Annotated in this window: 99 protein-coding genes, 1 tRNA gene and 1 riboswitch (2 of these 101 running past the window's edge); of the genes, 39 read left to right on the top strand and 61 right to left on the bottom strand. The window is 32.8% G+C overall.

The annotated features are described in order from the left end of the window. Window positions 1–968 carry the 3' end of a GAF domain-containing protein gene (locus tag Q0807_RS01270; RefSeq protein ID WP_299105450.1) on the top strand. It extends 1,405 nt beyond the left edge of the window, so only the last 968 of its 2,373 coding nucleotides appear in the window; the start codon falls outside the window, past its left edge; the stop codon is at window positions 966–968. A gap of 1 nt (window position 969) precedes the next feature. Here the strand turns inward: Q0807_RS01270 and Q0807_RS01265 are convergent, their stop codons facing one another. After that, window positions 970–2,187: a Pycsar system effector family protein gene (locus Q0807_RS01265; protein ID WP_299105448.1), complete on the bottom strand. Its 1,218-nt coding sequence runs from the start codon at window positions 2,185–2,187 to the stop codon at window positions 970–972. Between the two features lie 207 nt (window positions 2,188–2,394). Here Q0807_RS01265 and Q0807_RS01260 point away from each other — a divergent pair, with 207 nt between their 5' ends. The 4 genes from Q0807_RS01260 (at window position 2,395) to Q0807_RS01245 (ending at window position 9,030) form a co-directional block, all read left to right on the top strand. Further along, a complete protein-coding gene (locus tag Q0807_RS01260; RefSeq protein WP_299105446.1) occupies window positions 2,395–6,060 on the top strand; it encodes a metallophosphoesterase in 3,666 nt (1,221 codons plus the stop codon). A 45-nt stretch (window positions 6,061–6,105) separates the two neighbouring features. Then, window positions 6,106–6,387 (top strand): DUF427 domain-containing protein, encoded by a 282-nt coding sequence (locus Q0807_RS01255; RefSeq protein WP_299105444.1) that lies wholly within the window; start codon window positions 6,106–6,108, stop codon window positions 6,385–6,387. Window positions 6,388–6,462: 75 nt separating this feature from the next. Continuing rightward, window positions 6,463–7,686, top strand: coding sequence for a bifunctional alpha/beta hydrolase/OsmC family protein (locus tag Q0807_RS01250; protein ID WP_299105442.1), 1,224 nt, complete (start codon window positions 6,463–6,465; stop codon window positions 7,684–7,686). A gap of 126 nt (window positions 7,687–7,812) precedes the next feature. Beyond that, window positions 7,813–9,030, top strand: coding sequence for an NAD(P)/FAD-dependent oxidoreductase (locus Q0807_RS01245; protein WP_299105439.1), 1,218 nt, complete (start codon window positions 7,813–7,815; stop codon window positions 9,028–9,030). Here the strand turns inward: Q0807_RS01245 and Q0807_RS01240 are convergent. Continuing rightward, window positions 8,997–11,273 carry a response regulator gene (locus Q0807_RS01240; RefSeq protein ID WP_299105437.1) on the bottom strand — a complete coding sequence of 759 codons (2,277 nt, stop codon included), beginning with the start codon at window positions 11,271–11,273 and terminating at the stop codon, window positions 8,997–8,999. The two genes, Q0807_RS01245 and Q0807_RS01240, sit on opposite strands and share 34 nt — an antisense overlap. Window positions 11,274–11,488: 215 nt before the next feature. Here Q0807_RS01240 and Q0807_RS01235 point away from each other — a divergent pair, with 215 nt between their 5' ends. From Q0807_RS01235 to Q0807_RS01210, 6 genes are all read left to right on the top strand, one after another. Next, on the top strand, window positions 11,489–12,022 hold the full coding sequence (locus Q0807_RS01235) for a DUF1697 domain-containing protein (protein WP_299105434.1): 534 nt from the start codon (window positions 11,489–11,491) through the stop codon (window positions 12,020–12,022). A 98-nt stretch (window positions 12,023–12,120) separates the two neighbouring features. Continuing rightward, window positions 12,121–13,230, top strand: coding sequence for a diphosphomevalonate/mevalonate 3,5-bisphosphate decarboxylase family protein (locus Q0807_RS01230; RefSeq protein ID WP_299105432.1), 1,110 nt, complete (start codon window positions 12,121–12,123; stop codon window positions 13,228–13,230). Between the two features lie 34 nt (window positions 13,231–13,264). After that, window positions 13,265–14,194 carry a mevalonate kinase gene (locus Q0807_RS01225; RefSeq protein WP_173299453.1) on the top strand — a complete coding sequence of 310 codons (930 nt, stop codon included), beginning with the start codon at window positions 13,265–13,267 and terminating at the stop codon, window positions 14,192–14,194. 60 nt (window positions 14,195–14,254) lie between these two features. Next, window positions 14,255–15,157 (top strand): geranylgeranylglycerol-phosphate geranylgeranyltransferase, encoded by a 903-nt coding sequence (locus Q0807_RS01220; protein ID WP_282030493.1) that lies wholly within the window; start codon window positions 14,255–14,257, stop codon window positions 15,155–15,157. Beyond that, entirely contained in the window at window positions 15,158–16,105 is a 948-nt protein-coding gene (locus tag Q0807_RS01215; RefSeq protein WP_299105423.1) for a carbon-nitrogen hydrolase family protein, read from the top strand. A gap of 41 nt (window positions 16,106–16,146) precedes the next feature. Further along, window positions 16,147–17,013 carry a pseudouridine synthase gene (locus Q0807_RS01210; RefSeq protein WP_299105421.1) on the top strand — a complete coding sequence of 289 codons (867 nt, stop codon included), beginning with the start codon at window positions 16,147–16,149 and terminating at the stop codon, window positions 17,011–17,013. Between the two features lie 4 nt (window positions 17,014–17,017). Here Q0807_RS01210 and Q0807_RS01205 read toward each other — a convergent pair whose 3' ends face one another. From Q0807_RS01205 to Q0807_RS01160, 10 genes are all read right to left on the bottom strand, one after another. After that, the gene (locus Q0807_RS01205; RefSeq protein ID WP_299105419.1) at window positions 17,018–18,010 is read right to left on the bottom strand and encodes a transglutaminase domain-containing protein; all 993 of its coding nucleotides are present in this window, start codon (window positions 18,008–18,010) and stop codon (window positions 17,018–17,020) included. A 225-nt stretch (window positions 18,011–18,235) separates the two neighbouring features. Continuing rightward, on the bottom strand, window positions 18,236–18,670 hold the full coding sequence (locus Q0807_RS01200) for a carboxypeptidase-like regulatory domain-containing protein (RefSeq protein WP_299105416.1): 435 nt from the start codon (window positions 18,668–18,670) through the stop codon (window positions 18,236–18,238). Between the two features lie 246 nt (window positions 18,671–18,916). Further along, complete coding sequence (locus Q0807_RS01195) at window positions 18,917–19,348, bottom strand: hypothetical protein (RefSeq protein WP_299105412.1); 432 nt, start codon at window positions 19,346–19,348, stop codon at window positions 18,917–18,919. A gap of 33 nt (window positions 19,349–19,381) precedes the next feature. Then, entirely contained in the window at window positions 19,382–19,804 is a 423-nt protein-coding gene (locus Q0807_RS01190; RefSeq protein WP_299105410.1) for a hypothetical protein, read from the bottom strand. Between the two features lie 17 nt (window positions 19,805–19,821). Next, window positions 19,822–20,340 carry a hypothetical protein gene (locus Q0807_RS01185; protein ID WP_299105408.1) on the bottom strand — a complete coding sequence of 173 codons (519 nt, stop codon included), beginning with the start codon at window positions 20,338–20,340 and terminating at the stop codon, window positions 19,822–19,824. Between the two features lie 51 nt (window positions 20,341–20,391). Then, window positions 20,392–21,573: a hypothetical protein gene (locus Q0807_RS01180; RefSeq protein WP_299105406.1), complete on the bottom strand. Its 1,182-nt coding sequence runs from the start codon at window positions 21,571–21,573 to the stop codon at window positions 20,392–20,394. A gap of 159 nt (window positions 21,574–21,732) precedes the next feature. Beyond that, entirely contained in the window at window positions 21,733–22,206 is a 474-nt protein-coding gene (locus Q0807_RS01175) for a hypothetical protein (RefSeq protein ID WP_299105404.1), read from the bottom strand. Window positions 22,207–22,229: 23 nt separating this feature from the next. After that, on the bottom strand, window positions 22,230–23,525 hold the full coding sequence (locus Q0807_RS01170) for an OmpA family protein (RefSeq protein ID WP_299105402.1): 1,296 nt from the start codon (window positions 23,523–23,525) through the stop codon (window positions 22,230–22,232). A 221-nt stretch (window positions 23,526–23,746) separates the two neighbouring features. Continuing rightward, window positions 23,747–24,496, bottom strand: coding sequence for a LytTR family DNA-binding domain-containing protein (locus Q0807_RS01165; protein ID WP_299105399.1), 750 nt, complete (start codon window positions 24,494–24,496; stop codon window positions 23,747–23,749). Next, window positions 24,489–26,468 (bottom strand): histidine kinase, encoded by a 1,980-nt coding sequence (locus Q0807_RS01160; RefSeq protein ID WP_299105397.1) that lies wholly within the window; start codon window positions 26,466–26,468, stop codon window positions 24,489–24,491. The genes Q0807_RS01165 and Q0807_RS01160 overlap by 8 nt, the downstream gene beginning before the upstream one ends. 511 nt (window positions 26,469–26,979) lie before the next feature. On the opposite strand from Q0807_RS01160, the gene Q0807_RS01155 reads away from it, so the two are divergent. The 7 genes from Q0807_RS01155 to Q0807_RS01125 all read left to right on the top strand — a co-directional run bounded on the left by Q0807_RS01155 (window position 26,980) and on the right by Q0807_RS01125 (window position 33,504). Further along, window positions 26,980–28,440 (top strand): arginine decarboxylase, encoded by a 1,461-nt coding sequence (locus Q0807_RS01155; protein ID WP_299105395.1) that lies wholly within the window; start codon window positions 26,980–26,982, stop codon window positions 28,438–28,440. A 133-nt stretch (window positions 28,441–28,573) separates the two neighbouring features. Continuing rightward, entirely contained in the window at window positions 28,574–29,515 is a 942-nt protein-coding gene (gene speB, locus Q0807_RS01150; RefSeq protein WP_299105393.1) for an agmatinase, read from the top strand. Then, complete coding sequence (locus Q0807_RS01145; RefSeq protein WP_299105391.1) at window positions 29,505–30,482, top strand: deoxyhypusine synthase family protein; 978 nt, start codon at window positions 29,505–29,507, stop codon at window positions 30,480–30,482. Before speB ends, Q0807_RS01145 begins: the two co-directional genes overlap by 11 nt. Before the next feature lie 2 nt (window positions 30,483–30,484). Further along, complete coding sequence (locus Q0807_RS01140) at window positions 30,485–32,014, top strand: bifunctional GNAT family N-acetyltransferase/carbon-nitrogen hydrolase family protein (protein ID WP_299105389.1); 1,530 nt, start codon at window positions 30,485–30,487, stop codon at window positions 32,012–32,014. A gap of 44 nt (window positions 32,015–32,058) precedes the next feature. Then, window positions 32,059–32,385, top strand: coding sequence for a hypothetical protein (locus Q0807_RS01135; protein WP_299105387.1), 327 nt, complete (start codon window positions 32,059–32,061; stop codon window positions 32,383–32,385). 75 nt (window positions 32,386–32,460) lie between these two features. Beyond that, window positions 32,461–32,874 (top strand): VOC family protein, encoded by a 414-nt coding sequence (locus Q0807_RS01130; RefSeq protein WP_299105385.1) that lies wholly within the window; start codon window positions 32,461–32,463, stop codon window positions 32,872–32,874. A 252-nt stretch (window positions 32,875–33,126) separates the two neighbouring features. Then, complete coding sequence (locus Q0807_RS01125) at window positions 33,127–33,504, top strand: hypothetical protein (protein ID WP_299105382.1); 378 nt, start codon at window positions 33,127–33,129, stop codon at window positions 33,502–33,504. Window positions 33,505–33,529: 25 nt separating this feature from the next. Here Q0807_RS01125 and Q0807_RS01120 read toward each other — a convergent pair whose 3' ends face one another. The 6 genes from Q0807_RS01120 to Q0807_RS01095 all read right to left on the bottom strand — a co-directional run bounded on the left by Q0807_RS01120 (window position 33,530) and on the right by Q0807_RS01095 (window position 40,835). Next, complete coding sequence (locus Q0807_RS01120; RefSeq protein WP_367180227.1) at window positions 33,530–34,870, bottom strand: mannosyltransferase; 1,341 nt, start codon at window positions 34,868–34,870, stop codon at window positions 33,530–33,532. 62 nt (window positions 34,871–34,932) lie between these two features. After that, window positions 34,933–36,423 carry a cellulose synthase family protein gene (locus tag Q0807_RS01115; RefSeq protein WP_299106097.1) on the bottom strand — a complete coding sequence of 497 codons (1,491 nt, stop codon included), beginning with the start codon at window positions 36,421–36,423 and terminating at the stop codon, window positions 34,933–34,935. Further along, a complete protein-coding gene (locus Q0807_RS01110; RefSeq protein ID WP_299105377.1) occupies window positions 36,423–37,112 on the bottom strand; it encodes a glycosyltransferase family 2 protein in 690 nt (229 codons plus the stop codon). Before Q0807_RS01110 ends, Q0807_RS01115 begins: the two co-directional genes overlap by 1 nt. Further along, complete coding sequence (locus Q0807_RS01105) at window positions 37,112–37,939, bottom strand: toxin-antitoxin system YwqK family antitoxin (protein WP_299105375.1); 828 nt, start codon at window positions 37,937–37,939, stop codon at window positions 37,112–37,114. The genes Q0807_RS01110 and Q0807_RS01105 overlap by 1 nt, the downstream gene beginning before the upstream one ends. Continuing rightward, the gene (locus Q0807_RS01100) at window positions 37,939–39,528 is read right to left on the bottom strand and encodes a 4Fe-4S dicluster domain-containing protein (protein WP_299105371.1); all 1,590 of its coding nucleotides are present in this window, start codon (window positions 39,526–39,528) and stop codon (window positions 37,939–37,941) included. The genes Q0807_RS01105 and Q0807_RS01100 overlap by 1 nt, the downstream gene beginning before the upstream one ends. Window positions 39,529–39,530: 2 nt before the next feature. Beyond that, a complete protein-coding gene (locus tag Q0807_RS01095; RefSeq protein WP_299105369.1) occupies window positions 39,531–40,835 on the bottom strand; it encodes an NAD(P)/FAD-dependent oxidoreductase in 1,305 nt (434 codons plus the stop codon). Window positions 40,836–41,039: 204 nt separating this feature from the next. Between Q0807_RS01095 and Q0807_RS01090 the strand changes: the two genes are divergently transcribed. From Q0807_RS01090 to Q0807_RS01065, 6 genes are read left to right on the top strand one after another with little or no spacing between them, the layout of a single operon-like run. After that, window positions 41,040–41,750 carry a DUF547 domain-containing protein gene (locus Q0807_RS01090; RefSeq protein ID WP_299105367.1) on the top strand — a complete coding sequence of 237 codons (711 nt, stop codon included), beginning with the start codon at window positions 41,040–41,042 and terminating at the stop codon, window positions 41,748–41,750. Window positions 41,751–41,778: 28 nt separating this feature from the next. Beyond that, window positions 41,779–42,693 carry a hypothetical protein gene (locus tag Q0807_RS01085; RefSeq protein ID WP_299105364.1) on the top strand — a complete coding sequence of 305 codons (915 nt, stop codon included), beginning with the start codon at window positions 41,779–41,781 and terminating at the stop codon, window positions 42,691–42,693. A 34-nt stretch (window positions 42,694–42,727) separates the two neighbouring features. Then, a complete protein-coding gene (locus Q0807_RS01080) occupies window positions 42,728–43,735 on the top strand; it encodes a glycoside hydrolase (protein WP_299105357.1) in 1,008 nt (335 codons plus the stop codon). Beyond that, window positions 43,732–44,472, top strand: a complete 741-nt coding sequence (locus Q0807_RS01075; protein WP_299105354.1) for a hypothetical protein — start codon at window positions 43,732–43,734, stop codon at window positions 44,470–44,472. Before Q0807_RS01080 ends, Q0807_RS01075 begins: the two co-directional genes overlap by 4 nt. Next, entirely contained in the window at window positions 44,469–45,731 is a 1,263-nt protein-coding gene (locus tag Q0807_RS01070) for a POTRA domain-containing protein (RefSeq protein ID WP_299105351.1), read from the top strand. The genes Q0807_RS01075 and Q0807_RS01070 overlap by 4 nt, the downstream gene beginning before the upstream one ends. Window positions 45,732–45,768: 37 nt before the next feature. Next, the gene (locus Q0807_RS01065) at window positions 45,769–46,500 is read left to right on the top strand and encodes a metallophosphoesterase family protein (RefSeq protein ID WP_299105348.1); all 732 of its coding nucleotides are present in this window, start codon (window positions 45,769–45,771) and stop codon (window positions 46,498–46,500) included. A 43-nt stretch (window positions 46,501–46,543) separates the two neighbouring features. On the opposite strand, the gene Q0807_RS01060 is transcribed toward Q0807_RS01065, so the two are convergent. The 14 genes from Q0807_RS01060 to Q0807_RS00995 form a co-directional block, all read right to left on the bottom strand. Further along, a complete protein-coding gene (locus tag Q0807_RS01060; RefSeq protein WP_299105345.1) occupies window positions 46,544–47,326 on the bottom strand; it encodes a TIGR04283 family arsenosugar biosynthesis glycosyltransferase in 783 nt (260 codons plus the stop codon). Window positions 47,327–47,360: 34 nt separating this feature from the next. Further along, window positions 47,361–48,260: a DUF547 domain-containing protein gene (locus tag Q0807_RS01055; protein WP_299105342.1), complete on the bottom strand. Its 900-nt coding sequence runs from the start codon at window positions 48,258–48,260 to the stop codon at window positions 47,361–47,363. Window positions 48,261–48,303: 43 nt separating this feature from the next. Beyond that, window positions 48,304–49,188 (bottom strand): sterol desaturase family protein, encoded by an 885-nt coding sequence (locus tag Q0807_RS01050; RefSeq protein ID WP_299105340.1) that lies wholly within the window; start codon window positions 49,186–49,188, stop codon window positions 48,304–48,306. A 3-nt stretch (window positions 49,189–49,191) separates the two neighbouring features. After that, entirely contained in the window at window positions 49,192–50,004 is an 813-nt protein-coding gene (locus Q0807_RS01045) for a purine-nucleoside phosphorylase (RefSeq protein ID WP_299105338.1), read from the bottom strand. Continuing rightward, the gene (locus Q0807_RS01040) at window positions 49,997–50,626 is read right to left on the bottom strand and encodes a TIGR04282 family arsenosugar biosynthesis glycosyltransferase (protein WP_299105336.1); all 630 of its coding nucleotides are present in this window, start codon (window positions 50,624–50,626) and stop codon (window positions 49,997–49,999) included. The genes Q0807_RS01045 and Q0807_RS01040 overlap by 8 nt, the downstream gene beginning before the upstream one ends. Further along, window positions 50,619–51,110 (bottom strand): rhodanese-like domain-containing protein, encoded by a 492-nt coding sequence (locus tag Q0807_RS01035; protein ID WP_299105332.1) that lies wholly within the window; start codon window positions 51,108–51,110, stop codon window positions 50,619–50,621. The genes Q0807_RS01040 and Q0807_RS01035 overlap by 8 nt, the downstream gene beginning before the upstream one ends. A gap of 30 nt (window positions 51,111–51,140) precedes the next feature. Beyond that, window positions 51,141–51,968, bottom strand: coding sequence for a metallophosphoesterase family protein (locus Q0807_RS01030; protein ID WP_299105330.1), 828 nt, complete (start codon window positions 51,966–51,968; stop codon window positions 51,141–51,143). Then, entirely contained in the window at window positions 51,953–53,287 is a 1,335-nt protein-coding gene (locus Q0807_RS01025; RefSeq protein WP_299105328.1) for a sodium:solute symporter, read from the bottom strand. Before Q0807_RS01025 ends, Q0807_RS01030 begins: the two co-directional genes overlap by 16 nt. Before the next feature lie 6 nt (window positions 53,288–53,293). After that, window positions 53,294–54,736: a SusD/RagB family nutrient-binding outer membrane lipoprotein gene (locus Q0807_RS01020; RefSeq protein ID WP_299105326.1), complete on the bottom strand. Its 1,443-nt coding sequence runs from the start codon at window positions 54,734–54,736 to the stop codon at window positions 53,294–53,296. Window positions 54,737–54,745: 9 nt separating this feature from the next. Further along, window positions 54,746–57,940 carry a SusC/RagA family TonB-linked outer membrane protein gene (locus Q0807_RS01015; RefSeq protein WP_299105324.1) on the bottom strand — a complete coding sequence of 1,065 codons (3,195 nt, stop codon included), beginning with the start codon at window positions 57,938–57,940 and terminating at the stop codon, window positions 54,746–54,748. Window positions 57,941–58,024: 84 nt separating this feature from the next. Then, window positions 58,025–58,705, bottom strand: a complete 681-nt coding sequence (locus tag Q0807_RS01010; protein ID WP_299105321.1) for a DUF2064 domain-containing protein — start codon at window positions 58,703–58,705, stop codon at window positions 58,025–58,027. 7 nt (window positions 58,706–58,712) lie between these two features. Further along, the gene (gene arsS, locus Q0807_RS01005) at window positions 58,713–59,768 is read right to left on the bottom strand and encodes an arsenosugar biosynthesis radical SAM (seleno)protein ArsS (protein ID WP_299105319.1); all 1,056 of its coding nucleotides are present in this window, start codon (window positions 59,766–59,768) and stop codon (window positions 58,713–58,715) included. 77 nt (window positions 59,769–59,845) lie between these two features. Continuing rightward, on the bottom strand, window positions 59,846–60,181 hold the full coding sequence (locus tag Q0807_RS01000; protein WP_299105317.1) for an arsenosugar biosynthesis-associated peroxidase-like protein: 336 nt from the start codon (window positions 60,179–60,181) through the stop codon (window positions 59,846–59,848). A gap of 87 nt (window positions 60,182–60,268) precedes the next feature. Continuing rightward, window positions 60,269–61,165, bottom strand: a complete 897-nt coding sequence (locus Q0807_RS00995; protein ID WP_299105314.1) for an alpha/beta hydrolase — start codon at window positions 61,163–61,165, stop codon at window positions 60,269–60,271. Window positions 61,166–61,295: 130 nt separating this feature from the next. Here Q0807_RS00995 and xdhC point away from each other — a divergent pair, with 130 nt between their 5' ends. The 3 genes from xdhC to Q0807_RS00980 all read left to right on the top strand — a co-directional run bounded on the left by xdhC (window position 61,296) and on the right by Q0807_RS00980 (window position 63,648). Beyond that, window positions 61,296–62,075: a xanthine dehydrogenase accessory protein XdhC gene (gene xdhC / locus Q0807_RS00990; protein ID WP_299105312.1), complete on the top strand. Its 780-nt coding sequence runs from the start codon at window positions 61,296–61,298 to the stop codon at window positions 62,073–62,075. An 80-nt stretch (window positions 62,076–62,155) separates the two neighbouring features. Beyond that, window positions 62,156–63,163 carry a hypothetical protein gene (locus tag Q0807_RS00985; protein ID WP_299105310.1) on the top strand — a complete coding sequence of 336 codons (1,008 nt, stop codon included), beginning with the start codon at window positions 62,156–62,158 and terminating at the stop codon, window positions 63,161–63,163. Next, window positions 63,160–63,648, top strand: a complete 489-nt coding sequence (locus Q0807_RS00980) for a nucleoside-triphosphatase (RefSeq protein ID WP_299105308.1) — start codon at window positions 63,160–63,162, stop codon at window positions 63,646–63,648. Before Q0807_RS00985 ends, Q0807_RS00980 begins: the two co-directional genes overlap by 4 nt. Here the strand turns inward: Q0807_RS00980 and Q0807_RS00975 are convergent. The 8 genes from Q0807_RS00975 to Q0807_RS00940 form a co-directional block, all read right to left on the bottom strand. Then, window positions 63,635–64,153 (bottom strand): hypothetical protein, encoded by a 519-nt coding sequence (locus Q0807_RS00975; RefSeq protein ID WP_299105307.1) that lies wholly within the window; start codon window positions 64,151–64,153, stop codon window positions 63,635–63,637. The two genes, Q0807_RS00980 and Q0807_RS00975, sit on opposite strands and share 14 nt — an antisense overlap. Then, entirely contained in the window at window positions 64,131–64,550 is a 420-nt protein-coding gene (locus Q0807_RS00970) for a hypothetical protein (RefSeq protein ID WP_299105305.1), read from the bottom strand. The genes Q0807_RS00975 and Q0807_RS00970 overlap by 23 nt, the downstream gene beginning before the upstream one ends. 20 nt (window positions 64,551–64,570) lie before the next feature. Beyond that, entirely contained in the window at window positions 64,571–66,904 is a 2,334-nt protein-coding gene (locus tag Q0807_RS00965; RefSeq protein ID WP_299105302.1) for a molybdopterin cofactor-binding domain-containing protein, read from the bottom strand. Then, on the bottom strand, window positions 66,897–68,306 hold the full coding sequence (locus tag Q0807_RS00960) for an FAD binding domain-containing protein (protein WP_299105300.1): 1,410 nt from the start codon (window positions 68,304–68,306) through the stop codon (window positions 66,897–66,899). The genes Q0807_RS00965 and Q0807_RS00960 overlap by 8 nt, the downstream gene beginning before the upstream one ends. Before the next feature lie 160 nt (window positions 68,307–68,466). Continuing rightward, window positions 68,467–68,943, bottom strand: a complete 477-nt coding sequence (locus Q0807_RS00955; RefSeq protein ID WP_299105293.1) for a nucleoside deaminase — start codon at window positions 68,941–68,943, stop codon at window positions 68,467–68,469. Between the two features lie 160 nt (window positions 68,944–69,103). After that, window positions 69,104–70,111, bottom strand: a complete 1,008-nt coding sequence (locus Q0807_RS00950) for an alpha/beta fold hydrolase (RefSeq protein ID WP_299105291.1) — start codon at window positions 70,109–70,111, stop codon at window positions 69,104–69,106. A 75-nt stretch (window positions 70,112–70,186) separates the two neighbouring features. Further along, window positions 70,187–71,485: an O-acetylhomoserine aminocarboxypropyltransferase/cysteine synthase family protein gene (locus Q0807_RS00945; protein WP_299105289.1), complete on the bottom strand. Its 1,299-nt coding sequence runs from the start codon at window positions 71,483–71,485 to the stop codon at window positions 70,187–70,189. A 121-nt stretch (window positions 71,486–71,606) separates the two neighbouring features. Further along, window positions 71,607–71,730: riboswitch (SAM riboswitch) on the bottom strand. A gap of 102 nt (window positions 71,731–71,832) precedes the next feature. Next, complete coding sequence (locus tag Q0807_RS00940; RefSeq protein ID WP_299106095.1) at window positions 71,833–73,380, bottom strand: hypothetical protein; 1,548 nt, start codon at window positions 73,378–73,380, stop codon at window positions 71,833–71,835. Window positions 73,381–73,528: 148 nt separating this feature from the next. Between Q0807_RS00940 and Q0807_RS00935 the strand changes: the two genes are divergently transcribed. From Q0807_RS00935 to Q0807_RS00915, 5 genes are all read left to right on the top strand, one after another. Beyond that, window positions 73,529–74,704, top strand: coding sequence for a 2-isopropylmalate synthase (locus Q0807_RS00935; RefSeq protein WP_299105287.1), 1,176 nt, complete (start codon window positions 73,529–73,531; stop codon window positions 74,702–74,704). Further along, a complete protein-coding gene (gene leuC, locus Q0807_RS00930) occupies window positions 74,705–76,090 on the top strand; it encodes a 3-isopropylmalate dehydratase large subunit (protein ID WP_299105285.1) in 1,386 nt (461 codons plus the stop codon). Then, the gene (gene leuD, locus Q0807_RS00925; protein WP_299105283.1) at window positions 76,090–76,677 is read left to right on the top strand and encodes a 3-isopropylmalate dehydratase small subunit; all 588 of its coding nucleotides are present in this window, start codon (window positions 76,090–76,092) and stop codon (window positions 76,675–76,677) included. The genes leuC and leuD overlap by 1 nt, the downstream gene beginning before the upstream one ends. A gap of 71 nt (window positions 76,678–76,748) precedes the next feature. Beyond that, window positions 76,749–77,867 carry a 3-isopropylmalate dehydrogenase gene (leuB, locus tag Q0807_RS00920; protein ID WP_299105281.1) on the top strand — a complete coding sequence of 373 codons (1,119 nt, stop codon included), beginning with the start codon at window positions 76,749–76,751 and terminating at the stop codon, window positions 77,865–77,867. A 6-nt stretch (window positions 77,868–77,873) separates the two neighbouring features. Then, window positions 77,874–80,453 carry a phosphoenolpyruvate carboxylase gene (locus tag Q0807_RS00915; protein WP_299105279.1) on the top strand — a complete coding sequence of 860 codons (2,580 nt, stop codon included), beginning with the start codon at window positions 77,874–77,876 and terminating at the stop codon, window positions 80,451–80,453. Window positions 80,454–80,578: 125 nt separating this feature from the next. On the opposite strand, the gene Q0807_RS00910 is transcribed toward Q0807_RS00915, so the two are convergent. The 4 genes from Q0807_RS00910 to Q0807_RS00895 form a co-directional block, all read right to left on the bottom strand. Next, the gene (locus Q0807_RS00910; RefSeq protein ID WP_299105276.1) at window positions 80,579–81,826 is read right to left on the bottom strand and encodes an ammonium transporter; all 1,248 of its coding nucleotides are present in this window, start codon (window positions 81,824–81,826) and stop codon (window positions 80,579–80,581) included. 5 nt (window positions 81,827–81,831) lie between these two features. Further along, complete coding sequence (locus Q0807_RS00905; protein WP_299105273.1) at window positions 81,832–82,170, bottom strand: P-II family nitrogen regulator; 339 nt, start codon at window positions 82,168–82,170, stop codon at window positions 81,832–81,834. 280 nt (window positions 82,171–82,450) lie between these two features. Further along, complete coding sequence (locus Q0807_RS00900) at window positions 82,451–83,758, bottom strand: ammonium transporter (protein ID WP_299105269.1); 1,308 nt, start codon at window positions 83,756–83,758, stop codon at window positions 82,451–82,453. Window positions 83,759–83,785: 27 nt separating this feature from the next. Continuing rightward, a complete protein-coding gene (locus Q0807_RS00895) occupies window positions 83,786–84,820 on the bottom strand; it encodes an outer membrane beta-barrel protein (RefSeq protein ID WP_299105266.1) in 1,035 nt (344 codons plus the stop codon). 441 nt (window positions 84,821–85,261) lie between these two features. On the opposite strand from Q0807_RS00895, the gene gltB reads away from it, so the two are divergent. Together gltB and Q0807_RS00885 are read left to right on the top strand one after the other, a co-directional pair. Continuing rightward, complete coding sequence (gene gltB / locus Q0807_RS00890) at window positions 85,262–89,776, top strand: glutamate synthase large subunit (protein ID WP_299105263.1); 4,515 nt, start codon at window positions 85,262–85,264, stop codon at window positions 89,774–89,776. 4 nt (window positions 89,777–89,780) lie between these two features. Then, a complete protein-coding gene (locus tag Q0807_RS00885) occupies window positions 89,781–91,244 on the top strand; it encodes a glutamate synthase subunit beta (RefSeq protein WP_299105260.1) in 1,464 nt (487 codons plus the stop codon). A gap of 131 nt (window positions 91,245–91,375) precedes the next feature. Here Q0807_RS00885 and argH read toward each other — a convergent pair whose 3' ends face one another. From argH to ilvD, 16 genes are all read right to left on the bottom strand, one after another. Continuing rightward, entirely contained in the window at window positions 91,376–92,650 is a 1,275-nt protein-coding gene (gene argH / locus Q0807_RS00880) for an argininosuccinate lyase (protein WP_299105257.1), read from the bottom strand. Window positions 92,651–92,738: 88 nt separating this feature from the next. Beyond that, window positions 92,739–93,800 (bottom strand): M20 family metallo-hydrolase, encoded by a 1,062-nt coding sequence (locus Q0807_RS00875; RefSeq protein WP_299105254.1) that lies wholly within the window; start codon window positions 93,798–93,800, stop codon window positions 92,739–92,741. Next, window positions 93,797–94,573 (bottom strand): acetylglutamate kinase, encoded by a 777-nt coding sequence (argB, locus tag Q0807_RS00870; protein WP_299105251.1) that lies wholly within the window; start codon window positions 94,571–94,573, stop codon window positions 93,797–93,799. The genes Q0807_RS00875 and argB overlap by 4 nt, the downstream gene beginning before the upstream one ends. Window positions 94,574–94,720: 147 nt before the next feature. Beyond that, complete coding sequence (locus Q0807_RS00865) at window positions 94,721–95,656, bottom strand: acetylornithine carbamoyltransferase (RefSeq protein WP_299105248.1); 936 nt, start codon at window positions 95,654–95,656, stop codon at window positions 94,721–94,723. 1 nt (window position 95,657) lies between these two features. Continuing rightward, on the bottom strand, window positions 95,658–96,785 hold the full coding sequence (locus Q0807_RS00860) for an aminotransferase class III-fold pyridoxal phosphate-dependent enzyme (protein WP_299105245.1): 1,128 nt from the start codon (window positions 96,783–96,785) through the stop codon (window positions 95,658–95,660). After that, window positions 96,782–97,582: a pyrroline-5-carboxylate reductase gene (proC, locus tag Q0807_RS00855; protein ID WP_299105243.1), complete on the bottom strand. Its 801-nt coding sequence runs from the start codon at window positions 97,580–97,582 to the stop codon at window positions 96,782–96,784. The genes Q0807_RS00860 and proC overlap by 4 nt, the downstream gene beginning before the upstream one ends. A gap of 58 nt (window positions 97,583–97,640) precedes the next feature. After that, window positions 97,641–98,624, bottom strand: coding sequence for an N-acetyl-gamma-glutamyl-phosphate reductase (gene argC / locus Q0807_RS00850; RefSeq protein WP_299105240.1), 984 nt, complete (start codon window positions 98,622–98,624; stop codon window positions 97,641–97,643). Window positions 98,625–98,675: 51 nt separating this feature from the next. Next, window positions 98,676–99,857, bottom strand: coding sequence for an argininosuccinate synthase domain-containing protein (locus Q0807_RS00845; RefSeq protein ID WP_299105238.1), 1,182 nt, complete (start codon window positions 99,855–99,857; stop codon window positions 98,676–98,678). Next, window positions 99,850–100,479: a GNAT family N-acetyltransferase gene (locus Q0807_RS00840; RefSeq protein WP_299105236.1), complete on the bottom strand. Its 630-nt coding sequence runs from the start codon at window positions 100,477–100,479 to the stop codon at window positions 99,850–99,852. Before Q0807_RS00840 ends, Q0807_RS00845 begins: the two co-directional genes overlap by 8 nt. Window positions 100,480–100,904: 425 nt before the next feature. After that, complete coding sequence (locus Q0807_RS00835; protein ID WP_299105234.1) at window positions 100,905–102,482, bottom strand: NADP-dependent glyceraldehyde-3-phosphate dehydrogenase; 1,578 nt, start codon at window positions 102,480–102,482, stop codon at window positions 100,905–100,907. Window positions 102,483–102,492: 10 nt separating this feature from the next. After that, window positions 102,493–103,761 carry a threonine ammonia-lyase IlvA gene (ilvA, locus tag Q0807_RS00830; RefSeq protein ID WP_299105232.1) on the bottom strand — a complete coding sequence of 423 codons (1,269 nt, stop codon included), beginning with the start codon at window positions 103,759–103,761 and terminating at the stop codon, window positions 102,493–102,495. A 24-nt stretch (window positions 103,762–103,785) separates the two neighbouring features. After that, entirely contained in the window at window positions 103,786–104,085 is a 300-nt protein-coding gene (locus Q0807_RS00825; RefSeq protein ID WP_299105230.1) for an antibiotic biosynthesis monooxygenase, read from the bottom strand. 82 nt (window positions 104,086–104,167) lie between these two features. Continuing rightward, a complete protein-coding gene (ilvC, locus tag Q0807_RS00820) occupies window positions 104,168–105,667 on the bottom strand; it encodes a ketol-acid reductoisomerase (protein WP_299105228.1) in 1,500 nt (499 codons plus the stop codon). Between the two features lie 45 nt (window positions 105,668–105,712). Continuing rightward, entirely contained in the window at window positions 105,713–106,243 is a 531-nt protein-coding gene (ilvN, locus tag Q0807_RS00815; protein ID WP_299105226.1) for an acetolactate synthase small subunit, read from the bottom strand. A 1-nt stretch (window position 106,244) separates the two neighbouring features. Beyond that, on the bottom strand, window positions 106,245–107,981 hold the full coding sequence (ilvB, locus tag Q0807_RS00810) for a biosynthetic-type acetolactate synthase large subunit (RefSeq protein ID WP_299105224.1): 1,737 nt from the start codon (window positions 107,979–107,981) through the stop codon (window positions 106,245–106,247). 12 nt (window positions 107,982–107,993) lie between these two features. Further along, on the bottom strand, window positions 107,994–109,673 hold the full coding sequence (gene ilvD, locus Q0807_RS00805; RefSeq protein ID WP_299105222.1) for a dihydroxy-acid dehydratase: 1,680 nt from the start codon (window positions 109,671–109,673) through the stop codon (window positions 107,994–107,996). 513 nt (window positions 109,674–110,186) lie between these two features. On the opposite strand from ilvD, the gene Q0807_RS00800 reads away from it, so the two are divergent. After that, window positions 110,187–111,278 carry a formylglycine-generating enzyme family protein gene (locus Q0807_RS00800; RefSeq protein ID WP_299105220.1) on the top strand — a complete coding sequence of 364 codons (1,092 nt, stop codon included), beginning with the start codon at window positions 110,187–110,189 and terminating at the stop codon, window positions 111,276–111,278. A gap of 275 nt (window positions 111,279–111,553) precedes the next feature. Here Q0807_RS00800 and Q0807_RS00795 read toward each other — a convergent pair. Further along, window positions 111,554–111,629: transfer RNA gene (locus Q0807_RS00795), tRNA-Phe, on the bottom strand. A gap of 102 nt (window positions 111,630–111,731) precedes the next feature. Here Q0807_RS00795 and Q0807_RS00790 point away from each other — a divergent pair. The 4 genes in view from Q0807_RS00790 to lptC are tightly spaced (at most 15 nt apart) and all read left to right on the top strand, a layout consistent with a single transcriptional unit that may run on beyond the window. Then, window positions 111,732–112,460, top strand: coding sequence for a type III pantothenate kinase (locus Q0807_RS00790; RefSeq protein ID WP_299105218.1), 729 nt, complete (start codon window positions 111,732–111,734; stop codon window positions 112,458–112,460). Beyond that, on the top strand, window positions 112,460–113,764 hold the full coding sequence (locus tag Q0807_RS00785) for a hypothetical protein (RefSeq protein ID WP_299105216.1): 1,305 nt from the start codon (window positions 112,460–112,462) through the stop codon (window positions 113,762–113,764). Before Q0807_RS00790 ends, Q0807_RS00785 begins: the two co-directional genes overlap by 1 nt. 15 nt (window positions 113,765–113,779) lie before the next feature. Beyond that, window positions 113,780–115,150, top strand: coding sequence for a tetratricopeptide repeat protein (locus tag Q0807_RS00780; RefSeq protein WP_299105214.1), 1,371 nt, complete (start codon window positions 113,780–113,782; stop codon window positions 115,148–115,150). Further along, on the top strand, window positions 115,150–115,343 hold the 5' end (the start) of the coding sequence (lptC, locus tag Q0807_RS00775; RefSeq protein ID WP_299105212.1) for an LPS export ABC transporter periplasmic protein LptC. 373 nt of this gene lie beyond the right edge of the window; 194 of the gene's 567 nt are visible here — the first part of the coding sequence; it begins with the start codon at window positions 115,150–115,152; its stop codon lies off the right edge, out of view. The genes Q0807_RS00780 and lptC overlap by 1 nt, the downstream gene beginning before the upstream one ends.

Below are 115,343 nucleotides of genomic sequence, written 5' to 3'. Positions count from 1 at the left end.
CAACACAACAAGATTTATCATTGCAGTTAAATACTGTAAAAAGAATTTTACAAGATGCTTCTAAGATAGAAGTATTGCCAATATATGAGCAGTATGTATATCAAATTGATGATTTCTTAGAAGGCATTGAAGTGCATTTTCAAGTGGATAGTGAACATCAAATTTCAGGTTTTATTAAAAACGAAATTGAACCCATTTTAAAGCACCTTTATACAGTTGACGGTTTAAAAGAAGCGATTGGTACGTATTTTAATAGAGTAGATGATCGCACTGACGCATTATACCATCATAGAAAGCATTACGATGATACTATTTCGTTAATTAATAAAGAAATGGCTTCCTTGTTAGATCAAAAGCAGGAAGAAGCACAACTCATGTATCCACATTATTTTGAGCGTTTTAAAACCGATGGTGTTGAGCATAACATGTATATAGGTGAGTCTATTACAAAAGAAGACAGTTTTAATCCTATTTATCTTTATAATTTGAGATTGTGGCAATTACAAGTCATGGTAGAAATGGAGAATGCCTATTATCAAATGAAATCTGATTTTCCGGTAGCATTAGATGTCGCTTCTATGATTTTAGTTTTTAATCAACCATTATCTATAAGTTTTAGAATGGATGAAAAACAATTTGATGTTGATGGCACGTATAATGCAAGATACGAGATTGTTAAAAAACGAGTTGATAAAGCTTTTGTAAAAGGAACCGAGGAACGTGTTACTCAAAAAGGCAAAATTAGTATCGTGTATTCTCAAAAAGAAGATGAGAGAGAATATTTAAATTACGTTAAGTTTTTACAAGCTAAAAAGTATTTAGATACTGACGTTGAAATTGTAGAATTACAAGATTTACAAGCTGTCACTGGTTTAAAAGCAATTAGAGTTAGTGTATTGTATCATAAAAATAAAGACGACAAAGCTTTCTATACTTACGACGATTTAATGAAAGAAATTAAGGCATAAATTAAAGTGCAGTAGTTATTGGATGTTGAATACCATAAAATTGAAACGCTACTGCAAAAGCAATTACACTCACAATTATACCAATAGCAAATACAGTATACGTAAGTCGTAATATTTTATATTTTCGGTTTAATACAAGACCTAGAAAGTATAAATCTTTAGTTAATGATCCGTAGAGGTATTCTTTGTCTTGCATCATCTCTTGCATTGCCCATTCAAATTCATCAAGTTTCATTTTATGGAAATTCCCAAAGAATAATAGGTTTACTTTTTTGTTTGCTACATCTTCTTTTGTGAATTTACCACTCGTAACATTTGGTCTTGTAGCAATTACAGATAGTACTATAGATCCAACAGTGAATAAAGAAAAAATAAATGTTGGCCACACTAAATATTCATTTGTTGGATTATCTAGTTTAGAAACCAAATTAGATAATACCAAAGAGATAATAATAGCATTTACTGATAATAGAATATTAGCTTTTGTGTCAGCAATATCACTTAAAGTAATGTGATTTCTAAGAGCAACTCTAAACATGGTCTCTATACCACGATCAGGTAAGTCTAACTTTTCTTTTTTAAAGCTTAATTCTGCTTTTTTCTGTTTTAACTTTTCAGTATTGGTTTTAATTTTATTTTGATCTTGTAAAAGACTAGCTAGGTTTTTGCCTTTTCGTTTTTCCCACTTTTTAGTAGCTAAATCTGTATGGAAAGTATGGTTAGTTAAAAAATCAATATTTTCTTGTATCCATTGAGATTTAGACACTTTTTTATCTAGCGTTAATTCCCATTCTTTTCTCAGAAGAGCAGCATAATCGTTATAATTTTTGCTAGATAAATGAGCACAATCAGCATCTCTAATGTAACCTTCAATTTTGTTTGTTGGTTGATAGCCCATTTGAGTGGCAAGGATGATAGCAGAAATGGCTTTTATATTGTCTTCAGATACATTATGAGATTTTAAAAACTCAGTAGCAATATTTACACTTTCTTTTTCGTGTCCAACAATGGTTTTTGTAAATCCAGTATCATGAAACCAAGCTGCTATTAATAGCTGTTGTTTTTCAGTTTCACTTAAGGGGTCTTCTTCTAGTAATTCATTTATCTTACCTACAACACGTTGTGTGTGGGCAAGGTTGTGATAGACGAAAGATGCATCTAAATTATTGTTTAAGTAAGATATAACGTATTTCTCTGCTTCAAGTATTATGTTCTCCATAGGATAAAATGTGAGTCTAATTTATGAATTATTAATAAGCTTTGTCAATAATTATCGTAGCAACGAGAATTATATTACTTTATGTTGCAAGTTAATAAATAGTTTAACGACTATTAATTGGACGAAATACATTTTAGATAATTACTAAAGGATTCAAATTTTCTTATCGAATAATTAATCCGTATTTTAGAGAACCAACCATTTTTTATGAAAGTAGTATTTAAGTTCGGTCTTTTTTTAGCCTTAGTTTTAGTTTTCAATGCGTGTGCAACACTAAAAAAACAAGTTGTTTTAGGTTCTGAAAAACCGTTGCCAATTAATAAAGAAATAGAGCACAGTTTTTACTTAATAGGTGATGCTGGTAATTCTGGTTTTGGCGAAAGCTCCCAGGCTTTAAAAGCATTTAAGGCAGAATTAGAAAGGGCGAGCAAAAATAGTACGGCTATTTTTCTAGGTGATAATATCTACCCCAAAGGACTTCCTCAAGAATCTTCAGAAGGGTATGAGTTAGCAAAGCACCGAATTCAAATTCAAACAGAAGCTGTTAAAAATTTTAAAGGTGAAACTATTTTTATTCCAGGAAACCATGATTGGTATTCTGATATTAAAGGTTTAAAAGATCAAGAGAAAATAGTAGAAAAAGCGCTTGGTAAAGATAGTTTTTTGCCTGAAGACGGTTGTTCAATAGATAAAATTCATGTTTCAGATGATATTGAATTGATTTTAGTAGATACGCATTGGTACATTAACAATTGGAATGACCAACCAACTATAAATGACGACTGTGAAATAAAAACAAGACAAGCGTTTTTAGATGAGTTTAGTAGTTTGGTGAAAAAAGCGAGAGGTAAAACAACCATAATTGCACTGCATCACCCAATGTTTACTAATGGTTCTCATGGTGGGCAATTTAGTTTTGCGAGCCACATGTCTCCATTACCAGTTTTAGGAACACTAAAAAATGTGATTAGAAAAACCAGTGGTATTGCAAATGTAGATCTTCAAAACCAATATTATAATGAGTTACAGAGTCGTCTAATTACATTAGCGCAAGTTAATGAGAAAGTAGTTTTTGTATCTGGCCATGAACATAATTTACAATATTTAGTTGAAGATAATTTGCATCAAATTGTATCAGGTGCTGGCTCTAAAGTTTCAGCCGTTCGTAATATAGGAAGTGGTGTTTTTGGTTACGGAACTCCTGGTTATGCTAAACTTATGGTTTACAAAGATGGTTCTACACATGTGTCTTTTTATTCTGCGGATGAGGATACTGTTGTTTTTGAAACTGAAATTTTTCCGGAGAACAAACCTTTGGCACCAAAATCATATAAAGAGAATTTAGAATCACATACGTCTGCTTCTGTATATTCTGAAGAAGAAACAGATGTTACTGGATTTAGAAAATTTATTTGGGGAGATCGCTATAGAAAAGAATATAGTACCAAGGTTAATGCTCCAAATGTAAAGTTAGATACCTTATTTGGTGGATTAATTCCTGTTAAAAAAGGAGGAGGTAATCAATCTAAATCGTTACGTCTCGAAGATAAAAACGGTACACAATATGTTATGCGTGCCGTCCGTAAACAAGCACTACAATATTTACAAGCTGTACTTTTTAAAGATCAATATATAGAAGGCCAGTTTGATGATACGGCAACTGAAGATTTAATTTTAGATGTGTTTACAGGTTCTTATCCGTATGCACCTTTGATAATTGGTGATTTGGCTGATGCGATTGGTGTTTATCACACAAATCCTGTATTGTATTTTGTGCCTAAGCAAGAAAGACTTGGTCAGTATAATGATGAATATGGTGATGAACTTTATATGATTGAGGAGCATACTTCTGAAGGTCATAATGATAAAGCAAGTTTTGGTTTTCAGAATGAATTATTGTCTACGGATGATATGATGAAAAAAATACATAAAGATGAAGACCTTAAAGTAGATGAAGCAGCTTATATAAAAGCAAGGTTGTTCGATATGCTTATTGGAGATTGGGACAGGCATCAAGACCAATGGCGATGGATTGAGTTTAAAGAAGACGGAAAAAAAATATACAGACCAATGCCAAGAGATCGTGATCAAGCGTTTTCTAAAATGTCAGATGGTTTTCTTTTAGGTACAGCAGTGAGACTAATGCCAACGGCTCGTTTGTTGAGGAAATATTCGGATGATTTAGAAGATGTAAAAGGTGTTAATGTAGAACCTTATCCTTTAGATATGGAGATTATTTCAGAATCTGGAAAAGCTGTTTGGGATGCTCAAGTAAAACATATTCAAGAGAATCTTACTGATGATATAATTGAAAAAGCATTTTTAAACATTCCAGAAGAGATGCCAGTCGGTTCTATTGAAGATATAAAGGAAAAGTTGAAAGCAAGACGTGCTAATCTTCAAAAGGTTGCTAATCGCTATTTTAAATTAATTAATAAGTATGCTGTTATAAAAGGCACCAATAAAGATGATTGGTTTGATGTAGAGCGTATGCCAAACGGACAAACTAAAGTTACAGCCTATCGCATAAAAAAAGGAGAAAAGAAAGATAAGTTTCATGAGCGCACCTATAACAGAGAGGAAACAAAAGAAATTTGGATATATGCTTTAGACGACGATGATGTTTTTGAAGTTAAAGGAGAAGGTGATAATTTGATAAAAGTGATATTAATTGGTGGCCAGAATAACGATAGGTATGTTATTGAAAATGGTAAGCGTGTTAAGTATTACGATTATAAATCAAAGAAAAATACCATTGTAACTCATAAAGGGAAAAAGAAATTCTCTGATGATTATAAGACAAATGTTTATGATTATAAGAAACTGAAAAATAGTACTAATCAGTTAATTCCTTCAATAGGAGCAAATCCTGATGATGGTTTTAAGTTAGGCTTTGTAGATGTTTACACAACTTACGGATTTGAGCGTAACCCATTTACAACACAACATCAATTTGCAGCATCTTATTATTTTGCAACCGAAGGTTTTGAATTAAATTATAAAGGCGAGTTTGCCAATGTAATAGGTAACTTCAATTTGGGTTTAGAAGCTAATTTTACAAGTCCTAATTATGCTTTTAATTTCTTTGGTTTTGGTAATCAGTCTGTAAACCTAGAGGCAGATGGTAATGAGAATTTAGATTACAATAGAGTAAAATTGAGAACTTTAAAATTTGAACCTTCTTTAAAATGGATCGGAAGATATGGTGCTAGTTTTAAATTCGGACTGACTTATGAAGCTATAGAAGTAGAGGATACAGAAGGTAGATTTATTAATGAGTTTATAGGAGATAATACTGAGGTAAATAATGATTTTTATGGTGCAGATGCTAAGTATCAATTTGTTAATTCAGATAATGAAGCTTTCCCAACCTTAGGTATGTTATTTAGCATACATGCTGGTTTTAGAAATAATGTAGACACGTCAAAAGGATTTGGTTATATCATCCCAGAGCTAGGGTTCGATTATAAATTAGAACCTAATGGCCAATTGGTTTTAGCAACGAAACTAAGAGGGCATTTTAATTTAGGTAATGATTTTGAGTTCTATCAAGGAGCAACACTAGGAGCAGGCAATGGATTACGTGGTTATAGAAATCAAAGATTTAATGGTAAGCGTGCCTTTGTTCAAAGTACAGATTTACGATTAAATCTTAGAAAAGTGAGAACAAGTGTTATGCCATTAAAACTTGGTCTGTATGGAGGTTTTGACTATGGCAGAGTATGGCTGCAAAATGATAATTCTAATAGATGGAATACATCTGTAGGTGGAGGTGTTTTTGCCAATGCAGCAGATTTAGTAACAATGAATTTATCCGCATTTAATAGTGATGAAGGCTTACGTTTGGCTTTTAGATTAGGCTTTGCATTTTAAAATTCTGAGCACTTACAGATAATTAAACATTATAATATTAGCAATATGAAAGCAATTTTTAATAACAAAACAATAGCAGAAAGTAACGATACAATAGTTATAGAGAACAATCATTATTTTCCGCATGATAGCATTAATAAAGAATTCTTTAAACCTAGTGAAACACATTCCGTTTGTCCATGGAAAGGCACTGCATCTTACTATACAATTGAAGTAGATGGTAAAGAAAATAAAGACGCGGCATGGTATTACCCTGAAGTATCAGAATTAGCAAAAGGAATTAAAAATAGAGTAGCCTTTTGGAAAGGTGTAAAAATTGAAGATTAAATAGGTTATAAATTAAAATATACCTAAAACATTCTGTCGTATTTTTTAACAAGATAGGCGTGATATTAAATGACTATGAAAAGCACAAAACTGAAAATTAAAAATAGAAAAGGACTAATTCTTAATGCACATATAGAATTACCTGCAAATCAGAAACCAAATTATTATGCCATTTTCGCACATTGTTTTACATGCAGTAGTAGTTTAAGTGCTGTAAGAAACGTAAGTAGAGCACTAACACAACAAGGTTTTGCTGTAGTAAGATTCGATTTTACAGGTTTGGGCAGAAGTGAAGGCGAATTTGCAGATAGTCATTTTTCAGCTAACGTAGAAGATTTGTTAGATGTACATGCATACATAACCGAATCATACAAGGCACCAAGTTTATTAGTTGGTCATTCATTAGGTGGAGCAGCTGTACTTGTAGCGGCTTCAAAAATTAAAGCAGTAAAAGCTGTAGCAACGGTTGGAGCTCCTTCTTCTGTTGGTCATGTAAAACATTTGTTTTCTCATCAAATAGAGGATGGAAAAGATAAAGGCAATGTAGAAGTTAATATTGGTGGACGACCATTTGTAATTAATAAAGATTTTGTTGAAGAATTTGATAAAACAGACTTACCAGAAATAGTTAAGAATTTACGAAAGCCATTATTAATTATGCACTCGCCATTTGATAAAATTGTTGGTGTAGAAAATGCAGAGCAATTATATAAAAATGCACATCACCCTAAAAGTTTTGTCACTTTAGATGATGCAGACCATTTATTGACTAACGAAAAAGATAGTCAGTATGTTGGTGAGATGATTGGCACTTGGGCAAAACGATATTTTCCAAAAGTTGAAAACAAAATGCTAAGTACTGAAGGCGAACAGTTAGTTGGTCATTTAAATATCATAGAAGATAATTTTACAACATCGATTCAAACAAAAAATCACACCTTAATTGCAGATGAGCCAGCAAGTGTTGGTGGTAGTGATTTTGGACCATCACCTTATGAGTATCTTAATGCAGCATTAGCAGCTTGTACAGTTATGACTCTAAAGATGTATGCAGAAAGAAAGAAATGGGATTTAAAAGAGGTATTTGTCTATATTTCTCATTCTAGGCAGCATAGTGACGATTTAAAAATTGAAGTAGACAAACCAAAATACTTAGATCATATTAGTAAAAAATTAAAATTTGTTGGTGAGTTAGATGCTACTCAAAAAGCACGATTAAAAGAAATTTCTTCGCGCTGTCCTGTGCACAAAACAATAGCAAGTGAAGTGATTTTTGAAACGCAAGTAGTAGAAGATTAAAGTGTAGCATAATCTCAATAATAAAACACTAAAAACGTGCTTTTAGAAATTAGATACGAAACAGAATTAATAATATTAGTCTTTTGTAGTTTATCATTGTAATTTTATGTTTTTTAAATCAAAACATTGAATACCCATAAAGATATCATTATAGTTGGAGGAGGAGCTGCAGGCTTCTTTGCTGCAATTAATATTGCAGAACAACATCCCGAATTGTCCGTTGCCATTTTAGAACGTGGTAAAGAAGGTCTACAAAAAGTAAAAATTTCTGGAGGAGGACGCTGTAACGTTACGCACGCTGAGTTTATTCCATCAGAATTAGTGTTAAATTATCCAAGAGGCGAAAAAGAACTTTTAGGACCTTTTCATAATTTTATGACAGGTGATACCATTGCTTGGTTTGAAGAACGTGGTGTAGAATTAAAGATTGAAGAAGATGGCAGAATGTTTCCGGTTTCAAATTCTTCACAAACCATTATAGATTGTTTTTTAAATGAAGCAAAAAAGCATAATGTAGAGCTATTATACAACCATGCTGTTAAAGCAATTCATCCTTTAAACAATGGGTTTAAAATTGAAACCTCACAAGGTGTTTTTGAATCTAAAAAAATATTAGTTACTACAGGGAGTAATCCTAAAATCTGGAAATTACTCGAAGATTTAGGACATACCATTATACAACCAGTACCATCGCTTTTTACTTTTGATATCAAAGATAAACGGATTAAAGATATTCCTGGAGTTGTTGCAAAACATGCCGAAATAAAAGTTGTTGGGACTGATTTAGAGTCTAATGGTCCACTTTTAATTACTCATGTTGGTATGAGTGCACCAGCTATTTTAAAATTGTCTGCATTTGGTGCTGTGGAGTTGGCAAAGCGTAATTATAACTTTCAAATCGAAGTTAATTTTATAAGCTTGGATACTGAGAGTTGTTTAAACGAACTCAAAAATTACAAACAAGAATTTGCTAAAAAGACACTTATTAACTCCACGCAATTCGATTTGCCAAAACGCCTTTGGAAACAGTTAATTTTGGCAGCTAATATTGGCGAAAATGAACGTTGGGCAGATATCAATAAACAGCAACTAGAAAATTTAGCAGAGCAATTAACAAAAGCAATTTTTCAAGTCACTGGAAAAAGTACTTTTAAAGACGAGTTTGTTACCGCAGGAGGTGTGGATTTAAAAGAGGTGAGTTTTAAAACTTTTGAAAGTAAACTAATTTCTAATCTTTATTTCGCTGGCGAAGTTATTAATGTAGATGCCGTAACAGGTGGTTTTAATTTTCAAAATGCATGGACAGGCGCTTATATTGCTTCAGCATCTATAATGTTGCATTGATTATACATAGCGCGATAAGATAGAATTATGGCTTTAAAATCCTCAAAAATATAAGGTTTTGTAATAATCTGGTTTATTCCTGAAGCTTCAGCTTTTGCAGAAATCTCAGAAGAATTTAATGCAGTAAGTGCTAAAATAGGAATATAAGGATTGAACATTCTTATATGCTTTGTAACTTCATAACCATCCATGTCTGGCATATTAATATCCATCAATATTAAATCAAAATCTTTATCTTTTACAAGAGATATAGCTTCTCTACCATTAGATATAGTTTGACAGCTATAACCAGCAATTTTTTCAATATTCTTTTTTGTGATTAATAGGTTGATTTTATTGTCATCAACAATTAGAACATGCATATCTCTATGTGCTAAAAGTGTAGGTGTACTTTTGTTTTCTTCTGACACAGAAAGCTGAAAGGTTATTTCAAAGAAAAAACAAGTCCCTTTGTTTGGTGTTGACACAAAATCGATATCAGAATTATGGCTTTTTAATAAGGTCTTTACAATATATAATCCTAGGCCAGAACCACTACTGTTTTTATTTAAAAACGTTTTGTTTTCAAAAGCACTAAAAACAACTGACCTGTGCTCTTCTTTAATGCCAATACCTGTGTCTTTAATTTCGAAACCTAAAGTGATTTCCTCATCGTTTCTGCTTTTTTCAAGAACATTGATGGTTATGGAGCCCTTTTTAGTGTAGCGAATAGCATTGTAAGCCAAATTGATTAATATTTGACTAAAGGCAACTTTGTCAACCAAAATATACTCACTCTCGTCTGATTTGTCAATATTAACTATCAGTTCTAAATCTTTATTTTTAGCAGCTATTGCAATTGTGCTCACAACGTGGCTAACAATTTTTTCGATTTTATCTGGTTTCAATCGAAGGGTTTTATTATCAAATTTAAGCCTGTTGGCTTGTAAAATGTTATCAATTAAAATGGAAAGGTAGTTACTCGATGATTTTAATGAATCTAAATACGATTGCTTTTTTAGACTATCATTTTCTTGGTCGATAAGTGTTGCTAAACCACTAATACCGTAAATTGGTGTGCGTAACTCATGGCTTAGAATAGAGAAAAATTCTAATCGGTCTTTGTCAATTTCAATAAGTTTAGAGTTGGAGTTTTTTAATGCTTTATTAATCTTAACTATATTCTTTCTGGCCTTAAAGTAAAAGTAGAAAACAGTTAATATTATTGCTAAAACAATACTCATTATAATAGTGCTTACTAATAATATTTTTGAGTGAAATGCTTCTTCTTTACGGATTTCGTTTGCTAATGCTAGCTTTTGTTCAGCATTTATAATTTTATAGACTAATTCTCCGTTTCTAGTATTCTGAATCTCTGAATTATTTAGTGCTCGATACTTATAGGTATCAGATTTTAGTAAGTACTTGTTGGCAGAATCTAAATTTTTCTTACTATTGGTAAAATAAAGGTATTTGTAATAATTTAAAGATGCTATCTTTCTGTAGGAGTTAATATCTGTAGTAATTAAGTCTTCAAGCTCTTCCTCGTTTATTAAAAATAACTGCTCGTAATCGTCTGGTTTAAAGTTAGATAATTTAATGCGGGCTATGGCATTGTAGTATTTAAAGGACAGCGTTAAGTTCTTTTTTAAATCTTTGACTCTGTAACTTTTAGAATAATTTAAAGTATCAAAATCTACAGCATTTATAGCTTTTAATCCGAAATCGCTAGAGGTTAGCATACTGGCATTCTCAAAACTGAAATAGTCTTTTTTTATTTTATACTCAAGGTTTATAAAGTATGTTTCACTATTAAGTTTCTTAGATGTTTCTTGAGCTATTGGAAAAAGACTATCAAATTTAGAGTAGCTTTTTTCTAAAACATAAGCATTTAGTAATCCAGAATAAGAGAGGTCTATTCCCTTTTTTTCTTGAAGAGAGTCATAAATTTTTAATGCCTTTTCGTGGTAATTTTCAGCTTTTTTGAAATTAGACATTTTTGTCAATACACGACCTAAAGCATTATATGATTTGGCTTCAGCTTTCTTTAAATTGTGTTTTTTAGAAAAATGTATAGCATCGTTAATGAGAAGTGTTGCTTGATAAAGACTGTCGTTTCTAACGAGCAAATCTAGTCTGTGACTATTAAAAGAGTAAGAACTGCTATCAATGGTTATAAGAGATTCTTGTGCTTGCGCACAGAAACTGCTAGTAATTAAGCTTATAAACAATAATAAAACAGTGTTTAATTTGGGAAAACACATGTTAGTAATCGGTTAGGGTTGCGGTAAAACTACACTTTTTTATAAAATAATACGTCATTAAACGTTTTTAAATGCATTTTGTGGACTTTTTTGTGTCGATTTAGGTGTGTAAATATGGAATTCCATCTAATTGTAGCCCTTTATTATTCTATAGAATGTTGTAAAAGATGTAGTTATGGTATTACATTTGTTTTAATTCAAGATAATTTTCATTTATGCAAACTTATATCGCACTTTTAAGAGGAATTAATGTTGGTGGACACAAAAAAGTGCCAATGGCTGAGCTTAGAGAATTGTTAACTGAATCTGGTTTGCAAAATGTAAGTACATACATTCAGAGTGGTAATGTTATTTTTCAATCTACTAATGAGGATTCAAAAGAATTGGAAAAAACTATTCAAAGCTCAATCTTAGACCACTTCGGATTTAAAGTTCCTGTTTTGGTGAGAACTAGAACGGAATTATTGACTATTTTCAATAATTGCCCTTTTTCAGATGAGAAAAAATCAGAAAGTTATTTTGTAATGTTAAGTGACGTTCCTGATGAGATGTTGGTTAATGAGGCCTCTCAAAAAACATATCCAGATGATGACTTTGTAATTCTTAACGACTGTATTTATCTGTTTTGTGCTAAAGGTTATGGTCGTGCAAAATTCAATCTTAGTTATTTTGAAAAAAAGTTGAATATCCATGCTACTGCCAGAAACTATAAAACTATGGTGAAACTACTCGCATTGTCAGAAGAATAAAGTAAGAACCTATAGAAATTACTTATTTTTGCAAATAATAATTAGAAGTAATTGAAAAGGCTGCCTCAAGGCAATCTTGGTCAGATATTTAGTTTACAATGACAGAACAAGACTTTATTCTTAAAACCTACAATTCAACAATAGAAAGCGGTTCCGTAAAATGGGCTTCACCAAGTAATATTGCTTTGGTAAAATATTGGGGAAAAAAGAAACATCAGATTCCAGAAAATCCATCTATAAGTTTTACACTTTCAGACTGTAAAACCATTACTGAAATCACATATACTAAGAAGCAGGAGAAAGGTTTTAGTTTCGATATTTATTTTGAAGGTGAAAAAAGTGAAGCTTTCAAACCAAAAATTCAAACCTTTTTTGAGCGTATTGAAATTTATATGCCTTTTTTAAAGGATTATCATTTTAAAATAGAAACATCAAATACATTTCCACATAGTTCAGGGATTGCATCTTCGGCCTCTGGCATGAGTGCGATAGCACTTTGTTTAATGAGTATTGAACAAGAACTTAAAGCTGATGTCATTTCGACAGAGCGAAGTATGAGTGACGAGAAATCTCACTTCAACCAAAAAGCATCATTCTTAGCAAGGTTAGGTTCTGGTAGCGCTTGCAGAAGTATAGAAGGCGAACTTGTAGTTTGGGGAAAAAATGAGAGTATAGCGGAAAGTTCTGATTTATATGGTGTAAAATTTGAAGGTGATGTGCATTCAAACTTTAATAAGTATCAAGACACCATTTTATTAGTCGATAAAGGTGAAAAACAAGTGAGCAGTACCGTTGGTCATCAATTAATGTATGGTCATCCATTTGCAAAAGAACGTTTTGACCAAGCCCATGTTAATTTAGCAAAATTGAAAGCTATTTTAGCTTCTGGCGACTTAAATGAATTTATAAAAATTGTTGAAAGTGAAGCATTAACGCTACATGCCATGATGATGACGAGTATGCCGTATTTCATATTAATGAAACCAAATACGCTAGAGATTATTAATAAAATTTGGGCATTTAGAGAAAAAACAGATTCTAAGGTTTGTTTTACGTTAGATGCAGGTGCAAATGTTCATGTCCTTTATCCTGAAAGTGAAAAAGAAAATGTCCTTGAATTTATTAAGGATGAATTGGTTAGCTTTTGCCAAAATGGTCATTACATTTGCGACCAAATCGGACAAGGCGCAAACCAAATACAATTTTAATACGTATATTTGTTAAAGTAATTGCACACTATATATGAAGGGACCATTATTTTACTCTAAGATTTTATTATTTGGCGAATATGGAATTATAAAAGATTCTAAAGGCTTATCTATTCCTTATAATTTTTATAATGGTGCTTTAAAAGTAGATAAAAATCCTAGTCAAGACGCTATAAAATCTAACGAAAGTTTAGTGCGTTATGTGGCTTATTTGAGAAATCTTGATAAAGAATTAGTAGCTTTTGATATTGATACATTGCAAAATGATGTTGATAAAGGCATGTACTTTGATTCTTCAATTCCTCAAGGTTATGGCGTAGGAAGTAGTGGAGCTTTAGTTGCTGCTATTTACGATAAATATGCTTCTGATAAGATTACCGTTTTAGAAAATCTTACACGTGAAAAGTTATTGAAGTTAAAAACGATATTCTCTGAAATGGAATCTTTTTTCCATGGAAAATCGTCTGGTTTAGATCCATTAAATAGTTATTTGAGCCTTCCTATTTTAATTAACTCTAAAGATAATATTGAAGCTACAGGTATTCCGTCTCAACAAACAGATGGAAAAGGTGCTGTGTTTTTATTAGATAGTGGTATTGTTGGTGAAACTGCACCAATGGTGAGTATTTTTATGGAAAACATGAAGAATGAAGGTTTCCGTAGCATGCTAAAAGACCAATTTATAAAACATACAGATGCTTGTGTAGATGATTTTTTAAAAGGCGATATAAAGTCCTTATTTAAAAATACAAAGCAATTATCTAAGGTGGTGCTAAATAACTTTAAACCAATGATTCCTTCTCAGTTTCATGAGCTATGGAAAAATGGACTTGAAACTAATGATTATTATTTAAAACTTTGTGGTTCTGGAGGTGGAGGCTATATCTTAGGCTTTACTGAAAATATAGATAAAGCAAAGGAAGCTTTAAAAGGGCAGAAGTTAGAGGTTGTATATAATTTCTAAATCAATTTAGTTATACTGAACGTTTTTTAAGTGTTCTTTCAAGATTTACCTAATTAACTCATGTTATCTAGACGGCAGAAACACATTCTTCTTAAATTTTTCAGCCTATTTTCTGTTGTAAGAGGTTACAATATTCTCGTCATTGTAATTGCTCAATATTTAGCTTCGGTTTATATTTTTGCACATCACAGACCCTTAAAATCCGTTTTGTTAGATGTTAATTTGTTAATGCTTGTTTTAGCATCTTCAGCGACTATTGCATCGGGTTATATTATTAATAATTTTTACGATTCAGAAAAAGACTTAATCAATAAGCCAAGAAAAACGATGTTAGATCGTTTGGTGAGTCAAAACACAAAACTATCCTTTTATTTTGTACTTAATTTTGTAGCAGTTGTTTTTGCAAGTTATGTCTCATTTAAAGCGGTTATCTTTTTTGCCGTTTATATTTTTGCGATTTGGTTTTATTCGCATCGATTAAAAAAACTACCAATTATTGGAAATATGGTTTCTGCGATATTAACAGTAACCCCATTTTTTGTCATCTTTATTTATTACCAAAATTTCGAAAAAGTGGTTTTTGCACATGGTATATTTTTGTTTTTATTAATCTCTATGCGAGAACTCACCAAGGATTTAGAAAATATAAAAGGGGATTTGGCTCTAAATTATAGGACTGTTCCTGTGGTTTATGGTGAAAAAACATCTAAACGTATGCTTACTGTTGTGGCAGTTTTAACTATGATTTCGGCTGTTTTATTAATTTCGTTTTTTAAAATTGGCCACATGTATTATTACTTTTATCTCAGTATAGTCTTGTTGCTGGTTTATCTTATTATTTTACTAAAATCGAGTAATAAAACCCATTACTTAACGCTTCACAATATTTTAAAATTTATAATTGTAGCAGGTGTATTTTCTATATTGCTTATAGATGTTTCAGTTGTTTTAAACCGTATTTAAATGAATTCTACTTTAAAAATTGCAATGGCTCAAATTGCACCAGTTTGGTTAGATAAAAAGGCTACGTTGCAAAAAATTGAAAATTCCATTATAGAAGCGGCAAAAGAAAATTGCGAGCTTATAGTTTTTGGTGAGGCCTTATTACCTGGTTATCCTTTTTGGTTGGCGTTAACAGGTGGCGCGGAATGGGATAAAAAAGTAAACAAAGAATTGCACGCACATTACGTTAGGAATTCTATTTGTATAGAAAAAGGTGAATTAGATGCAGTTTGTAGCTTAGCTAAAACCAATAAAATTGCCATTTATTTGGGGATTATGGAACGACCAACAGATAGAGGAGGTCATAGTATTTATGCCTCTTTAGTTTATATAAATGAAGACGGAAATGTAAAATCCGTGCATAGAAAATTGCAACCAACTTATGATGAGCGCTTAACTTGGGCTCCTGGAGATGGCAACGGATTGCAAGTGCATCAACTTAAGGAATTCACTGCTGGTGGTCTTAATTGCTGGGAAAATTGGATGCCTTTACCTCGCACAGCTTTATACGGACAAGGAGAGAATTTACATATTGCTGTTTGGCCAGGAAGCGATCATAACACTAAGGATATTACACGTTTTATCGCTAGAGAATCGCGTTCTTATGTAGTTTCTGTATCGAGTTTAATGTCTAAAGCAGATTTCCCAGAAGACACGCCTCATTTAGACGCTATTTTAAAAAATGCACCAGATACTTTAGCCAATGGCGGAAGTTGTATTGCAGGACCAGATGGTGAATGGATTATAGAACCTGTTTTGCATAAAGAAGGACTTATTATTCAAACCATAGATTTTAATCGTGTTTTAGAAGAGCGTCAGAATTTTGATGTGGTTGGTCATTATTCTAGACCAGATGTTACTAAGCTGACTGTAAACCGAGAACGTCAAACTACTGTAGAAATTAAATAGTTAATGTCAACTTTTGTTTTACCTTTGCGAAAAATTACAACATGAGCAGAAATCAAGACAGCAAAGGAAAAGGGAAAACATCAGGAAGAGGAAATGCTAATACTAAAAGCAAAAGTTTTGCTAGAGGAAATGCTCCTTTTAAGAAGAAATCTACACCAACGAAATCAGTAGAAAACAAAGGACCTAAAAAAACTGGGAATTCAGATGAAATTCGTTTAAACAAATATATTGCAAACTCTGGTATTTGCTCTCGTCGCGAAGCTGATGAGAATATTGCTATTGGTTTGGTTACTGTAAATGGTAAAATTGTAACAGAAATGGGTTACAAAGTAAAGCGTACTGATGAAGTTAAATTTGACGGACAACGCCTTATCCCAGAAGCAAAAGTTTACGTTTTATTAAATAAACCAAAAGGTTTTGCTACAACAACAGCAGAAGGAAAAGGTAGAACTGTTATGGATTTAGTTGCTAATGCAACAAATGCTAACATAAAGCCAATTGGTCGTTTAGGAAGAAACTCTGTAGGTTTATTGTTGTTTACAAATGACGATACTGTTGTACAGAAATTTACAAATTCTAAAAATGGTGTTGCACGTTTATTTCAGATTGAATTAGATAAGAACTTAAAATACGAAGATTTAAAAAAGATTCAAGAAGGTTTTAAGATAGATGGTAAATTGGTCGCTGTTGAAGAGATTAGCTACATACAAGATGAGTCTAAAAACCAAATTGGAATTAAGATTAAAAATACAGGAAACACTATTCTTCGTACTATTTTTGATCACTTAAACTACGATATCGTAAGAATTGATTGTGTGGCTATTGGCCATTTAACCAAAAAAGATATTCCACGTGGTCACTGGAAACACCTAACGGAACAAGAGTTAAATACTTTAAAAATGATATAAGTTTTTAGTTTTTAACTTTGAAAGTATAAGTTGAAACTAATTCATTTTTAATATAAAGATGAACATCATAAAAGCCTTTGGTTTTAAATAGATGTTCAATTTTTAAACTGCATTTTTCAATAATAACTGAGGAAGGTTTTACCTTTTTACTGTGAGAACCATTGTCTATTAAGAATATAATATCTTCAGTTTTTAGAGGTTTTTTTGTTTTAAATATAAAAGTAACTTTCTCTGAAATATTAATGTCTTGATGTAATTGCTTTGGGAAATTATGAACGTTTAAAGTTTCATAAGCTTTTCCATATACAATTGGAGCTCCTAAGAAATCTGCAAACGTTGGTGTGCTATCTTCAAAAAGCCACCATTTTTTTTCAATAGGAAAATGATTGATTGCAAAGAGTTTTGGTTCTGCTAAAAAGAAACCATCGTTATATTGAAACTTAAAAGTATTGGTATTTGGGTCAGGAATTCCGCTTGCCCAAGTTGGGTCGCACAAATACCATTTATTATCTAGTTTTATAGAATTCCATGAGTGGTTTGGTAGATTTAGATTGTCAATATCTGTAGTGCTAACTCTGCCGTAACCTTGTACAATTTCACAATTTAAGTTAGCGAGTTGTGCTAGTTCTTTTACCAAATAAGCATAGCCTGTGCAGATGGTTGTATTCTTTTTTAATAATTTTTTGAAAAGCTTTTTCTTGAAATTGTAATTCCAATCTTCAAGTTTTATACTATCATTTTTAAAACGATTACGTTGGTGTTTATTCCTAAGAAATAAACTGTAATTGTTAGAAATATTGTGAGTTACCCAAAAGTAAATAGCTCTAAATTGTTCTGCTTCTGTATCTAAATCTGAAGTTAATTTATAAGCTAACAAAGGTAAATTATAAAGATCCTCCTCTGAGTTAGCTAATGCAATGCTATCTGCTTTTTTAAAATCAATATGGTTAAAATCAGAGATTTGCGCATAAGATTGAAATGCGATGATGAATAGCAATATGTTTAGTAAGGTTTTCAGTATTTGAATATTTAGTTAAAAAAAGGAATCAATAATTATTTCAACTTTAAAAGCTTCTCGATACAAAATTCCTGAAAAGCGGAATTTCACTCGAAGTGACGATGTCGTTTATGTATTAGAACTTGAGTCAGTTCGAGTATTCACAGTTTTTTGTAAGTATGTATCGAGAACCTTATGTGCTAAATAATTCTAGTTGAGCTCTGCTTAATTCTTACGTTTAGACTTATAAGGTTTACCAGAATCTAATGCACCAATCATGGTCACAGAATCGATTGTTAACTTTAATTCAATAAAAGTAGTATTGTCTTTTATTTCTACCTTTTGAGTCTCATAACCCAAATAGCTAAACAATAAAACATCGCCTGTTTTAAGCTTTTTAGGAAAAGTAAATTCGCCTTTCTCATTAGTTGTTGTTCCTGTAGTGGTGCCTTCTAATACAATGTTTACACCTAATAGCGTTTCGGTTTCATCGCTTACAACGCCTTTAATTGTACGTTCGTTAGTCGTAGTTTTTACTGTAGTTGTGGTTGCAGTTTGTCCGTAAATAGGGTTTAAGGCTGCAAGCGTCATTAACATAAGACCAATAAAGGTTAAGGTCTTTAGATTTTGTGTTTGATGTAATGTAAATGCTGTTTTCATAATATCTGTATTTTGTTTTTATCAAAGCTAGATGTTATGCTTACAAGTTAATAATTGTTTTGAGTAATGACAATGTTTGGGTTAGTAAAGTATTGGTTTTGGTTAGGGAAGCTTGCATTGGTAATAGTGAGATAAATCAATAAAACAAAAAAAAGCCTCAGATTAACACTTTAAAATCTGAGGCTTAAAACTAGCAAAGTTTATATAACCAACACAGTTTATGAAAGACTGTTTTTTAATTCGGAATTATAATTGTCTCATTTTAATCATTTTTTGAATCATGTCATAAGTTTCGCGCAGTTCACTTTCACTCATAGTTGCCATTTCTTCATCATTTGCTTGTGCATACTTCTTCCATTCTTCAAAAGACATGTTTTTTAATTTATTTAGATTTTCATCCATGTCTTCATAATCTGTATCAATTTCTTCATCTTCAAATAAGCCATCTTGTTCTACAATTGTATAATCTGGTAATTCAAAATTACTTTTATCTACATCTGTATTCAACTTAATACTTGTTGCTAGTTTGGTTGTTGTAATTCCCATCATAGTCCCAGTAGATTTTAAAGTTACGCCTTTGTATATCCATTGTTTTACTCCCATGGCTTCCCAAATTTCACAGTTATAACCTTTGTAAGTTTCATTACCTATTTTTTCTCCTCCTATACCTTTAAGCATTTCTTTACCTACATCTCCAGCATCTGTATTTGGTTAAAATCTTTTGGTTAGCTCCATGGCAAGGTCTTTTTGTTTATAGATTTTTTTCTGTTTAAAATCTACATTATAAGTTTCTCCATTGTCTAGCTTATTAATGGTGTGTGTGTCTGTTGTATTGGCGGGTTTATTCCCAAATACATTAGTTACTGTAGTTTGTGTGGAGTTTTCTTCAACAAGTTCTAAAGCGCCATAGTTAGTAAAATACAAGCTTTCTGTACCAGAACCCGTTATTTTACTTCCTAAGACATCACCAGTAATGTTCATTTCATATTTTATAATTCCAGATTTTACTTTATAGCGTTTAAGTAAGGTATCTTGCTGTTGGGTATTTATAGAAGAATCAGCAAGTGTATTACTTTGGCTTTCGTTACAACTTAGTAACATTAAAGCAAATACAAAGAGGCTAAATGTTTTCATATTTTAAGTTTTAAAGATTATAAAGGATTCGCTGTCACTTCTAATTCTGCTGTCACTTCAATATTAAAGTTCATTGCAGCTTCAGTTGCCACAGTATTACCAGAGATGCCTACAGTTGTACTTTTATTAGTTTTAAGCAAATCTGCCATAGTGTTTAGTTTACTAACGTCAGTTACCTCAAATATGGTTGCTGAGCTATAAGCATCGTTTACAACAAATGCTTCTGTTTTTAAGGTGATATTGTCTGCATAAAAATTGACATCAACAGAGCCTTGAGAATCACCAGAAAAACTAATAATTCTGTATGTTAGTTTTTTAATTGTAACGTCTTTTATTTTGTTTAAATAATCGTGAGTGTCGTTGTTGTCTAAACTTAAGACTACACTTTCGTTTATGGTTTCTTGGTTTTGTTCTACGTTTGCAACAATGGTTGCTTTTACAGTGGTATCAAAATCTACATCTAAGAGGTCATCATCGCAAGCTGTAAACATGAAACAAATAAGTAATGCAGATAAAATTTTTACAGTAGTTTTCATAATAGTATTTATTTAATGGTTAATATTCCGTTTGCCTTTTTATTGGTTTTGTTATTTAATGTCTTCTAATTCAATTATTGAGTAATCTACTTTATCAAAAAGACCAATATCTTCTCTTATTATTTTAGCATAAACACCTGGTTTGTCTAAAATCATCCAATATTTAATCTTAGAGTTATCATAGAAGCCTTCAATTACTTTGCATTTAAATGTACCTGCATTAACGGTAATGGTTTCAGTGGTTACAAGTCGATAAGGATTTAATTCTTCTTGTGGAAAAAAGTCGTTGTATTCATTATATAAATTTCCTTTTACGCTCTCTGAATATTGAATAGTGTCTTTATTGATTATACTTAAATTAGATAAACTAATCCTTTTTTCGTTTTCGTTAATATTAATTTTAGATATTAATATATTATGACTAAATGATGATGTATTTGGTATAAGTTTACTTTGCTTATACTTTAAATAGTTGGTGCTTTTTAATCCGTTAAGTAAAGCGTCAAAATCTTGCCAAGGTGAAATTTCAGTGGTCTCTTCAGGGAAATCTTCATATTTAAATAGAAGTCTTTCTATAGGTGATTTTAAAGTTTCTTTTTTGCCAATAATTTCGACTCCTTTTCTCTCTAGTGTAAACTCTGTTTCAGAAATTTCTTTTACAGCAAAGAAGCCTTTTAATAAGTTAGTTCTGCCGATAAATAAAACTGAGTTTTCTTCAGGATTAAATATCCAAGTTCCATTATAGGCTGAAGATCCTCCGCCAGAAGTTAATCTTGTTATCAGAAAGGTATCTGGAAGTTCTATTTTTAGTAATTGCGTTTCGTTTTTATCATTTTCTAGTTTCCATTCGCCTTCAAAATTCATTAAAGCATTATTTTCTGCTACGTCTTCTAAATTTATTTTAGTGTAAAATAGTTGAACAGCGCCTTGCTTTAGTTGAAATTGTTTTTGGTTGATAAGAACAATTTTAAATTCGCCATTAAACTCTTTAGATTCTTCAGAGTGCATAACGAGGAGTTTTTTATTTGGGTTAAATTCCCACGTGCCTAACTCGTGTCCCATAGCTTCCATTTTGCCATTCTCTTTAAAGTTTTGAATAAATAATGGCTCATAAGGTTTATCAGCTTGAATAACTTTTGTTAATAACCAGTTGCCACTTATTTTTTCTTTTTGAGCGTTGGTTAAGCCAACAAATAAGATAAATATGATAATTAATAGGTGTAATTTTCTCATGATTACAAAGCTTATGTTATTATTAATGCTGTTTTAGATTAAAAAGCAGGAGCATATACTCATTATTGATTAATAGCCCTTTTCGTTTTAAGAACATACTCCTGCTCGCTCTAAACAATAAACGTCATGTATTATTTTAGAAATTAGAGCTCTGTTTTTTTAATCTATGACTTCCCATGCTGTAGATTGCACAAAACCTGTAATGGTATAAACTTGTGCTTCCATTAGTTTTGTACAGGTGCCATCAAAAGAAATTTTACTTGCAGATGTTCTCGTCATAGTGCCAGAAATAGTTCCGTAGTAATCCGAGCCTACATTAATATTAATACCAGGATCGCTATCATTATCCATAGTAGTTACATCACTTATCGTTGTTGGGAAACCAGAAACTACAATACCAGTTTCAGAACCCATACCAATGGTAACGGTATTAACATAGTTACCTTGGTTATCTTTAATTAAGCCTACTTCTGCGTTTGTTCCTTGCTTAAATAGAACACCATCTAAATAAATTTCGAAAGAGCCAGTTGCAACTTGTGGGTCATTGCTTTCGTCGTCATCACTGCTGCATGAGTTAAATGTTAGGCTAAAGACACTTATTAAAATGACGAATAATACTATAGATTTTTTCATGATTAGAGTATTTATATTTTAGTTTAAAATTTCACAAATTCGACACGTCTGTTATTAGCTTTTCCTTCAGGTGTACTGTTATTATCTATTGGTTTACTTTCGCCAAACCCATTAGATTTAAGTCGGTCTTTAGAAATGCCCATGGCTATTAATTGATCCATAACAGCTTTTCCTCTTGCTTTAGATAATTCCATGTTTGTGTCGTCTCCACCATCAGCATCTGTATGTCCTTCTACACTAAAATTAATGTCCGAATTTTTAGTCATTAAATTGTATATTTTATTGATAGGACCCATGCTTTCTGCTTTTAAGGTGGCTTTATTTACATCGAATTTTATACCGTTTACTATGATTTTTCCTTCAGAAAGCACACTGTCGTAGTATTTAACACCTCCTTTTGCTATTCGGAAATTTCTTAAGTATTGATTTCCTTTCAGAGATCGGATAGTGAATCCCCAAGGATTTCCTTCTAGATGGGGAATGTTAACTAATCGCGTATCATCCATATAGGCTTTAAACTTACCTTTAGTATAAGCAATTGCAATATGTCGCCATTTTCCAACAGGTTCATTGCTCCAGCCAAGATTTTCGGTGCCAGGATATCTTTTATCAGTTTCTCCAAATTCAAGACCATTTGGGTATACCGTTAATTCCTTTCCTAAGCCTTTGTTCCATTGATTTTTTTTATCTCTAAAAGCAATGAAAAATCTATTGGCAGTAGTCTGTCCTTTCTCAAACCAAACATCAAACTCTATAGTAAATACTTCTGGCAGATAATCTTGATCAGAATCTTTCAAATAAGGCACTATTCCACCTCCACTGCCTAAAAACATAATGATGTTTTCTCCATTAACACTGGCTATTTCGGCAGAACCATTGTATAAATCCCAGCGACTCGGAAACTCACCGTTTTCTTCATTTATACTTGGTCCATCTTCAAAGATTACAGTATCTCCAGGTACAAAATCGAACTTACTCCAAACCACATTTGGCTTTTGATTTTTTGTTTCTTCATTACTTTCAGTGTTTTTGTTAGTGCTAGTTTTTTTAGATTTTGTTTTGTCTGATATGCTATCAGTTTTCTTTGTGTCTTTACCATCAATAGCATCTTCAGCTTTATCAAATTCTTTATCAATCTTTTTATTAATACGTTTTTCTGCTCTTTTTTCTGCTTCGCGTTCTACTTTGTCCTCTGCTTTCTTTTTTAATCGTTTTAAGATTTGCGCATTAGAGTTTTGAGGAATTACTATGAGCATACTGAGTACAATCAATATCTTAAATAGAAATTTTGATTTTATTTTTGGGCTAGAAGTTTTCATAACGTGTGCTGTTTATTACCTAAATTTACAACAGACATTTGGTTCTTTTTAACAGAACTTGATTACGTTATATTTCAATTTGAATTCGTTAGTTTTTTAATGGAATTTGTGCTGCAAGTTTTTAATTTATAGCACATTGAAGTATTCTTTAACTAGGTAAAACTATAAAGGAAGATGTTATTTAATTCTCTTAAGAATAAATATTTAGTAACGATTGTTGGCTACAAATTATCTAATAGGTCAATTAGATTTTTCTTTTGACGTATTGAAATAGGAATTTCTTTTTTGTTTTTCATTATTAAAAAACCATGATCTGTTTTGTCAACCTTTTTTATATGATTGAGGTTGACTAAATAGGATTGATGTGGTCTAAAAAAACCATATTCTTTTAGTATGCTTTCGTAATCTTTTAAACTTTTAGACACCAATATCTTTTCATTATTATCTAAGTAAAATGTAGTATAACTATTATCACTTTTGCAAAAATGAATATCGCTAATGTCTACGATATGCATAGAGTTTTGGGTGCGTAAAACGAGCTTTTTGTTTTGTAGTTCTTTTTTAAACGAATCCATTAAAACATTGACTTGAGATTCTGTATGTACTTTCTTTTCAATTAACTCAATAGCGCGTTGGATAGCTTGTTGAAACTCAATTTCATTAACTGGTTTTAAAATATAATCTATAGCACTAAACTTTATGGCTTTTATGGCAAAGGAATCAAACGCGGTTATAAAAACAACTTTAAAATCATAAGATGGTAGTTTTTGCAACAACTGAAACCCAGAACCATCAGATAATTGAATATCTAATAACACTAAATCTGGCTTTTTTTTATGTATTAAATCAATGCCTGTTTTAATACAATCCGCAGTCCCTACGAGTTTAATTTGTGGGAAATACTCGGATAGTAATTGGCTGTTTACTTCTTGCATTGCAGGTTCATCGTCTATGATAATAGCTCTAATCATTATTTAAAATTGGAATGTTAATTGTAATTCTTACTCCTGTTTTGTTAGGGTGTTTGTCTCTTAAATTGACGATTTCGAACTTAAAGTCCTTTTTGTATTTCTGTCTTATTAGTTTTCTTCTATTTTCAAAAATGGACATTGCCATAGATTTATGATTTTTCTTTGTGAAGCCTTCTAAAAATCCTTCGCCATTATCTTCAATAATAAATTCAATCCAATCTTTTTTGTCTGTAATAGTAATAGTTAAAATGCCGCCTTTGTCAATATTTTTGAAACCGTGTTTTATAGCATTTTCTATAAAGGGCTGGTTAAGCATTGGCGGAATTCTTATAAAATCTAGATCCAAGTCTTGGTCATAATTAATGCTATAATCAAATTTATTTTGCTTTCGCATTTTCTCTAATGCCATGTAGTTTTCAATCATACTAACTTCATCAGCTAAGGTAATGGATGCTGCCGTTGAGTTGTTAAGTGTAGCACGTGTTAAAGCTGCAAATTGCGAAAGGTATTGTGAGGCTTTACGAGCATCATTCTTCATCATAAAATTCTGTATAGAACCTAGAGCGTTATACACAAAATGTGGATTCATTTGGGTTCTTAATACCTGTAATCTCAAATTATTTTGTTTTAATTCTGATTGCTTGTTTTTAATATTTAAAATGTATAATATGAGTAGAATTAAAATGATTAAGAATGAAAGAATTACGATACCTGCATTAATACGTTGATTTTTTAACTCATTTTCAGTGGTCAATAATTCTATTTGTTGTTCTTTTTTTTCAGTTTCGTATTTGGTTTCTAATTCTTCAATCCCTTTTTGAACCTTAGAATCGTGAAGTTTATTTTCTAGAGAACGTAGGGAGTCATTCCAACGTAAAGCTTCTTTGTAATTTAATAAATTGGCATTTATCTCAGATAAGAGCTGTAACGTTTTTTGGTGCTCCATAGAATAAAAGTAAAGGTCTTTAAGTGTTGTGTTCTTTAATACTAATGAGAGCGCTTCATTGTCTTGTCCCAATATGCAATAGAGTTCTGCCTTACTATTGTTGTTAGAAATAATTTCATATGGGTCACTAAAATAGTTCTCTGATTCTTGTAATAATTGTAACGCTTTTTCGGTTTGGTTTAACTTTTTATAAATATTAGAACTATTACTTAGTGCAGCACTGATACCTTTATTAAAGCCAACTTCTTTACTTAATACCATTAATGAATCAAAATAGGCAAGTGCTTTTTTATGTTGCCCTTTTCTTTCAGAAATAGAACCTAAGTTGTTATATATTTTAGCAATATCGCCAAGTGAAGCACAATTTTCCTTGTCTTTTAATTTATAAGCTTTGTTTATGTAGAATTCCCATTTCTCAGTATTATTAGTTTCTTTAAAAATAGTTGCCATTGAAACATAATGATAACAAATGCGTTCCCAGTCTTTGGCTTTTTCTTTTATTTTGAGTGCGTTAAGTGCGTATTTTATGGCTAAGTCATACTCGCCTAAATAATTGTAGTTGCTTGCTAAATTCATGCTTATTTTAGCAATCTGGCTGCTATCTTTAGTTCTTACGGCACTTTCATAAGCAATAATATATACATCTATTGATGGTTGGTAAGTGCCTACTTCCCAATAGGTACTTGCTAAATAATTGCCTATTGCAGCAATTTTTTTATCATTCTTTAATTGTTTTGCTATTTGTAGAGCAATTTTTAAGTTTTTTATGGAGGCTTCTTTTTCTCCATTGACATCTAAGTATTGACCATAATCATAATAGGCTATTGCTATTTTTAAACTGTCATTATTCGCTATTTTTATTTTGTTTTGCAGAGCAACTTTTGCAGAGTCTCGTTTTATAACAATCTTATATTTATTGAAACTTGATGTATTGGAAGGTTCTAATTTGGCAGCGTTGAGACCGTATAAACTTGTAAAGGCAAGAAGATATATTAAGTAAACCGATATGTGAGATAGATACGTCATAATACGTATAACTTTCTATCTCAAATTTAACGATTTTATCTCTTAAATTTTAACATTTTCGTTAATATTATTGAGATAAGTATAGCTTTTTTACTACGTAAAATAAGTAATTCTTAAGGATAGGAAATAATGTACTTAAGGTGTTGGTTGTTAGTGTGATAAATTATTTAAAATAAAAATAAAAAAATGTTTTGCATATAAAAAAATAATTTACATTTGCAGCGAAAATTGGTGTCAGTCTAACAAGATATTAAAACCGGTTTTTAGCTGAACAATTGAAACATGTTTATATGTTCGGGTTCTTGAAAATTAGGAAGTCATATTCAAGAGCAGCTTACAGGTTAAGTAACCGAATTTTAGAGCTAACTTCCGCTTCTGCGATTGCTGCTAGTCAGCATATTTATGGTTTTGTACCAACTACACAAAGCCAGATTCAGGTATGATATAACGTAACCTTAACAGAGTTTACGCATATATTTTTTATTTTACACTTGAATATTTTACAAACAACATGAACAATAAATACATTGATCTCATCGATCAATCCTTTGACTTTCCACAAGACGAATTTAAACTTGAGGACAAAACGCTACGTTTCCATAATATTGACCTAATGAAATTGGTTGAAGAACATGGAGCACCATTAAAATTCACGTATTTACCACAAATTTCTAATAACATTCAGCGCGCTAAAACGTGGTTTGCTGATGCGTTTAAAAAACACAATTACAAGGGCAAGTACAACTATTGCTACTGTACTAAAAGTTCTCATTTTAAGCATGTGTTAGATGAAGCGTTGACTAATGATATTCATATTGAAACATCTTCTGCTTTTGATATTGATATTGTTAGAGCTTTAAAGAAAGAAGGTAAAATCACAGACGATACGTATGTATTAAGTAATGGTTTTAAACGAGAACAATACATTAATAATATTGCTGATCTTATAAATGATGGTCATAAAAACGCCATTCCTATTATAGATAACTATGAGGAAATAGATTTACTGTCTGAAGAAATAAACGGAAAGTTTAAAGTCGGTATTAGAATTGCTTCAGAAGAAGAACCAAAATTTGAATTCTACACCTCTCGTTTGGGTATTGGATACAAAAATATAGTGCCTTTTTATAAAGCTCAAATTCAAGATAATAAAAAGGTTGAACTGAAAATGTTGCACTTTTTTATTAATACAGGTATTAGAGACAACGCGTATTACTGGAATGAATTGCACAAATGTTTAAAGGTATACACATCATTAAAGAAAATTTGTCCATCATTAAATAGTTTAAATATTGGAGGTGGTTTTCCTATAAAAAACTCTTTGGCTTTCGATTTTGATTATGCTTATATGGTAGATGAAATAGTAAATCAAATTAAACTTGTTTGTGAGGAAGAAGAGGTAGATGTACCAAACATTTTTACTGAATTTGGTAGTTTTACTGTAGGAGAAAGTGGAGGAGCGATTTATAAAATACTTTACCAAAAGCAACAGAATGATCGTGAAAAATGGAATATGATTAATTCATCTTTCATAACAACCTTACCAGACACTTGGGCTATAAATAAACGTTTTGTGATGTTGCCAATTAACCGTTGGCAAGATAGTTACGAACGCGTTTTATTAGGTGGTTTAACTTGCGATAGTGACGATTATTACAATAGTGAGCAACATACAAACGCTATTTATTTACCAAAATATAATAAAGACAAACCATTATATATTGGCTTTTTTAATACAGGAGCTTACCAAGAAACCATTGGAGGTTTTGGAGGATTGCAACACTGTTTAATACCAACACCAAAGCATATTTTAATTCAAAAAGATGCAGAAGGAAATCTGAGTACAAAAGTATTTGCAGAGCAACAAAAAAGTGAGAATCTACTTGGTATTTTGGGGTATGAAACTGAGGCGAAAGAGAAAAAAGAGACAAGAACCAAGACTGCTTCGCTGTTAGAAAATGGACAGGTCTAAAGAACTACTAGAAAATAAATTTTAAAATAAAAAATTATGCCTCTAGTTTAAATTGTCCCCTTGAGGGGACTTTAGGGGTGTTTTTTATAAAGTATAACAATTAAAAAGATTCCCGTTTTCACGGGAAATAAACATGAAAACAAAAACTTACGCTGGTATCCCAGAAGATTTAGCAAAATTAGAAACAGCTAAAATCGTTCTAATTCCTGTGCCTTACGATGGTACAAGTACATGGCAAAAAGGAGCTGATAAAGGTCCTGATGCATTTTTAGATGCTTCGGCAAATATGGAGCTGTATGATATTGAAACAGCTTCGGAGGTTTATCAACAAGGTGTATTCTTAGCAGATGCCGTTTCAGAAAATAGTTCACCTGAAGCTATGGTAGAAGCTGTACACTTAGCGACTAAAAAATACATTAAAAAGAACAAGTTCGTAACTGTTTTTGGTGGTGAACATTCTATTTCAATCGGAACCATTAGAGCCTTTAATGAAATGTTTGAAGGTTTAACGGTTTTACATATTGATGCACATGCAGATTTACGTGAGAGCTACGAAGGTTCTACATGCAACCATGCTTGTGCTGTTTATGAAGCTAGCCAAACAACGAATTTAATTCAAGTTGGTATTCGTTCTATGGATATCATTGAGAAAACGGTTATGGACGAAGACAAAATATACTTCGCACATGAAATGGCAGAAGATGATAGTTGGATGGATTCTGCTATTGATCAAATGACAGATAACGTATTTATTACATTCGATTTAGATGCGTTAGATCCTTCAATTATGCCAAGTACTGGCACACCAGAACCAGGAGGATTATTGTATTATGAAACTTTAGAATTCTTAAAACAAGTTTTTGAAGAAAAGAACGTGGTTGGTTTTGATATCGTAGAATTATGCCCAAATGAAAACGATAAATCATCAGACTTCTTAGCAGCAAAATTGTACTACAAAATGTTAAGCTACAAGTTTAAAGATCAAGATATCGAAAATACTTTTGAAAGTAACTTTAACGATTCAAACAAAGAAGGAAACAAAAAATCTAAATTCAACACTGAAGATGACTACTAATAAAGGCGAAATTTCAAAATTTATAGAAAAGTACTATTTACACTTTAATGCAGCAGCTTTAGTTGATGCAGCAAAGGGTTATGAAGACCAATTAAATTCTGGCGCAAAGATGTTAGTATCTTTGGCTGGTGCAATGAGTACTGCAGAATTAGGTAAGATATTTGCTGAAATGATTCGCAAGGATAAAGTGCAAATTGTGTCTTGTACAGGTGCAAATTTAGAAGAAGATATCATGAATTTGGTAGCGCATTCTCATTACAAACGCGTTCCTAATTATAGAGATTTAACACCTCAAGATGAGTGGGATTTGTTGGAAAAAGGATTAAACCGTGTTACAGATACATGTATACCAGAGGAAGAAGCTTTTAGAAGAATCCAAGAACATATTGTGAAAATTTGGAAAGATGCTGAAGCTAAAGGTGAACGTTACCTTCCGCATGAATATATGTACAAATTATTATTATCTGGTGTTTTAGAGGAGCACTATGAAATTGATATTAAAGATTCTTGGATGTATGCTGCAGCAGAAAAAAACCTACCAATTATTTGTCCAGGTTGGGAAGATAGTACAATGGGAAATATCTTTGCAAGCTATGTTATAAAAGGTGAACTTCAAGCAAGTACAATGAAATCTGGTATCGAATACATGACATTTTTAGCAGATTGGTACACTAACAATTCTGAAAACGGTATTGGTTTCTTCCAAATTGGAGGAGGTATTGCTGGTGATTTTCCTATTTGTGTAGTCCCAATGTTATATCAAGATATGGAAAAACCAGAAACACCATTCTGGAGCTATTTCTGTCAAATTAGTGATAGTACAACGAGTTATGGTTCGTATTCTGGAGCAGTTCCAAACGAAAAAATAACTTGGGGAAAACTAGACATTAATACACCAAAATTTATTATTGAAAGTGATGCTACAATTGTTGCACCATTAATTTTTGCTTATCTCTTGGATATGTAATCATGGACGATCAAAAGATTGAAAATATAGAATTAAAGTTTTTAACGGTTGATGATTTTGAAGAATTAAAATCTGCAACCTTAGAATCTTATGGAGGCGTTTTAGATTCCTACTGGAAAAAACATCATATAGAACGCTTAACTTCCATTTTCCCTCAAGGACAAGTGGTTATTAAAATTGATGGTAATATTGCCGGTTGTGCATTATCGCTTATTGTTGATTATGACAGTATAGATGATGAGCATACTTATGCGGATATTATAAAAGGTGATTCTTTTAAAAAGCACGATACCAATGGTGACGTGCTTTACGGAATTGATGTTTTTATAAAGCCAGAATATAGAGGTTTACGTTTAGGAAGACGTTTATACGATTACAGAAAAGAAATCTGTGAGAACCTGAATTTGAAAGGTATTGTTTTTGGAGGTCGCATGCCAAATTACCATAAACACAAGCAGCTTACTCCAAAAGAGTATATTGAAAAGGTAAAGCGTAAAGAAATTCATGATCCAGTTTTAAACTTTCAAATTTCTAATGATTTTCATCCTGTTAGAGTTTTAAAAGGGTATTTGGAAGGCGATACAGCGTCAAATGAATATGCTGTTTTAATGGAATGGGATAATATTTATTATACCAAAAAAAGCAAAAGAGCATCTGCTATAAAAACCATTGTGAGATTAGGTCTTATACAATGGCAAATGCGTACTTATAATAGTTTAGATGAGTTAATGCAGCAAGTAGAATACTTTGTAGACAGTGTTGCAGCTTATCGTTCTGATTTTGCGTTGTTTCCAGAGTTTTTTAATGCACCATTAATGGCAAAGTACAATCATATGTACGAGCCAGATGCGATTAGAGAATTGGCAAAGTATACTAAGGTAATTGTTGAGAAAATGCAACAATTATCTATTTCTTATAATATTAATATTATAACAGGTAGTATGCCAGAAATTATAGATAACAAGTTGTTTAATGTTGGTTATTTATGTCGCAGAGATGGAAGTTTAGAACGTTATGAAAAAATCCATGTAACACCAGACGAAGCCAAAATTTGGGGAATGCAAAGAGGTCATAAACTACAAACTTTTGAAACTGATGCAGGTAAAATTGGTGTATTAATTTGTTATGATTCTGAGTTCCCAGAATTATCAAGATTATTGGCAGAAGAAGGTATGGATATTTTGTTTGTGCCGTTTTTAACAGATACTCAAAATGGTTATTCTAGAGTACGCTTATGCGCACAAGCCAGAGCTATTGAAAATGAATGTTATGTGGCTATTGCGGGAAGTGTTGGTAATTTACCTAATGTAAATAATATGGATATTCAATATGCACAATCAGCAGTGTTTACGCCTTGCGATTTTTCATTTCCTAGTAATGGAATAAAAGCAGAAGCAACGACAAATACCGAAATGATTTTAGTTGCAGATGTGGATTTAAGTCTTTTACGAGAATTACACTCTTTTGGAGCTGTAAAAAATTTAAAAGATCGAAGAAAAGATTTTTATGATGTTATACGAGTAAATAAATAAGTATTATATTTAAAAAAAATTAGCTTCAGAAATATTATTAAAAAATGAAACCGAAAGACGCACATTTAAAACGAGTTATAGTTGATTTCAAAAAATTAACACCCGAAATTTTAGCACTTCTTGTAGAGAAATATCCAGATGGTTACGATGATGAACAAATTGTTTCTTTTAAGAATGCTAAAAATGAAATTATTGAAGCTGTTGAGGTAACTACTGAAGATACTAAATATTTAGTGAAAGTAAGTACTAAGCTAGAGCAGACAATGGAGAATTACGATGAAGATGATTATGAGGATTTTGAAGATGATGATCCAACAGCTGTGCAAGATCCAGATTTAGAGCCTGGTGCTGAGGACGAAGATTTTGACTAAATCATAGTTGTCACGTTGAGAATATTTTGTAATTTACTATATATTAAAATGTTATAAATTTTAAATGGTTGAATTATGGAAACATCATTTCATATCTCGTTGCCGTGTTTAAATGTAGAAGAAACTAAGAACTTCTACTTAAATAGCATTGGAGCTTCCGCAGGAAGAACAAGTGACAATTGGTTAGATATAAATTTATTTGGTCATCAAATTACTTTTATACAAGCCGAAAAATTTCATTTTCATAGTCCCAATTATGTGTTTGAAGGCAAACTGTTGCCGTCATTTCATTTTGGTGTTATTGTAAATGAAGAAAACTGGAAAGCGCTTTATGCAAAACTGATTAATCTAAAGTTAAAAGTTGTAACTCAAACTACTTTTTTAGAGGGTAAAACAGGAGAGCATTTGTCTTTTTTTATTAAAGACCCTAACGATTATATGTTAGAGTTTAAAAGCTTTAAAAATTCTAAGGAGATGTTTAAAGTGTAGTGCCAAACTTAAATTTACTCTAAAAAACGATTAGACTAAAAAAAATCTACAATTGTAGCTACAGTAATTATAATCATGAGGTTATATTCTAAAAGCATTTGGGCTTGAGGTAGCAAATTCCCAAAACCACAAAACAAATAATTAGTTATAGGTACAGCAAGGCTTTATAAGTCTTGCTGGTCAATAACATATCTATACCTAAAATTTAAAACACAGGAATTTAAAACAACAATTTTTTAATTTTAAGTAAAAATGAAAAACAGACAACTTACACTAGCCTTTATATTCTCTATCGTTGTATTTAGTGCAAACGCTTTATTGGAGAAAACAATTAAAACACAAGAAAAGAAAACGGTTACAACGACAGCTACTTTTGATGGTTATGACGCTGAAGATGGTTACTCTTTTATAATTAGAGAAGATGAAGATGATGAGGAAAGTGAAATAACAATGTTCTTTACTGAAATTTCAGAAGAAGCATTAAAAGCGGTTAATTTAAAATCTGAAGACATGATTGGTAAACGTTTTCAAATTACATATGAAATAACAGAATACGAAGAGGAAGACGATAATGGTTATGTAGAAACTTTTGAGAGTTTTAAAATATTAGAAGTAAAAAAAATGAAATAATACAATTTCATTTAATAAAAAATGGTTAAGATATAGACTGCTGGGAAACTAGCAGTCTTTTTTTTAGGGCTACTTCCCAAATAAATATAGAGAATACAATGCCATATTCCAATCCAATTATATAAAGATTTTCAGAATTGGTGCTGTTAGAATATGCTAAATAACTTAGCACAACGACCAATGACCAAACGATTGGAAATTTGTAATTAGTAAATACGCTTAATATTACTAAAGTTGCAATATACCATGGGTGAACTGTTGTACTTAAGAATAAATAAAACGTGAGTACCAATAACATTGAAGTTATTAATCTAGTTAAATTATTATGCTCCTTAAAGAACGCAAAGCTCAAAATAATTAAGACGGAAATAATAGGTAGAATTTTACCAATTATAGCAATTTCATTATAGCCAGTAATTGCAAAACCTATTTCTCTTATGAGATAATAAATACTAGCATTAAATTCAAAATTACCAAACCAGAGTCCTACAGTTTTAGAATAATTATCTACAAATTCCATCGAGAAAAATGGCAAAAAGAGTAGAAGTATAGTTGTCCCAATTATGGCATAAAAAGTAATTAGTTTTGGCAGATTAAGACGCTTTAATAGGTTTAAAACGCTTGTTGTATTTTCTTCGTTCTTATGTGATTTAAAAAAATTAAAAAATAAAGGTAATAGCATTAACGGAATTAACTTTACTGATATAGAACAAGCTAATACAAAAGCTGCCCATTTCCATTTGCCAACATGTAGTAAGTATAGTGACCAAACAAGGAAGAATATCATGACGCCTTCAAAATGAAGGTTACCTGTTAATTCAATAATTATAAACGGATTTAAAATGTACCAAAAAATCTTTGAAGAAGGCAGTTTTAGACGTTCTAAGAGTTTCTTTCCAAAGTAAAGTGTTCCAATGTCAGCAGCAATTATAATAAGTCTTAATCCAATAACTGAGCTTAAAATGCTTTTACCAGGAAATAGATTTGCAAATAGGAAGCATAGTTGATTTATTGGTGGATAATTTGTGAAATGCGAAGCGCTTAAACTTCCCATGCCATTATATAATTCAACTTGATTATGAAACCCAGTAATTACCCCTAATTCCATTTGAAAATTAGGTGTTGTTAAATATGGATTAAAACCAGATAGTAGCATTTGTCCATCCCAAATAAAACGATAAAAATCTTGTGATAAATTTGGCGTAGCAAATAAAAACAATAACCTAAAAGCTACTGAGAATATGACTAATAAACTAAAGTTAAATCCTGATTTTTTTATAATTTGAAAGGCAAATACAAAAAGAGCCACATAAAGTAATAAAAGCTTTGTGGTGTCTGAGCGCACTAAATCGTAGGCGAAACTCACATAAAAAATGCTGCTAATAAAAAAAAATAGAAGAGGAAGTTTATGATATTTCCAAAGCGCAATCACACTTTAGAAGTCAATGATTTAAAAAACACATAAGCAAAACCAATAAAGAGCATTAAGTGAAAAGGAAACAACCCAAAATCACCACCTTGGTCACCAACAACAAATGCGCTATACATTCCGAAAGCAAAATAAAGCATTAACATACCTTCAATAACAACGTGAGGTGAGAGTTTTTTTCTAAGGTATTTGTTACCTTTCCAAGAATCTCTAATCGTACTTATATTAAATTTTGGTGTACGTACAAATTCACTACGTTTACCAATATGGCCTTCAATAACAGCAATAGAATTATGAAGCGAAAAGCCCATAGCTATTGAGAAGAATGTAAAAAACATACCTATGTAACTAAAGAATTTTTTAAAGCCACTACCATAGATGCTTTTGTACATAAACCAATAGCATACAAAGAAAATAATAGTACTCATTACAAAGAAACTCATTACATAAAAGTAGTTTCTTAGGTGTGCATATTCATTTTTAATATACAACATCGGAATACTTAAAATAGCCACAGTAAATATGCTTAAAAACATAGAGCTATTTAATAAATGAAGTAAACCGTGAATTTTTGTTTTCGCTGAAATATTATCAGACTTTACAACACGCCAAAGCATTTTTCTAAAGTTTTCTGCACCACCTTTGTTCCAACGGAATTGTTGAGAACGGGCTGCACTAATAACTACAGGTAATTCAGCAGGCGTTTCAACATCTTCTAGGTATTTAAATTCCCAATTCTTTAATTGTGCTCTGTAGCTTAAATCTAAATCTTCAGTAAGTGTATCACCTTCCCAATTACCAGCATCGAGAATACATGCTTTTCTCCAAGCACCAGCTGTACCATTAAAATTAATAAAATGACCTTTACTATTTCTACCAACTTGCTCTAGGGTAAAATGTGCATCTAAAGCAAAAGCTTGGATTTTAGTTAACAAAGAATAATCTCTATTAATGTGTCCCCAACGCGTTTGGACTACACCAATTTTTTCATTCTTAAAATAAGGAATAGTACGTTTTAACCAATTAGGCTGCGGTAAAAAATCGGCATCAAAAATGGCAATATACTCACCTTTTGCAATTTTTAATCCTTCTTTAAGTGCACCAGCTTTAAAACCACTTCGGTCAGTTCTGGTAATATGTTTTATATCTAATCCTGTTGTTGCAAGTTGCTCTACATGAGCTTTTGTAGAGGCAATGGTTTCATCTGTAGAATCATCCAAAACCTGAATTTCTAATTTATCTTTTGGGTATTCTAAAAGGGCAATGTTGTTTAACAAACGCTCCATTACGTACATCTCGTTATAGACAGGTAGTTGAATGGTAACTATTGGAATTTCTTCTGAATTTGAAAAATCAAATGTCTCAGAGTCGTCTCGTTTCTTTTTTGAAGAAAGGTAGTTAAAGAGTAGGTTTAGCTGAGCCAAAGCATACATAAATATTAGTACTATGGCAATTGTATAAATTACAATTATTGTATATTGAAGGTAGATCACTTAAAACTGTATTTAAAAATCCATGTCAAGATTTTTACGCCAGCAAAGATAGCACCTTTTATCGTACCTGAAACTTTTGAGACACCTATTCTGTTTCTATAATTTACTGGGATTTCTCTATAACTTAACTTTTGTTTTAATGCTTTTAACTGCATTTCTACCGTCCAGCCATAAGTTTTATCTTCCATTTTTAAACCTAAAAGCTTATCGTATTTTATGGCTCTAAAAGGACCTAAGTCGGTAAAAGTAGATTTAAAAAATAGTTTCATTAGGTTGGTTGTTAGCCAATTACCAAATATTTGCGGTTTGGTCATTGATCCTTCTTCACGCAGTTCTTCAACCCTTGAGCCAACAACAAAATCGATATTTTCTTCAATTATTGGTTGGACTATTTTTGTTAATTCTTCTGGGTAATCACTATAATCTCCATCTAAAAAAACAATAATATCTGGCTTATTTTTTTGATTAGAAATATAATCCATACCCTTTAAACAGGCAAAACCATACCCTTTTTGCTTTTCTATCAATACAGTGGCACCAGCATTTTTTGCATTAAGTTCTGTTTGGTCGGTAGAATTGTTACTGACTACAATAACTTCATCTACAATAGTAGGAATGGCTTTTATAACAAGAGGAATCGACTCTTCTTCATTATAAGCAGGAATAATAACTTTTATATTGGGCATTATTTTAAATCTGATAGTTTGTTGTCTCTCTTAAATGATTTTAAGTCTGTCCATACTTTTAGCTTTTTACCTTTAGAGTATTTGGCTGCAGAAACTAATTCTTCATTTTTATACATTAAACAATAACCATTTTTTTTATTGTTAGTTAATTGACACTTGTGATTTATTTTTTCATTCTCATCGTAAAATAACCACCAATTGTCTTTTTCTCCATTTACAAAATGGCCTTCGGATGTTTTTAAACCATTTTCGCTGTAAAATTGCCAATAGCTACTGAGCTTTCCTAACTTATAATCACCAACTTTTTCAATTTTTCCATTTTTATAGAAAAATCGCCAAAAGCCAGAACGTTTATCGTTTTTAAATTCGCCTTCATTCTCCAATTTACCAGTATTATAAAAGGCTTTCCAGTAATCTGTTTTTAAACCGTCATTGTAATGTCCTTTATGTTTAAGTCTTCCGTTTGGAAAATAGAATTTCCAGAATTTTGAACGTTTACCGTTATTGTAATGCCCTTCTTCTAAAAGTCTATTGTTAGAAAATATTTTCCAATGGTTGACTTTTAAACCATTTTCAAAATCTCCATAGGCTTTAATATTTCCATTTGTATCAAAAAATCTCCAAAACCCGTTTTCTTTACCATTTCTAAAAGCACCTCGTTTTTCTAATTGTCCGTTCTCATGATAAAAATACCAATAATCTACTTTTACATCATTTTGAATCCATCCTTTAGAATTAATATTGCCATTGTTAAACGTACTTTTTGTGTAGGTTTTTTGGGCAAAAGCGATAGATGAAAATATAAATAGAAGTAAAGTTAATCTCATTATTTCTTATTCACTAAATCCATTAAATCAACATCATTTCCTAAAAGTATTTCAGTAGGGTTGATACGACCTTCCATAGAATCGTTTTCTAATTTTAATACACCTCTTGGGCAAACAGCAGAACAAACACCACAGCCAACACAACTAGAGCGTACAATGTTTTCACCTTTTTGGGCGTATGCACGTACATCTATTCCCATTTCACAACTGTTAGAACAATTTCCGCAAGAAATACATTGTCCACCATTTGTGGTAATTCTAAATTTAGAAAACATACGTTGTTGAAATCCTAAAACGGCAGCCATTGGACAACCAAAACGGCACCAAGAACGATTTCCTAAAATAGGATAGAAACCAGTACCAATGACACCAGAAAAAATAGAGCCAATATAAATTCCATATGAAGATCTTAATACACTTGCTTTTACATAGAAAAGGTTTTCAGTTGTGCCAGTAAAATGCATCACTAGTAATACGGTAATTGCCACAAAGAAACCAATGGCTCCATATTTGGCATCTTTACCGAGTTCTTGTCTTTTAAAAAACATAACAGCGGCAAATACTAATGTTAAAAAGCCAATAACTAAAGCAATGAAAACATCTCTAGTAAGCCAAAAGTCATTTTTGTCATAGCCTAAATACGTATAAATCACTGCTGTTGTCATTAGTACAGAAAAGACAAGAACGGTATGTATTAACCAACGTTCAATTTTCCATGCCGACATCTTTTTTGAGGATAATTGTCTAAAAGAATCTCCAGCAGTTTCTGCTAAGCCACCACAACCACAAACCCAAGAACAGTACCAACGTTTTCCATATTTGTAAGTTAATATAGGTGAGATAACAAAGATTGAAATAATACCAAACAGAATTAAAGCTAAGCCAATATTACCATTAGATAGGAATCCGTTTACAGACCATTCATCAAAAATATAATAGTTAAGAGGCCACATAGATTTTAAATCATAGTAAGGTAAATCGTTATTCATTACATACATAAATTCTGGAATCAGAAAAGCGAAGCCTAATTGAAAAAACATCACTGAAACCGTTCGCAATTGCTGATAACGATTGTGTCTGTATTTAAGCATAAATTTATATCCAAAAGCTAAAATCGCAACAGTATAAAGTGTCCCATAAACAAACCACTGACTTGCATTTCTTCCACTTAATAGCTGACTCAATGGGTCAAATAAACCAATTAAGCCTGAGTTAGCTTCACCATCTGAGCCTAATCCTAAATATTTTGGAAAGAAATAAAGAACGATATAAAATGTGGTTAGAATAATACCAACAATCCAACCCCAAATACCACGAGATGAAATGGATTTAAACCAAACACCATCATTTTTTATACCTTCTAATTTGTTGAGGTAGGCATCTCTTGCATACACGACGATGCCAACAATAATTAAACCTAATGAAAGTGATAAGAAAACTGCTTTATTGGGAAAATTGGTATTGAATAATGCTAGGACTAATACGAATAACCCTATAACACCAACTGCAAGTGCTATTTTTTGTTTGTTAGAAATGTCTACAGCATCTGGTTTAGCTAAAGACATGCTATGATTTATTTTGTTACTCATAATTAAGCGGTTTGTAGTTGGTTATTGTAAGTAGAAAGGATATCATTTTCGAATTTTGAATAAAATTCTGGGTCAAAATTAGCTTCAGAGAGATGGTTTATTACATAATCAACATTCCGTTTTTCTGTTAACCATTTATCAAATGTTTCATGTCGCATTCTAATTCCAAAAGTATTGATGCCTAGAAATTCGTTGGTGTCTTTATTGTAAGCTACAGTGATACATTTTGTATCATCACTATGTTTCCAATGAAAATGTTTTTCGTATTCTGGACGACCTCTTACACCAAATACCCAACCATAGGTTTGATATTCTATATCTAAAAACTTTGCAGAGTTAAACCAATGTCCTGGTTTGTATTCAATTTTATTTCCGCAAATGGTTTGTGCTAAGGTTTCTCCCATCATTCTGCCTGTGTACCAAACGGCTTCAATTGGTCTTCTATTTCCTATAGCTTCATGTTGTTCTGCACAATCACCAATAGCATAGACGTCTTTTATGTTAGTTTCTAAAAAACGATTGACTTTGACGCCTCGTCCTAATTCAATTTCAGAATCTTTTAAGAAATCGATATTTGGTGTTACTCCTGCTGTTAAGCCAACGACATTACATGCTATTTCTTCTCCGGTTTCTTCAATAATAATGGACTTTACGTTTCCGTTTTCGTCCGATTTTATTTCTTTCAAATTTGTAGAAAGCCTCAAATCTATATGATGATTTTTAATGTGTCTGTTAATCATTTCGCTTTCACCTTCAGGTAAAACACCATTCCAAAAACTGTCTTCTCTAACCAAAAATGTTACTGGTATTTTTCTAGAATTCAGCATTTCAGCTAATTCAATGCCTATTAAACCACCACCAACAATAACGGCACGTTTACAAACATCTTTGTTTGGAGCATGCTTTTCAAGATTCTCTAAATCTTGTTTATGATACATTCCCATAACACCATTTGATTCTTGTCCTGGCCAACCAAATTTATTCGGTTTGCTGCCAGTGGCAATAATTAATTTATCATATGGCATGGTTTCCCCTTTGTCAAAATGAAGGGTTTTGGATTTTGTACAGACGTTTTTTACATAACCTTTTTTCAGTTCGATTCTGTTTTTTTTCCAAAACCAATTTTCATAAGGTTGCGTGTGTTCAAACTTCATGTGTCCCATGTACACATACATTAAAGCTGTACGCGAAAAGAAATAATCTGTTTCAGCTGAGATAATGGTGATTTTTTTATCAGAAAGTTTACGAATATGCCTTGCTAATGTAACGCCAGAAATTCCGTTGCCTATTATAACGATGTGGTCCATGGTTTTTAATTGTTAGTTAAGTGGTCTGTCGAAGCTAAAGGTAAGAACTTAAAGAATCTATTTAATTTAGAAAGAATTTAAATAGGAGATCCCTTGTAAGGTTTATAGTATTTCTGTTGTTTTATTTTTTTTTACATAGTTGTAAGTGTTAGAATTTATGTGCGACAGAAAGATTATTAAATTAATAAAATAGGACTCATTTTTATGAAAGTATACAGTTTTTTAATCGCGTTTTTAATCACTTTTAGTGCTACTGCACAAGACTTAGATTTCTTTTTTACACAAACTAATTCATTTTTAGAAAAGCATGTTGCTAACGGAAAGGTAGATTACACGACTATAAAAAAGAATCAATCAGAGTTAGATGAACTATTAAAAATAGCCGATGGTATTGCAGTTAAGGTAACAGATGCTAATAACTATAAATCCTTTTGGATTAATGCCTATAATATTTCGGTGATTAAAGGAATTATAGATAATTACCCAACAAAATCACCTCTAGATACGTCTGGTTTTTTCGATAGAACAACTTATAGTCTAGGTGGAAAAGAAATTACTCTTAACGATATTGAACATAAATTATTGAGAGCAAAATTTAAAGATGCACGTTTTCATTTTGTCTTGGTCTGCGGTGCTATTGGTTGCCCTCCTCTAATTAATGAAGCTTATATGCCAAACAAAGTAGAGGCTCAGTTAGAAAGTCAAACGATTAAAGCCTTAAACGGAAATTTCTTAAAAGTGAATACAAAGAAGAAAAAAGTTGAAGCTTCTGAAATTATGAAATGGTATAAGGAAGATTTTACTATGAATGGCATCACGGAAATAGATTTTATAAATAAATATAGAACAGAAAAAATTCCTTCAAATTTTAAGCTCACTTATTTTACTTATAACTGGAATTTGAACAAACAATAATTTAATACTAATCAACTAAAAAAAAGCAATGAAAAAAATTAGTTTAGCAATCGTAGCAATGATGGTCACATTTCTAGGGTTTTCGCAAGAAGAAGGAACTCAAAAGAAAAGTAACGTACAAGAATTTACACCTTCAAAGCTATTGAGCAAAGGGCAATGGGATATTAAGTTTTTTAATAGTTTGTATACGCAAACAAAGCAAACAGGTGCAGGTACTGGTGAATCTTTTACTATTGACAGACAAAACTTTTTTACAAATACAACAGAGATTTATACAGGTGTAAGTAATAATTCTAGAATAAACGTAGGTTTTATTTTTCAAGTAAGAGCAAATAATTATGGTGGTCAAAATGCACTTAGTGTATTTGATTTTAAAAATAATGGTGTAGATTCTCGAAGCGGTTTGACAACAATTGCACCATCTATTAGAGTGCAACCTTTTGCAAGTGTTCCTAATTTTTCTTTTACGAGTTCACTATATCTACCTGTTTTTAAAGATGAAGCTGTACCTGCTTATTTAGATAAAAGGAGTACATTTTGGGAAACTAAATTTTTCTACGACAAAACTTTTGGAGGTGGCGATTGGCAAATATTCACAGAAGCAGATTTTGGTTTTAATTTTGGAGAAAATCAAAGTGATGCAGATGCATTAACAGAAAATTCTGGTGAACGTTTTGCAAATAATAGTATGTTTTTACCTCTAAGTGCTTTTTTAAGCTACTTTCCATCGAGTAAATCTACTTTATTTGTAAATGCTCAACAAGCTTTTTTAATTGACCTTGGTAATAATTTTGAACAAAATTATACGCAATTAGGATTTGGCGGAAAATACCAGTTAACAGATGTTTTAAATATTGAAGCCTCATACGGAAAATTTGTACGAGGAAATAACTTTCAAGGTTTAGGTGAAACTTTCAGTATCGGTTTAAGAGCTTTGTTGTAAAGAATTGTATTAAATTAGAAGTTTAATATTTTATATGAAGACATTTAAACTCTTGTTTCTTTTATCAATTTTTGGACTACAGTCTTGTGAAACTCAGACCAATAAAATTAATGGTGTAAGCTTTGTTGCTTCAAGAGATATTATTGACGAGTCACATGTAAATCCTGTGGTTAAGGTCAATGCCAATTTTGCTGCAGTAATGCCATTTGGTTTTATTAAAAACTTAGACCATCCTGAGATTAATCATAATACAGACAGACAATGGTTTGGTGAAACTAAACCAGGATCAAAACAATATATTGAAGAGCTTAGAAAGAAAGGTATTAAAGTAATGATTAAGCCTCAAATTTGGGTTTGGAAAGGTGAATTTACAGGTCTTATTAAAATGTCTACTGAAGAGAACTGGAAAGCATTAGAAGATTCTTATACCAGTTTTATCTTAGAATACACCAAATTGGCTCAAGAAGTAAATGCCGAAATTCTTTGTATAGGTACAGAATTAGAATTGTTTGTAAAGCATAGACCGCAATATTGGACAGATTTAATAAAAGAAATAAAAACCATTTATTCTGGTAAACTCACTTATGCCGCAAATTGGGATGAGTTTAAACGTACACCTTTTTGGGAGCAATTAGATTATATTGGAATAGATGCGTATTTCCCTGTTAGCAATCAAAAAACGCCAACTTATGAAGAATGTATAGAAGGTTGGAAAGCGCATAAACCGATTATTACAAAATTGTCAGAGACTTATAATAAGCCTGTTTTGTTCACGGAATATGGTTATAGAAGTGTAGATTTTTCAGGCAGAGAACCTTGGGTTTCAGACATAGCAATGGATGTGGTTAATCTCGATGCTCAAGTCAATACAACTAAAGCATTATTTGAAACCTTTTGGAAAGAACCATGGTTTGCTGGTGGTTTTATTTGGAAATGGTTTCATAAACATGATGAAGTAGGAGGTGAAAATAATTCAAGATTTACACCACAGAACAAACCTGCGGAAGACGTAATAAGGCAATATTATAAAAAGGAAGAATGAAAAAATTAAAGTACATTTTAGTCTCACTTTTGTTATCATCTTGCTCAACTGATGATGCTAATACTTTAATTAATCAATCTGAATCTTTAATAAATTATATCGAAGAACGTACTGTTGAGAACGGAGCCGTTATAGCTTGTGCTGGCAATACCATTGACAATACAGACATAATTGAAATTTTCTTTTATCCAAAAGATGGTGCAACCAATTATAGGTTATACGAAACAAGTTCTAGTGACATTAATCCCAATGATTTTATAAATTACAATCGCTTATTTCTAGATGATGTCGCTGTGTTTAATGGTTATTTACGAAAGTTTGTAGGTGATTTTGATTCAGAACGCTGGTTTATTGTCTCTTTTCAAATAGGTGATGAGATTAAATTATCTAACCCAATACGAATTAAAAACCTGACGCAGTCTACGTTATATTCAAATCAGATTAATATAAATCAGGAAGAAGCACAAATGCCTTTTTTTAGCTGGAATGTGAATTCGGAAGTCAATAATGCCATCTTTTTTGAAGTATTATCTACAATTGATGATGATTTAATATCAGGAACTTATACTTTTGAAACTCAATTTCAATATTACGATACATCCAACGTCGTTTTAAATATTACTAACGGAACACCTCCTAACTTAGTTTTGGGTGAAGATTACAAAATGACAATAATGGATGTGAGTGCTGATAATTGGATAAACGAAATATTTGTTTCTCAATTTACAATAGAATGAACCGCATTATTATCCTGATTTTCTTAAGCTTTTGTACTTCTGTTTTTTCGCAAAATAAAGTCGCTGACCTTAAGATTCAAGGGAATAAAAAATTAAAGTCTTCATTTGTAAAAAAAATCTCCAATATTAAATCAGGTGTTGCATTAGATTCTTCTGTAATAGAAGAGGATATAAGACTCCTTAAACTGTTGCCATCTATTGCACATGCGTATTATCAGGTTTTTCCAACTGATGTATCAAACGAATTCAATGTTTTTTACAATATAGAAGAGAACTTTACAATAATACCCTCAGTAAATGTTTATACCACAAATAATGATGAATTTGCATACCGATTAGGATTGTATGAATTCAATTTATTAGGTCAGAATATGATCTTCGGAGGCTTTTACCAAAAGGATGTTTATAGTTCTTATGCTGTGAATTTTAGAGCACCATATTTGTTTAGTAGGTCTTTAGGTTTGGCTATAAATTACCAAGATTTAACCACCCAAGAACCTGTTTTTTTTGATGGTACAACGGCAGATTATAGATATAACAATGAATCATTCGAGATTTTAGGTCTTTATCAATTAAATTTTTCTAACCGTTTTGAGCTTGGTGTAAATTATTTTACAGAAGATTACCAATATAAATTTGGAGCAACAAACCCAAATGTACCTCAAGAATTAGTGGTGAAGAAGATGCTCTATAAACTCGTTTATGAGTACAATAATCTCAATTATGATTATCAGTATATTGAAGGTTTTAGAAGTCTGTTTAATTTTCAATATGTACATTCTAGAGATGATGCCAGACTGCCTGGTTTTTTAATTGGGTGGAACGACTTTCAATACTTTAAACGCTTTGGGCTAAAAGGTAATTGGGCAAGTAGATTAAGGTTAGGTATTGCAACTAATAACGATACACCTTTTGCGCCTTTTTCTGTAGATAATAACGTTAATCTTAGAGGTGTCGGTAATACTATTGATAGAGGCACAGCTGCTATTGTTTTAAATACAGAATACCGTTATACGTTATGTGATAAGAATTGGTTTGCTCTGCAAGGAAATGCATTTGTAGATGCTGGATCTTGGAGAAATCCCGGAGGTGATTTTGGTGACTTTGGTCATTCTGAAAACATCCGTGTTTATCCAGGTTTAGGACTTCGTTTTATTCATAAAAAAATCTTCAATGCTATTTTTAGAATTGATTATGGTATAGGCATTACTCCAGATGCAACACAAGGTTTGGTTTTTGGTATTGGTCAGTATTTTTAGTGAAAAATTTCACTATCATTTATAAATAAATTAACGTATGCGTACACTAGTAATCGGAGATATTCACGGAGGATTTAAGGCCTTAACTCAACTTTTAGAAAGAGCTGGTGTGGCAAAAGATGATACATTAATATTTCTTGGTGATTATGTTGATGGTTGGAGTGAATCTGCACAAGTTATTCAATATTTAATTGACCTTTCAAAGGTTAATAATTGTGTTTTCATAAAAGGTAATCACGATGCTTGGTGTGAGCAATGGTTAGCTTCAGGCTTTGTAAATGATGTTTGGTTTCAACATGGTGGAAAAGAAACAATAGAGAGTTATAATGGTTTTTCTGAAGATGATAAAAAAGCACATCTTAATTTCTTTGAGGATATGGAGATGTATCATATAGATGCTAAAAACCGATTGTTTGTGCATGCAGGTTTTACTTCTATGCATGGTGTAGAAAAAGAATATAATGTACAGATATTCTATTTTGATAGGACACTTTGGGAAATGGCATTCACAATGGATAAACGTATTAAGAAAGATTCAAGCTTATATCCAAATAGGTTAAAACACTATTCTGAAATTTATATTGGTCACACACCAACACTTAATTATAATAGAACGGAACCAATGAATGCTGTAAATGTTTGGGACATAGATACAGGAGCTGCTTTTAACGGCCGTTTGTCTGCTATTGATGTTAATACTAAAGAAGTTTTTCAGAGTGATAGAGTTATGGATTTATATCCCAATGAGAATGGTAGGAATAAGAATTAATAGTGGTTATTTTATTAGAATTTAGAATGAACGACAAGAAATCTTAACAAACATTTTTTTTGTAATACGCGAATAAATCTTCAGCAGAAGCTCCAAACCACTGCTTTATATAAATAGTCCAGAAATGGTATTGAAGTTTCCAAACTCCATTTTTCCTGTAAAGTCGAGCTGAGGTTTTAAGTTTTTTATTAATAACAACGTATTGGTTGCGAGTATAGAGTTGGTTAATTAATATGTTGTCTTCGTATATGATGTAACTTTCATCATAACCACCTATTTCATCAAATAGTTCTTTGGTTATAAACTGACTTTGATCTCCTCCACGACAAGCTCGCCAAGAAAATTGTGTTAACCAACTTGCTAGACGTAACCACCAATGATTACTATCAAATTGCATTCTAAAACAGCCAGCTTTATTGTCTTTTTTCACTTCACTAATAATAAGTTGGTCAAAATGTTGAGGAGGAATAGAATCTGCATGCAAAAAGTATAAAATATTTCCTTTGGCATGTTTTGCACCAAGATTCAGTTGTTTTGCTCTGCCTTTATTAGAATTAATGAGTTGTACGTTAGTTTGAGTGAAATTCCTTTTTTCGAATTTTGTATCGATAAGATATTTATTAGCTTCTCGATACGATTCTTCACGTTGTTCAGAATCACTCGAAGTGACAATATCATCGACAATCTCTAAAGTACCATCCGAGCTTCCGCCATCAACCACAATAATTTCAGAAATGTTTTTGGTATCAGAATTATCAATAAGGTAGCTTAATAATGTACCTATACTTTCAACTTCATTATAAACAGGAATAATTATACTAATCATATACTTATTTTACGAAATACTAGAGGTTACAGTTTTAATCATTCAAATTCCAATTGTAATCTTTAAAACTTTTCTTAGCTGAAGATGAAATTTCAATATCAGAATACTGATTAAGAAAATCAATTAAGTCACCATCTTGCTCAAAATCCTTTTTAAACCATTTAAATATTTTTGAAAGCTTAATGCTATTTTCCAAAAGTTCATTTTTAGACGTATCTGCTAAAAACTCTTTTGTAGCATTAGTTAATTGTATATCTAAGCTTGAAGCTGTAAATGCTGTATTCTGAAGCTTAGGACATGATACGGAAGCGCAAACGATAGCAAAATGTATTCTTGGTTCATTCATCTTTCTAAGAATCTCGTGTTCAATATCATTTAGGTTTTGCCACTTGTCCCCAAATTGCCACAATCGCTGGTCCCAAGGGGCTTTAATATCTTTAATACTTTTTGTTGGGTAGTTCCTTAAGATTAAGTCTATCGTTAAAGCGTTATAAGCGTTAATCCAGTAGGCAAGTTGGTCCTCTTTTGTCCAATCATCCTTTGGTTGATAGGTTTTAAGTAAGTCAATGTAAGTCTTAAGCTTTTTATAATCGCTTTTAAAACCACTATAATCTACGTTGCCTTCTGTTGTAACGTTCTTTTTAAGTAATTCATTAAATATGTTATGGTCAAAAGCTTCGGTGTAAATGATTTCTGTTGTTACCGTAATTCCATCATCACTTATTGTTCCATCTTCTCCTAAACTAACTTTAACAGTGTTGGTCTCTGTAGTCTTTTCTAAGTTGTCTTCAGAAGGTTGAATAACGTCGCTTTTAATGCCAGAATTAGTAACTGTTTCAATATTAGATTTTGAATTAGTTTGCGAAGGTTTTTGTATGCCACAACACGAAGATGTGAAGATAAAAGTTAAAATTAAGACGGATACGTATTTCATTTTAGATTGTGTTTTCTACAATATAAGTACCACTGAAAAAAATTTATTGTTTCTTTAAAGGATACAATTCTTGACTTATAAAATCTTTGGGGAAATTTTCATCGCCTTCAAAACCGAGTTCGATATCTCTACCATCGTGTGGTATATAATTGGTTTTAAAGATGTAATCCCAAATACTTAAAGTAAGTCCGAAGTTGACACCAAACCTTACATCTTTAGGTAATTCTTTAACATGATGCCAAATGTGCATTTTAGGATTGTTAAAAATGTATTTTAAAAAACCATAGTCCCAACCCAAGTTAGCATGGTTGAGATGACCAACCGCAATGCTAAAGAAATAAACAATAGCAACATCTTGCGCGTCAAAACCACCAATAATAGCAATAGGAATATAGAGTATAGATTTATAAACTACAGGTTCCATCCAGTGGTAACGTAAGTGCGCGGCAAAGCCCATTTCTTTTACCGAATGATGTACTTTGTGGAAATTCCATAACCACTCAAAACGGTGTAAAAGACGATGCGTATTCCATTGCACAAAATCCGAAACAATAAAAAAGATAAATAGTCCCAACCATTTTGGTAAATCATCAACATCAAAGAGTTGAAAACTTGAAACAGATAAGCCAACCCATCCTAAAAGGTCATTAAAAAATGTAGAAACGGTATTAGAGAGCGCAATGAAAACAATAAGATTCAATAGAAAGAAATTGAAAAACATGTAAAAGGTATCTAACCAAAAATCTTTTCGAAATAAGGCTTGCTCTTTTCGCCAAGGAAATGCAATTTCTAAAATCCAGACTAAAACAGAAATAAGAATAAGACCATAAAAAAAGTTATCCCAATGATTGAGGTCAATGAGTTCGTATTTGAGATAATTCCAATATCCCGAATATGAGTTTTTTATGATGTCTATATACTTTTCCAAGTATTAAAGTTGTTTAATTAATGCTTTAAATAAAGTAATCATGTTTGGTTCAGCTTTTCCTGCCATGGCAATGATTTCAGAAATATCAACTGGTTTAAGATGGTTTGGGTCGCACTCATCCGTTAAAACAGAAACGGCTGCTACTTTTAAATTTAAGTGATTTGCCACAATAATTTCTGGTACAGTACTCATACCAACGGCATCTGCTCCTATAATTTTTAGCATTTTATATTCTGCTCTAGTTTCAAGTTGAGGCCCAACAACTGAAGCGTAAACACCTTTGTGTAAAGTGATGTTGTGTTCTTTGGCGATACTTTCAAATTTCGAATTAATCTCAGTATCATAAGGTGCACTCATATCTGTAAAGCGTTCGCCTAATTCTGAAACACCTTTAAAAGCTAAAGGCGAACCACCTTGTAAATTTAGATGGTCATCAATAAGCATTAATTCTCCTTTTTTGAAATCTAAATTTACTGCTCCTGCAGCATTAGAAACCAACAAAGTCTTGATGCCTAGTTTTTCCATTATTCTAACAGGGAATGTTACATCTTGTAAGGTGTAACCTTCATAAACATGAAAACGACCTTGCATTACAACAACTTTTTTACCTTCTAAAATGCCGTAAATTAGTTTTCCTTTATGAAACTCTACAGTTGCTGTTGGGAAATTAGGGATATGGTTATAACTTGCTTCTGCAATAATTTCTATTTCATCAATAAGTTGTCCTAAACCTGTACCTAAAATTATTCCGATTTCGGGTTGGTCAAAGCCTTTACTTTGTAAATATTCTGTGCTTTCTGTTATAAGTTTAATCATTGAGTTGTTGTATTTTTTCTTGAAGTTTTAAGTTCGAGTTATAAAAATCTGAAACAATTAAATCTTCATAAGTGTCTATATCATTTAACGTGTCTAAGGTACTAACAGTAACGTTGTTTTTGTGTAACTCTTGTAACGTTTCTTTTAATAAGTTAGGTTGACTCCATGGTTTATTGGTGAAAATAGATGTATTTGGTTGAGATAAACCAACCAAGTAATAACCACCATCTTCAGCAGGACCAAAAACAACATCGCTATTAGTTAAAGCTTTAAGACCTTTTACGATATGAGTAGAATTTATATCTGGTAAATCGGAACCAATTAAAACAATTCTTTTATAACCAGCAGCAAAACCGTCGTTAAATGCATTAAGCATGCGTTCACCTAAATCTATACCGTTTTGTACGGTTTTAAAATCATTCTGCCATTTTGTGTCAACCACTGCATTAGAAAAATATATGCGTTTGTCAATATCTAATCGTTCTATTGCTTTTTCGGTAATCTTAACTAATTCAGAATACACTTCAAAAGCACCAAAATCGCCAATAGTTTTTGCAAGTCTTGTTTTTACAGTTCCTAATTTTATGTTTTTCACAAACACAATTACAAGTGCATCAGTCATATATTTTATTTCCTTTTAAAAGCCATTTGCTCCATTCTTTAGAAAAGGTGTGCACATCATCTGTTTCACCTTCTGCATTATAAATTTTGAAGTCATTATTTTTCCATTCAAAAATACCACCAAATAAATTAAATACATTAGTGTAACCAGCCTTTTTAAGCTGTTCTGCGATGTCTTCTGAGCGAATACCTACGGAACAATATACTACAATAGTTGCTGATTTATCAGGAAGCAACTCTGTGGTGGTTTCTAAATTAAATTCGTCATAACCGACTTGTATAGCATCTTGTAAATGGCTCACATTAAATTCCGAAATTTCTCTGGCATCTAATAAAATAGCATCCGTTTTTGGCATTGCCAATTCTTCTACAGAAATATAAGGTACGCTCTCTTGATTATGTTTTTTTAAGAGTTTTTTTATACTCCCTTGGCTATTTCCGAAAAAGCCAAAAAGTAAAATGGATAGTAAAATGAGTTTTCGCATATCTGTTTAGTATTAATTGTTAGGCTAACCTTACAATAGTATTTGTTTTCCTTGTAATTGTTTTTCTACTTCTGGTAAAATCTCCATATTATCCCAAATACCAGAGACAATTGTTTTTGCATAAGATTCTGGTAAAAGTCCCTTTAGCATCAGTTGATTAGTAAGCTGGTAATTGTAATCTAACTTACGGAAATTAACTTCTATTGGTTTTTCTGAAGCTTCTAAAATAGCATACCAAACATTCGGTTTTCCATCATTTGCAGGCATGCCAATCACACCAGGATTTATCCAAATTTTATCTGAGTCTTCATCTAAAAATGGTAAACCACAATGACCTGCAACTATCGCGTCACTTTCGGTAGCTTCAAGGTTTTTAGATTTTATATTCCAAGGTGTTGATTTAAATATAAATTCTGAAACATTAAAATATGAACCATGTACGACAGTCACTTTTTGATTTCCAATTGTAAATTTTATACGATCAGGAATCGTTTCAAGAAAATCTAGAGAATCTTTTGATAATTTACTCTTAGCGTATGGATACCATTGCTGTGAAAAACTATCGCAACGAGAACCTTCTCTAAAGTCGCAACCACAATCATCTTCATCGTCTCGTAATTGTATTTCAACATTGCCAACAATACTTCTGGCATTCCAGTTTTTGAAAGTTTGAATGGTTTCTTCAGGTTGGGCACAATAGCCAATGATGTCACCAGTACAAATACAGTTTTCTGGCGGAATACCTTCAGATTCTGCGACATCAATTAATGCTTCAAGTGCTTGAAGGTTACTGTAAACACCACCAAAGAGCAGTACTTTACCTGTTAGTTCACCAATATCTGTTATCTTTTTATCCATTTCGGTATGAAATATAAAATATTACACGTTAAAATTCCCCAAATATTAATCCAAAGTAAATCTGCATACTTGCCTTTGGTGATTATTAACGCTTCAGGAAATGCATTAAATATTAATAGAAATCCAAATATGAGTCCTGCTATAACACTTAAATAAAAACTGATTTTGGGTACTTTAATATTCCAAAATAGAAAGATAGGTGTTAAACCGATAACCATAGTACCAGAAATTGTTGTGGCAGATAATATTTCTACGTTTAAAAAAATGGGCAAGGTGCCTAAGATAGCAATAGCTGCCATTGAGGCTCTGCCAAAAGTTAAATCATTTACCATGCCTAAATCAATGGATAATAATTTTGAGAATGATGAAAACGTGGAGTCTAATGTTGATGCTGCAGATGTAATCATTATAAAATTAATGACTAATAGAATGATAACACCAAAAGCTTTACCAACTTCTACTGCTGCTTGTCCTTTAAATCCTTGTGTTTGTGCGTAGATGCCAATAACACTAAATAGGATAATACAAATTGCGCCTAGTAAACTTGCCCACAAAAAACTTTTACGAGTAACTTTAGGTGAACTAATAAAGGCTCTATCTGTTAAAACAGGATCGTGAAAAGGATAACTTATAGACTGAATAATAGCTGCAAAAAATAAATTTAAACCTAACTCAAAACTCCAAGTACCAGATGTAGCAACATCCTTAACACTAAATGAGTCTATTGAGAAGATATTCCATAAAATTACAATTAATAAAACACCAAATAATACCATCTGAATAACGTCTGTAAAAATAGAACTACTTAAGCCACCTTTAATAGCGTAAGCTAAAGTTAATATGGTAAATACTATAATGGCTTTGTAATAATTTGAGCTGCCTACTTCACCAAAATAACTCCCAATAACCATGGTATTACTCCAGACTTCATTAAATAAACGGATAGCAATTAAAATGGAGAAAACTGCCATGGCTCCTTTACCAAATTTTGTAGTTAAAAATTGATGAATACTTTTAAAACCACCAACAACTCTCATTTTGTAGATGAGCAAACCTGCTACCGCAAATGATAAATAATAACCAGCATAAGCTACACCACCAACAATACCAAAGCTTAAGCCTAAATTAGCTGCATTGGTAATACTCTTGGCAAATATCCAAGAAATTATAAGGCTTCCAGTTAACACCAAAGTGTTTGGTGATTTCTTGTTGTGAACCGCCTTAAAAAATTGGTCTGTTGTTTTAGCTAATGGAGAAAGTATAAAGAGTATTAAACTCGATGCTATAATTAAGGTCCATTGCCAGTCTATTATTTCCATATGCATTTATTCATTCCACCAAACTGGCACGTTTATACTATTATTGTCTGTTGTCATTGCAGCAACATTATAATTCTCAAAATTTAGAGCTTCTTCTTCTGCTGGATAAGGCATTCTTATTGGAATTAAACCATTATTTAAACTCGCAGAAATAGTTCTCAATTCAGGGAAACCTGTTCTTCTATAGTCTACCCAGCCTTCGTAACCATTAATAACATTGGCAATCCATTTTTGAGTTAAAATTTGTTCTATTGGATTTGAACCAAAAGCATTGTAAGCAGCAGGACCAGTTAAGTAATTAGCTGGTAGTTCTGTATTCCAATATTCAAAAGCTAGAGTGACACCTGTATTGTATAAGCTTTGTGCATCTGCAGAAATGATACCTTTTGCAGCAGCTTCTGCTAAAGAAAACTGAACTTCCCAAGCCGTAATAAAATTGGCATCTAAGGTTGAGGTGTCTTCTCGAAACGCAGTACTTGCTAAAGAATAATTAGCCAAAGCAATAGACGTTGAGGATGCGTCAATACCATTTATCAAGCCATTAAACTCATTGGCAGTTGAATTAGAAAATGGTCGGAATAAACTTGAAAGTCGCGTGTCATTCAAACCGACTAAAATTGTTTCCATTGTTTCGGATAAAACAAAATTATTGAAATCACCAATGCGTAATTGTGCTAATCTAAAACTATTTGGGTCTGTGTTTGTAAAGTTGAAAATAGCATTCTCACTATTTGAAATAATGTAATCTCCTTCGTCATAAAGCGTTTGTAATGTATTTGAAACATCGACTTTATCAGCAATACGAACCAAATGTTTAATTTTTAAAGCATTTGCAAATTTAATCCAAGCTTGTAAATCGCCATTAAACAGAATATCGCCTTCTAACGGAATAGCATCAGAATAGGCTTCAATAGCAGCAATACCTTTGTTTAAATTGTCTAAAATTCCGTTGTCACCTAAGTAAATATCTTCTTGTAAGTCGTAAGCTGGTGTTACTGTACCATCAATGCCATTAAAAGCTTCAAAATAAGGAACATCTCCAAATAAATCGGTTAAGCCAGCTGCCATATATGCCTTAAGAATTAAAGCAGGACCTTCATAAACAGCAAAGGTTTCGACTGTTTGAGATTGGTTGAGTATAATTTCGTTATCTCTTAAGTTGGTATAAAATATAGGCCAAGGATTACCACCCAATTGAGGCGATTTTAGTGCATGTCTATCAAATAAATTAAAATCTAAAGCGGTTCTGTGTTGTGCTAATAAATCGCCAGCCACAAAACCTTCATAGCTCATGTTTTCTCCAAAATCATAAATAACTTGTCTAAGCAATAAACTCGGTTGTACAGAACTTGGTGCATTTGGATTAGTGTTTATATCCTCAAAATCTTTTGTACAACTTGTCGCTATGATTAGGCTTAAAATTGAAATCGTATATATAAATTTTTTCATCTTACTTTTTTAAAAATTAAATCCGGCTTTAAAACCAATACTTCGTGTTGTAGCATAACTCATGTCTTCAACACCACTTACAAAGCCATTGCCTTGAACGGCTAATTGTTCTGGGTCAAAATGTGGATTTTCAGTAATAGCAAATAAGTTGTTTCCAACTAAGGATAAATTTAAATCAGTACCTTCTTTTAAGCCTAAAAATCCTTCTTTAAAATTAAAGGTGTAACCAATAGAGCATTGTCGAAGTTTTAAAAAGGAAGCATCGTAAACATTATTTTCTTCATGGTTTCTGTCGTAGAATTGTCTGTAATAGCTCTCTGCAGTTATGGCAACTGTATTGGTTTGGCCAGAGTTTACATTAATACCTTGCGCAACAATACCAGCATCTGGTCTGTAACTGGTTTCGGCTAATTGACCACCAACGTTGCCTAAAGCACGTGTTCTAGATACAATTTCTCCACCTTGTCTCCAATCAAACAAAAAACTCATATTCCAGTTTTTGTAATTGAAGTTATTTCTCCAGCCAAGTGTGAAATCAGGATTATAATTCCCTAATTTTTTAAGATTATCATCTGCTATATAATTGCCATCATCATCAATTAAAAATTCACCATTTTCATTTTTTTGATAACCCGTTCCGTAGAAATCACCAACACGTCCACCTTCTTCTACTTGAAACCAAACCGTTTGGTTGGCACTGTCGTAAATTCTGCTATAGGCAAGTGTTAATCTACCATCGGCTTGCGGTAAATCTTTAATTACAGAACGATTCGTTGCGAAGTTAAAAGTGCTATTCCAATTAAAATTGTCGGTTTGTATGGGAGTAATTCCTAAAATAATTTCTACACCTTGAGTATTTACTTTTCCACCATTAATAACTTGTTGACTATAACCAGACGAAATGGCAACTGGTAAGGAGATGATTTGGTCTTTAGTATTGGCATTGTAATACGTAAAATCTAATCGCAATCTATTGTCTAAAAATCTTAAATCCGTACCAAATTCATAAGACGTTGTACTTTCTGGTTTTAAATTAGAATTAGGAATAAAATCTTGATTACTAAAAGTTGGTTGACTATTATAAGGTGTTTGTGATATAAAAGCACCAGAAGTTTGATATGCACTTGTGTCATTACCAACTTGGGCAACGCTAGCTCTAAGTTTTGCAAAAGAAATAGCATTAGGTAATTCTGTAATATTAGATAAAATAAAACTAGAAGATACAGATGGGTAGAAGAAAGACGTGCCATCTGCAGAGAATGGTGTTGCTAATGCACTAGACCAATCATTTCGTCCTGTAATATCTAAAAACAAATAATCCTTATATCCTAGTTTTGCAATACCATAAAAGGAGTTAATACGCTTTTCACTTTCAAACTGAAAAACTTCAATAGGCGAAGCAGCATTGTTAAGGCTATAAATACCAGGTTGTGCTAAACTAACGGTTTGAGATTGTTTTGTTGTTGCGGTTTGGTTAAGACGATTTCCGCCTAAATAAACATCTACAGAAAAGTCATTAAACTGATTGTTGTAGTTGATTAAAAAATCGGTATTAACTTCTCTAAACGTTACATCATGTTCTGCATACGCACCATTGCTAAAACGATTACTACTATATGAACGTTGTAATTGACGATTTTCTGTGCTGTAATCCATTCCTGTTCTTAAGGATACGCTTAAGTTTTTAGTAAGTTGATGTTTTAGAGATACATTACCAAAAATACGGTCGCGATTAAATGAGTTTGTGTTTTCATTTAATATGAAATAAGGATTGTCAAAAAACGTATAATTAAACGAATATTGCTGAGTGCCTTCTAAACCAGGTTGCCAATAGTTTTTCAAGTTTTCAACATTTAGAGAACGTGGTCCCCAAGCAACAAGCGAATAATTTGCATTTTCACTACCATAACCATTAGATGGTCTATTGTCACTATTTGAATTTATATAACTAATGGAAGTATTAATTTCTGTCTTGTCGGTAGGTTGAAAATTTAACTTTGCTGAAATGGTTTGTCGATCTAAATTAACACCAGGTATTATAGATTCACTTCTTAAATCTGTAAATGATAATCTATAGTTTCCGTTATTAAACCCATTAGAAACTGAAATGTTATTAATTGTCGTTGTACCAGTTTGGTAAAAATCTTTTAAGTTATCTGGATTAGATACAAAAGGTGTAGCTGCAATACTCAAGCCATCATAAAGTGCAGTGTCTCCACCTCTTACTAAAGAACCATTTGCGAGTTGTACAGGACTATCAAATTGTGGAATTAATAAACCAGTATCTAATCGTGGTCCCCAAGAATAAGTGATATTATCGTTAATTCCACCTCCAAGACCATCAACATATTCAAATTGACCAGAATTTCCTTGACCGTAAGAATTTTGAAAATCAGGTAATCTAAAAGCAGTATCGACAAAAAGAGAAGAGTTAATACTAATGCCTAAACCTTTTTTATTATTCCCGTTTTTTGTAGCAATAACAATAACACCATTAGAAGCCCTTGTGCCATACAAAGCAGCTGCACTAGGCCCTTTTAAAACCGTAACAGAAGCAATATCATCTGGGTTTACTTCCATGCCGCCATTTCCAAAATCAATTTCTTGAAATCCAGCAGCAGCTTCATTTGTAAAGTTAAAAACGGTTTCATTATTTATTGGTACACCATCAACCACAAATAAAGGATTGTTATTAGAAAAGGATGCTTCACCTCTAATGGTAATTTTAGAAGAAGACCCAACACCTGTTGCACCTTGTGTTACCGTAACACCAGCTATTTTACCTTGTAGATTGTCTAAAAAGTTAATGGTTTTAACTTCAGATAAACTTTTAGAAGAAATTGCCTGTACAGCATAACCCAATTCTTTGGTGTCGCGTTCTAAACCTAAGGCTGTAATAACCACTTCATCTAAAGCTGCAGAATCTTCCTGTAATGCAATATTGATTATCGTTTGATCTCCAACAGTAATAGTTTGTGATTTAAAACCTAAAAAAGAAAATGTAAGTTGTTCTGAGTCTGATGACACTATAATACTGTAAGTGCCATCATCAGTAGTTGTAGTCCCTTGGCCATTATGAGATGAAATATTTACAAACGGTAAAGGTGTTTTTAAAACGGCATCAGTAACCGTTCCGGTAATTGTAATTTGAGCATTACTAAAAAAGCAAATGCAGAGTAGTAAGCTTAAGTAAATGTACTTCATATCTAGTCCACAAGATGTGGCGATTTTTAAGATGTTGTTGATTGAATGAAAAAATCGCGGGAATTAATACGATTAAATTCTTATTTAAACATGAAGTAAAATTGGTGAACCTTTATTATAGTTTTGTTTGAAGACACTTTGGTAAAAAAATACCACAATCGAAGAAATATTTGATTTTGATATATTTTGAAGTGTTAATAGGATTTTTTTAATCTTAAAATCTAAAGGTCTAAAGCTTTTTAAGACTAATTGAATATCCGAAATGTCATCTATATCAGATAACATTTCGAGATACAATGTTTTTATATTTCGAAGTTGTAGTTCTTTATTTAAACTACGTCTCAATTTTGAGGTTTGCCAAGGTAAATTCTGAAAACTAGTCTTATTAAAATGTGTCTTTTTAAAACCCATTAAATAAAAACCACCATCAGTTGATGGTCCAAGGACATAATCTGAAACTGCTAATTTTTGATGAGCTTGTAATATGATTTTTGCACTAAGATGAGGTATATCATTACCAACAGAAATAATAGTATCGAAGCCTTTATTGAAAATAGAATCAATGGCAGAAGTAAAACGTTCGCCAAAAGAATTGCCAATTTGTTGCTTCTCGGAAACATGAAAATAAGGTAAACCTGTTTGCTTTACTATTTTGAGTGTTTCAGAATTAAGCAACTCAAAAAAACCTGAGGAAGACACTGATTTAGAAATCAATTCTTTTTCTTCAGAATTTGCAAAGATGAGTATGGCAGTTTTGTTCTTCAAATTTAGTTTATGCAACAACACCTTGACAGCTGCTTCCTGCTCCTGCAGTACAACCATAACAATGTTGAGAAATCACAATGTTTCGTCCCTCTAATAATTCTTCATTAAAATCAGATATGTGTCTAGACTTGCTGTTTACAGGTAATTCTAACATTTGATTAAAATCGCAATCAAATAAATAACCATCCCAACTAATAGATAGTGTATTTGTACACATTACATTTTTTACAGCTGTTGGATTATAAGCTTCAACAAGTTGATACATGTAATCTTCATAATTTTCTGAAGCAATTAAAAAATCTAAGAAACGCGCAATTGGTAAATTGGTAATCGCAAAAAGATTGTGAAACTTAATATCAAAGTCTTCAAGCAAAGCCTTTTTAAAATCCTTTTCCATTGCAGCTTGGTCACCTGGTAAAAATGCACCAGACGGATTGTAAACTAAATCTAATCTCAAATCGCTATCAGGCATGCCGTAACCAACCGCATTTAATTCTTGTAATGCTTTAATGGACATGTCAAAAACACCTTCTCCACGCTGTTTGTCAGTTTTTCCACGTGTCCAATGCGGCATAGAACTCACCACATGTACATTATGTTTTTTAAAGAATTCTGGTAAATCATAGTACTTTTTATTAGCTCTAATTATGGTAAGGTTAGAACGTACAATAAAATCTTTAATTCCCACTTTAGCAGCTTCTTCTACAAACCATCTAAAATCCGGGTTCATTTCTGGTGCTCCTCCAGTTAAATCTAAAGTGTGTGCACCAGATGTTTTAATAACTTCTAGACATTGACGCATGGTGTCTCTAGTCATTATTTCTTTTCTATCAGGACCAGCATCTACATGGCAATGATCACAAACTTGGTTACACATGTAGCCAACATTGATTTGTAAAATTTCTAATTTTTTAGCAATTAGAGGAAACTGACTCGTTTCAGAAATTTTGTCTTTAAACGTTGGTAATTCGCCAGTTTTAAAAATACCATTAGATAGTATTTCTAATTGTTTGTTACTTTGAGCTAAATCGCTACCTAGTTTTTTTAGGGACTTTGTTGCCATTAATTTATTTATCTTGTTCTGTTACTTACGAGATTAAATAGAAGTCAGTTTTCATTCCTAGAGAATTGAAGACTTTTTTATCCATCAAGTTTGTTAACCTTATTCATCATTTGTACTCCATGCACTAAAGTAGCTCCGCTTTTTATAGCAGCACCAACATGTATGGCCTCCATCATTTCTTCTTTTGTTACACCTCTTTGAAGCGTATCTTTTGTATATGCATCAATGCAATATGGACATTGTTCAGTATGCGCTACAGCTAATGCGATTAATGATTTTTCGCGAGCTGTAAGTGCACCTTCTTCAAAAACTTTTCCATAATAATCAAAAAATTTGTTCCCAAGTTCTTCGTTCCATTCTGTTATTTTTCCAAATTTTCTTAAATCTGCTGGGTCGTAATAAGTTTTTGCCATATAATATTTTTTTAAAGATTTACATCTAAAATTGTTTTGTCGAAATGATTTTAAAGACTTAACAAAAGTTGAAATTAATTTTATTGATTAATAATTAGTTGGTTTAGGAGAGGTGTATTCTGTCATTTGTATAACCTCATTTTTTTTGACTGTTTTATCTAAAAAGTAGAAGATATCATCCAAGTCATTAATATGAACATTAGCTACATCATGATGTCCACCTTTTACAATATTGAAATAATAAGGAGTTTCTAATTCTTTTAACTTTTCTGCAATAGTATGTGAGCCATCTAGCATCATAAAGCCAGTTTTATTCGGTTGGCAATTATGATGAGGAGCCGTATTAAAAGGAACCGTTGTATCTTCTGTACCATGAAAAAGTACTGTAGGTATAGCATTGTCTGTTGTTATATCATCACTATTTAAGATCGCGCCAGAAAAGGAAATTGCTGCCGCATAGTTGATATTTTCATAAGCCGTTTCTGTAGACAGAAAAAAACGTTTCATAAAAACGGTATGTAATATTATTTCTGCACCAGCACTGCTTCCTGCTGCTATTATTTTTGAAGTGTCAACGTTCAGCCTATCACTATTATCATATATAAATTGGGTAGCATCTAAAAAATCAAGAACACCTTGGTTAAAAGTAAATAGTTTGTTTTTCTTAGAGCATTTGCAGCCAAAACCAGTTTTGGCTCCTTTTCTTAATAAACGATAAGAAATAGAAATACCAATGTAATTTTTTGATGTTGCAAAATTCGCAATATTTGTTTCGTCTTTACCTTTACGACTTCCGCCAGAAAATCCGCCACCATGCATCCAAACCACAACAGGTAAACTATCTGTTTCTTTAATGTTATCTGGAGTGTAAACATCCATCTTAAGTGTGTCTAAACCTTTAATCGCATACGTGTAAGTTTTTATATTTTGAGCTGAACTCGAGAAATAAGAGACAATAAGAATAACGATGAATAAATGTTTCATGAAATCAAATTTAGGTCAAAAAAAATAAAATGTTTAGGAGAACTATTTTTTTGTAGAAAACGATTGTGTTTAGTTTCATTAAAACGAAGCTCGAAAAAGTATTACTTTTAATTTTATTTTTATCTGTTGCATGCAAAATTGGATTACTCTTTTAGCCGAATTTAAACAAAAGCAAATACCAGTTGCTTTAGTTACAGTTACAAAATGTTTAGGTTCAACACCATGTGTTGTCGGCTCACGTATGATTGTGACTAAGGATAAAGATATTCTCGGAACCATAGGAGGAGGGAAGCTTGAATTTAAAGCCATAGACGAAGCTATCGTTGCTTTAAAAGAGAATAGAATTATTGAATCTACCTATACTTTAGGTCCGGAATTTGAACAATGTTGCGGAGGAAGAGTAGAATTTATCATAGAACCCATGAATCAATCACCAGAATTATTTTTATTTGGAGCAGGACATATTGGTGTTGAAATCTGCAAACTTTTAGTCGATACACCTTTTAAGGTGACCTTAATAGATTCGCGTGACGATTGGTTTTCTAATTTAGAATTAGACAGCAGTATAACGATACATCAAGCCAATGAAACCGATTTCAAAACCTTTAAAGATGCTGTGAAATGGGGACCTAATTGTTATGTGTTAGTGCTGACACATAATCACGCCATCGATTTTGATTTGATAAGTATGGCATTGCAAAATAAAACTAAATTTTTAGGACTAATAGGAAGCAAAACAAAAAAAGTACGTTTTAATACTATGTTGATTAAAGAAATGGATATTCCGGAAGGGATGACAAATGTGGTTTGTCCAATAGGATTAGATATCGGAGGAGATACACCAAAAGAAATCGCGATTAGTGTGGTCGCACAATTACTTCAAGTGCATTATCAGTCAGTAACTAAATAGATAATGTCATTCTGAGCAAAGCGAAGAATCTCTTCATAAAACGAAATTTAAAAAAGATTCCCGTTTTCACGGGAAGTAGCATGAAAAACAACAAATTTATCATAGAAAAACTAACAGCACTTTGGGCTTTAAACGAGTCCGGTTTAGGCGGTTTTTTGCATGTGTTTAACTCACCATTTACAGGATTGATTGTAGGTGGCGTGTCCATTTTACTTATAAGTTTAATTGCTTATTATGCCGAAAATAAATGGCAAGCCATCTTAAAGGCATTAGTCATTGTCTTAATTATAAAAATGGCAGTGAGTCCATATTCACCTTTTGGAGCTTATGTTGCTGTGAGTTTTCAAGCGGTTTTGGGTGCGGTTTTATTTTCTAATTTCTCATGGAAAGGAGCTGCGATAATGGTACTAGGCATGGTAACCTTTTTAGAATCGGCCCTTCAAAAATTATTAATACTAACCATTGTTTACGGAACAAATCTCTGGGAAGCCATTGATATTTATGGAGCTTGGGTTCAGAAAAAATTAGATTTTGTTTCAGAAACCTCTACAACATCAGTTTTAGTCACCACCTATCTTTTGGTATATGGGATTTGCGGAATTTTAGCTGGGATTTTTATTAAAAACACGATTAAGATTATTTCGAATAAAAAAGAAACTGATTTTTATCTTCATCTTGAAACGGATAAACTTGATAAGAAAACCAAAAAAGTAGCTTTTAAAACGAAAGTCATTTGGGTGTGGCTAGGCACAGTTGCGGTTATGGTTTTGGCCTTTTCAATATTTGGAGGTCCACTTTTGGGGTGGCAAAAAGCCATTTATATTGTATTGAGAAGTTTCTTGATTTTAATGCTTTGGTATCTAGTAATTGGCCCTTTTTTGTTGAAAGTGGTTCAGAAATATCTTCGAAATAAAGAATCTAAATATCAAGAGGATATTGCGAATGCGATGGATTTGTTTCCGTATTTCTGTCAAATTATTGCATTCACATGGAAAGACACAAAACACTTAAAAGGCTATACGCGATTCCAATATTTTATGGCTAATAGCATCTCTAATTGTATTCATTTTAAAGTGCCTTCAGAATGATTTATATTTTAACAGGAGAGATACGAACAGGAAAAACATCTGCATTATTAAATTGGATTAAAAACCGTGATGATGTTGATGGAGTATTGTGTCCTGATAATGCCCAAGGAAAACGCTATTTTTTGGAAGTAAAATCTAAGAGTGAATTTGAACTTGAAACAGAACTTGACATTGAATCCATCATTGAAATAGGAAACTTTAAATTTTTAAAATCGGCTTTTGAAAAAGCGAATGCTTATTTACTAATGGTCGCTTTAGAAAACGAATCTCAATATCTTATTATTGATGAATTAGGGAAGTTGGAATTGAAGAAGGAAGGCTTGCATTTGTCAGCAGAAAGATTAATACCTAAATATGAAAATAAACTAAACAAGCATCTTATTCTTGTTGTTAGAGATTATTTGTTGGATGCTGTTCTGGAGCATTATTCTATTATTGAATATGAAATTGTTGGAAAGGAAGGATTATGTATTATGAAAAAATAGTCTCGCTCAAAGCATAATAAATAGCCATTAAAGCAGAAAAAATAGCGGATCCAAGAAAACGCCACTTCAATTTAAAGCGATTTTGAATAATGTAGTTAGCCATAAAAGAAATAGGAATATTAACCAAAAACGACCAAAACGCAATTTCTAAAAGGTTAAAACCAATCGCTTCAAACTGACCAGAAAATAATTTAATAAATAATAGATGTCTCGCAATCCAAAGTGGATTAAAATAAGCTATGGCCATAAGCGTTTTAGTTAATGTTGCTTTAATGCCATTTAGAGCGTGAGTCTTTTTTACAATCCAATCAAAGTAATTCGGGATTTCAAACGCATAAAAAGTAGCACCAATAAACATCATGCCTAGCAAGCGATACCACAAGAACTCATCTAGTAAGAGAGCAGCAATAGAGTCGCCTGCACTGTAAATAAGTGCACCTTTAAGGATGTTTTGTTTTTTGTAATGTAGTGCGATAAGTTTTTTATTTAATGTATAATCCTTCAATTATTGTGTAGTTTCCCATTACAAAATGCTCTAAGTACTTTAAAGATTTATCAAAATTAATCGACCAAATTTCGTCAACTACCATTTTCTCTTTTTTACTTATTAAGCAGAATAGAGTTTTCTCTTTTTTTGGTCGATTATACCATAATGAAAATTCTAGTAACTGATTTTCATTAGTATTAGCAGTCAGACAAAAACTCTTTCCATTTTCAAAACAAGTGAAGTCTAACGATGGGTTATAGCATACATTCCCTTGGTCTAATGTGTCTAGAAGTTTCAGTTTTTCTATCCATGGGTAATTTCTAGCAATTTTTAAAACCTCAATACCTGAAATAGGGTTATCTCTATATTCAATATTTTCTTTTTCAGGATGGCAAATAGAATGTTTAAATGTCATTGTTGGATTCTAGTTTTTCGCTACCTCTTTTTATTTTCATACAATCCCATCAAAACCTTTTCAGGAGTCATAGGCGCATGAAACTGTAAATCGTAGTTTGGATTAAAAGCCTTTATCGCATTTTGAAGTGCAAAATAAGCGCCAATTCCATACATTAAAGGTGGTTCTCCAACGGCTTTTGATTTTAAAATAGCCATGACATTTCCTTCGGTTTCTACAGGAATCACTTCTACTGTTTTTGGCACAGAAAATATATCAGGAACTTTATAGGTAGAAAGTGCATTTGATAATAATTTGCCATCTTTATTATACGCAATCTCTTCTAAAGTCATCCAGCCAATTCCTTGAATTAAAGCACCTTCTACCTGACCCAAATCTATACCTTCACTCATGCTTTTTCCATAATCGTGTACTATTTTCACACTATCAAATTCATAAGTGCCACGAGTACAATCTATGGTTGTTGTTGTAATTGCGGTTCCATAAACATGATAAGCAAAAGGATGTCCCTTTTCTTTGGTTTTATCAAAGTGTATTTCTGGAGTTGCGTAATGCGCATTTTCGGTTAAAGCAACACGTTTTAACATGGCTTTACTGATGAGTTCAGTCCAAGATAATTCCGATTTCTTACCGTTTACAAAAACAGCTTCCTTTTTTAAAGTAATGTCTTTTTCTGAAACATTTAAGTCTTCCGAAGCCACCGTTTTTAGTCTTTCAACTAAAGCGTTGCAAGCCATTAAGGTGGCTTTTCCGTTTAAATCTGCAGTAGAACTCGCAGCAGAAGGTGAGGTGTTAGCAACACGAGTAGTATTGGTAGTTTCTATCTTAATTTTTTCAATAGAAATAGAAAACACATCAGCAGCTATTTGCATCATTTTGGTGTTAACACCTTGTCCCATTTCTACAGCAGCTGTACTTATGCCAACACTTCCATCTAAGTAAATATGAACCAAAGCACGAGCATGATTCATTGGTGTGTTGGTAAACGAAATACCAAAGGTGATTGGCATAAACGAAAGCCCTTTTTTGAAGTTCGTATTATTCTTATTGAAATAAGCAACTTCTTGTTCTAAGGCATCACTATTAAATATGTTTTTAGCAGAATGCCATGTGTTTTTGGCTTCTACTTTTTTAGCTATTTGTCCATAGGAGAACGTGTCATTTTCATCTAACAAATTAGCTTCCTGAATTTGTCTAGCTGAAACACCAATTTCAGAAGCTGCTTTAGCAATCGCAGACTCAATCACAAACATACCTTGTGGTCCACCAAAACCTCTAAAGGCCGTATTTGGTGGTAAATTGGTTTTACAACTCAACACTTTTGTGGTCACATTTGGTACGTAATAACTGTTGGTGGCATGAAATAAGGTACGCTCAGCAATCGCAGGAGATAAATCTGCAGCAGCACCAGAATTTTGTAAAAATTCGGTTTGGTAAGCTAAGATTTTTAAATCCTTAGATAATCCAATTTTATACGTGCTTTCATAAGGATGACGTTTTCCCGTCATGCGTAAATCATCATGACGATTCAATATTAATTTCACCGACTGATTTAAATGATAAGTCGCTAAAGCAGCCATTACAGCCCAAGGTGTCGCTTGGTCTTCCTTACCGCCAAATCCGCCTCCAAGACGTGTCACATCCACTTCAATTTTATGCATTGCAACACCTAAAACTTTAGCAATAGTTTTTTGTACAGCCGTTGGGCCTTGTGTGGATGATGTTACTTTTATGTTTCCGTTCTCCAAAGGTTCTGCGTACGCACCTTGTGTTTCAATGTATAAATGTTCTTGTCCGTTGGAAAACGTTTCCCCTTCAAAAACATAGTCACAATCTGCGAATGCTTTTTCGGTATCTCCTAAGCTAAAAGAACGTGGTGCATTAATAAAGCTTCCTTTTACTTTAGCTTCTTTTGCTGTGGTAATTACTGGTAAATCTTCAATTTCGATATCGATTAAACCTCTTGCTTTTCGTGCAATGAATTCTGATTCTGCAACAATTAAAGCAATTGGCATGCCCCAAAAGTGGACTTCCTCTTCTGCAAATAAAGGTTCGTCAGGAATAATACCACCAATTTCATTTTCACCAGGAACATCTTTATAAGTGAAAATGCGTTCTACACCTTCCAAAGCTTCTGCCTTAGAATAATCAATACTTTTTATTTTTCCGTGTGCTTTTGGTGAATCAAAAACGACTGCATGAAATGTGCCTTGTCTAATATTAACATCATCAACATACAACGATTCTCCACGAACATGTGTGTAAGAGTCTAAGTTTTTGATGCTTTGTTTTAAAGCGATTGAAACAGCATCTAATTTAGTGTCTAGTACTTTATTTGTCGTGTTTTTATACATGTTGAACAAAATCGTTTAAGGTGAATTGCTTCGGGAATAAAGCTGTAAAATGGGCGAAGAATAATTGTCTCCCTAATAAACGTTTATAATCACTTGTCCCACGAACATCACTAATTGGTGCGATTTCTTTTTGAAGCATTTCGTTCGCTTCTAATATCGTTTCTGAAGTGAGTGGTTTTCCTATTAAAAATGCTGAGGTCTCATGTAAATATTTTGGTATTGCTGCAACACCTCCAATGGAAACATGTGCTTCTGAAATGGTTTCGTTTTCAAGAGAAATATGTATTGCAGAATTGATACTCGCTATATCTAAGTGTGTTCGTTTACAAACTTTTTCAAAATTGAAAAACGAATGTTCTGTTGGTAATTTAAATTGAATGCTTTTTAAAAGTTCATCGTCTTTTAAATCGTAAGTTTTGTAGCCTCGATAAAAGTTTTTAAGTGCAACTGTTCTTTCTTTCTCCTCAGAATTTAATATCGTAATATCACTATTAAGTGCTAAGAAGAAAATGGTCATGTCACCAATTGGTGAAGCATTAACTAGGTTTCCTCCTAAAGAAGCCATATTTCTAATTTGTTCTGAAGAGACTAATTTTAAGTATTTTCTTAAGTTTGGTAAAATGCCATTTAACTCTGTATGATTCCATAAATCTGAAACTGTCGAATTTGTTCCGATGGTACAAATGTTGTTTTCGATTTTTATACCTCTTAAATAATCTTTTTCGGCAATAAGATGGACATCGTTATCTGCTAAATGGTCGGCTTGTTGCACGTATAAATCGGTTCCTCCAGAAACATATTTTCCTTTTGGCTGATTTAAATCGGCAATCTCAATGTCTTTTAAACGTTGAGTTATACTTTCAAAATACTCAGGGATAAATCCATTTTTAATTAACCAATTAAAAGTAGTTTCCTTTTTGTTTTCTAGTTTTTTAACGACTTGATGCGCAGCTTTTTCAATGGCTTTATAGCCTGTGCATCTGCAAATGTTTCCGCTTATAGCGTCAATTGCATTACTGTAATTTTTATCCGAATTGGATAATGCAAAACCAGTTAAAGCAACCACAAAACCAGGTGTGCAAAATCCGCATTGTGTGGCGTAATTTGCTTTCATGGCTTCTTGTGCTGTTGTTAATTTGTCTTTTAGATTTGTGCCTTCAACCGTTACAATGTGTTTGCCATGTGCATTACCTAAAGGCGAAATGCACGATGTGATACTTTGGTATTCCATAGTATCTCCATTGAGTGTGCCAACCAAAAGTGTGCAAGCACCACAATCGCCTTCTCGACAACCAATTTTGGTTCCAGTTAAACGCTGTTGGTAACGTACAAAATCCAATAAGGTCATTCCAGAATGTTCTGGAGTTTTAATGGTTTTGTTATTTAGGATGAAGGTAATCATGTTAATTATTTCAATTATAAATGAATTAAAAATGCAACGATAGCGTCACTTCGAGTGAAATTCTTTTTTCTGAATTTTGTATCGAGAAGCATTGAAATACTAAAGTTTTTCGATATATCAACGAAAAAACCGAAACACTCGAACTGACGTAACCATTTATTTAGTATTCAGTTTTATCAATTTTCTTAGTCCATTCTTGAAAGGGCTCTAAAGCAACTTCTCGAGCTAATTGCTCAAACGGAATGCTGCGTTCTGAGTATGGTAATGGAATTTCTTTGTAAATAAATTCGTCATCAAAGCCAATGTTTGCAGCATCAACTTGATTACTTCCATAATAAACTTTATCTGGTCTAGCCCAATATATAGCACCTAAACACATTGGACATGGCTCACAAGAGGTGTAAATTTCGCAACCATCTAATTGAAACGAGTCTAAATTTTTACAAGCATCTCTAATAGCTGTAACTTCTGCATGAGCCGTTGGGTCGTTAGTAGAGGTTACTTTATTGTTTCCGCGTCCTACAATTTTTCCATCTTTAACAACGACACAACCAAATGGTCCACCTTCATTGTTATTCATTCCCTTTAAAGCTGCGTTTACAGCTTCTTTCATAAATTGTTCTTTGTTATTACACATTAAATAGTTGTTTTATATTAAAGTTTTTTTGTTGACAATTGTCGAACAAGCTAATATACTATTTTTAAAAATTAATTTTTGATTCTATTTCAATTAGAAATTAAAAACAGAAAAGCCCAAACGTGAATTTGGGCTTTTGGTTAAGGGTATATATTTATTATTATGCGACTTGCTTGTTTAGTGTTTTATTAGTTTTTAATTCAACTTTAAATATTGGTTTTAAGAAACGAGCTAATTGGTCAAACTCAATTAAAAAGGCATCATGACCATGAATAGATTTAATTTCGTGAATATTTACGTTGTCTTTAATGCTTTTTAAGTCAACATAGGCATTCCAGTTTTCTTCAGCTTTAAAGAATAAATCTGAATTAATAGTAATTATATGTATATCTGAAGAAATAGCAGATGCGACTTCTAAGAAATCTTTCTCACCATCTGAAATATCAATAGTTTTTAAAACTTGATTCATCATTTTGTATGCAGACAAATTGAAACGATTGTTTAAATTGTCACCATGATAGTTGAGCCAAGATTCAACATTATAAAGCGAATCGTTTTTCTTAGTCCTTGCAAACTTCTGTGCTAAAGATTCTGGCGTGCGATACAAGGTCATGGCATGCATTCTTGAATCCGCCAATGGTTCGGTAGAATTGTTAAGAATTGCATCTTGAATATGGCAATTGGCAATAATCCAATCTGTAGATTTCCAATCCGTCGCTATTGGAATTAAATGTTGAATTAAATTAGGTTTTAATACTGCTAATTCCCAAGCCAAACCTCCACCAACAGAACCTCCAATGACTGCGAAAAGTTGTTCAATTTTTAATAGGTCTAACGCAATAGAAAAAAGTTTTGCAACATCTTTAGCTGTGAAATTTTTATAATCTTCAATTAAATTTTCAAGATTATTATCAAAGCCATTTCCTGGGATATTGAATGCTATAATCGTATAATTATTAGTGTCAATACATTTATTTATTCCAATTAAATCATTCCACCAACCATCTTTTCCTATAACATTAGAATTGCCTGTTAGAGCATGATTAACTAATACAATTGGTGCTGTGTGTAATGCTTTACCAAATGTTTGATAAGACAAATTAATAGTATGAGCCTTACCAGTACTGGTAGTAAATTTTTGAATCGTTATGTATTGTAATTCGTTCATTTCTAATTTTGAATAATTAAACAGATGCCATTTTAGTAACAGCATCTGTTTTTAAATTCAACTTAAATTTTAAGACTAATTTTGAATCGCTGCTTCTTGTTTTACAATAGCAAAAGCTTGTTTTAAATCTGCTTTTAAATCTTCAATATTTTCAATTCCTACAGACAAACGAATTAAATCTTTTGTTACACCAGTTGTTTCTTGAGCGTCATCACTAAGTTGTTGATGTGTTGTACTAGCAGGATGAATGATTAATGATTTTGTGTCTCCAATATTTGCTAATAATGAAAATATCTTCGTTTTATCTGCAATAGTCTTTGCAGCTTCATAACCTCCATCAGCTCCAAAGGTTACAACGCCACTTTGACCATTTGGTAAATATTTATCAGCGAGTTTTTTGTATTTACTAGTTTCTAATCCTGGATAGTTTACCCACTTAACTTCTGGTTGTTCTTGTAGCCATTGTGCTAATTCTAATGCGTTTTCACTGTGCTTTTTAATACGTAATTCTAAAGTTTCTAAACCTTGAATAATTTGAAATGCATTAAAAGGACTCAATGCACCACCATAATCACGTAAACCTTCAATTCTAGTTTTTGCGATAAATGATGCAGCTCCAATTGCTTCACTATATACTAAGCCATGGTAACCAGCAGATGGTTCTGTAAATTCTGGGAATTTTCCATTGGTCCAATCAAAAGTTCCTGCATCAATAATAATACCTCCAAGTGAGGTTCCGTTGCCATTAATATATTTGGTTAATGAATGAATTACGATATTTGCACCATATTCAATAGGGTTTAATAAGTAAGGTGTAGCTACTGTATTATCTACAATTAATGGTACTTTATGCGCTTTTGCAGCTTTAGAAATACCTTCAATATCTAAAACATCTAGTTTAGGATTACCTAAAGATTCTACAAAAATAGCTCTGGTGTTTTCTTGAGCCGCTTTTTCGAAATTTTCTGGGTCAGAAGGGTCTACAAATGTGGTTGTAATTCCGTGTCTAGGAAGTGTAACGTTTAATAAATTGTACGTTCCTCCATATAAACTACTAGAAGCTACAATGTGGTCTCCTGCGCGTAAAAGTGTTAATAATGTTGTTGAGATTGCGGCTGTACCAGAGGCTGTTGCTACTGCTGCAATTCCACCTTCTAAAGCTGCTAGTCGTTGTTCTAAAATATCGTTGGTAGGATTATTTAATCTTGTGTAAATAAATCCAGGTACAGACAGATTGAATCGTCCTGCTGCATCATCAGAATCGTCAAAAACGTATGATGATGTTTGGTAAATAGGTACAGCTCTTGTTCCTCCTGTCAGTTTAGTGTCGTGACCTGCGTGCAATGCTTTTGTTGCGAATTTTTGTGTGCTCATTTTTCTAAGTTTTTTGAATTAAAATAAATTAAACCAAAAGCCAAATAAACCTCGTTTTGAGGCGTACTTATTAGAAAAATGTTATAAAGAAAATGCTAATTACAGATGGGTAATTAGGCTTGAGTTATCTATCCGGATTTGCAAAAAATGACTTGCGCATTCAAGTAGAATTTAGCACCTTCTTAGTGAATCTAAGGGTTGCTAAGGCTTCATAGGGTCTATCCCTCCGCCTTTCTTGATAACATTTCAGTAAGTGTTTGAACTTTGTGAGTACAAATATTGCAACACAAAAGTTAGAATTCCAAATTATTTCGCGTTTTTATTTCTTTTTTGTGATTTTCTAAAGATTAATGCGCATATTTTGTTAAATATTTAGTGTTTATGATTTCACTTACGGGTTTATTTTCAATTTTGCTTTCTAACCATGAAATAATATCTAAATAAAGAAACGCTCTACGTTCATAAGGGTGGTCTTCAAAAGCAACTAGAGTTTTGTGTAATTTCTTAAAAGCATTTTTAAGGTCTTGAGGATAAATGTCTTGTAGTCCTCTAATAAATTTTATCATTTCTTTTTGCACTTCGTGTAACTCGTTCATTTTTATTAAGAACTTGTAAGTGCTTCTTAAGAGTGTTTCTAAATGGTAATCTAGGCCTGCTTCATAATGAGCAACAAGATTTAATACTCTAGAAAAACATAATAAATCTTCGCGCATGGACAGCGTTTTATTAGATATGATTTTATCTAAATGCTTAATACAAGCTTTATTGTTGCCTGCTCCAAACTCTAAACTTGCAAATTTGTAATAGAAAACTAATCTATGATGAGGGTCTATCTTGTCTTCAAACTTAATAAGCTCTTTTTCAATAACGGGAATTAATTCTAGACCTTCCTCAAAACTACCATCAATAAAGTGTTGATTGATATTATGAAAATTGGAATACAAAAAGATTAACGTTGCAACATTTTCGTCTTTAGCAAATTTTGGACTATTAACTGTGGCCTTAAAGTGTTCTAATTTTTTAACGAATTTTGGCTTATTTCGAACGAAAAATATAGACTCAAGTAAATAATTATTTCCTTTTAAAAAAAATACAGGATTAAGATTAATCATGCTTGGATTCTGATAAAACAAATCGACCCATTTTGAAGCGTACTTGTAACAATTCAAAAAATCTTGCATTAAAAAACTGTACCATAAATGCGCTTTATATAGCCAAAGTTTTTCTCTAAATCCTAGTTTTTTGTTTTTAGTAACAGGAAGTCTTTTGTTAAAATAATTAATTAAAATTGTTGCTTCTTTTTCATTTCTAACATAGCCTGTCTTAAGAATGATGCTATAAAGTTGAAGTGAAAGATTAGATAATTTACTGGCAATAACATTGAGTGCACTGAGTTCTTTGGCTTGTATAGCTAATTCATCTGCACGCGTGCTTATGCTTCGCGTTATGTATTGGGATTCAATTACTTTTTCGAGTTCTACAATTTCAAAAGCTGAATTTTTTTCTTCGTTTGCAATAGCTAATTCTTTGGCTTTGTCTAAAATTTTTAAACTCTGTTTGTATAAACCTTTGTGATATAAAATTGAGGCAAAATCTAACTGTTCTCTAATTTGTAAACGTACATTTTGATGTGATGGGTTGAGTTTTAGACTTATTAAAATTTGTTTGTATAAATGTGCTTTTACATTCGCTAATTGCGATTTTTTTACAATACCACTTTTTAAAATTGCCCCTTCATTGTAGGCTTTTGATTTATCTAAAAGATTGAAAAGTTTTAAGAATTTAGAATCAGAATTTACACCAAGTCTACCCACATAAAGCTTAAACTGTCGTTTTTCAGACTTTGTTAAGGATTTTACAAGTGAGAATAAATTATCTTTTTGGTCTTTAGTTATCAATAGAATATAGTCTTATATGTCTGTAATTCAGTATTTTAATATGCTTATTTGATTTTGAACATCGTAAAATCTACTTATGGACATACAATTTAGTGAAATTCAAAACATAAATTCGTAAGACAATACTATAAATATATTTTGATATATGTCAAATAACAATATACAAATCTTTGATACAACGCTTCGCGATGGCGAACAAGTTCCTGGTTGCAAACTTAATACTGAACAGAAATTAATTATTGCAGCTCAGTTAGATGAACTTGGTGTAGATGTGATTGAAGCAGGTTTTCCCGTCTCTAGCCCAGGAGACTTTAAATCGGTTGAAGAAATTTCTAAAATCGTAAAAAATGCAACCGTTTGTGGGTTAACACGATCGGTTAAAAATGATATTAAGGTGGCAGCTGAAGCGTTAAAATATGCAGCAAAACCTAGAATACATACAGGAATCGGAACTTCGAATTCTCATATAATTCATAAATTTAAAACTACACAAGAAGATATTTTAGAACGTGCCTTTGCAGCCGTTAAGTATGCAAAATCGTTTGTAGAAGATGTTGAGTTTTATGCAGAAGATGCAGGTAGAACAGATAACGAATATTTAGCTAGAGTTTGTGAAGCTGCAATAAAAGCTGGTGCGACCGTCTTAAATATTCCAGACACTACAGGTTATTGTTTGCCAAGTGAATATGGCGCAAAAATTAAGTATCTAAAAGAGAATGTAAAAGGTATTGAGAACGCAATTCTATCTTGTCATTGTCATAACGATTTAGGTTTAGCAACAGCTAATTCTATAGAAGGAGTTATTAATGGTGCGAGACAAATAGAATGTACAATTAATGGTATCGGTGAACGTGCTGGTAATACGGCTCTAGAAGAGGTGGTTATGGTGTTGAAGCAACATCCTTATCTCAATTTAGATACAAATGTTAATACATCAATGCTTTACGGAATGAGCCAATTAGTTAGTGATAGTATGGGTATCTATACACAACCTAATAAAGCAATTGTTGGGTCTAATGCATTTGCGCATAGCTCAGGTATTCATCAAGATGGAATGATTAAAAATCGTGGGACGTACGAAATTATCAATCCAAAAGATGTTGGTGTCACTGAGTCGGCAATTGTTTTAACCGCAAGGAGTGGAAGAGCGGCTTTAGCTTATAGAGCTAAAAACGTAGGTTACGAATTAACTAAATTACAGTTGGACGAAGTGTATGCAGATTTTTTAAGTTTTGCAGATAGAAAGAAAGAAATTAATGATAGTGATATTCATCAAATCATTGAAGAAAGTAAAGTGTACCAACAAATAATTTCAGCGTAGATGTCAAAGAAAACACTTTTCGATAAAGTCTGGGATGCACATGTTGTGAGTACGATAGAAAATGGTCCGCAAATACTATATATAGATAAGCATTTAATACACGAAGTAACGAGTCCACAAGCTTTCAATGAATTGGAAGATCGTGGAATTTCTGTATTTAGACCAGATCAAATTGTAGCAACAGCAGATCATAATACACCAACATTAAATCAAGATCAACCAATTAGAGATACACTTTCTAGGCAACAATTAGAACAACTTTCTATTAATTGTAAAAAGAACAATATTACATTATACGAGTTAGGACATAAGTATAATGGAATTGTCCATGTAATGGCTCCTGAGTTAGGAGTGACACAACCAGGCATGACCATGGTCTGTGGAGATAGTCACACGTCAACACATGGTGCCTTCGGTACTATTGCTTTTGGCATTGGGACAAGCCAAGTCGCACAAGTCTTTGCGAGTCAATGCTTGTTGCTTACCAAGCCAAAGAGCTTAAGAGTTTCGGTCAATGGCAAATTGAAGAATGGCGTCTTACCAAAAGATGTCATTCTTTATATTATTTCAAAATTAGGAACAAATTCGGGTACAGGTTATTTCTGTGAATATGCCGGAAATGTTTTTGAGGAAATGAGTATGGAAGGTCGTATGACGGTTTGTAATATGAGTATTGAAATGGGAGCACGTGGTGGAATGATTGCACCAGATGAAACTACTTTTGAGTACGTGAAAGGTCGAAAATTTGCTCCAGAAGGCGAACACTTTGAAAAGAAAGTAGCCTATTGGAAAACTTTACCGACAGATGAAGGTGCTAGTTTTGATATGGAATATAGCTTTGATGCCGAAGATATAGAACCTATGATTACTTATGGAACCAATCCAGGAATGGGAATTAAAATTTCTGAAACTATTCCTGTTGATGAAAATCCATCTTTTAAAAAGTCATTGGCTTACATGAATTTTGAAGCTGGTGAAAGCCTAATCAATAAACCTATTAATTTTGTGTTTATAGGGAGTTGTACAAACTCTAGAATTGAAGATTTTAGAGTCGCAGCAAAATATATTAAAGGAAAGAAAAAAGCGAATAATGTTACAGCTTGGTTAGTACCAGGAAGTAAGCAAGTAGAAGCTCAAATTATAGAAGAAGGCTTAAAAACTGTATTTGAAGATGCAGGATTTGAATTGCGTCAACCAGGTTGTTCAGCATGTTTGGCTATGAATGACGATAAAATTCCACAAGGAGAATATTGTGTATCTACTTCTAATAGAAATTTTGAAGGACGACAAGGGCAAGGTTCAAGAACTATTTTAGCGAGTCCTTTAGTTGCTGCAGCAACTGCAGTAGAAGGTAAAATTATTGATATTTCAAAACAATTAAATTAATGGAAAAATTTACAACATTACAATCTAGAACCATTCCATTAAGTGTTGAGAATGTAGATACAGACCAGATAATTCCCGCACGTTTTTTAAAAGCTACCGATAGAAAAGGATTTGGCGATAATGTATTTAGAGATTGGAGATATCATAAAGACGGAACAGTTAATACGGATTTTGTGTTAAACGATTCTAAATATTCGGGAAGCATTTTAGTTGCAGGAGATAATTTTGGTTGTGGATCTAGTAGGGAACATGCAGCTTGGGCAATTACAGATTTTGGATTTAAAGTCGTGGTCTCTAGTTTTTTTGCAGATATTTTTAAAGGAAATGCTCTAAATAATGGTTTGTTACCAGTTCAAGTTTCTAAAGAGTTTTTAAGTGACTTATTGCAGCAAATTGAGTCCAATCCACAGACGGAATTAACGGTTAATCTTATAGATCAAACTATTTCGGTTAATGATTCAGATTTATCTGAAGATTTTGAAATAGATGCTTACAAAAAAACGTGCTTAATTAATGGTTATGATGATATTGATTATTTATTAAGTAAAAAAGCAGAAATTGAAGCTTTTGAACAACAAAGTGTGTAGATTAGCATCTTATAATAGACAATAAAAAAAGATTAAGATTTCCGATATTTCGGATATAAAAAAAGGTTTTAATGAAATTAAATATAGCAGTTTTACCAGGAGACGGTATTGGTCCAGAGGTAACAAAACAAGCCATTAAGGCATTGACAGCGATTGCTTCAGAGTACAATCATAATTTTAAATTTACAGTTGCAGATGTCGGTGCAATTGCCATTGATAAGCATGGTGATGCCTTGCCAGACGAAACTTTAGAATTGTGTAAAAAGAGTGATGCTATATTATTTGGTGCAATTGGTGATCCAAAATATGATAATGATCCTTCAGCAAAAGTAAGACCAGAACAAGGTTTGCTTAAACTTAGAAAGGAGATGGGATTGTATGCTAATATAAGACCAGTAAAAGCTTATAAGACTTTGTTAGATAAGTCGCCTTTAAAAAAACATATTATTGAGGGTACAGATATTAGTATCTACAGAGAATTAACGGGTGGAATTTACTTTGGAGAAAAAGAATTATCCGAAGATGGTAACTACGCTTCGGATTTGTGTGCTTATACACGAGAAGAAATTGAACGTATTGCACGTTTAGCATTTGTTGCTGCTCAAAATAGAGATCATAGGCTAACTTTAGTAGATAAAGCTAATGTTTTAGAATCTTCTAGGTTATGGAGAAAGGTTGTGAAAGAACTTGCAGAAGAATATCCAGATGTAAAACTAGACTTTTTGTTTGTAGACAATGCAGCAATGCAAATGATATTAAACCCAAAACAGTTTGACGTTATACTAACAGAGAATATGTTTGGAGATATTATAAGTGATGAAGCCAGTGTTATTGGTGGGTCAATTGGTTTATTAGCATCAGCATCTGTTGGTGATAAATATGCAATGTTCGAACCTATACATGGTTCCTATCCACAAGCTACAAATAAGGGAATTGCAAATCCAATAGCCTCTATATTGTCTGCTGCTATGTTGTTGAGTCATTTTGGTTTACATAATGAAGCTGAATTAATTAGGTTAGCCGTTGAAAAATCATTAAAATTGAACATTACAACACCAGATATCAATTCGGTAATTGATACAGTAACGACGACTAATGTTGGAGATTTTGTTGAAGATTTTATCTTTAATCCAAAAGATACAAATCTTAATTTTAAGAATATCCACCTTGGGCAATCCACAATAATATAATTACACATGTCAACACAGCCAAAGTTAACGCGCTTTAACCAAAACGTTTTGTCTAAATATCAGATATATAATAGTATATTTATGACATTGCCTTTTGATACTATTACAAAAACAGGAGCTCTTCTACCGTTATTTCATGAGACTTGTCATAAAGGATTTGCACATCAAGAAGATCCAACGACTATTGTAGATACATTTTTTAAAAAATATCAAGGACGTCGCTCCTCAGAGAGTCAAATAAATTTACTTTTTAGATTTATTCAATATATAGAAAGACAAGTTGTATTGTTTGATGCTATTGAGGATGCTGCATTTCCTGTGGTAAATAATATGGATGGTATTGGTACTTTAAGGAGTTTAAAAGAAACGGTTACTGCAGATAATAAAATAGAGCTACTTCGTGAATATTTAGAAGAGTTTAAAGTGAGAATTGTATTAACAGCACACCCAACTCAGTTTTATCCAGGTTCAGTTTTAGGAATTATTACAGATTTAACAGAGGCGATCCGAGAAAATGATTTATTAAGAATTAACGACTTGCTAGCGCAATTAGGGAAAACACCATTTTTTAAAGACAAAAAGCCATCTCCTTTTGATGAGGCTGTGAGTTTAATATGGTATTTAGAAAATGTGTTTTATAAATCTTTCGGAAGTATTTTCGATTATATCCAACAGAATATCTTTGACGGAAAAGAAGTTGATAACGATATTATTAATATTGGTTTTTGGCCAGGAGGAGATAGGGACGGAAATCCTTTTGTTACGCCAGAAATTACGCTTAAAGTTGCTGATAGGTTACGATTATCAATTATAAAGAATTACTACAGAAACATAAGACAGTTAAAGCGTAAATTAACGTTTGAAGGAGTTGAAGGCCGTATGGCAAATTTAGAAAATGAGCTTTATAATATTATAACTAATGAAGCGTCTAGTTTAACGTTACCTTTTTTAGTTTCAGAATTAAAAGCAGTAAAGCAGATTATTAAAGATAATCACCAGTCGTTATATATAGATGAGGTTAATAGTCTATTAAATAAAGTTCACCTTTTTGGATTTCATTTTGCTAATTTAGATATAAGACAAGATAGTCGAAAACATGAGAAGTTTTTCAATGACATGGTAAATGCGTTGATAGAAAGTGGAAGTGCTATTTTTCCTAAAGATTATCATGATTTATCGCAAACTGAACAGATTAAGATTTTGTCTACAGTAGAGGGTTCAGTTGATTTGTCATTAATTAATGATGAGGAGACTTTGAAGGCTTTAAAAACCATGAAGGTCATAAAGACAATTCAACAGAATAATGGAGAGCAAGCTGCAAACCGTTATATTATAAGTAATAACCAAACTACTTTGCATGTTATGCAGTTGTTCGCAATGTTAAAGTTAGTTGCGTTTCAAGATGAGTTAACTGTTGATATAGGTCCATTATTTGAGACAATAACAGATTTAGAGAATGCACCAAAAGTAATGGAGGAGTTATATACTAATCCAGAATATGCTGCACACTTAAAGTCAAGAGGAAATAATCAAACGATTATGCTTGGCTTTAGTGATGGCACAAAAGATGGTGGTTATTTAATGGCAAACTGGGCAATTTTTAAGGCCAAAGAGAATTTAACAAGAGTGTCTAGAGAACATGGTATTAAAGTAATATTCTTTGATGGTCGTGGTGGACCACCAGCAAGAGGTGGTGGAAAAACGCATAATTTTTATGCGTCATTAGGGCCAACTATAGAGGATAAAGAAGTGCAGTTAACAATTCAAGGACAAACAATTAGTTCTAATTTTGGGACCTTAGAATCTTCTCAATATAATTTAGAGCAGTTAATTAGTTCAGGGATAGGGAATAGGTTGACAGATGCAGATTTAAGTATGCAGCCAGAAAATAGGGAAGTAATGACTGATTTGGCTAATCGTAGCTATGAAGCTTATTCTAATTTTAAAGCGCATCCTAAGTTTATTTCGTATTTAGAACACATGAGTACTTTAAAATATTATGCAAAAACTAATATTGGAAGTAGGCCATCTAAGCGAGGTAAGTCTGAAGGTTTGGTATTTGAAGACTTAAGAGCAATACCTTTTGTAGGTTCTTGGAGTCAATTAAAACAGAATGTACCAGGATTTTTTGGAGTAGGTACAGCTTTAAAACATTATGAAGATGCTAATGAGTTTGAAAAAGTTCAGCATTTATTTAAAACATCAAGTTTTTTCAAAACGTTAATTGAAAATAGTATGATGTCGTTATCTAAGTCATTTTTCGATTTAACACGTTATATGTCTGAAGATAATGAATACGGTGAATTTTGGAATCTAATTTATCAGGAGTATGAGACTTCAAAAAGACTGATTTTAAAACTCACAGGATTTACAGAATTAATGCAAGAGGAACCGTCTGGTAAGGCATCAATTGCAGTAAGAGAATCTATTGTGTTACCATTGTTAACAATACAGCAATATGCATTGAAGAAAATTCAAGAGTTAGAAAAAGCTGAGGTTAGAGATGAGGAGCAAATAAAAATATTTGAAAAAATGGTGATGCGTTCATTGTTTGGAAATATAAATGCGAGTCGTAATTCGGCTTAAATAAAAAGAAGTATTGAAGATTAAAAGCCTGTAGAATAATATATTCTAACAGGCTTTTATTTATTAAAAAACCCTCTAAGTATTTTACTTAGAGGGTTTTTAGTATGTTAAACTTTTAAATGTAATTAATGCTCATTCAATCTAAAATCTGGATATGCATCCATACCATGTTCATGTGCATCTAAACCTTCTAGTTCTTCGCGTTCAGAGACTCTAATGCCAACAGTTTTCTTTAGTGTGAATATGATAAGGAAAGAAGATATTATGCATAGTATAGCGTAAGAAGCTACACCTAGAAGTTGGCTGAGAAATTGCGAGGCTCCAGCAAGGTTTCCAAAGATTCCAACAGCTAATGTTCCCCAAATACCACAAGCAAGGTGAACAGCAATAGCTCCGACTGGATCATCTAGTTTAATTTTGTCAACTAATGCTACAGCAAATACGATAATTGCTCCGGCAATGGCTCCAATTAAAATCGCATCTGTAGGGCTCATCTGGTCTGCACCAGCAGTTATACCAACTAGTCCTCCTAAGATACCGTTAAGGAACATTGTTAAATCTAAATTTTTATATTTTAAAGTAGAAACAAGTGCGGCAACAACACCACCAGCTGCAGCAGCTAAGCATGTTGTTACTAATGTTAATGATGTCAATGCTGGGTCAGCAGATAATACTGAGCCACCATTAAAACCAAACCAACCCAACCATAAAATAATAACACCAGCAGTTGCTAGTGGTATGTTATGTCCAGGAATAGCTTGAGGTAAACCGTTTTTAAATTTACCAATTCTAGAACCTAAAAGGTAAACTGCTACTAATGCAGCCCAACCTCCAACAGAATGTACTAATGTTGATCCTGCAAAATCATAAAAAGGTGTTTCTAAAGTTTGTAAAAATCCGCCACCCCATTTCCAAGAACCTGCAATTGGGTAAATTAAACCGACATATATGATTGTAAATATCATAAAAGGTCCAATTTTCATGCGTTCTGCCACGGCTCCAGATACAATTGTAGCTGCTGTTGCTGCAAACATGCCTTGAAATAAGAAATCCGTCCAATAAGTGAAACCTGCATTGTATGTTAAATCGAGTATTGCTTTTCCTGTTTCAGGATCTATAATTGTTGGTGAATCTAAGCCGAAACCTGCAAATCCAATAAATCCATTAAAATCTCCAGGATACATTAAGTTGAAACCTACTAGGCAGTAGAGAAGAAGGCCTACTGTAATTATAAATATGTTTTTAAATAAAATGTTAAGTGTATTTTTTTGACGAGTTAGTCCGATTTCTAAAAATGCAAATCCTAAATGCATAAAGAAAACAAGGGCTGTACAGATCATCATCCATACATTGTTTATTGTTAGTAATTCCATGTGTTTTATTTTAAAGTTTGTGCTCCTTTTTCTCCGGTCCTTATTCTGTATACGTCATCTATGTGAGAAACAAAGATTTTACCATCACCTACATCTCCTGTGGATGCGGATTCTAATATGGCTTTAATCGTTACTTCTTCAAAATCGTCATTAACAACGATAGATAAATAGCGTCTTTGTATGTCACTTGTGCTATAGGAAACACCTCGGTAAACATGACCTTCTTTGTCGTTTCCGAGTCCAGTAACGTCCCAGTAAGAGAAGAAATTTACACCAACTTCATGCAGTGCGTTTTTTACGGTAGAAAATTTTGATTTTCTAATAATAGCTTCAACTTTTTTCATGAAAAAAAATTTAAATTTATTTAGTTAAGAGGTAAATCTATATAAAGTTTAATGATGCCCTACTGAAAAATGGGGTTTCTGGTAAATTTTTACGAATTTTTTAGTTTGTGCCCTTTAAAATTTAGTATTAGTTAATGTTTAATCATTTTTTGACTTTTGATTGTTTGTGTAGAGTCGTTTAAAAAGTAAAAACCTTCAAAGTCTTAACTTTGAAGGTTTTTTTGTCTAATCATTTAAACTATAAAATTTAAATAAAACTATGTAGTGAATAAGTTGGGTTTTATTCTCTTGCTCTTTTTCCAGGGTAAGCAATTTCGCCATGTTCAGAAAGGTCAAGGCCAACTGTTTCTTCTTCTTTTGTAACTCGAAGTCCCATTGTTGATTTTAAGATTTTAAGAATAATGAAAGATAAAACAACAGACCATACAGCATAAGCTAATACGCCAATTGCTTGTGTTCCTAATTGTCCAAATCCTCCACCATTAAATAAACCGATTCCTTCATCTCCATTAATTCCCCATAGTCCAATTACTAAAGTTCCCCATGCTCCTGCAACACCGTGTACGGATGCAGCACCGATGGCGTCGTCAATTTTTAATTTCTTTTCAATAAATTCAATTGAGAATACCACGATAATACCTCCAATAAGTCCTGCGAATATAGCTCCAACAGGAGACATGTTTCCACAGCCTGCTGTTATACTAACTAGACCAGCAAGTGCTCCATTCAAAGTTTGTGGTAGATTTGGTTTTCCGTACCATATCCAGGTTGTAATTAAAGCTCCTAAACCACCAGCTGCTGCTGCTAGATTGGTAACTAATACAACGTTTGAAGCTCCAATAGCGTCAGCGCCACCCCAAGCTAATTGAGATCCACCGTTAAATCCAAACCATCCTAACCATAGGATGAATACACCTAAAGTTGCTAGTATTTGGTTGTGTCCTGGGATTGGCATAACTTTTCCGTCAACATATTTTCCAATTCTTGGTCCTACCATAAAAGCAGCAACTAATGCAGCCCATCCACCTACAGAGTGAACAATTGATGATCCAGCGAAATCAATAAAGCCTAAGTTGGTTAGCCAACCAGACCCTTGCCATTGCCATCCACCAGCTATTGGGTAGATAAGCGCAGTCATTACTATTGAAAAGATAGCATATGTCGAATATTTTGTACGTCCTGCAATTGCTCCAGAAACGATTGTTGCTGCGGTAGCTGCGAACATTGTTTGAAACAATAAATCTGCACCTTCACCTTGCATTAACCCACCCCAGAAAAATGTACCACTTTCGTTTGCTGTTCCATACATTAAAGAATAACCTACAAACCAGTAAGTTAATGATCCGACACAGATGTCAAGTAAGTTCTTCATTGCAATGTTAGCTGCGTTTTTAGAACGTGTCATCCCTGTTTCAACAAGGGTAAAACCAGCTTGCATAAAGAATACTAGGATAGCTGAAAGTAGCATCCAGAGCATTCCCATATCGCCATTTATGGCAGCAACGGCAGCTTCAACTTCGGTAGGTTCAGGGGCAGCATCTTGCACTGCAATAAGACTTGGGAAGAATGTTAAAATATTATTTATCATAATAATTGGTGTTAGTTAGTGTTGGTTTTAGAACGTGTAAATTGCAGCTAAAGTAAATGCGCTTAAGCTACTAGCTGCTAAGCCATCATTGTCGATAACAGTATTACCACCAAATATGCCTCCATCAGCATCAGTTAAAGAATCTAATCTAAATTCTGGCTTAATGATTAAGTTGCTATCTACAGTATAGCTACCAGTTAATGTTATTCCTATTACGCTTTCGTCATTATTAGCATCACCATGATAGGCAAAATATTCACCTCTTAATCCAATACTGAAATCATCAGATGTTGCTAATTGAGGGTATAGTGCAGCGCCATAAAATCCGCTACCGTCGTTGTCATTGTATGCGGCGTTGATTCCTAAAAAGAAAGTGTCTGATAAATCGAAACCACCTGTGTAGTCTACTTCAAAACCTAATCCGCCATTGTTTCCGCTATCATAGTATAAGTTTAAGAATTGACCAGAATATCCTAATTGAGCACCAAATGAATATTCACCTGTAAAAGAAGTGTCGTTAGTATCCCAAGGATTCATAACAGCTAACATTAAGCTAAAATCATCAGATAAAGCGAAATCAGCTTTTAAACCAACATGAGAAAATGGTCCACTTGAAAATAAATAAGATGTACTGTAGTTAAAGTTTGCTGCAGGAGCTATAACTTCATATCCTAAAAACGTGTTGAAACGTCCCATTGTTAAAGTTGTGCTTTCTGAAATATTATAGTAAACGTATGCTTGGTTTACGATACCGTCAACAATATCGTTACTAAATGTAGCGCCAGCTCCTCTTGGTCCTGTAACTAAATCAAGTACTGCGCCTACTTTGCCACTTTCATAGCTGGCAATAATGTTACCCATGCCTAATGCGAAACCAGTTTGGCCGGCAAAAGCTGTTCCGAATGTTGCTCCAGCATCATCAGGTGCACTTAAGTAGGTTTGGTAATAAGCATCTACACTTCCGGATAATGTGAATTTTTTTTCCTTTGCGACTTCTGTTGAGTCTTGTGCAGTTAATACTACTGACATTAGAAGTAATGTTAGAGTGAAAATTTTCTTCATAATAATATATTTAAAATAGTTAGTTCACTTCAAATCTATGTATTATTAGTTTATACCCTTTAAAAAAAAGGGGTAAAATGGGTATTTTTATGAATTTGTAATTTTATACCCTATAAATTTTGGGGTAAAAATTTTTTATACTGTTTTTTTTGAAATATCAATAATTGCGAATTTCATAAATCGAAAAAAAAATGCAAATAATTTGAGTAATATTTAGTTTTTGGTTTTATTCGAAATCGTTTTCGCAATAAATAAACATTTTTGTTAAACATTTTTCATTAGCTTATTAGTAGTAAAATGCATTATTATTGAAAGATTTTCATTCAAAATGCTCTTTATTATTGATATGAGAAAACTGATTCAAGTATTTTTTTAATCAATTTATTGAATCTATCTTACAGCTGAAATAGGGTGTAAAAACCTTTAAAATTTTTCTGAATTATGTTTAAGAAGCAAGGACTTTATTTACCAGAATTTGAACACGAAAATTGTGGTGCTGGATTCATCTGTAATCTAAAGGGAGAGAAGACAAATCAAATTATACATGACGCCTTAGAAATACTGGTAAAACTAGAGCATCGAGGAGGTGTAAGTGCTGATGGAAAAACAGGTGATGGAGCAGGCCTTTTAATAGATATTCCACATGCTTATTTTAAGCGTGTTTGTGGGTTTAAAGTGCCAGTAAAAGGTAAGTATGCCGTAGGTATGGTTTTCTTGCCAAAAAACAGAAATCAATATAAGTTTTGCAAGGATACTTTTGAGAAAGAAATTATAGCTCAAGGACTCTCTGTAATTGGATGGAGAGAAGTGCCTGTAGATTCTACACAATTAGGTGAAATCGCCTTAGCTTCAGAACCTAATATAGAACAACTTTTTGTTGGGAAATCTAATGAAGTTTCTGAGGCAGATTTTAAAGCAAAACTCTATGCAGCACGTAAGATAACAGAGCATACCGTTAGAAAATCTAAGATGTCGCAAAGCTCTTATTTTTATGTGTCTAGTTTATCAATGAATACACTTATATATAAAGGTATTATTATGCCAGAAGATATAGGTCCTTATTACAAAGATTTACAAGAAGACGATTTAGTAACACGATTGGCTTTAGTGCATCAACGTTTTTCCACGAATACCATGCCTACTTGGGAGTTAGCGCAACCATTTAGATTTATGTGTCAGAATGGAGAAATAAATACCCTTCGAGGAAATATTAGTAGAATGCGTGTACGTGAGGAAATCATGAAAAGTGACGTTTTCGGTCCGCAAATAGAAAAATTATTTCCAATTATTTTACCAGGAAAATCAGATTCAGCTTCTATGGATATGGTGGTAGAATTGTTGACACACACAGGTCGTTCATTGCCAGAAGTCATGATGATGATGATTCCCGAAGCTTGGGAAAAACACAAAACCATGTCGCCAGAGCGTAAAGCATTTTACGATTACAATGCTTGTATTATGGAACCTTGGGATGGACCAGCTTCTGTACCATTTACAGATGGAAATTATATAGGTGCATTATTAGATAGAAACGGTTTAAGGCCGTCGCGATATACAGTGACTAAAAGTGGTAAATTGATTATGTCTTCAGAAATTGGTGTTGTAGATATTGCACCAGAAGATGTTGAAAGTCACGGTCGTTTAGAGCCTGGTAAAATGTTTTTAGTAGACATGAACCAAGGTCGAATTATTAATGACGAAGAAATAAAAAGTAAAATTGTTAGAGAAAGACCATATCAAGAATGGTTAGATAAGACGAGGTTACACCTAAAAGATATTCCTTACACAGGTGAAACGTGTCCGATTGAAACTCTAGATATAAAAACAAGACAACGTTTATTTAATTATACGTTTGAGGATATTCAAGAAGTCATTACACCAATGGCACAGAAAGCTAAAGAAGCTTTAGGGTCTATGGGAATTGATACGCCTTTAGCAGTTTTATCTAATAAACCGCAATTAATTTCAAACTACTTTAAGCAATTATTTGCTCAGGTTACAAATCCGCCTTTAGACGGAATTAGAGAAGAGATTGTTACAGATATTAGTTTGTCTTTAGGAAAGGATAGAAACATTTTTAGTATTACCGAAAGGCAATGTAGAAAATTGAAAATTCAGAATCCAGTAATTTCAAATGACGATTTAGCTAAAATTAGAAATATTCAAGTTGAAGGCTTTAAAGCCGAAACAATTGAGATGTTATATCAAAAAGATAAAGGTCTTAATGGTTTAGAGGATGCTTTAGACAGCATAATAGTTCAAATTGAAAAAGCTTTAGTTAGAAAAACAAATATTATAATCTTATCAGATAGAGGTGTTAGTAAAGAAATGGCGCCAATCCCACCATTATTAGCTTGTTCTTATGTAAGCCATCAGATGAATCGTTTACGTAAGCGTTCATATTTCGATATTATTATTGAATCTGCAGAGCCACGTGAGCCACATCATTTTGCAACATTATTTGGTTATGGAGCAAGTGCTGTAAACCCTTATATGGTAAATGAAATCATTAGAGCGCAAGTTAAAGAAGGCTTCATTACTGATATGGATGAGCAAAAGGCGGTTGATAATTTCAATAAAGCTATCGGAAAAGGAATACTGAAAGTAATGAATAAAATAGGAATCTCAACCTTACGTTCTTACAGAGGTTCTCAGATTTTTGAAATCGTAGGGTTTAATTCTCAATTTGTTGAAAAATACTTTCCTTATACAGCTTCAAGAATCGAAGGCATAGGATTATATGAAATTGAAAAAGAAATAGAAAAGCGCTATAAATTTGCCTATCCAAATACCGAAGTTGATAAGCGTTTAGGATTAAATATAGGTGGAGATTATAGATGGAGACGTAATGGAGAAAAGCATTTGTTTAATCCAAGAACAGTTGCAAAATTACAACAAGCTGTGAGATTGAGTGACCAAGCGAGTTACGATGTGTATGCAAAAGCCATTAATGAACAGTCAGAAAATTTAATGACCATTCGTGGGTTGTTTGAATTTAATAATATTGACCCAATTCCTATTGAAGAAGTCGAACCTTGGACAGATATCGTAAAACGATTTAAAACAGGTGCGATGTCATACGGTTCAATTTCGCGTGAAGCGCATGAAAATTTAGCCATTGCTATGAATAGGATTGGAGGAAAATCTAATTCAGGTGAAGGAGGAGAAGACCGAAGACGTTTTCAACCCGATGTCAATGGCGATAGCAGAAATTCTGCCATAAAGCAAGTGGCTTCTGGTCGTTTTGGAGTAACATCTCACTATTTAACGAATGCGAAAGAGATTCAAATAAAAATGGCTCAAGGTGCAAAACCTGGAGAGGGTGGTCAGTTACCTGGTGAAAAAGTATTGCCATGGATTGCTGCAGCTCGAAATTCTACACCATTTGTAGGTTTAATTTCACCACCACCACATCACGATATTTATTCAATTGAAGATTTAGCACAATTAATTTATGATTTAAAAAATGCAAATCGAGAAGCTAGAATTAATGTAAAATTAGTGTCAGAAGTTGGAGTAGGTACCATTGCTGCAGGTGTAGCGAAAGCAAAAGCAGATGTGGTGCTTATTTCAGGGTACGATGGAGGAACAGGAGCATCACCGCTAACATCTTTAAAACATGCAGGCTTGCCTTGGGAATTAGGTTTAGCAGAAGCACAACAAACCTTAGTACTTAATAATTTAAGAAGTCGAATCGTAGTTGAATGTGATGGTCAATTAAAAACAGGTCGTGATGTCGCTATTGCAGCATTATTAGGTGCAGAAGAATTCGGATTTGCAACAGCACCTTTAGTCGCTTCTGGTTGTATTATGATGCGTAAATGTCATTTAAATACCTGTCCTGTTGGTATCGCAACTCAAGATAAAGAGTTGCGTAAAAACTTTAAAGGGACACCAGAGCATGTTATTAATTTCTTCTATTATATCGCAGAGGAATTAAGAAGTATCATGGCAGAGTTAGGTTTTCGGTCTATGGCAGAAATGATTGGTCAAACACATAAAATTAATGCAAATAAAGCCATCAAGCATTATAAAGCTAAGGGCTTAGATTTATCTTCTATTTTATACCGACCAGAAGCTTATAGTAAGATGACGGTTAAGAATACTGAGAAGCAAGAACATAATTTAGATAATGTTTTAGATTTCAAAATTCTAAAAGATTCGCATCGCGCCTTATATCGAAAAGAGCAGATGTCGTTAGCTTATCCAATAAAGAATACGAATAGAACGGTTGGTGCGATTGTAAGTAATGAAATTTCAAAAATCTATGGACATTTAGGATTACCTGAAGATACCTTAAATATAAATTTTGAAGGTTCTGCAGGACAAAGTTTTGGAGCGTTTGGAGCACATGGATTGACTTTTAAACTTGAAGGAAATACAAATGACTATTTAGGGAAAGGATTATCTGGAGCTAAGTTAATTGTTAAGAAGCCAACGAAAGCAGATTTCAAAGCAGAAGACAATATCATTATTGGTAATGTTTGCTTATTTGGTGCGGTCGAAGGACAAGCGTATATCAATGGAATAGCAGGAGAACGTTTCGCAGTTAGAAACTCGGGTGCAACAGCAGTTGTAGAAGGTGTAGGTGACCATTGTTGTGAATATATGACAGGTGGAAAAGTGGTTGTTCTTGGTAAAACAGGACGAAATTTTGCTGCAGGTATGAGTGGAGGAATAGCATATGTATATGACCCAGAGAACAAATTTGTTAATGGATTATGTAATACCGAAACCATAGAATTTGAAAGGATTTTGAAGAAAGATGGTAACGATTTAAAAGCGGTAATTGAGAAGCATGTAAAATATACAGATAGTCAATTAGGTAAATCTCTATTGGAAGATTGGGAAACAAGCTTGAAGAATTTTGTACGTGTAATGCCAACGGAATACAAACGTGCTTTAAAACGTTTAGAGACAGAAGAACAAATGGTTGAAGAATTAGAAACAGTATAGGACAATGGGAAAAGTAACAGGTTTTAAAGAATTCGAAAGAAAAGATGAGTCATACAAGCCAGTAAAGGATCGTGTAAAGCATTATAATGAATTTACTGTGCCTTTAAAGGATAAAGACATGACCGAACAAGGGTCGCGTTGTATGGATTGTGGAATTCCATTTTGTCATAGTGGTTGTCCGCTTGGGAATCTAATTCCAGATTTTAATCATATGGTACACCAAGGCGAATGGCAAAAAGCCTCTTGGATATTACACTCAACAAATAACTTCCCAGAGTTTACAGGTCGTTTGTGTCCTGCACCTTGCGAGCAAGCATGTGTTTTGGGTATTATTGAAGATCCAGTTTCTATAGAAAATATCGAAAAAAATATTGTTGAACGTGCCTTTAAAGAAGGTTGGATTAAACCGCAGCCACCTAAAACGAGAACAGGAAAAACAATTGCAATTGTTGGTTCTGGTCCGGCAGGTTTAGCTGCTGCGCAACAATTAAACAGAGCTGGTCATACAGTGACGGTTTTTGAACGTGATGATGCTATTGGTGGATTATTACGCTACGGAATTCCAAATTTTAAAATGGAAAAAGGCATTATAGATCGTCGTTTAGCCATTTTGGAAGCTGAAGGTATTGTGTTTAAAACCAATGTTAATGTTGGTGTAAATTATGATGTTGAAGATTTAAAAAAGTTTGATGCTGTCGTACTTTGTGGTGGTGCAACTGAAAGAAGAAGTTTACCAACACCAGGTATCGATGCTGATGGCGTAGTACAAGCGATGGACTTCCTAACGCAACAAACTAAAGTTGTTTTCGGTCAGAAAGTAAAAGATCAAGTTTTAGCAACTGGCAAGAATGTTATAGTAATTGGAGGTGGAGATACAGGATCAGATTGTATAGGTACATCGAATCGTCAAGGTGCAAAATCGGTAGTTAATTTTGAAATTATGCCAAAACCACCAGGACATCGTTCACCAGCAACACCATGGCCATATTGGCCGTTGCAATTAAAAACATCATCGTCTCATAAAGAAGGTGTGGAGCGTAATTGGTTAATCAACACTAAAGAATTTGTTACTAATGCAAAAGGTAAATTAACAGCCTTAAAAACGGTGAATGTAGAGTGGGAAATGGTGCCAGGAGAACGTCCTAAACTGATTGAAGTTGCAGGTACAGAAAAAACATGGAAATGTGATTTAGCATTATTGGCGCTTGGTTTCACAGGTCCAGAATCTACTATCGCAGATAAACTAGGTTTAGAAAGAGATGTGCGTTCTAATTACAAAGCAAGCTACGGAAAGTACCAAACCAATATTCCAAATGTGTTTACAGCTGGTGATATGCGTAGAGGACAATCATTGATTGTTTGGGCAATTTCGGAAGGTAGAGAAGCTGCTCGTCAAGTTGATATCTATTTAATGGGTAAATCAGATTTAGCCACTAAAAACGAAGAAGGTGATTTAGTAGGACTATAATTAAAAACTAAATAAATAAACTTCTACTACTATAAAATCTTAAGGGTAAGTCTATTATTAGGGTAGAATGTAAAAGCATCTGGAAACAGATGCTTTTTTTTATTACATGAAGTTAATATTGGTATGAGATTCTAATTAGGAAACTTAGCTCTAATGTCATTCAAACACAGATTATGAATACTACCTATATGCGAATGTTCTTTTCCTAAATCTGGTTTATAAGTTCCTGCTTGTACTTCACTTCCAATTTTTTGATAAGCCTCTCTAAAGCTCATGCCTTCTACGACTAAATTATTAATACTATCTACGGTGAATAAGTATTGATATTTTTCATCAGTGAGGTCAATATCCTTTACGATGATTTGCTGAATGGAATAATTAAAGATGTCCAAAATATCTTTGACATCTTCAAACGCATTGATGATGTTTTCTTTCAACAATTGAAAATCTCTGTGGTAACCACTTGGTAAATTATTGGTGATTAATAACATTTCAGAATGTAAGGCTTGAATTTTATTACTCTTACCTCGAATCAATTCGAATACATCAGGATTTTTTTTGTGTGGCATGATGCTGCTTCCTGTGGTTAATTCATCTGGAAATGTGATAAACCCAAAATTCTGACTCATATACAAGCAAATATCCATGGCAAAACGTGCCATTGTATTACATAAGCCTCCTAAAGCACTGGCGATAGCACGTTCACTTTTTCCTCTACTTAATTGTGCAGCAACCACATTATATTTTAGTGTAGAAAAGCCTAATTCTTTAGTGGTTATATCTCTATCAATAGGAAAAGAACTGCCGTAACCAGCAGCAGAACCTAATGGATTTTGGTCTGCAATTTTTGAAACTGCATTCAGTACATACACATCATCAATCAACAATTCAGCATAAGCAGAAAACCATAAACCAAAAGAGGAAGGCATGGCTACTTGTAAATGGGTATAGCCTGGTAATAGTTGTGTTTTATGTGTTTCCGCTAAATTTAAAAGCGTATCGAAAAACGTTTTTGTTTTACTGTTTATGATTTCAAGATTCTCTTTGTAGTAGAGTTGAAGGGCTACTAAAACTTGGTCGTTTCTAGAACGTGCGGTGTGGATTTTCTTCCCAACATCGCCTAGTGTTTTGGTGAGTTCATGTTCAATTTTAGAATGGACGTCTTCAAACGATTCTTCAATGATAAACGTGCCATCTTCAATAGATTTTGCTAAAATTTTTAATCCTGATTTCAATTGTTCTAACTCTTCTGAAGATATAATTCCGATGGATTCTAACATCACAGCATGCGCTCGTGAAGCTTCTACATCATATTTTGCAATATGCATATCGATTTCTCTATCGTTGCCGACGGTAAATAATTCTATTTTTTTATCTATTGAATAGCCTTTGTCCCACAATTTCATAATTCTATCTTTTTAATTGTTGTCTCCTCGAGCGCAGTCGAGAGGTTTTTAATGTAAATAGGTCTCGACTGCGCTCGACCAGAGAGTCTTATAATACTTTCTCTAACAATTTAATATACAAATCAACACCTTCTTCAATTTCGGCTAGATAAATAAATTCATCAGCCGTGTGCGAACGTGTGCTATCTCCAGGTCCTAACTTTAACGACGGACAAGTTAAAACCGATTGGTCAGAAAGCGTTGGCGAACCATAAGTTTCTCTACCTAATTCAATGCCTGCTTTTACCAAATCGTGATTAATAGGAATAGAAGACGAATTTAATCGTAAGCTACGTGGTGTAATGCTTGAGCAAGGTGATTTCTGAGTTAAAATATCCGCAATTTCCTGATTTGAGTATTTGTCATTCACGCGTACATCGATGACCAAATCAACTTCTGCAGGAACCGCATTGTGTTGCTTACCAGCATTGATTTGGGTGACCGTCATTTTTACATCACCTAAAACTGGTGATTTACGTTCAAACTTATAATCTTTAAACCAATTTAAAACTGCAATAGTGTTGTAAATTGAATTGTCATTATTGGGGTGTGCTGCATGGCTAGCGGTTCCTTTTACTTTCGCATCAAAAACAACTAAACCTTTTTCGGCAACGGCAAGATTCATTAAAGTTGGTTCGCCAACAATAGCGACATCAACTTTAGGAATGATAGATAACATGCTATTCAAGCCCTTTGGGCCACTGTTTTCTTCTTCTGCAGAAGCCACAATGACTAAATTGTAGTTGAGGTCTTTCTTATTATAAAAATACGTGAAGGTGGCTATTAAAGAGACCAAGCATCCACCAGCATCATTACTTCCTAAACCATATAATTTACCATCTTCAACAATCGCCTTAAAAGGGTCTTTTGTGTAACCGTTGTTGGGTTTTACGGTATCGTGATGTGAGTTTAATAATAAGGTGGGTCTGCTCTCATCAAAATATTTGTTGGTTGTCCAAATGTTATGATTGTTTCTTTTAAATGGTATGTTATGCGATGTAAACCAATTTTCAATAAGTAAAGCTGTGTGGTCTTCCTCTGACGAGAATGACTGTGTTTCTATGAGTTGTTTTAACAAGTCAATGGCTTCTGTAGTAAGGCTTTCTATCATTTTGTGATGGTTGTATGTTTGTTGTTAGTATTGAAAAGCATGTCTGATTTTCCAATACAAACTTTTTGAACGTTTTGATTTATAGCATGAAAACAGTTGTCTAATTTCGGTAACATGCCTTCGAATATAATATGGTTATCTTTTAATGCTTTATAACTTTCTGTGTTGATGTTTTCAATGACAGAATCATCATCTTCTACACTTTCTAGAACACCATTTTTTTCAAAACAATAATATAATTCGCTGTTGAAAATAGACGACAACCCAATGGCTAATTCAGATGCAATAGTGTCTGCATTTGTATTTAGTAATTGTCCGTTTTTATTATGAGTTATAGCACAAAACACAGGTGTGATATTGTTATTTAGTAATGCTTCTAATACTTCTGTATTTACTTTTTTTACATCGCCAACAAAACCATAATCAATGGTTTTAACAGGTCTTTTTTCTGAAACAATAGTATTGCCATCTGCACCAGAAAGTCCAATAGCATTGCATTGATTAGCTTGTAATTGCGCTACTATATTTTTATTGATTTTTCCAGCGTAAACCATAGTGATAATATCTAAAGTTTCAGTATCAGTAATGCGTCTACCTTCAGTCATCTTTACAGGAATATTCATTTCAGTTGCTAACTTGGTGGCTAATTTTCCGCCTCCATGAACCAAAACTTTAGGACCAGAAATAGTTGAAAAATCTTTAATGAAGGTGGCTAGTGCGTCTTCATTATCGATGATGTTTCCTCCTATTTTTACGACTTTTATTGTTTTCATCTCGGGCTCGCGAAGGCGAGTATCTTTTAGTTGAAGACCTGTTAGGTTTTTTAAACCTGAGAGGTCTACTATATTTTTTGTATCCTCGAGCGCAGTCGAGAGGTCTTTAACGTTAATAGGTCTCGACTGCGCTCGACCTGACATAAATTATAAATCTTCCAAAATCTGTTTCAACACAATTTGTGCTGCATAAGTTCTGTTATTCGCTTGCTTAATCACCACGGATTGTTCACTGTCTAAAACGGCATCTTCAACCACAACATTTCGTCTAACAGGTAAACAATGCATGAATTTGGCGTGACCTAATTTGGCTTTTGTCATCATCCAATTTTTATCTTGATTATTAACTTTTCCATAGTCTTTATAGCTACTCCAGTTTTTTACATAGACAAAATCAGCATCTTTTAAGGCGTCTTCTTGGTTGTAATTTATTGATGTGTCTTTAGTGATTACTTCATTTAATTCGTAGCCTTCAGGATGCGTAATGGTTAAATCTACTTCTAAATCTTGCATCATTTCTACAAACGAATTTGCAACTGCTTGCGGTAAAGCTTTTGGATGTGGTGCCCAAGACAACACGACTTTTGGTTTTACTTTTTCTGCAAGTTCGGTAATGGTAATAGCATCAGCCAATGCTTGTAAAGGATGCGCAGTAGCACTTTCCATATTTACAATGGGTACTGTTGCATATTTTTTAAAGTTATTGAGAATGTATTCCGATTCGTCCTTAGCTTTATCTTGTAACGTTGGGAATGCTCTTACAGCAATGATATCTGCATATTGAGAAATAACACGCGCTGCTTCTTTAACGTGTTCAGATTTGTCACTGTTCATAATGGTGCCATCCTCAAATTCTAAATTCCAAGCGTCATTCACGTTTAAAATCATCACTTCCATACCTAGGTTTTTTGCTGCTTTTTCAGTGCTTAATCGTGTTCTTAAACTCGAATTAAAAAAGAGCATGACTAAGGTTTTGTGCTTTCCTAAGTCTTCAAATTCAAAAGAATTCATTTTTAATAAAATGGCATCCTTAATGATTTCAGAAAGGTTAGAAATATCTTTTATTTTGGTGTAGTTTTTCATTCTAAACTAGTTCTTTTTCTAAAGCATCAAAAAATACATCAATGTGTTTTTTCTGAATCGTTAAAGGCGGAAGTATTCTAATTAAATTAGGATTCTTTGCACTCCCTGTAAATATATGATGGTTAAAAATTAATTTTTTTCTTAGTTCTGAAATTGGAAAATCGAATTCTAATCCCAACATTAAACCACGTCCTTTAATCGATTTTAAATGTGGTAATGACTTCGCTTTCTCTTGAAAATATTTTGAAATATTTTTAGCATTTTCCATTAATTGTTCTTCTTCCAAAACTTCTAAAACCGAAAGTGTTGCTGCACAAGCCAAATGATTACCGCCAAATGTGGTACCTAATAACCCAAAAGATGCTTTAATTGAAGGATGGATTAAAATCCCTCCAATTGGAAAACCATTTCCCATGCCTTTGGCGATAGAAATAATATCTGGTGTAATATTGTGTTTTTGAAATGCGAAAAAGTCACCAGTTCTACCAAATCCAGATTGTACTTCGTCTGCAATAAATGCTGTGTTGTATAGTTTGCAAAGTTGTTCTAATCCTTGATAAAATTCCGTTGTACTTTGGTCCAAGCCACCAACACCTTGGATAAATTCTACGATGACTGCGCAAGTTTCGTTTTGTTTTAAAATAGCTTCAGTAGCATCTAAATCACCTAATTCTACAAAATCAACTTTTTGTTGCGCATTAATTGGTGCAACAATTTTAGGATTGTCAGTTGCGGCAACAGCAGCTGACGTTCTACCATGAAATGAATTTTTAAAGGCTAAAACTTTCTTTTTACCATTATGGAATGATGCTAATTTTAAAGCATTTTCATTAGCCTCAGCACCAGAATTACATAAAAATAATTGGTAGTCTTTACAGCCAGATACAGCTTCAAGCTTATCTGCTAATTCAACTTGTAATGGGTTTTGAATTGCGTTACTATAGAAGCCTAATTTTTCAACTTGATTAGAAATTGCTGAAACATATTTTGGATGGGAATGACCAATAGAAATTACTGCATGTCCACCATAAAGGTCTAAGTATTCTACATTTTTATCATCATAAACGTAAATATCTTTTGCGCTTACTGGTGTGATATCAAACAGTGGGTAAACATTAAATAAACTCATATTTGTTCTTCTTTAATGTTATTGATTTTATTAAAAGAAGCGACCATGCCTTGGATTAAAGATGAACTCAATCCTTTGTGTTCCATTTCATTTAAACCTTGAATTGTACAACCTTTAGGTGTGGTTACTCTATCAATTTCTTCTTCCGGATGATTGCCGTTTGTAATTAATAAATTGGCAGCTCCTTCACTGGTGTACATGGCTAATTCTTGTGCTTCTTTAGCGTCAAAACCTAATTGTATTGCAGCTTGTGTTGTTGCTCTAATTAGTCGCATCCAAAAGGCAATGCCACTCGCGCAAACCACCGTTGCTGCTTGCATTTGAGATTCTGGAATGGCTAAGGTATGACCTAATCTATCGAAAATAGCTTCGGCAATTTTAATACGTTTAGCACCTTTTTCATTACTACACATGCAAGTCATAGATTTACCAACCGCAATAGCTGTATTTGGCATAGCTCTGATGATAAATTGGTCAGTCCCAACGATACCTTCGATTTTAGGAATTAGAAAACCTGTAATCGTTGAGATTAAAACGTGTTTTTCTGTTAAATACGGTTTAACATCGTTTAATATGTTTTCGAAATGTCTAGGCTGAATAGCAAATATTAAAATATCAGATTGCTTTACTGCTTCAATGTTGTCGGTTGTTAATATGACGTTTTTATAGCCATCCAAATCTTGAATATCATCCAGATTTCTTTTGGTTAAATAAAGAGTCGTTATGGCGTTGTTAGTGATGAGCCCTTTTGCGATGGACTTTCCTAAGTTTCCTGTTCCTATGATTGCTATTTTCATGTGTTTAATGTTTTAAGACCTGTCTGGTTTCAAAAACCTTACAGGTCTATAGTGTTTATTAAAAATAATTTGCCTTTAATTGTAATCCTTCAGTTTCTTCAAAGCCATACATTAAATTCATGTTTTGAATCGCTTGTCCAGAGGCGCCTTTTAATAGGTTGTCAATAATACTTGTAACCAGTAATTTATCGTTGTGTTTATGTAAATGAAGGATACATTTATTGGTGTTAACGACTTGTTTTAAATGAATGTCTTCATCAGAAATAAAGGTAAATGCAGCATCTTTATAAAACTCCGTATACAATTGTTTTGCGTCTTCTAAACTGCCTTCATATTTCGTGTAAAGTGTTGCAAAAATGCCTCTTGAAAAATCACCACGATTCGGCATAAAAATGATTTCAGAATTAAAATCTGATTGTAGCGCATTTACGGTTTGATTTATTTCTCCTAAATGCTGATGTGTAAATGCTTTGTAGTGTGAAAAATTATTATCTCGCCAAGTGAAATGTGTTGTCGCAGATAATGAAGTTCCGGCACCAGTGGCACCAGTTACAGCATTTATGTGTACATCGTTTTGTAAAATTTCGGCTTTAGCTAAAGGTAATAATGCTAATTGAATTGCCGTAGCAAAACAACCTGGATTAGCAATGTAATCGGCTTTTTTAATCGCTTCTCTATGTAATTCAGGTAAACCATAAACAAAGGTTTTGGTATTGAAAACTTCATCTTTAGTTAATCTGAAATCATTACTTAAATCAATGATTTTAGTGCCTTCAGAAAATGTATTTTGTTCTAAAAATGCTTTTGAATTGCCATGACCTAAACACAAGAAAAGCACATCAACATCTGTATTGATTTCATTTGAAAACACCAAATCAGTTGAGCCTAACAAATCTTGATGTACCTTACTAACTTTGTTTCCTGCGTTAGAAGTGCTGTATATAAAATCGATTTCTACTTTAGAGTGATGAATTAATAATCGTATTAATTCTCCAGCTGTGTAACCAGCGCCTCCAATGATTCCTATATTAAATTTTTTCATTGTGCTAACATTTTGAGACCTACGAGGTTTTGAAAACCTGTGAGGTCTTATTTAGTTGTTTACTTGCTGATAAATCTTGTTTTGATTGCCAAATATTTTAATAAATCCTTTGGCTTCATCTGCTGTCCAACCTTTATTTTCTTCACCATAACTTCCAAACTTCGCACTCATTAAATCGTGTTTAGATTTTATGCCATCTAGCGTGAAGTGGTAAGGTTTTAGCGTTACGGTTACATCACCAGAAACTTTGTCTTGGCTACTTTGTAAAAAGGCTTCCATGTCGCGCATTACTGGGTCTAAATATTGCCCTTCGTGTAAATGCATACCATAGAAATTAGATAAATAATCTTTATGTTGTAGTTGCCACTTCGTTAAGGTGTGCTTTTCGAGTAAATGATGTGCTTTGATGATAATTAATGCCGCAGCAGCTTCAAAACCAACACGTCCTTTTATACCAACAATGGTGTCACCAACATGAATATCTCTGCCAATAGCATAAGCAGATGCTAAGTTGTTCAGCACTTCGATATTGACTTCGGGATTATTTTCTACACCATTTAAAGCTACTAATTCACCTTCAGAAAATGTAAGTACTACTTTCTCTGGGTCTGTATGTTTTAATTGTGATGGGTAAGCGGATTCTGGTAATGGTTTTTCAGACGTTAACGTTTCTTCTCCACCAACACTAGTTCCCCAAAGTCCTTTGTTAACTGAGTATTTGGCTTTGTTCCAAGACATGTCGATTCCGTTTACTACGAGGTAATCAATTTCTTGTTGTCTGGTTAATTTACCGTCTCTAATAGGTGTAATTATTTCAATTTCTGGTGCTAAAGTTTGAAAAATCATATCAAAACGCACTTGGTCATTTCCTGCGCCTGTGCTACCGTGTGCAATATATTTAGCATCTATACTTTTGGCGTATTGAACAATTTCAATGGCCTGAATAATACGCTCTGCACTGACAGATAAAGGGTAGGTGTTGTTCTTTAATACATTTCCGAAGATTAAATACTTAATCACTTTATCGTAATAGGATGCAATTGCATCAATATTCTTGTATGTTGAAACACCCATTTTATAGGCATTGCTTTCAATAGTTTTAATTTCTTCTTGAGTAAATCCGCCAGTATTCACACTTACGGCATGAACATCATATCCTGCTTTACTTAAACTTACTGCGCAGTATGAGGTGTCTAATCCTCCACTATATGCTATAACTAATTTTTTACTCATCTTTTTTGTCTTTTATTAAAAACATATTCTGTTTTATCAATTTTAATCGTGTCCATACTTTTTTGTCATACGGACGTTCTTTGGGTTTTGATGCTTCAGCTTTAGAAGGATCATATAACATACCAGTGCATAAGCACATTTTTTGTTCAGTTCTCGTTAAAACGTCAAAATTTTTGCAGGTTTGACAACCTTTCCAAAAAGATTGATCGTCGGTTAATTCTGAAAACGTAACAGGTTTATAACCCAATTCGCTATTCATTTTCATAACTGCCAAACCTGTTGTAATACTAAAGACCTTAGCATCTGGAAACTTGGTTCTAGAGTGCTCAAAGATTACTTTCTTAATTTGTTTGGCGAGACCTATATTTCTAAAATCTGGATGAACAATTAGGCCGGAATTAGCGACAAATTTTCCATGGCTCCATGCTTCGATATAGCAAAAGCCAGCGAATTTATCACCTTCTAATGCAATGACAGCATTACCATTTTCCATTTTGGTAATGACGTATTCTGGTTTGCGCTTAGCGATACCAGTACCTCTAACCATAGCCGCTTCAGCAATAGTATCGCAGATGATTTCTGCGTATATGCTATGTGATTTATCAGCAATAACAATTTTCATTGTAATTGAGTTTTTATATTAAAAAATGTGATTTGTTTTTTGAAAGTAGAACCGGACACACCTAAGTTCTATTAATAATTGTATACCCTTACGGGCGACGATTATGTGCACAGCGTAAACCACTTCTATTTGAAATTGGAAGTACTAAATCTAAAACTGTAAATATGTGTGGTGAATTATTCAATGTAAAAAAATAAAAGATTAACTAAATGGTTTAATGTAGTTCCATTAGCGACGTCGCCTGTTTAATAACAAGCTTGTGGGTCTTTCGATTCTATTTTTTTGACTTAACATATTGTAAATTTAGAATTAATATTTAATAATGGTCTTAAAATCAGTCCTTTTTTTAAAGTTTTACGAAATTCTTAATTCTATTAATTAAAACTGTAAATCTTTCATTGATAAATGCTTTAAGACCCTTTTCGTTAAAGTATATAATCTGTACTTACAAAATTTGAAGCTCTTGAGTCTAATAAATCTTTTAGAATAGTATTGTTGTAATCATTGTCTTTAGAAGCAACAAAGGTTCTAATTGAAAATGAACGTAACGCATCATGCACACTTAATGTACCAACAGCTGAATCCTTTCGTCCTGTAAATGGATATACATCTGGTCCACGTTGACAAGAACTATTTAAATTTACTCTACAAACTAAGTTGACAAGTGTATCTATTAAAGGTGCTAATGTTTTTACGTCTTTACCAAACAAGCTTACTTGTTGCCCATAGTTAGATTCTGCCATATCATCTAAAGGTTCGTCAATATCACTAAAAGGAACTATTGGTATTACAGGTCCAAATTGTTCTTCTTGAAAAACTCTCATATCTTTAGTTACAGGATAAAGCACCGCAGGAAAAATATAGTTTTCCGTTGTTTCTCCTCCTTTGGCATTAATTACTTTTGCTCCTTTTTCTGTAGCATCATTAATTAAGCCTTGAATATAATTTGGTTTGTCTGGTTCTGGTAAAGGCGTTAATTTTGCACCATCTTCCCAAGGGTTTCCAAATTTTAGCGCATCTACTTTTGCTGAAAAACGTTTATTGAATTCTTCCACAATATCTTCATGAACATATAATACTTTTAATGCTGTACATCGTTGTCCATTAAATGAGGTTGTACCGGCAATACATTCATCTATTGCTAAATCTAAATCGGCATCTTTTAATACAATAGCCGGATTTTTAGCTTCAAGACCTAGTACCAAACGCAGTCTGTTGCTTTTTGGGTGTTGGTTTTGTAAAGCGTTTGCGGATTTACTATTTCCTATTAAGGCTAAAACATCAACTTTTCCAGATTGCATAATTGGTGCAGCAACTGTTCTTCCGCGTCCGTAAATAATATTAACAACACCTTTTGGAAAGCTATCTCTAAATGCTTCTAATAATGGAGAAATTAATAAAACACCATGTTTTGCAGGTTTAAAAACAGCTGTATTTCCCATTATTAAAGCCGGAATTAATAATGCGAAGGTTTCATTTAATGGGTAGTTGTATGGACCTAGACAAAGAACGACGCCTAATGGACCTCTTCTAATATGTGCGTTTACGCCAGAGCTTTTTTCAAATTTAGCGCTATCACGATCCATTTGTTTGTAGTCTTCAATGGTGTCGTAAATGTATTCAACTGTTCTATCAAATTCTTTTTGAGAGTCTGGTAAGTTTTTGCCAATTTCCCACATTAATAATTTTACGACTTCTTCTCGCTTGATTTTCATTTGCTCTACAAACTTTTCCATGCAAGCAATTCTGTCAACCACTTTCATTGTTGGCCATAAGCCTTGTCCTTTATTGTAAGCAGAAACAGCAGAGTCTAGTGCTCTAATAGCTTCTTTTTTTCCTAAAGTAGGAATTGTTCCTAGAAGTGTAGGCTCATAGTCTTCAGTTGACGAAATTGTTGAATATACTTTTGAAGTTTCGCCTCTCCATGGTATTAATGCGCCTTCTACTAAATAGGTATTTTGGTCGACTAATGTTTTGATTTGAAACTGTTCTGGGATATTCATGATTTCTGTTTTAAACTAAGAATTGAAATAAATCGGGTTTGTCATTTAAATAATCTCCAAAGAAATTATGTTGTTTCATTTTAGTAATTAAAGGTTCTAAATCTTCAGGTGATTTTAATTGTAAACCTACAACGGCAACATCGTTTTCACGATTTGCTTTTTTTGTGTATTCAAAATGAGTAATATCATCATTAGGTCCTAATATATCAACTACAAAATCTCTTAAAGCTCCTGTTCGCTGCGGGAATTTAACAATGAAATAGTGTTTTAGATTAGCGTAGAGTAGTGCACGTTCTTTAATTTCGGCAGTACGGGTGATATCATTATTGCTTCCGCTAATAACGCAAACTACATTTTTGCCTCTTATTTCTTCTGCAAATTGCTCTAGAGCGGAAAGGCTTAATGCACCTGCAGGTTCAACAACAATGGCATCTTTATTATATAACTCTAAAATAGTTTGGCAAATTTTACCTTCATCAACCGTAACTACACGATGTAATGTTTCTTTACAAATGGCAAAATTTAAATCACCAACGCGTTTTACGGCTGCTCCATCTACAAAGCTATCTATAGAATCTAATTGAATGTTTTTATTTGCTCTGATAGAGGTTAACATAGCAGCAGCACCTTTTGGCTCTACACTAATAATTTTGGTTTGAGGTGATAATAATTTAAAAACAGAAGACAAACCTGCTGCGAGTCCGCCACCACCAACAGGAACAAAAACATAGTCAATTGGGTGTTCTTGAGCTTGGTCTATAATTTCTAATCCAACAGTTGCTTGGCCTTCAATAACTTTTTCGTCATTAAATGGATGAACAAAAGTTTTATTTAATTCTTCACTTTGTTGCATTGCTGCTTCGTAGGCATCGTCAAAAGTGTCACCAATTAAAATAACATCAACATAATCTTCACCAAACATTTTTACTTGTTCAATCTTTTGGTTAGGTGTTGGTGAAGGCATAAAAATAGTGCCTTTTATTTTTAATAATTTACATGAAATTGCAACACCTTGCGCATGGTTTCCTGCGCTAGCACATACAATTCCATTTTCTATTTGATTTGAGTTTAAAGATGAGATTTTGTTATATGCACCTCTTATCTTATATGAGCGTACCTCTTGTAAATCTTCTCTTTTAAAATAAATATTGGCACCAAAATGTTTAGAATATCTTGCGTTTTTAACTAAAGGTGTTACGGAAGCAATACCTCTTAGTTTTTCGGCAGCGGCTTCAATAGCTTCTATAGTTGGTCTGTATTTAGTTTTGGTTTCTTCCATTTAATAAATCCTAGAAAGGGACTTTTATTTATTTTCAATTATTGTTTTGTAATGTTCAACTACTGGAAATGGATTATAATAATGATGTAAAAGTGTTTTCCATTTAATATAGGCATCAGATGTTCTAAATCCTATGCTGTGGTCTTTAATAGTTTCCCATTCTACAAGTAAAATATATTTGTTGCGTTGTTCAATACATTTTCTTAATGAATGACTTTTATAGCCTTTTATTGAACTTATATATTTTCCTGCTTCTAAAAAATCAGATTCAAATTGCTGTTCTAGATTTTCTTTTATTTTTAAAGTTGCAACTTCTAATATCATATTATTCTAGAAAAATTACCTGCCAGGTTTTTTGGTTTAGACAACACTCAGCCACCAATTAATCTGACAGGATAAGCATTATTTATGCTAAAACAGATTCTTTTGTGTCTTCAGTCTTTATAACTTTCATAGCTGTCATTGCAGCACGTAAACGTTGGCCAACTTCTTCGATAGGGTGATTTCTAATAGCATCATTAACAGCAATCAATTCAATATTATCAACACCTGTAGATTTTGAAAACGGCTTACCAATTATTGATGTATCAACTGTTTTCATAAAATCAGTTAATAATGGTTTACAGGCATGGTCAAATAAATAACAACCATATTCAGCTGTATCAGAAATTACTCTGTTCATTTCAAATAATTTCTTTCTTGCAATAGTGTTAGCAATTAATGGTAATTCATGCAAAGATTCATAATAAGCAGAATCTTCAATAATACCAGCAGCAACCATGGTTTCGAATGCTAATTCTACACCAGATTTTACAAAAGCAACTAATAAAACACCATTGTCAAAATATTCTTGTTCAGAAATATGATCAGGAGTTAAAGTCGTTTTTTCAAAAGCAGTTTCTCCCGTTTCAGCTCTCCATGTTAATAAGTTAATATCGTCATTAGCCCAATCTTCCATCATAGTTTTAGAAAAATGACCAGAAATAATATCGTCCATATGCTTTTCGAATAATGGACGCATAATACCTTTAAGTTCTTCAGATAGTTCGTATGCTTTTATTTTAGCAGGATTAGATAAACGATCCATCATGTTGGTAATTCCACCATGCTTTAAAGCTTCTGTAATGGTTTCCCAACCAAACTGAATTAACTTTGCAGCATAACCAGGCTCAATTCCTTCTTCAACCATTTTGTCGAAAGATAAAATAGCACCAGTCTGTAATAAGCCACAAAGAATGGTTTGCTCTCCCATTAAATCACTTTTAACTTCAGCGATAAAAGATGATTCTAAAACACCAGCTCTATGTCCTCCAGTTGCGGCAGCATAGGCCTTTGCTTGAGCCCAACCTTTACCTTCTGGGTCATTTTCTGGGTGTACAGCAGTTAGTGTTGGTACACCAAAACCACGTTTGTATTCTTCACGTACTTCAGTTCCTGGACACTTTGGTGCTACCATAATAACTGTAATATCTTCGCGTACTTTTGTTCCTTCTTCAACAATATTAAAACCATGAGAATAGCTTAATGTAGCTCCTTTTTTCATTAAAGGCATCACAGCTTTTACCACGTTAGTATGTTGCTTATCTGGTGTTAAGTTTAAAACCAAATCTGCTGTTGGAATTAATTCTTCATAGGTACCAACTGTAAAACCGTTTGACGTTGCATTTTTGTAAGATTCACGTTTTTGGTCAATAGCAACTTGTCTTAGTGTGTAAGAAATATCTAAGCCAGAGTCGCGCATGTTTAAACCTTGATTAAGTCCTTGTGCACCACAACCTACGATTACTATTTTCTTTCCTTTTAAAGCGTTTACACCATCTTCAAATTCTGAAGCATCCATAAAACGACACTTTCCTAATTGCTCTAATTGTTCTCTTAATGGTAATGTGTTAAAATAATTTGACATTGTTTCTAGTTGTTTTTTAAACCTATTTTGGTTTATAAATTTTTATTAATCTTGAAATGCTTGAAGCATTGTTGAAATTTTCATTTCGTCTTTAGTTATTGAAATGCGTCCTGAACGTGTAAACTGCATAATACCAAAGACACTTAATTCTCTGTGTAGTAATTCGATTTCTTCTTTACGTCCTGATTTTTCAATCACAAAAAAATCTCGATTTACGGTTACAATTCTTGCATTGCTTTCTTTTATTATATTTTGAATTTCACGTTCATCAAATAATAAACCTGATTTCATTTTAAAGATGCAAGATTCTTGATAAATAATTTCTTCTTCAGTATGATAGTATGCTTTAATAACTTCGACTTGTTTTTCTATTTGACCAATGATTTTTTTGATATTATCTTCAGTCATATTTACGACGATAGTAAATCTAGAAACACCTTCAATTTCTGAAGGTGAAGTGTTTAAGCTCTCTACATTTATATGCCTTCGTTGAAAGATTGCTGAAATTCTATTCAACAATCCGATATTGTTTTCAGTATAAATTGATACTGTAAATAGTTGTTTTTCTGTGCTCATATTACTCTAATCTTACTTCTGAAACTGATGCTCCTGTAGGTATCATTGGAAAAACCTTTCCTTCTTTCTCAACACAAACTTCTAAAAAATAAGGGCCATCTGTGTTTATCATTTTTTCTACTGCGTCTTTTAGGTCTTCTCGTTTTGTTACTTTATTAGCTTCAATAGAATAGCCCTTTGCAATAGCAACAAAGTCTGGGTTTGTCATTTCGGTAGACGCATAACGTCTATCAAAAAATAGTTCTTGCCACTGTCTAACCATTCCTAAAAACTCATTGTTTAAAACCACAATTTTTACTGGTACTTTTTGTTGAAAAATGGTACCCAATTCTTGAATAGTCATTTGGTAACCACCATCTCCAGAAATTGAAATAACTTCACGTTCTGGTGCAGCCATTTTTGCTCCAATAGCAGCAGGTAGACCAAAGCCCATTGTGCCTAAACCTCCAGATGTAATATTACTTCTGGTTTTATTAAAATTAGCATAACGACATGCAATCATTTGATGTTGACCAACATCTGTAACTATAGCAGCATCGCCTTTAGTTTGTATATTAATTTCTTTTAAAACCTCAGCCATTGTTAATCCTTCTTTTGTAGGATGCAAATCGTCTTTTATTACTTTTTCATACTCAATAGCATATAAATCTTTAAATTTCTGATGCCATTCAGGATATGTTTTTTCTTCTAAAAGCGGCAACAAGGCTGCTAAACTTTCTTTTGCGTCTCCTAAAACTGCAACTTCAGTTTTTACGTTTTTATCTATTTCTGCAGGATCTATTTCAAAATGAATCACCTTCGCTTGCTTAGCATAGGTTGCCAAATTACCAGTAACACGATCGTCAAAACGCATACCTATTGCAATTAAAACATCACATTCGTTGGTTAGTACATTTGGCGCATAATTTCCGTGCATACCAACCATGCCAATATTTAAAGGGTGCGATGTTGGAATTGCTCCTGCGCCTAAAATAGTCCAAGCAGAAGGTATTCCTGCTTTTTCTACTACTGCTTTAAATTGTGCTTCAGCTTCACCTAGGGAAACACCTTGTCCCCATACTATCATAGGTTTTTTAGCAGCATTAATAAGTTTTGCGGCGGCTTCAACAGACGTATTATCTAATTTTGGAATCGGATTGTAACTCCTTACGCCTTTACATTTTTCGTATTTAAAATCGAACTCTTCAAACTGAGCATCTTTAGTAATATCTATTAAAACTGGTCCTGGACGACCACTTCTTGCAATATAAAAAGCTTTTGCCATCACTTCAGGAATTTCTGAAGCCTTAGTTATTTGATGATTCCATTTGGTAACTGGAGTTGAAATTCCAACAATATCTGTTTCCTGAAACGCATCACTACCTAATAAATGAGAAGCCACTTGGCCTGTAATACAGACCATTGGAGTTGAGTCTATTTGTGCATCTGCAATACCTGTAATTAGGTTTGTAGCTCCCGGTCCCGAAGTTGCAATAGTAACACCAACTTTACCAGATATACGAGCATAACCTTGAGCAGAATGTGTTGCACCTTGTTCATGACGTGTTAATACATGATGAATTCTATCTTGGTATTTGTATAATTCATCATAGACAGGCATTATTGCTCCTCCTGGATAACCATAAAGGATTTCAACACCTTCAGCTAATAAGCACTTAATAACTGCTTCACTACCAGAAATACGTTCAGTAGTTTCAGTACTTTTAGAGTTGTTGTTTATAGTTTGAGTTTCTTTCATTTACTCTTTATTTTAGAATTCATCAGTAACACATCCTTTAGATGCTGACGAAACTGTTTTTGCATATTTATATAAAACACCACGCTCAAACTTTAAGTCTGGTGCTGTCCATTTTTGACGTCTTTTTTGCAGTTCTACTTCTGAAACTTCTAATGATATTGAATTGGTTTCAGCGTCAATAGTAATTATGTCTCCATCCTTAACGACTGCGATTGTGCCACCTTCCTGTGCTTCTGGTGTTATGTGTCCCACTACGAAACCATGAGTTCCGCCAGAGAATCTACCATCAGTAATTAAAGCAACATCTTTTCCTAAACCTGCTCCCATAATTGCAGCTGTTGGTTTAAGCATTTCTGGCATTCCTGGTCCACCTTTTGGACCTTCATACCTAATGACGACGACATCACCTTTTTCCACTTTTCCATCTCTAATTCCATCGTTTGCTGCATATTCACCTTCAAAAACTTTAGCTTTACCTCTAAAGCATAAGCCTTCTTTTCCTGTAATTTTAGCCACACTACCTTCTGTTGCTAAATTTCCATATAGCATTCTTAAGTGTCCTGAAATTTTTATAGGTTTCTCAATAGGTTTGATAACATCTTGACCTTCTTTTAAGTCTGGTACATCTAATAAATTTTCAGCAATTGTTTTTCCTGTTACGGTTAAACAATCTCCGTGAATCATGCCTTTCTTCAAAAGATATTTTAATACTGCAGGAATTCCACCAACCGCATGAACATCTTCCATTAAATATTTTCCACTAGGCTTTAAATCCGCCAAAAATGGTGTGTTATCGCTAATATCTTGAAAATCTTTTAGTGTAAAATCTATTTGAGCAGCTCTTGCAATTGCTAAAAAGTGCAGTACAGCATTTGTTGAACCACCTAAAATGGTAACTAATCTTACCGCATTTTCTAATGACTTTCTTGTAATTATATCGGAAGGCTTAATATCCTTTTCTAATAATAAACGTAAAGCTTCACCAGCTTTTACGGATTCTTCTTTTTTAGCATCACTTAATGCAGGGTTGGATGAGTTGAATGGTAATGTCATTCCCAAAGCTTCAATAGCAGAAGCCATAGTGTTTGCAGTATACATTCCACCACAAGCACCTGCTCCAGGACATGCTTTTTCGACGATATTTTGGTATTCTGTTTCATCCATTGTACCAGCAACTTTGCTTCCCCAAGCTTCAAAAGCAGAAACAACATCCAATTTTTTACCATTATGACAACCAGAATCTATTGTGCCTCCATAAACTAATATTGAAGGGCGATTTAAACGAATCATAGCCATTAAAGCACCTGGCATATTTTTGTCACAGCCTACAACTGTAATTAAGCCATCATAACTCATAGCTTGCACAACAGTTTCCATAGAATCTGCAATAATATCACGAGAAGGTAATGAGTAGCGCATTCCTGGTGTTCCCATAGAAATACCATCACTTACACCAATAGTATTAAAGATTAAGCCAATGACATCTTCGTTTTTTGTGCCTTGTTTTACGAGTTTAGCCAAGTCATTTAGGTGCATATTACATGGATTACCTTCGTAACCTGTACTTGCTATACCAACGATTGGTTTAAAAAAATCTTCTTTTGTTAATCCAATAGCATGTAGCATTGCTTGTGCTGCTGGTTGCGTTGGATCCTGTGTAACTGTTTTGCTGTATTTGTTTAATTGACTCATAGTTTTATTTTGGCAAAATTGATTTGCTGAAACTAAATTACTTTTTATGCTATGTTTATAGATTGTTATTCTATTTCTAAATCTAAATTCAATAGCCTTGACATTTATTTAATTATCTGATATTGAGTATTTTAAATTAGTAATTATATGATGTCCAAGTATATTAATTATTTGCATAAAAAAAGCCTTTCAGTTAAAGGAAGGCTTAAATTAAATTTATGTTTTAATTCATCATAGCATTCCTTGGCTTCGTGAAATAATCACGAAGCGAATTTTAGAAATGATATTAATGACTTTTATATTCATATTGTTAATTCAAATATTAGATAATATTTTTTAGAATCTTAAATTTATAATAAAAAAAAACAAAAAAGCATTCGGTTTTAAATATTAGTGTTTAATAATATTAATATTATCACAGAATATTTAAAATTCCTTATATTTTTAGTTTTCATTGCTCATTCTTTCAAAAAGAACAAGATTTTGAATTATTCTCCTTAAAATTAAAATAGTATGTATTATCAGAACATAAAAAAGCAATTATCTTATTTTTCTATCATCTTTTTTGTTCTTTTATTTTTTTATAGTTGTAAAAACGAAAGCGGAAATAAAGCCTCTGAGTCCGAAATAATTTCGAAAATAGAAGTCCCTGATGGTATGATTTGGGTTGAAGGAAAAACTTTTTTACAAGGCGCTAAAGAGTCTGATAAATATGCCATGCCGAGAGAAAAACCTGCTCATATGGTAACGGTTGATGGCTTTTTTATAGATATTACTGAAGTTACAAACGTTCAGTTTAAGACGTTCGTAGAAGCTACAAATTATATAACTATTGCAGAAAGAGAGATTGATTGGGAAGAGATGAAAAAAGAACTTCCTACCAATACACTAAAGCCTCATGATTCTATTTTACAACCTGGAAGTTTAATTTTTAATAAAAGTGTAAATGCTTTTGTAAATATGGACAACTATGGGCAATGGTGGACCTGGAAAACCGGAGCTAACTGGAGACATCCTGAAGGTCCAGAATCTGGTATTGAAGGTAAAGATGATTACCCAGTAGTTCATGTGGCTTATCAAGATGCTTTAGCATATTGCAAATGGGCAAACCGACGTTTGCCAACAGAAGCTGAATGGGAGTCTGCAGCTCAAGGAAAAAATTCAAACACTATTTTTACTTGGGGAAATGATGCTTCAAAATTAGATTTTAATGCAAATACATGGCAAGGTGTTTTTCCAATTAATAATGATTCTAAAGACGGTTTTGAATTTATTGCTCCAGTAAAATCTTATCCTCCAAACAGTATTGGTTTATTCGATATGGCTGGAAATGTATGGGAAATTACTAATGATTTTTTTAATGTAAATTATTATAGCGAATTAGGTATGTCTAAACCTATTATAAATCCAGAAGGAGCAGAGGAACATTATAATCCAAATAATCCTTATCAAATAGAATATGTAATGAAAGGAGGCTCTTTTTTATGTAATGCTTCATATTGTGCCAGTTTTAGGATTTCTGCTAAAATGGGAGTTTCAATAGATTCTGGGTCAGACCATATGGGCTTTAGGACGGTTGCAACACCAGCAATGTTATCTGGTTAAGGATAAAAAGATTCATAAATAGTTTCTTTTGAAGGGTGTTATTTAGAAATAGAATTCAGCAAGAAGGATAAAGTAACAAGGTTTTAACTGAGTTATATTTTGATGTTTTTGAACTAAAGGTGTTAGTAAAAGTAATTAATATGATGATTTAATTAAATCTATTTACATAGGTTAGAATCTGCTTAAGGCTTGATTTTAATAGCTTTTCGGGATGAAATAAGAAGTGTTTAATCTTGTAAACCAAAAAACCCGATTCAGATGAATCGGGTTTTTGATGGTGGTGCCTCCAGGAATCGAACCAGGGACACAAGGATTTTCAGTCCTTTGCTCTACCAACTGAGCTAAGGCACCAATTGCTTAATTAAGCGGGTGCAAATATAAATGCATTTTTTATATAAGCAAAAAGAATTTGATAAAATTTGATTTTATAAATTTGTAACTTAGAAAATAGATATGAATCTTATTGTAGATGTGGGAAATACGTATGTTAAATTTGCCGTTTTTGAAAACGGAATTTTAATATATAAGTTAAGTTTTAAGCTAAATGAGTTTAAAAAGCGATATAAAAAGCTAAAAAAGGACTATCCGGAAATAAAAAAAGCCATTATTTCGTCTGTTGGTCATTTGTCAAAGGAGGATGTTATATTAATTGAATCCGATTTACCAATCATAGAGCTTAGTTCTGAAACAAAATTGCCTTTTGATAATTTATATGCAACGCCAAAAACTTTAGGTGTAGATCGTATAGCTCTCGTAAGTGCTTCGGTTGATCAATTTTCTGATAAAAATGTATTGATAATAGATGCAGGTACATGTATTACCTATGATTTTATTACAAAAAGAAATCAATATATAGGAGGTGCAATATCACCTGGTATTAGATTGCGCTACAAAACTTTAAATAATTTAACAGCTAATCTTCCGTTATTAGAGACACAAATGCCAAAGAATTTAATTGGTGACTCAACAGAATCTTCAATTCATTCAGGTGTTGTTAATGGTGTTATTAAGGAATTAGATGGAATAATTGATCAATATTTAGTAAATTATTCAGATTTAACAATTATTTTAACAGGTGGTGATACTAAATTTTTGTTTAACCAATTAAAAAATACCATCTTTGCCAATTCAGATTTTCTTTTAGAAGGTTTGAATTTTATTCTAGAATATAATTCAAAATAATGATAAAACGATTCATTGTAATTTGCATTACAATTATTAGTTCTGCTGCGTTTGCGCAACAAGGAACAGGTTCTCCATATTCATTTTATGGTATTGGAAGTCTTAAATTTAAAGGAACTGTAGAAAACCGAAGTATGGGAGGAATGAGTGTTTACTTAGATAGTATTCACTTAAATTTAAGCAATCCGGCTTCTTATGCTGGTAAAAACTTGGAGTCTTCAAATTTTAGAGGTGAAAGTAGACCAGTGAAGTTTTCTGTCGCAGGTACAACGTCTAGTAGTACTTTGAGAAGCGATTCTGAAAAAGCGAATACTAATAGTACAATTTTCGATTATTTAGCGCTATCTGTGCCAGTTGGTAAATTTGGATTTGGCTTTGGTTTAATGCCATATACTTCCGTTGGTTACCGATTAGATGATGTTAATGATGACGATGTTTTAGTTAATCGTTTTAATGGAGAAGGTGGTATAAACAGAGTTTTTGCAGGTTTAGGCTATCAGGTCAATGATAAATTAAGCATTGGTGTTGATTTTAATTACAATTTTGGTAATATTCAAAATACGGCAATAGAAGTAGCATATACATCAGAAGGCGATGTTGTGCAGTATCAAACAAGACAGTTTAATAGATCTGATTTAAGAGGTCTAAATTTAAATTTTGGTGTAGCTTATAAAACAAAAATTACAGATAAATTAGAATTATCGGCAACGGCAACATACACACCAGAGAGTAAATTAAATTCTGAGAATATTAGAAGATTTTCTACAGTGACTTTAGATACCGATTATGAGGTTATAGGTCTATCTAATACTATTGAATCTGATCTTGAAGATACGAAACTTACTTTACCTTCTAAGTTTACAATAGGTTTAGGTATTGGTCAACCAAAATCTTGGTTTGTTGGTACAGAGTATACCTTCCAAAGCACAAGTGATTTTTCTAATCCAGTTTTTCCAAACGTTGCAACTACTTTCGAGAATTCATCTGAAATTTCTCTTGGAGGATTCTATATTCCTAACTATAATGCTTTTTCTGGGTATTTTAAAAGAGTGGTATATAGAGCAGGTATTAAATATGAAAACACAGGTTTAGTAATAAAAGATGAACCAATTAATGAGTTTGGCATATCTTTTGGACTAGGATTACCAGTTGGACCTCGTAATTTGTTTTCTAATGCTAATTTTGGCTTTGAATTTGGAAGAAGAGGAACAAGAGAACAAAATTTAATCTTAGAGAATTTTGTAAACTTCAATGTAAGTTTATCTTTAAACTCTAGATGGTTTGAACAAAAAAAATATTACTAATAAAATTAACTAAAGATGAAGACGAGAATTACAATACTATTTTTTGCCCTATTAATGAGTGTTAACTTGGGTTTTGCTCAAGAAGATAACCAAGAGGAGTGCATGAATAACCTTTCACTTTTTGATGGTTACGTGAAAAGTAAAAAGTATGATGAAGCATATGGGCCATGGAAAATCGTTAGAGAAAAATGTCCAAAGTTTAATAGAGCAATCTATGTACATGGAGAAAAAATCTTAAAACATAAAATCGAAAACTCAACAGGAGCTGATCAATTAGCACATATTAAAGATTTAATGTTATTATACGATGAGAGTAGAGAGCATTTTGAGTCTAAATATGATTTCGCTGAAATAACTGTAGATAAAGCTAATATTGCGAATAAGTACAAAAAAGCGCTTGGTATGACAGATGAGCAAGTTTATCAAATGTTTGACGATGCTTATACAAAAGATGCTAAAAACTTTACAGATGCAAAAGGATTATATTCTTACTTTTCTTTAGCTGTTGATTTATATGATGCAGGGAAATTATCAGCGCAACAAATGTTTGATAAGTATGATGATGTTAACGAAATAATTGAAAATATTATTGATAGTAATACTTTAAAGCTTAACAAATATGCTGAAAAAGAAGAGGCAGGAGAAACCTTAACAAAAAAAGAAGCACAACGTAAGGCTAGTTACGAATCTTATATCGATGCTTTTGAGACTAAGATATTACCTAGTATGGATCAAAAGCTTGGTAAGAGAGCAACTTGCGAGGTTCTAGTTCCATTATACGAAAAGGATTTTGATGAAAATAAAGAGAATGGTGTATGGTTACAACGTGCAATGAACAGAATGTATGCTAAAGGTTGTAAAGAAGATCCATTATTCTTAAAATTAGTTCAACAAAAAAATACAATTGAGCCAAGTGCAGATACTGCATATTACCTTTACTTATTAACTGGTGAGCAAAAGTATTTAGATCAAACTATAGCTTTATCAACGGACCCTTTAAAAAAGGCAAAATTGTATAAAGGTTTAGCTAACGAACTTAAATCTAAAGGCAGCTATGGTAAAGCTAGACAGTATTACAATGAGGCTTTAAAATTGAATCCTTCAGATGGTTCACCACATTTACAAATTGCAGCAATGTATGCAAAGAGTGCTAATAACTGTGGAGATACAAACTTTAATAAAAGAGCAGTATTTTGGTTAGCTGCTAATGAAGCTGAAAAAGCAGGTAGAGTAGATGGTAGATTAAGGTCTACAGCTGCAAAAACTGCTGCTAGTTATAGAGGTAGTGCACCTTCTAAATCAGATATCTTTTCTTGTAGCTGTTCTGGTACAGTTATTAAGATTGGATGTTGGATAGGACGTTCCGTAACTGTCCCAAGTATTTAATGACAGCATATTATTTACATATCATAAGAAACCTAGTCACAGCAATTGTTGTGACTTTGTTTTTTTCGTGTACCAACGATTTTAACGAGGTTCAAAAAGTAGGTGTGTTGCAAAACAAGCCTATAAGTGAGGCTGTAAATATTGATTTAAAATATACTGAGATTGCAGACGATACCGTAAGGGTTTTAGCAAA

The sequence above is a fragment of the uncultured Winogradskyella sp. genome (assembly GCF_947495255.1).
Taxonomy (GTDB): Bacteria; Bacteroidota; Bacteroidia; order Flavobacteriales; family Flavobacteriaceae; genus Winogradskyella.
This window is presented reverse-complemented; position numbering and strand designations above follow the sequence as displayed.

What these genes read in the sequence shown, in the direction of transcription:
- Q0807_RS01105 (WP_299105375.1), bottom strand. Translation starts at nt 37,939, where the DNA reads ATGAGATTAACTTTACTTCTATTTATATTTTCATCTATCGCTTTTGCC.
- Q0807_RS01155 (WP_299105395.1), top strand. Translation starts at nt 26,980, where the DNA reads ATGAACAATAAATACATTGATCTCATCGATCAATCCTTTGACTTTCCA.
- Q0807_RS01080 (WP_299105357.1), top strand. Translation starts at nt 42,728, where the DNA reads ATGAAGACATTTAAACTCTTGTTTCTTTTATCAATTTTTGGACTACAG.
- Q0807_RS00960 (WP_299105300.1), bottom strand. Translation starts at nt 68,306, where the DNA reads ATGATTACCTTCATCCTAAATAACAAAACCATTAAAACTCCAGAACAT.
- Q0807_RS01055 (WP_299105342.1), bottom strand. Translation starts at nt 48,260, where the DNA reads ATGAAATACGTATCCGTCTTAATTTTAACTTTTATCTTCACATCTTCG.
- argB (WP_299105251.1), bottom strand. Translation starts at nt 94,573, where the DNA reads ATGAAAACAATAAAAGTCGTAAAAATAGGAGGAAACATCATCGATAAT.
- Q0807_RS01110 (WP_299105377.1), bottom strand. Translation starts at nt 37,112, where the DNA reads ATGCCCAATATAAAAGTTATTATTCCTGCTTATAATGAAGAAGAGTCG.
- Q0807_RS00785 (WP_299105216.1), top strand. Translation starts at nt 112,460, where the DNA reads ATGATAAAACGATTCATTGTAATTTGCATTACAATTATTAGTTCTGCT.
- Q0807_RS01070 (WP_299105351.1), top strand. Translation starts at nt 44,469, where the DNA reads ATGAACCGCATTATTATCCTGATTTTCTTAAGCTTTTGTACTTCTGTT.
- Q0807_RS01170 (WP_299105402.1), bottom strand. Translation starts at nt 23,525, where the DNA reads ATGAAAACTTCTAGCCCAAAAATAAAATCAAAATTTCTATTTAAGATA.
- proC (WP_299105243.1), bottom strand. Translation starts at nt 97,582, where the DNA reads ATGAAAATAGCAATCATAGGAACAGGAAACTTAGGAAAGTCCATCGCA.
- ilvA (WP_299105232.1), bottom strand. Translation starts at nt 103,761, where the DNA reads ATGGAAGAAACCAAAACTAAATACAGACCAACTATAGAAGCTATTGAA.
- Q0807_RS01185 (WP_299105408.1), bottom strand. Translation starts at nt 20,340, where the DNA reads ATGAAAACTACTGTAAAAATTTTATCTGCATTACTTATTTGTTTCATG.
- Q0807_RS01220 (WP_282030493.1), top strand. Translation starts at nt 14,255, where the DNA reads ATGTTATCTAGACGGCAGAAACACATTCTTCTTAAATTTTTCAGCCTA.
- Q0807_RS01240 (WP_299105437.1), bottom strand. Translation starts at nt 11,273, where the DNA reads ATGTGTTTTCCCAAATTAAACACTGTTTTATTATTGTTTATAAGCTTA.
- leuC (WP_299105285.1), top strand. Translation starts at nt 74,705, where the DNA reads ATGTCAAAGAAAACACTTTTCGATAAAGTCTGGGATGCACATGTTGTG.
- Q0807_RS01035 (WP_299105332.1), bottom strand. Translation starts at nt 51,110, where the DNA reads ATGCGAAAACTCATTTTACTATCCATTTTACTTTTTGGCTTTTTCGGA.
- Q0807_RS00970 (WP_299105305.1), bottom strand. Translation starts at nt 64,550, where the DNA reads ATGACATTTAAACATTCTATTTGCCATCCTGAAAAAGAAAATATTGAA.
- Q0807_RS01060 (WP_299105345.1), bottom strand. Translation starts at nt 47,326, where the DNA reads ATGATTAGTATAATTATTCCTGTTTATAATGAAGTTGAAAGTATAGGT.
- arsS (WP_299105319.1), bottom strand. Translation starts at nt 59,768, where the DNA reads ATGGCAACAAAGTCCCTAAAAAAACTAGGTAGCGATTTAGCTCAAAGT.
- Q0807_RS01135 (WP_299105387.1), top strand. Translation starts at nt 32,059, where the DNA reads ATGAAACCGAAAGACGCACATTTAAAACGAGTTATAGTTGATTTCAAA.
- Q0807_RS01015 (WP_299105324.1), bottom strand. Translation starts at nt 57,940, where the DNA reads ATGAAGTACATTTACTTAAGCTTACTACTCTGCATTTGCTTTTTTAGT.
- Q0807_RS01260 (WP_299105446.1), top strand. Translation starts at nt 2,395, where the DNA reads ATGAAAGTAGTATTTAAGTTCGGTCTTTTTTTAGCCTTAGTTTTAGTT.
- speB (WP_299105393.1), top strand. Translation starts at nt 28,574, where the DNA reads ATGAAAACAAAAACTTACGCTGGTATCCCAGAAGATTTAGCAAAATTA.
- Q0807_RS01090 (WP_299105367.1), top strand. Translation starts at nt 41,040, where the DNA reads ATGAAAGTATACAGTTTTTTAATCGCGTTTTTAATCACTTTTAGTGCT.
- Q0807_RS00845 (WP_299105238.1), bottom strand. Translation starts at nt 99,857, where the DNA reads ATGAGTAAAAAATTAGTTATAGCATATAGTGGAGGATTAGACACCTCA.
- Q0807_RS01235 (WP_299105434.1), top strand. Translation starts at nt 11,489, where the DNA reads ATGCAAACTTATATCGCACTTTTAAGAGGAATTAATGTTGGTGGACAC.
- argC (WP_299105240.1), bottom strand. Translation starts at nt 98,624, where the DNA reads ATGAAAAAATTTAATATAGGAATCATTGGAGGCGCTGGTTACACAGCT.
- Q0807_RS01230 (WP_299105432.1), top strand. Translation starts at nt 12,121, where the DNA reads ATGACAGAACAAGACTTTATTCTTAAAACCTACAATTCAACAATAGAA.
- Q0807_RS00945 (WP_299105289.1), bottom strand. Translation starts at nt 71,485, where the DNA reads ATGAGCACACAAAAATTCGCAACAAAAGCATTGCACGCAGGTCACGAC.
- Q0807_RS00900 (WP_299105269.1), bottom strand. Translation starts at nt 83,758, where the DNA reads ATGATAAATAATATTTTAACATTCTTCCCAAGTCTTATTGCAGTGCAA.
- Q0807_RS00865 (WP_299105248.1), bottom strand. Translation starts at nt 95,656, where the DNA reads ATGAAAAACTACACCAAAATAAAAGATATTTCTAACCTTTCTGAAATC.
- leuB (WP_299105281.1), top strand. Translation starts at nt 76,749, where the DNA reads ATGAAATTAAATATAGCAGTTTTACCAGGAGACGGTATTGGTCCAGAG.
- Q0807_RS01130 (WP_299105385.1), top strand. Translation starts at nt 32,461, where the DNA reads ATGGAAACATCATTTCATATCTCGTTGCCGTGTTTAAATGTAGAAGAA.
- Q0807_RS01145 (WP_299105391.1), top strand. Translation starts at nt 29,505, where the DNA reads ATGACTACTAATAAAGGCGAAATTTCAAAATTTATAGAAAAGTACTAT.
- Q0807_RS00895 (WP_299105266.1), bottom strand. Translation starts at nt 84,820, where the DNA reads ATGAAGAAAATTTTCACTCTAACATTACTTCTAATGTCAGTAGTATTA.
- Q0807_RS01195 (WP_299105412.1), bottom strand. Translation starts at nt 19,348, where the DNA reads ATGCTTAAAGGTATAGGAGGAGAAAAAATAGGTAATGAAACTTACAAA.
- Q0807_RS01075 (WP_299105354.1), top strand. Translation starts at nt 43,732, where the DNA reads ATGAAAAAATTAAAGTACATTTTAGTCTCACTTTTGTTATCATCTTGC.
- Q0807_RS01255 (WP_299105444.1), top strand. Translation starts at nt 6,106, where the DNA reads ATGAAAGCAATTTTTAATAACAAAACAATAGCAGAAAGTAACGATACA.
- Q0807_RS00910 (WP_299105276.1), bottom strand. Translation starts at nt 81,826, where the DNA reads ATGGAATTACTAACAATAAACAATGTATGGATGATGATCTGTACAGCC.
- Q0807_RS01265 (WP_299105448.1), bottom strand. Translation starts at nt 2,187, where the DNA reads ATGGAGAACATAATACTTGAAGCAGAGAAATACGTTATATCTTACTTA.
- Q0807_RS00935 (WP_299105287.1), top strand. Translation starts at nt 73,529, where the DNA reads ATGTCAAATAACAATATACAAATCTTTGATACAACGCTTCGCGATGGC.
- Q0807_RS00980 (WP_299105308.1), top strand. Translation starts at nt 63,160, where the DNA reads ATGATTTATATTTTAACAGGAGAGATACGAACAGGAAAAACATCTGCA.
- Q0807_RS01065 (WP_299105348.1), top strand. Translation starts at nt 45,769, where the DNA reads ATGCGTACACTAGTAATCGGAGATATTCACGGAGGATTTAAGGCCTTA.
- Q0807_RS00955 (WP_299105293.1), bottom strand. Translation starts at nt 68,943, where the DNA reads ATGTGTAATAACAAAGAACAATTTATGAAAGAAGCTGTAAACGCAGCT.
- Q0807_RS01190 (WP_299105410.1), bottom strand. Translation starts at nt 19,804, where the DNA reads ATGAAAACATTTAGCCTCTTTGTATTTGCTTTAATGTTACTAAGTTGT.
- ilvB (WP_299105224.1), bottom strand. Translation starts at nt 107,981, where the DNA reads ATGAAAGAAACTCAAACTATAAACAACAACTCTAAAAGTACTGAAACT.
- Q0807_RS00875 (WP_299105254.1), bottom strand. Translation starts at nt 93,800, where the DNA reads ATGATAGAAAGCCTTACTACAGAAGCCATTGACTTGTTAAAACAACTC.
- ilvC (WP_299105228.1), bottom strand. Translation starts at nt 105,667, where the DNA reads ATGTCAAATTATTTTAACACATTACCATTAAGAGAACAATTAGAGCAA.
- Q0807_RS01020 (WP_299105326.1), bottom strand. Translation starts at nt 54,736, where the DNA reads ATGAAAAAATTTATATATACGATTTCAATTTTAAGCCTAATCATAGCG.
- Q0807_RS01225 (WP_173299453.1), top strand. Translation starts at nt 13,265, where the DNA reads ATGAAGGGACCATTATTTTACTCTAAGATTTTATTATTTGGCGAATAT.
- Q0807_RS00950 (WP_299105291.1), bottom strand. Translation starts at nt 70,111, where the DNA reads ATGAACGAATTACAATACATAACGATTCAAAAATTTACTACCAGTACT.
- ilvD (WP_299105222.1), bottom strand. Translation starts at nt 109,673, where the DNA reads ATGAGTCAATTAAACAAATACAGCAAAACAGTTACACAGGATCCAACG.
- Q0807_RS01025 (WP_299105328.1), bottom strand. Translation starts at nt 53,287, where the DNA reads ATGGAAATAATAGACTGGCAATGGACCTTAATTATAGCATCGAGTTTA.
- Q0807_RS01165 (WP_299105399.1), bottom strand. Translation starts at nt 24,496, where the DNA reads ATGATTAGAGCTATTATCATAGACGATGAACCTGCAATGCAAGAAGTA.
- Q0807_RS01125 (WP_299105382.1), top strand. Translation starts at nt 33,127, where the DNA reads ATGAAAAACAGACAACTTACACTAGCCTTTATATTCTCTATCGTTGTA.
- argH (WP_299105257.1), bottom strand. Translation starts at nt 92,650, where the DNA reads ATGAAATTGTGGGACAAAGGCTATTCAATAGATAAAAAAATAGAATTA.
- gltB (WP_299105263.1), top strand. Translation starts at nt 85,262, where the DNA reads ATGTTTAAGAAGCAAGGACTTTATTTACCAGAATTTGAACACGAAAAT.
- Q0807_RS01040 (WP_299105336.1), bottom strand. Translation starts at nt 50,626, where the DNA reads ATGACTGATGCACTTGTAATTGTGTTTGTGAAAAACATAAAATTAGGA.
- Q0807_RS01000 (WP_299105317.1), bottom strand. Translation starts at nt 60,181, where the DNA reads ATGGCAAAAACTTATTACGACCCAGCAGATTTAAGAAAATTTGGAAAA.
- leuD (WP_299105283.1), top strand. Translation starts at nt 76,090, where the DNA reads ATGGAAAAATTTACAACATTACAATCTAGAACCATTCCATTAAGTGTT.
- Q0807_RS01250 (WP_299105442.1), top strand. Translation starts at nt 6,463, where the DNA reads ATGAAAAGCACAAAACTGAAAATTAAAAATAGAAAAGGACTAATTCTT.
- Q0807_RS00860 (WP_299105245.1), bottom strand. Translation starts at nt 96,785, where the DNA reads ATGAGTTTATTTAATGTTTACCCACTGTTTGATATCACACCAGTAAGC.
- Q0807_RS00905 (WP_299105273.1), bottom strand. Translation starts at nt 82,170, where the DNA reads ATGAAAAAAGTTGAAGCTATTATTAGAAAATCAAAATTTTCTACCGTA.
- Q0807_RS00985 (WP_299105310.1), top strand. Translation starts at nt 62,156, where the DNA reads ATGAAAAACAACAAATTTATCATAGAAAAACTAACAGCACTTTGGGCT.
- Q0807_RS00915 (WP_299105279.1), top strand. Translation starts at nt 77,874, where the DNA reads ATGTCAACACAGCCAAAGTTAACGCGCTTTAACCAAAACGTTTTGTCT.
- Q0807_RS01030 (WP_299105330.1), bottom strand. Translation starts at nt 51,968, where the DNA reads ATGGATAAAAAGATAACAGATATTGGTGAACTAACAGGTAAAGTACTG.
- Q0807_RS00840 (WP_299105236.1), bottom strand. Translation starts at nt 100,479, where the DNA reads ATGAAAATTGTTATTGCTGATAAATCACATAGCATATACGCAGAAATC.
- Q0807_RS01175 (WP_299105404.1), bottom strand. Translation starts at nt 22,206, where the DNA reads ATGAAAAAATCTATAGTATTATTCGTCATTTTAATAAGTGTCTTTAGC.
- Q0807_RS01210 (WP_299105421.1), top strand. Translation starts at nt 16,147, where the DNA reads ATGAGCAGAAATCAAGACAGCAAAGGAAAAGGGAAAACATCAGGAAGA.
- Q0807_RS01180 (WP_299105406.1), bottom strand. Translation starts at nt 21,573, where the DNA reads ATGAGAAAATTACACCTATTAATTATCATATTTATCTTATTTGTTGGC.
- Q0807_RS00825 (WP_299105230.1), bottom strand. Translation starts at nt 104,085, where the DNA reads ATGATATTAGAAGTTGCAACTTTAAAAATAAAAGAAAATCTAGAACAG.
- Q0807_RS00965 (WP_299105302.1), bottom strand. Translation starts at nt 66,904, where the DNA reads ATGTATAAAAACACGACAAATAAAGTACTAGACACTAAATTAGATGCT.
- Q0807_RS01095 (WP_299105369.1), bottom strand. Translation starts at nt 40,835, where the DNA reads ATGGACCACATCGTTATAATAGGCAACGGAATTTCTGGCGTTACATTA.
- Q0807_RS01045 (WP_299105338.1), bottom strand. Translation starts at nt 50,004, where the DNA reads ATGATTAAACTTATAACAGAAAGCACAGAATATTTACAAAGTAAAGGC.
- ilvN (WP_299105226.1), bottom strand. Translation starts at nt 106,243, where the DNA reads ATGAGCACAGAAAAACAACTATTTACAGTATCAATTTATACTGAAAAC.
- Q0807_RS00995 (WP_299105314.1), bottom strand. Translation starts at nt 61,165, where the DNA reads ATGAAACATTTATTCATCGTTATTCTTATTGTCTCTTATTTCTCGAGT.
- Q0807_RS01085 (WP_299105364.1), top strand. Translation starts at nt 41,779, where the DNA reads ATGAAAAAAATTAGTTTAGCAATCGTAGCAATGATGGTCACATTTCTA.
- Q0807_RS01100 (WP_299105371.1), bottom strand. Translation starts at nt 39,528, where the DNA reads ATGAGTAACAAAATAAATCATAGCATGTCTTTAGCTAAACCAGATGCT.
- Q0807_RS01200 (WP_299105416.1), bottom strand. Translation starts at nt 18,670, where the DNA reads ATGAAAACAGCATTTACATTACATCAAACACAAAATCTAAAGACCTTA.
- Q0807_RS01215 (WP_299105423.1), top strand. Translation starts at nt 15,158, where the DNA reads ATGAATTCTACTTTAAAAATTGCAATGGCTCAAATTGCACCAGTTTGG.
- Q0807_RS00800 (WP_299105220.1), top strand. Translation starts at nt 110,187, where the DNA reads ATGTATTATCAGAACATAAAAAAGCAATTATCTTATTTTTCTATCATC.
- Q0807_RS00835 (WP_299105234.1), bottom strand. Translation starts at nt 102,482, where the DNA reads ATGAATATCCCAGAACAGTTTCAAATCAAAACATTAGTCGACCAAAAT.
- Q0807_RS01140 (WP_299105389.1), top strand. Translation starts at nt 30,485, where the DNA reads ATGGACGATCAAAAGATTGAAAATATAGAATTAAAGTTTTTAACGGTT.
- xdhC (WP_299105312.1), top strand. Translation starts at nt 61,296, where the DNA reads ATGCAAAATTGGATTACTCTTTTAGCCGAATTTAAACAAAAGCAAATA.
- Q0807_RS00885 (WP_299105260.1), top strand. Translation starts at nt 89,781, where the DNA reads ATGGGAAAAGTAACAGGTTTTAAAGAATTCGAAAGAAAAGATGAGTCA.
- Q0807_RS00790 (WP_299105218.1), top strand. Translation starts at nt 111,732, where the DNA reads ATGAATCTTATTGTAGATGTGGGAAATACGTATGTTAAATTTGCCGTT.
- Q0807_RS01160 (WP_299105397.1), bottom strand. Translation starts at nt 26,468, where the DNA reads ATGACGTATCTATCTCACATATCGGTTTACTTAATATATCTTCTTGCC.
- Q0807_RS00780 (WP_299105214.1), top strand. Translation starts at nt 113,780, where the DNA reads ATGAAGACGAGAATTACAATACTATTTTTTGCCCTATTAATGAGTGTT.